At 72.9% G+C, this 112,185-nt stretch carries 105 protein-coding genes and 2 tRNA genes; 64 read left to right on the top strand and 43 right to left on the bottom strand.

Translation table 11 applies throughout. The annotated features are described in order from the left end of the window. Window positions 1-87: 87 nt before the first annotated feature. Window positions 88-1,974, top strand: coding sequence for a penicillin-binding transpeptidase domain-containing protein (locus tag STBA_RS23275; protein WP_077061099.1), 1,887 nt, complete (start codon window positions 88-90; stop codon window positions 1,972-1,974). Here the strand turns inward: STBA_RS23275 and STBA_RS23280 are convergent. Next, window positions 1,961-3,283 carry an MFS transporter gene (locus STBA_RS23280; RefSeq protein ID WP_077061100.1) on the bottom strand — a complete coding sequence of 441 codons (1,323 nt, stop codon included), beginning with the start codon at window positions 3,281-3,283 and terminating at the stop codon, window positions 1,961-1,963. The two genes, STBA_RS23275 and STBA_RS23280, sit on opposite strands and share 14 nt — an antisense overlap. Before the next feature lie 95 nt (window positions 3,284-3,378). Between STBA_RS23280 and STBA_RS23285 the strand changes: the two genes are divergently transcribed. Beyond that, window positions 3,379-4,344 (top strand): LysR family transcriptional regulator, encoded by a 966-nt coding sequence (locus tag STBA_RS23285; protein WP_077061101.1) that lies wholly within the window; start codon window positions 3,379-3,381, stop codon window positions 4,342-4,344. A 174-nt stretch (window positions 4,345-4,518) separates the two neighbouring features. On the opposite strand, the gene STBA_RS23290 is transcribed toward STBA_RS23285, so the two are convergent. Continuing rightward, entirely contained in the window at window positions 4,519-5,532 is a 1,014-nt protein-coding gene (locus tag STBA_RS23290) for a helix-turn-helix transcriptional regulator (RefSeq protein WP_079252119.1), read from the bottom strand. A 28-nt stretch (window positions 5,533-5,560) separates the two neighbouring features. Beyond that, window positions 5,561-6,487: a helix-turn-helix transcriptional regulator gene (locus STBA_RS23295; RefSeq protein WP_077063535.1), complete on the bottom strand. Its 927-nt coding sequence runs from the start codon at window positions 6,485-6,487 to the stop codon at window positions 5,561-5,563. Between the two features lie 214 nt (window positions 6,488-6,701). On the opposite strand from STBA_RS23295, the gene STBA_RS37955 reads away from it, so the two are divergent. The 8 genes from STBA_RS37955 (at window position 6,702) to STBA_RS23330 (ending at window position 16,792) form a co-directional block, all read left to right on the top strand. Beyond that, window positions 6,702-6,839, top strand: a complete 138-nt coding sequence (locus STBA_RS37955) for a hypothetical protein (protein WP_171987769.1) — start codon at window positions 6,702-6,704, stop codon at window positions 6,837-6,839. A gap of 33 nt (window positions 6,840-6,872) precedes the next feature. Continuing rightward, window positions 6,873-8,111 (top strand): ATP-grasp domain-containing protein, encoded by a 1,239-nt coding sequence (locus STBA_RS23300; RefSeq protein WP_107485099.1) that lies wholly within the window; start codon window positions 6,873-6,875, stop codon window positions 8,109-8,111. 13 nt (window positions 8,112-8,124) lie between these two features. Beyond that, window positions 8,125-9,135, top strand: a complete 1,011-nt coding sequence (locus tag STBA_RS23305) for a DUF1015 family protein (RefSeq protein WP_077061103.1) — start codon at window positions 8,125-8,127, stop codon at window positions 9,133-9,135. 263 nt (window positions 9,136-9,398) lie between these two features. Then, complete coding sequence (locus tag STBA_RS23310; protein ID WP_077061104.1) at window positions 9,399-10,796, top strand: nitrate/nitrite transporter; 1,398 nt, start codon at window positions 9,399-9,401, stop codon at window positions 10,794-10,796. Between the two features lie 110 nt (window positions 10,797-10,906). Continuing rightward, on the top strand, window positions 10,907-12,154 hold the full coding sequence (locus STBA_RS23315; RefSeq protein ID WP_079252121.1) for a uroporphyrinogen-III synthase: 1,248 nt from the start codon (window positions 10,907-10,909) through the stop codon (window positions 12,152-12,154). 82 nt (window positions 12,155-12,236) lie between these two features. Then, on the top strand, window positions 12,237-14,558 hold the full coding sequence (locus STBA_RS23320; protein WP_077061105.1) for a UvrD-helicase domain-containing protein: 2,322 nt from the start codon (window positions 12,237-12,239) through the stop codon (window positions 14,556-14,558). Between the two features lie 281 nt (window positions 14,559-14,839). Continuing rightward, window positions 14,840-16,243, top strand: coding sequence for an NAD-dependent malic enzyme (locus tag STBA_RS23325; protein ID WP_077061106.1), 1,404 nt, complete (start codon window positions 14,840-14,842; stop codon window positions 16,241-16,243). A 267-nt stretch (window positions 16,244-16,510) separates the two neighbouring features. Continuing rightward, the gene (locus tag STBA_RS23330) at window positions 16,511-16,792 is read left to right on the top strand and encodes an HU family DNA-binding protein (protein ID WP_077061107.1); all 282 of its coding nucleotides are present in this window, start codon (window positions 16,511-16,513) and stop codon (window positions 16,790-16,792) included. Between the two features lie 98 nt (window positions 16,793-16,890). Here the strand turns inward: STBA_RS23330 and murA are convergent, their stop codons facing one another. Then, the gene (gene murA, locus STBA_RS23335; protein WP_077061108.1) at window positions 16,891-18,210 is read right to left on the bottom strand and encodes a UDP-N-acetylglucosamine 1-carboxyvinyltransferase; all 1,320 of its coding nucleotides are present in this window, start codon (window positions 18,208-18,210) and stop codon (window positions 16,891-16,893) included. A 130-nt stretch (window positions 18,211-18,340) separates the two neighbouring features. Here murA and STBA_RS23340 point away from each other — a divergent pair, with 130 nt between their 5' ends. The 10 genes from STBA_RS23340 (at window position 18,341) to STBA_RS23385 (ending at window position 30,296) form a co-directional block, all read left to right on the top strand. Beyond that, window positions 18,341-18,898, top strand: coding sequence for a YqgE/AlgH family protein (locus tag STBA_RS23340; RefSeq protein ID WP_077061109.1), 558 nt, complete (start codon window positions 18,341-18,343; stop codon window positions 18,896-18,898). 11 nt (window positions 18,899-18,909) lie between these two features. Beyond that, window positions 18,910-19,203 (top strand): DUF3039 domain-containing protein, encoded by a 294-nt coding sequence (locus tag STBA_RS23345; protein WP_077061110.1) that lies wholly within the window; start codon window positions 18,910-18,912, stop codon window positions 19,201-19,203. A 250-nt stretch (window positions 19,204-19,453) separates the two neighbouring features. After that, on the top strand, window positions 19,454-20,359 hold the full coding sequence (locus tag STBA_RS23350; RefSeq protein ID WP_077061111.1) for an FAD binding domain-containing protein: 906 nt from the start codon (window positions 19,454-19,456) through the stop codon (window positions 20,357-20,359). Continuing rightward, window positions 20,356-21,564 (top strand): (2Fe-2S)-binding protein, encoded by a 1,209-nt coding sequence (locus STBA_RS23355; RefSeq protein WP_077061112.1) that lies wholly within the window; start codon window positions 20,356-20,358, stop codon window positions 21,562-21,564. The genes STBA_RS23350 and STBA_RS23355 overlap by 4 nt, the downstream gene beginning before the upstream one ends. A 29-nt stretch (window positions 21,565-21,593) precedes the next feature. Then, the gene (locus tag STBA_RS23360) at window positions 21,594-23,894 is read left to right on the top strand and encodes a molybdopterin cofactor-binding domain-containing protein (protein WP_107485262.1); all 2,301 of its coding nucleotides are present in this window, start codon (window positions 21,594-21,596) and stop codon (window positions 23,892-23,894) included. 118 nt (window positions 23,895-24,012) lie between these two features. Continuing rightward, window positions 24,013-25,530, top strand: a complete 1,518-nt coding sequence (locus STBA_RS23365; RefSeq protein WP_077061114.1) for an MFS transporter — start codon at window positions 24,013-24,015, stop codon at window positions 25,528-25,530. Between the two features lie 173 nt (window positions 25,531-25,703). Further along, window positions 25,704-27,503, top strand: coding sequence for a DEAD/DEAH box helicase (locus STBA_RS23370; RefSeq protein WP_077061115.1), 1,800 nt, complete (start codon window positions 25,704-25,706; stop codon window positions 27,501-27,503). A gap of 375 nt (window positions 27,504-27,878) precedes the next feature. Next, entirely contained in the window at window positions 27,879-28,523 is a 645-nt protein-coding gene (locus tag STBA_RS23375; protein WP_077061116.1) for a helix-turn-helix domain-containing protein, read from the top strand. A gap of 9 nt (window positions 28,524-28,532) precedes the next feature. Continuing rightward, window positions 28,533-29,360, top strand: coding sequence for a S16 family serine protease (locus STBA_RS23380; RefSeq protein WP_077061117.1), 828 nt, complete (start codon window positions 28,533-28,535; stop codon window positions 29,358-29,360). A 360-nt stretch (window positions 29,361-29,720) separates the two neighbouring features. Continuing rightward, entirely contained in the window at window positions 29,721-30,296 is a 576-nt protein-coding gene (locus tag STBA_RS23385; RefSeq protein ID WP_077061118.1) for an Lrp/AsnC family transcriptional regulator, read from the top strand. Here STBA_RS23385 and STBA_RS23390 read toward each other — a convergent pair. Further along, window positions 30,259-30,699 carry an SsgA family sporulation/cell division regulator gene (locus STBA_RS23390; RefSeq protein ID WP_077061119.1) on the bottom strand — a complete coding sequence of 147 codons (441 nt, stop codon included), beginning with the start codon at window positions 30,697-30,699 and terminating at the stop codon, window positions 30,259-30,261. The two genes, STBA_RS23385 and STBA_RS23390, sit on opposite strands and share 38 nt — an antisense overlap. A gap of 387 nt (window positions 30,700-31,086) precedes the next feature. Here STBA_RS23390 and STBA_RS23395 point away from each other — a divergent pair, with 387 nt between their 5' ends. Then, a complete protein-coding gene (locus STBA_RS23395) occupies window positions 31,087-32,727 on the top strand; it encodes an RDD family protein (protein ID WP_077061120.1) in 1,641 nt (546 codons plus the stop codon). A gap of 78 nt (window positions 32,728-32,805) precedes the next feature. Next, window positions 32,806-33,399, top strand: a complete 594-nt coding sequence (locus tag STBA_RS23400; protein WP_077061121.1) for an RDD family protein — start codon at window positions 32,806-32,808, stop codon at window positions 33,397-33,399. A 57-nt stretch (window positions 33,400-33,456) separates the two neighbouring features. On the opposite strand, the gene STBA_RS23405 is transcribed toward STBA_RS23400, so the two are convergent. Continuing rightward, window positions 33,457-33,735 (bottom strand): hypothetical protein, encoded by a 279-nt coding sequence (locus STBA_RS23405; protein ID WP_077061122.1) that lies wholly within the window; start codon window positions 33,733-33,735, stop codon window positions 33,457-33,459. 290 nt (window positions 33,736-34,025) lie between these two features. Between STBA_RS23405 and STBA_RS23410 the strand changes: the two genes are divergently transcribed. Together STBA_RS23410 and STBA_RS23415 are read left to right on the top strand one after the other, a co-directional pair. Continuing rightward, complete coding sequence (locus STBA_RS23410; protein WP_253194934.1) at window positions 34,026-36,389, top strand: immune inhibitor A domain-containing protein; 2,364 nt, start codon at window positions 34,026-34,028, stop codon at window positions 36,387-36,389. A 165-nt stretch (window positions 36,390-36,554) separates the two neighbouring features. Continuing rightward, window positions 36,555-36,872, top strand: coding sequence for a hypothetical protein (locus tag STBA_RS23415; RefSeq protein ID WP_077061123.1), 318 nt, complete (start codon window positions 36,555-36,557; stop codon window positions 36,870-36,872). 223 nt (window positions 36,873-37,095) lie between these two features. On the opposite strand, the gene STBA_RS23420 is transcribed toward STBA_RS23415, so the two are convergent. Then, window positions 37,096-37,686, bottom strand: coding sequence for an isochorismatase family protein (locus STBA_RS23420; RefSeq protein ID WP_077061124.1), 591 nt, complete (start codon window positions 37,684-37,686; stop codon window positions 37,096-37,098). Between the two features lie 52 nt (window positions 37,687-37,738). After that, complete coding sequence (locus STBA_RS23425; RefSeq protein WP_077061125.1) at window positions 37,739-39,088, bottom strand: nicotinate phosphoribosyltransferase; 1,350 nt, start codon at window positions 39,086-39,088, stop codon at window positions 37,739-37,741. A 133-nt stretch (window positions 39,089-39,221) separates the two neighbouring features. Between STBA_RS23425 and clpS the strand changes: the two genes are divergently transcribed. The 7 genes from clpS to STBA_RS23455 all read left to right on the top strand — a co-directional run bounded on the left by clpS (window position 39,222) and on the right by STBA_RS23455 (window position 43,659). Next, on the top strand, window positions 39,222-39,509 hold the full coding sequence (clpS, locus tag STBA_RS23430; RefSeq protein WP_216356040.1) for an ATP-dependent Clp protease adapter ClpS: 288 nt from the start codon (window positions 39,222-39,224) through the stop codon (window positions 39,507-39,509). After that, complete coding sequence (locus STBA_RS23435) at window positions 39,509-40,108, top strand: DUF2017 domain-containing protein (RefSeq protein WP_077061127.1); 600 nt, start codon at window positions 39,509-39,511, stop codon at window positions 40,106-40,108. Before clpS ends, STBA_RS23435 begins: the two co-directional genes overlap by 1 nt. A gap of 57 nt (window positions 40,109-40,165) precedes the next feature. Next, complete coding sequence (locus tag STBA_RS23440; RefSeq protein ID WP_077061128.1) at window positions 40,166-41,749, top strand: alanine/glycine:cation symporter family protein; 1,584 nt, start codon at window positions 40,166-40,168, stop codon at window positions 41,747-41,749. Between the two features lie 30 nt (window positions 41,750-41,779). Next, window positions 41,780-42,196, top strand: a complete 417-nt coding sequence (locus STBA_RS23445; RefSeq protein ID WP_077061129.1) for a M67 family metallopeptidase — start codon at window positions 41,780-41,782, stop codon at window positions 42,194-42,196. A 64-nt stretch (window positions 42,197-42,260) separates the two neighbouring features. After that, on the top strand, window positions 42,261-42,377 hold the full coding sequence (locus tag STBA_RS39550; protein ID WP_311619824.1) for a putative leader peptide: 117 nt from the start codon (window positions 42,261-42,263) through the stop codon (window positions 42,375-42,377). Between the two features lie 53 nt (window positions 42,378-42,430). Further along, on the top strand, window positions 42,431-42,709 hold the full coding sequence (locus tag STBA_RS23450) for a MoaD/ThiS family protein (protein ID WP_077061130.1): 279 nt from the start codon (window positions 42,431-42,433) through the stop codon (window positions 42,707-42,709). After that, complete coding sequence (locus STBA_RS23455; RefSeq protein ID WP_077061131.1) at window positions 42,709-43,659, top strand: cysteine synthase; 951 nt, start codon at window positions 42,709-42,711, stop codon at window positions 43,657-43,659. Before STBA_RS23450 ends, STBA_RS23455 begins: the two co-directional genes overlap by 1 nt. A 33-nt stretch (window positions 43,660-43,692) precedes the next feature. Here STBA_RS23455 and STBA_RS23460 read toward each other — a convergent pair whose 3' ends face one another. The 3 genes from STBA_RS23460 to STBA_RS23470 are packed head-to-tail and all read right to left on the bottom strand — an operon-like array spanning window position 43,693 to window position 47,358. Further along, window positions 43,693-44,508 carry a DeoR/GlpR family DNA-binding transcription regulator gene (locus tag STBA_RS23460; protein WP_077061132.1) on the bottom strand — a complete coding sequence of 272 codons (816 nt, stop codon included), beginning with the start codon at window positions 44,506-44,508 and terminating at the stop codon, window positions 43,693-43,695. After that, window positions 44,508-45,920, bottom strand: a complete 1,413-nt coding sequence (locus STBA_RS23465; RefSeq protein ID WP_077061133.1) for an SLC13 family permease — start codon at window positions 45,918-45,920, stop codon at window positions 44,508-44,510. Before STBA_RS23465 ends, STBA_RS23460 begins: the two co-directional genes overlap by 1 nt. A 10-nt stretch (window positions 45,921-45,930) precedes the next feature. After that, window positions 45,931-47,358 (bottom strand): homoserine dehydrogenase, encoded by a 1,428-nt coding sequence (locus tag STBA_RS23470; protein ID WP_077061134.1) that lies wholly within the window; start codon window positions 47,356-47,358, stop codon window positions 45,931-45,933. A 101-nt stretch (window positions 47,359-47,459) separates the two neighbouring features. On the opposite strand from STBA_RS23470, the gene otnK reads away from it, so the two are divergent. The 12 genes from otnK (at window position 47,460) to rdgB (ending at window position 59,991) form a co-directional block, all read left to right on the top strand. Beyond that, complete coding sequence (otnK, locus tag STBA_RS23475; RefSeq protein ID WP_077063538.1) at window positions 47,460-48,773, top strand: 3-oxo-tetronate kinase; 1,314 nt, start codon at window positions 47,460-47,462, stop codon at window positions 48,771-48,773. A gap of 83 nt (window positions 48,774-48,856) precedes the next feature. After that, on the top strand, window positions 48,857-49,510 hold the full coding sequence (locus STBA_RS23480) for a class II aldolase/adducin family protein (protein ID WP_077063539.1): 654 nt from the start codon (window positions 48,857-48,859) through the stop codon (window positions 49,508-49,510). Window positions 49,511-49,541: 31 nt separating this feature from the next. Continuing rightward, window positions 49,542-50,738 carry a rod shape-determining protein RodA gene (gene rodA / locus STBA_RS23485; protein ID WP_077061135.1) on the top strand — a complete coding sequence of 399 codons (1,197 nt, stop codon included), beginning with the start codon at window positions 49,542-49,544 and terminating at the stop codon, window positions 50,736-50,738. 161 nt (window positions 50,739-50,899) lie between these two features. After that, window positions 50,900-51,655, top strand: coding sequence for an MBL fold metallo-hydrolase (locus tag STBA_RS23490; protein ID WP_077061136.1), 756 nt, complete (start codon window positions 50,900-50,902; stop codon window positions 51,653-51,655). A gap of 73 nt (window positions 51,656-51,728) precedes the next feature. Beyond that, on the top strand, window positions 51,729-52,457 hold the full coding sequence (rph, locus tag STBA_RS23495; RefSeq protein ID WP_077061137.1) for a ribonuclease PH: 729 nt from the start codon (window positions 51,729-51,731) through the stop codon (window positions 52,455-52,457). A 31-nt stretch (window positions 52,458-52,488) separates the two neighbouring features. Next, window positions 52,489-52,866 carry a hypothetical protein gene (locus STBA_RS23500; protein ID WP_077061138.1) on the top strand — a complete coding sequence of 126 codons (378 nt, stop codon included), beginning with the start codon at window positions 52,489-52,491 and terminating at the stop codon, window positions 52,864-52,866. 146 nt (window positions 52,867-53,012) lie between these two features. Further along, the gene (locus STBA_RS23505) at window positions 53,013-54,068 is read left to right on the top strand and encodes a LacI family DNA-binding transcriptional regulator (protein ID WP_253194936.1); all 1,056 of its coding nucleotides are present in this window, start codon (window positions 53,013-53,015) and stop codon (window positions 54,066-54,068) included. Next, window positions 54,065-55,429, top strand: a complete 1,365-nt coding sequence (locus STBA_RS23510) for an extracellular solute-binding protein (RefSeq protein WP_077061140.1) — start codon at window positions 54,065-54,067, stop codon at window positions 55,427-55,429. Before STBA_RS23505 ends, STBA_RS23510 begins: the two co-directional genes overlap by 4 nt. A gap of 10 nt (window positions 55,430-55,439) precedes the next feature. Continuing rightward, window positions 55,440-56,336 carry a sugar ABC transporter permease gene (locus STBA_RS23515; protein ID WP_077061141.1) on the top strand — a complete coding sequence of 299 codons (897 nt, stop codon included), beginning with the start codon at window positions 55,440-55,442 and terminating at the stop codon, window positions 56,334-56,336. Next, a complete protein-coding gene (locus STBA_RS23520) occupies window positions 56,333-57,244 on the top strand; it encodes a carbohydrate ABC transporter permease (protein ID WP_079252124.1) in 912 nt (303 codons plus the stop codon). The genes STBA_RS23515 and STBA_RS23520 overlap by 4 nt, the downstream gene beginning before the upstream one ends. A 34-nt stretch (window positions 57,245-57,278) precedes the next feature. Then, window positions 57,279-59,372, top strand: coding sequence for a beta-galactosidase (locus STBA_RS23525; RefSeq protein WP_077061142.1), 2,094 nt, complete (start codon window positions 57,279-57,281; stop codon window positions 59,370-59,372). Window positions 59,373-59,379: 7 nt separating this feature from the next. Beyond that, window positions 59,380-59,991 carry an RdgB/HAM1 family non-canonical purine NTP pyrophosphatase gene (rdgB, locus tag STBA_RS23530; protein WP_077061143.1) on the top strand — a complete coding sequence of 204 codons (612 nt, stop codon included), beginning with the start codon at window positions 59,380-59,382 and terminating at the stop codon, window positions 59,989-59,991. Here rdgB and STBA_RS23535 read toward each other — a convergent pair. From STBA_RS23535 to bcp, 4 genes are all read right to left on the bottom strand, one after another. After that, window positions 59,975-60,652 carry a class F sortase gene (locus tag STBA_RS23535; RefSeq protein WP_077061144.1) on the bottom strand — a complete coding sequence of 226 codons (678 nt, stop codon included), beginning with the start codon at window positions 60,650-60,652 and terminating at the stop codon, window positions 59,975-59,977. The genes rdgB and STBA_RS23535 overlap by 17 nt on opposite strands. Beyond that, entirely contained in the window at window positions 60,652-61,308 is a 657-nt protein-coding gene (locus STBA_RS23540) for a hypothetical protein (protein ID WP_077061145.1), read from the bottom strand. Before STBA_RS23540 ends, STBA_RS23535 begins: the two co-directional genes overlap by 1 nt. Window positions 61,309-61,430: 122 nt before the next feature. Continuing rightward, window positions 61,431-62,210 carry an HAD-IIA family hydrolase gene (locus tag STBA_RS23545; protein ID WP_077061146.1) on the bottom strand — a complete coding sequence of 260 codons (780 nt, stop codon included), beginning with the start codon at window positions 62,208-62,210 and terminating at the stop codon, window positions 61,431-61,433. Between the two features lie 13 nt (window positions 62,211-62,223). Further along, the gene (gene bcp / locus STBA_RS23550) at window positions 62,224-62,703 is read right to left on the bottom strand and encodes a thioredoxin-dependent thiol peroxidase (protein ID WP_077061147.1); all 480 of its coding nucleotides are present in this window, start codon (window positions 62,701-62,703) and stop codon (window positions 62,224-62,226) included. Window positions 62,704-62,857: 154 nt separating this feature from the next. Between bcp and STBA_RS23555 the strand changes: the two genes are divergently transcribed. After that, entirely contained in the window at window positions 62,858-63,181 is a 324-nt protein-coding gene (locus STBA_RS23555; RefSeq protein ID WP_077063541.1) for a DUF3618 domain-containing protein, read from the top strand. Window positions 63,182-63,263: 82 nt separating this feature from the next. Beyond that, on the top strand, window positions 63,264-63,566 hold the full coding sequence (locus STBA_RS23560) for a co-chaperone GroES (RefSeq protein WP_077063542.1): 303 nt from the start codon (window positions 63,264-63,266) through the stop codon (window positions 63,564-63,566). On the opposite strand, the gene STBA_RS23565 is transcribed toward STBA_RS23560, so the two are convergent. Further along, window positions 63,557-65,965 (bottom strand): transglycosylase domain-containing protein, encoded by a 2,409-nt coding sequence (locus STBA_RS23565; protein WP_079252459.1) that lies wholly within the window; start codon window positions 65,963-65,965, stop codon window positions 63,557-63,559. The genes STBA_RS23560 and STBA_RS23565 overlap by 10 nt on opposite strands. A gap of 121 nt (window positions 65,966-66,086) precedes the next feature. Further along, window positions 66,087-67,364: an SGNH/GDSL hydrolase family protein gene (locus STBA_RS23570; protein ID WP_079252125.1), complete on the bottom strand. Its 1,278-nt coding sequence runs from the start codon at window positions 67,362-67,364 to the stop codon at window positions 66,087-66,089. Between the two features lie 125 nt (window positions 67,365-67,489). Between STBA_RS23570 and STBA_RS23575 the strand changes: the two genes are divergently transcribed. From STBA_RS23575 to STBA_RS23590, 4 genes are all read left to right on the top strand, one after another. Further along, the gene (locus tag STBA_RS23575) at window positions 67,490-68,779 is read left to right on the top strand and encodes a DUF445 domain-containing protein (RefSeq protein ID WP_253194937.1); all 1,290 of its coding nucleotides are present in this window, start codon (window positions 67,490-67,492) and stop codon (window positions 68,777-68,779) included. A 33-nt stretch (window positions 68,780-68,812) separates the two neighbouring features. After that, window positions 68,813-68,897 (top strand) — tRNA-Leu (locus STBA_RS23580). A gap of 113 nt (window positions 68,898-69,010) precedes the next feature. After that, entirely contained in the window at window positions 69,011-69,439 is a 429-nt protein-coding gene (locus STBA_RS23585; RefSeq protein WP_077061150.1) for an OsmC family protein, read from the top strand. Window positions 69,440-69,601: 162 nt separating this feature from the next. Continuing rightward, window positions 69,602-70,900: a serine hydrolase domain-containing protein gene (locus tag STBA_RS23590; protein WP_077061151.1), complete on the top strand. Its 1,299-nt coding sequence runs from the start codon at window positions 69,602-69,604 to the stop codon at window positions 70,898-70,900. 19 nt (window positions 70,901-70,919) lie between these two features. On the opposite strand, the gene STBA_RS23595 is transcribed toward STBA_RS23590, so the two are convergent. Genes STBA_RS23595 through STBA_RS23610 form a run of 4 tightly spaced genes read right to left on the bottom strand, consistent with a single transcriptional unit; the run spans window position 70,920 to window position 75,824 of the window. Next, window positions 70,920-72,041, bottom strand: coding sequence for an XdhC family protein (locus STBA_RS23595; RefSeq protein WP_366510926.1), 1,122 nt, complete (start codon window positions 72,039-72,041; stop codon window positions 70,920-70,922). Window positions 72,042-72,046: 5 nt separating this feature from the next. Next, entirely contained in the window at window positions 72,047-74,245 is a 2,199-nt protein-coding gene (locus tag STBA_RS23600; RefSeq protein ID WP_077061153.1) for a xanthine dehydrogenase family protein molybdopterin-binding subunit, read from the bottom strand. Continuing rightward, window positions 74,242-75,225, bottom strand: coding sequence for a xanthine dehydrogenase family protein subunit M (locus STBA_RS23605; protein ID WP_077061154.1), 984 nt, complete (start codon window positions 75,223-75,225; stop codon window positions 74,242-74,244). Before STBA_RS23605 ends, STBA_RS23600 begins: the two co-directional genes overlap by 4 nt. Next, window positions 75,222-75,824, bottom strand: a complete 603-nt coding sequence (locus tag STBA_RS23610; protein ID WP_077061155.1) for a (2Fe-2S)-binding protein — start codon at window positions 75,822-75,824, stop codon at window positions 75,222-75,224. Before STBA_RS23610 ends, STBA_RS23605 begins: the two co-directional genes overlap by 4 nt. 161 nt (window positions 75,825-75,985) lie before the next feature. On the opposite strand from STBA_RS23610, the gene STBA_RS23615 reads away from it, so the two are divergent. Together STBA_RS23615 and STBA_RS23620 are read left to right on the top strand one after the other, a co-directional pair. Further along, a complete protein-coding gene (locus STBA_RS23615) occupies window positions 75,986-76,714 on the top strand; it encodes a TetR/AcrR family transcriptional regulator (protein WP_077061156.1) in 729 nt (242 codons plus the stop codon). Window positions 76,715-76,807: 93 nt separating this feature from the next. Continuing rightward, a complete protein-coding gene (locus STBA_RS23620; RefSeq protein ID WP_077061157.1) occupies window positions 76,808-77,122 on the top strand; it encodes an antibiotic biosynthesis monooxygenase in 315 nt (104 codons plus the stop codon). A gap of 38 nt (window positions 77,123-77,160) precedes the next feature. Here the strand turns inward: STBA_RS23620 and STBA_RS23625 are convergent, their stop codons facing one another. The 7 genes from STBA_RS23625 to STBA_RS23655 form a co-directional block, all read right to left on the bottom strand. Then, complete coding sequence (locus STBA_RS23625; RefSeq protein ID WP_077061158.1) at window positions 77,161-77,919, bottom strand: IclR family transcriptional regulator C-terminal domain-containing protein; 759 nt, start codon at window positions 77,917-77,919, stop codon at window positions 77,161-77,163. Between the two features lie 149 nt (window positions 77,920-78,068). Continuing rightward, complete coding sequence (ehuA, locus tag STBA_RS23630; RefSeq protein WP_077061159.1) at window positions 78,069-78,887, bottom strand: ectoine/hydroxyectoine ABC transporter ATP-binding protein EhuA; 819 nt, start codon at window positions 78,885-78,887, stop codon at window positions 78,069-78,071. Further along, a complete protein-coding gene (gene ehuD, locus STBA_RS23635) occupies window positions 78,871-79,524 on the bottom strand; it encodes an ectoine/hydroxyectoine ABC transporter permease subunit EhuD (protein ID WP_077061160.1) in 654 nt (217 codons plus the stop codon). Before ehuD ends, ehuA begins: the two co-directional genes overlap by 17 nt. Next, the gene (ehuC, locus tag STBA_RS23640) at window positions 79,521-80,267 is read right to left on the bottom strand and encodes an ectoine/hydroxyectoine ABC transporter permease subunit EhuC (RefSeq protein ID WP_171987897.1); all 747 of its coding nucleotides are present in this window, start codon (window positions 80,265-80,267) and stop codon (window positions 79,521-79,523) included. The genes ehuD and ehuC overlap by 4 nt, the downstream gene beginning before the upstream one ends. A 2-nt stretch (window positions 80,268-80,269) precedes the next feature. Then, window positions 80,270-81,175, bottom strand: coding sequence for an ectoine/hydroxyectoine ABC transporter substrate-binding protein EhuB (gene ehuB / locus STBA_RS23645; protein ID WP_077061162.1), 906 nt, complete (start codon window positions 81,173-81,175; stop codon window positions 80,270-80,272). Window positions 81,176-81,230: 55 nt separating this feature from the next. Then, window positions 81,231-82,172 (bottom strand): hypothetical protein, encoded by a 942-nt coding sequence (locus STBA_RS23650; RefSeq protein WP_077061163.1) that lies wholly within the window; start codon window positions 82,170-82,172, stop codon window positions 81,231-81,233. Then, window positions 82,169-84,196 (bottom strand): PEP/pyruvate-binding domain-containing protein, encoded by a 2,028-nt coding sequence (locus STBA_RS23655; protein ID WP_079252127.1) that lies wholly within the window; start codon window positions 84,194-84,196, stop codon window positions 82,169-82,171. The genes STBA_RS23650 and STBA_RS23655 overlap by 4 nt, the downstream gene beginning before the upstream one ends. A gap of 321 nt (window positions 84,197-84,517) precedes the next feature. On the opposite strand from STBA_RS23655, the gene STBA_RS23660 reads away from it, so the two are divergent. After that, the gene (locus STBA_RS23660; RefSeq protein ID WP_077061164.1) at window positions 84,518-86,755 is read left to right on the top strand and encodes an ATP-dependent RecD-like DNA helicase; all 2,238 of its coding nucleotides are present in this window, start codon (window positions 84,518-84,520) and stop codon (window positions 86,753-86,755) included. A 126-nt stretch (window positions 86,756-86,881) separates the two neighbouring features. Further along, window positions 86,882-88,207, top strand: a complete 1,326-nt coding sequence (locus STBA_RS23665) for a citrate synthase (protein ID WP_107485101.1) — start codon at window positions 86,882-86,884, stop codon at window positions 88,205-88,207. 259 nt (window positions 88,208-88,466) lie between these two features. Here the strand turns inward: STBA_RS23665 and STBA_RS23670 are convergent, their stop codons facing one another. After that, the gene (locus STBA_RS23670; RefSeq protein WP_077061166.1) at window positions 88,467-88,682 is read right to left on the bottom strand and encodes a heavy-metal-associated domain-containing protein; all 216 of its coding nucleotides are present in this window, start codon (window positions 88,680-88,682) and stop codon (window positions 88,467-88,469) included. A 228-nt stretch (window positions 88,683-88,910) separates the two neighbouring features. Here STBA_RS23670 and STBA_RS23675 point away from each other — a divergent pair, with 228 nt between their 5' ends. Next, window positions 88,911-89,531 (top strand): VTT domain-containing protein, encoded by a 621-nt coding sequence (locus STBA_RS23675; protein WP_079252128.1) that lies wholly within the window; start codon window positions 88,911-88,913, stop codon window positions 89,529-89,531. Window positions 89,532-89,769: 238 nt separating this feature from the next. On the opposite strand, the gene STBA_RS23680 is transcribed toward STBA_RS23675, so the two are convergent. From STBA_RS23680 to iolC, 5 genes are all read right to left on the bottom strand, one after another. Beyond that, window positions 89,770-91,266 carry a CoA-acylating methylmalonate-semialdehyde dehydrogenase gene (locus STBA_RS23680; protein WP_077061168.1) on the bottom strand — a complete coding sequence of 499 codons (1,497 nt, stop codon included), beginning with the start codon at window positions 91,264-91,266 and terminating at the stop codon, window positions 89,770-89,772. Between the two features lie 44 nt (window positions 91,267-91,310). Further along, window positions 91,311-93,185 carry a 3D-(3,5/4)-trihydroxycyclohexane-1,2-dione acylhydrolase (decyclizing) gene (gene iolD, locus STBA_RS23685; RefSeq protein ID WP_077061169.1) on the bottom strand — a complete coding sequence of 625 codons (1,875 nt, stop codon included), beginning with the start codon at window positions 93,183-93,185 and terminating at the stop codon, window positions 91,311-91,313. 1 nt (window position 93,186) lies between these two features. Then, window positions 93,187-94,092, bottom strand: a complete 906-nt coding sequence (gene iolB / locus STBA_RS23690; RefSeq protein ID WP_253194939.1) for a 5-deoxy-glucuronate isomerase — start codon at window positions 94,090-94,092, stop codon at window positions 93,187-93,189. A 109-nt stretch (window positions 94,093-94,201) separates the two neighbouring features. Then, window positions 94,202-95,080 (bottom strand): deoxyribose-phosphate aldolase, encoded by an 879-nt coding sequence (locus STBA_RS23695; RefSeq protein WP_077061170.1) that lies wholly within the window; start codon window positions 95,078-95,080, stop codon window positions 94,202-94,204. Beyond that, window positions 95,077-96,093, bottom strand: a complete 1,017-nt coding sequence (iolC, locus tag STBA_RS23700) for a 5-dehydro-2-deoxygluconokinase (protein WP_077061171.1) — start codon at window positions 96,091-96,093, stop codon at window positions 95,077-95,079. The genes STBA_RS23695 and iolC overlap by 4 nt, the downstream gene beginning before the upstream one ends. 153 nt (window positions 96,094-96,246) lie before the next feature. Between iolC and STBA_RS23705 the strand changes: the two genes are divergently transcribed. From STBA_RS23705 to STBA_RS23730, 6 genes are read left to right on the top strand one after another with little or no spacing between them, the layout of a single operon-like run. Beyond that, entirely contained in the window at window positions 96,247-97,251 is a 1,005-nt protein-coding gene (locus tag STBA_RS23705) for a sugar ABC transporter substrate-binding protein (protein ID WP_077061172.1), read from the top strand. Between the two features lie 50 nt (window positions 97,252-97,301). Further along, window positions 97,302-98,267, top strand: a complete 966-nt coding sequence (locus STBA_RS23710) for an ABC transporter permease (protein ID WP_079252461.1) — start codon at window positions 97,302-97,304, stop codon at window positions 98,265-98,267. Then, complete coding sequence (locus STBA_RS23715; RefSeq protein ID WP_077061174.1) at window positions 98,264-99,133, top strand: ATP-binding cassette domain-containing protein; 870 nt, start codon at window positions 98,264-98,266, stop codon at window positions 99,131-99,133. The genes STBA_RS23710 and STBA_RS23715 overlap by 4 nt, the downstream gene beginning before the upstream one ends. An 8-nt stretch (window positions 99,134-99,141) precedes the next feature. Next, the gene (locus STBA_RS23720) at window positions 99,142-100,029 is read left to right on the top strand and encodes a sugar phosphate isomerase/epimerase (RefSeq protein ID WP_077061175.1); all 888 of its coding nucleotides are present in this window, start codon (window positions 99,142-99,144) and stop codon (window positions 100,027-100,029) included. Window positions 100,030-100,089: 60 nt separating this feature from the next. After that, on the top strand, window positions 100,090-101,112 hold the full coding sequence (locus STBA_RS23725) for a Gfo/Idh/MocA family oxidoreductase (RefSeq protein WP_077061176.1): 1,023 nt from the start codon (window positions 100,090-100,092) through the stop codon (window positions 101,110-101,112). Between the two features lie 5 nt (window positions 101,113-101,117). Beyond that, complete coding sequence (locus STBA_RS23730; protein WP_077061177.1) at window positions 101,118-101,855, top strand: GntR family transcriptional regulator; 738 nt, start codon at window positions 101,118-101,120, stop codon at window positions 101,853-101,855. A gap of 32 nt (window positions 101,856-101,887) precedes the next feature. Here the strand turns inward: STBA_RS23730 and STBA_RS23735 are convergent, their stop codons facing one another. Then, window positions 101,888-102,718 carry a helix-turn-helix transcriptional regulator gene (locus STBA_RS23735; RefSeq protein ID WP_077061178.1) on the bottom strand — a complete coding sequence of 277 codons (831 nt, stop codon included), beginning with the start codon at window positions 102,716-102,718 and terminating at the stop codon, window positions 101,888-101,890. Between the two features lie 139 nt (window positions 102,719-102,857). Here STBA_RS23735 and STBA_RS23740 point away from each other — a divergent pair, with 139 nt between their 5' ends. Together STBA_RS23740 and STBA_RS23745 are read left to right on the top strand one after the other, a co-directional pair. Next, complete coding sequence (locus tag STBA_RS23740; RefSeq protein ID WP_077061179.1) at window positions 102,858-103,712, top strand: NAD(P)-dependent oxidoreductase; 855 nt, start codon at window positions 102,858-102,860, stop codon at window positions 103,710-103,712. A 98-nt stretch (window positions 103,713-103,810) separates the two neighbouring features. Further along, a tRNA-Cys gene (locus STBA_RS23745) sits at window positions 103,811-103,882 on the top strand. Here STBA_RS23745 and STBA_RS23750 read toward each other — a convergent pair. The 3 genes from STBA_RS23750 to STBA_RS23760 form a co-directional block, all read right to left on the bottom strand. After that, window positions 103,874-104,083: a hypothetical protein gene (locus STBA_RS23750; RefSeq protein ID WP_143659557.1), complete on the bottom strand. Its 210-nt coding sequence runs from the start codon at window positions 104,081-104,083 to the stop codon at window positions 103,874-103,876. The genes STBA_RS23745 and STBA_RS23750 overlap by 9 nt on opposite strands. An 82-nt stretch (window positions 104,084-104,165) precedes the next feature. Next, window positions 104,166-104,525 (bottom strand): DoxX family protein, encoded by a 360-nt coding sequence (locus STBA_RS23755; RefSeq protein WP_077061181.1) that lies wholly within the window; start codon window positions 104,523-104,525, stop codon window positions 104,166-104,168. Next, window positions 104,522-104,842, bottom strand: coding sequence for a hypothetical protein (locus tag STBA_RS23760; RefSeq protein WP_077061182.1), 321 nt, complete (start codon window positions 104,840-104,842; stop codon window positions 104,522-104,524). Before STBA_RS23760 ends, STBA_RS23755 begins: the two co-directional genes overlap by 4 nt. Window positions 104,843-104,926: 84 nt before the next feature. On the opposite strand from STBA_RS23760, the gene STBA_RS23765 reads away from it, so the two are divergent. Continuing rightward, window positions 104,927-105,847 carry a sigma-70 family RNA polymerase sigma factor gene (locus STBA_RS23765; protein ID WP_077061183.1) on the top strand — a complete coding sequence of 307 codons (921 nt, stop codon included), beginning with the start codon at window positions 104,927-104,929 and terminating at the stop codon, window positions 105,845-105,847. 104 nt (window positions 105,848-105,951) lie between these two features. Here STBA_RS23765 and STBA_RS23770 read toward each other — a convergent pair whose 3' ends face one another. After that, window positions 105,952-107,442 carry a helix-turn-helix domain-containing protein gene (locus STBA_RS23770; RefSeq protein ID WP_077063546.1) on the bottom strand — a complete coding sequence of 497 codons (1,491 nt, stop codon included), beginning with the start codon at window positions 107,440-107,442 and terminating at the stop codon, window positions 105,952-105,954. 95 nt (window positions 107,443-107,537) lie between these two features. On the opposite strand from STBA_RS23770, the gene STBA_RS23775 reads away from it, so the two are divergent. Next, a complete protein-coding gene (locus STBA_RS23775) occupies window positions 107,538-108,053 on the top strand; it encodes a hypothetical protein (protein WP_077061184.1) in 516 nt (171 codons plus the stop codon). Between the two features lie 112 nt (window positions 108,054-108,165). Here the strand turns inward: STBA_RS23775 and STBA_RS23780 are convergent, their stop codons facing one another. The 4 genes from STBA_RS23780 to STBA_RS23795 all read right to left on the bottom strand — a co-directional run bounded on the left by STBA_RS23780 (window position 108,166) and on the right by STBA_RS23795 (window position 112,088). After that, window positions 108,166-109,713 (bottom strand): substrate-binding domain-containing protein, encoded by a 1,548-nt coding sequence (locus STBA_RS23780; RefSeq protein WP_253194941.1) that lies wholly within the window; start codon window positions 109,711-109,713, stop codon window positions 108,166-108,168. A gap of 115 nt (window positions 109,714-109,828) precedes the next feature. Then, window positions 109,829-110,662 carry a PhzF family phenazine biosynthesis isomerase gene (locus STBA_RS23785; protein ID WP_077061185.1) on the bottom strand — a complete coding sequence of 278 codons (834 nt, stop codon included), beginning with the start codon at window positions 110,660-110,662 and terminating at the stop codon, window positions 109,829-109,831. Between the two features lie 3 nt (window positions 110,663-110,665). Beyond that, window positions 110,666-110,995 carry a hypothetical protein gene (locus tag STBA_RS23790; RefSeq protein ID WP_077061186.1) on the bottom strand — a complete coding sequence of 110 codons (330 nt, stop codon included), beginning with the start codon at window positions 110,993-110,995 and terminating at the stop codon, window positions 110,666-110,668. A 64-nt stretch (window positions 110,996-111,059) separates the two neighbouring features. Continuing rightward, complete coding sequence (locus STBA_RS23795) at window positions 111,060-112,088, bottom strand: methyltransferase (protein ID WP_077061187.1); 1,029 nt, start codon at window positions 112,086-112,088, stop codon at window positions 111,060-111,062. Window positions 112,089-112,185 lie beyond the last annotated feature (97 nt).

Here is a 112,185-nt window from a genome sequence, read left to right on the forward strand (position 1 = left end):
TGTGACCGCGTGCGGAGCGTGGTGGTATGGGGTGTTTCACAGGGGGATCGCTACTCTCTGTCAGTGGGCGGGGGTAGGGTGCGGTGCATGGGGAGGAATCGTGTGCGCCTGGGGGCGCTCATCGGAGGGACGGCCGTGGTCGTCGTGCTGGCGGTGCTCGGTGTGCTGCTGGTGCGCGGGGACGGCGGTGGGGACGACCGGGCGGACCGGGCCAGGAGCGGGGCCGAGTCGTTTCTCGACGCTTGGGCGTCGGGCGATCTCGAGGCCGCGGCCGGGCTGACGGACGATCCGGAGGGCGCGCAGTCCCTGCTGGACTCCGTCCAGGGCAACATGCGCGCGGAGTCGGTGGCGTTCGAGGTCTCCGGCGATCCGGTGGAGCCCGGCGGCGAGGGGCAGGACGACGCGCTGGCCGTGCCCTTCACCGCGACTTACACGCTGGAGGGCATCGGCGAGTGGTCCTACGACTCCACCGCCGTCATGCTCCCCGCGGAGGACGGCGCGGACGACTGGACCGTGCGCTGGGAGTCCGCGCTCGTGCACCCACAGCTCGCCGAGGGGCAGACGCTGGTGCTGTCCGTGGAGGATGCCGAGCGGGCGCCGGTCCTCGCGGCCGACGGCAGTGAGCTGGCCGGGCCCTCGGCCGTGTGGGACATCAGCATCTGGCCCGCCCGGCTGACCGACCCGGATGCCGCCTACGCCGCGCTCGACGAGCTGGACGCGGGGATAGACACCGAAGCCCTGGCGGACCGGGTGGCGGAGGCGGACCCGGACCGGGCCGTGTCGGTGATCACCCTCAGGGACGCCGACTACCAGGAGCACGCGGACGCGCTCCGCGCCGTCGAGGGGCTCCAGGCCCGGGAGGGCAGCCGCACGCTGGCCCACGCCGCCCGGCCGCTGGTCGGCGGGGTCGACCCGGACACCGGCGCCGGCACCTCCGGTCTCCAGGAGCGGTACGACGAGCAGCTCGCCGGCACCGCGGCGGCGGCCGTGGTCATCGCCGACCGCGAGTCGGGCGACGCCGTGGAGACCCTGCACGAGCAGGACGGCGGCGAGCCGGGCACGCCCGTGGGGACGACGCTCGACCCGCAGGTGCAGCAGGCCGCCGAGGCGGCGCTCGAAGATCTGGGGCGGGACGGGTCGATCGTCGCGGTCCAGCCGTCCTCGGGGCATGTGCTGGCCGCCGCGGACTGGCCGGCCGACGGGTTCAACCGGTCCCTCCAGGGGCAGTTGGCACCCGGCTCCACGTTCAAGGTGCTGACCGCCGCCGCCCTGCTGGAGGGCGGCACCGCCACCGACGACGTGCTGGGCTGCCCACAGTACGTCACGGTCGACGGCCAGCGCTTCGAGAATCAGGACGAGTTCGAGCTGGGGCCCGGCACCACCCTGCGCGAGGCGATCACCGCCTCCTGCAACACGGCTTTCATCGACAATCTGGACCGGTTCGAGCACGACTCGCTCAGCCGCATATCCGAGTCCTTCGGGATAGGCGCCGTGTGGGACGTCGGTGCCACCACCTTCGACGGCAGCGTGCCCGTCACCGAGTCGCCGAATCAGCTGGCCGGCTCCCTGATCGGGCAGGACCGGGTGCAGGCCAGCCCGCTGGTCATGGCGTCCGTCGCGGCCACCGTCGCGGACGGCACCTTCCGGCAGCCCGTGCTCGTGCCGGACGCGGTGGAGGAGCGGCACGAGGCCGGGTCCGAGCTGAGCCAGGGCACCGCCGAGGCGCTGCGGTCGATGATGCGCGACACCGTCACCGACGGGTCCGCTTCGGCGCTGGACGGCGTGCCCGGCGATCCGCACGGCAAGACCGGCACGGCCGAGTTCCGCGACGAGGACGGCGAGTTGTCCACCAACGCCTGGATGATCGGCTTCCTGGCGGACAGCGACCTGGCGTTCGCGGTGATGCTGGAGGACGGCGGCTCGGGCGGCACGGATGCCGGGCCGCTCGCCGCCGACTTCCTCAACGCGCTGTAGCCGGCCGCCGGGGGCGGGTGGCCGCGGCCACCGCCGCGGCCAGGCAGGCCGCGGCCATGGGGAAGGCGTACGCGGTCACCGCGCCGTGCGCCTCCACGAGCGCGCCGCCGCCCGCCGAGCCGGTCGCTATGCCGCCGAGCAGCGCGGCCACCGCGAGCGTCATGCCCTCGTTCAGCCGCCCGGCGGGCGTCACCCGCTGGATCAGCGTCATGCCGGTGACCATGGCCGGGGCGGTCGCCATTCCCGCGATCAGCAGCACCGGGGCGAGCAGGAGCAGGGACTCGGCGCGCGCGGCGAGCGGCAGCATGGACATCAGCAGCGCCATGGCCGCGACGCACCGGGCGAACCGGCCGCGCACCGTCCCGCGCGGGCGGAGCAGGCCGAAGAGCAGCCCCGCCGCCGCGGAGCCGGCGGCCTGCGCCGCCAGCACGGCGCCGGCCAGGGCCTGCTGCCCGCGCTCCTCGGCGAACGCGATGGTCACCACCTCCATCGCGCCGAAAAGCGAGCCCATGCACAGGAACGTGCCGAGCAGCGCCGCCATGCCGGGGGCCCGCAGCGGCGGCGCCCCGGGCACCGCCTGCCGCGTGACCGGGGGCTCCGTGCGGCGCTGCGCCGCGAACGCCAGGGTGCCGCCGAGCATCAGCACCGCCGCCGTCAGCGTGCCGGCCTCGGGGAACAGCGCCGTGCACAGCAGCGTCGCCACCACGGGGCCGCACATGAAGCAGAGCTCGTCCATGGCCTGTTCGAAGGCATTGGCGGTGTGACGGGCCGCCACGGCGCCGGCGGTCCGGCCGCGGTGCAGGTGCGCCCAGCGGGCGCGGGACAGGCCGCCGGTGTTCGGCTGGGCCGCCGTCAGCAGCTGGCAGCAGAAGTAGCTCCACACCGGGGCGCCGAGCGCCACGCAGGCCAGCAGCCCCAGGTGTCCCGTCGCGGTCAGCAGCGCCGCGGGCACGATGACCCGGGCCTGGCCGTGCCGGTCCACCAGGCGTGCGATCAGCGGCCCGGCGACGGTGGCGAGGACCAGGCCCGCGGCCACCACGGCACCGGCCAGCGCGTAGGAGCCGTGGTGCGCGGTCAGCATCATCACGGTGGCCACGCCGAACATGCCGGAGGGCAGCCGGGCGACCAGGTTCGGCACGGTGAACGCCACGGTGCCCGGCGTGGCGAACAGCCGTGCGTACGGCGCGAGTCGGCGCGGGCCCCGGCGGCCGCGGCGCGGCGGGCGTTCGCCGGGCGCGGCGGCGATCAGCTGGCCGCCGCTGACGGTCAGCAGCAGACGTGCGGGCGCGGAAGCGGGGGAGTGCGGCATGTGTGCCACCCTCGCGGCGGCCCCGCGGCGGCGTCCAACACCTGATCAGCGGCCATTCACGCACCTGCGTTGTGAATCGGGGGCGGTGGGCGACAATGGCCCGCGTGCCCCGTGACACCGACCCCAGGCTGCTGCGCGCCTTCGTGGCCGTCGCCGAGGAGCTGCACTTCACCCGCGCCGCCGCCCGGCTGTTCGTCGCCCAGCAGGCGCTCAGCCGGGACATCGGGCGGCTCGAACGGGAGTGGGCCACGCCGCTGTTCACGCGCGACACCCGGCACGTGGCCCTGACCCCCGAGGGGCGCCGGCTGCTGCCCGCGGCCCGCCGGGTGCTCGCCGCGCACGAGGAGCTGGCGGGGGCGGTGGGCGCGGACGCCGGACGGCCGCTCGTCGTCGACGTCGCCGCTCCCGTGGCCACGGGCCACCGGGTGCTGGCCGCGGCCCGGGACGCCGCGCCGGACATCGAGTTCGTCGCCCGCTTCCACAGCGGTCTCGCGCGGGCCGCGGCGGAGATCGCCAGGGGAACGCTCGACGTCTCGTTCGGCCGCGTCGCCGGTCTGCCGCCCGGGGTGCGCGCCGGTCTCGGACACCGCCTGATCCGCTGGGAGCGCGTTGCCGTGCTGCTGCCCGACCGCCATCCGCTCGCGGCGCTGCCGCGGGTGCCGCTGGCCGCGCTGGCCGGCGAGACCCTGTACGCGGCGGCGGGCAACGAGGAGACCACCGAGTGGACGGACTACGCGCGCAGCCTGTTCCAGGGGCGCGGCATCCACCTGGCGCCGCCGTTCCCGAAGATCGAGGGCGAGGCGGAGTTCCACCGTGTGGTGCGGGCGCGGGGCTGGTCGGTGCTGGCCAGTGAGGAGTTCACCGAGGTGCCGGGGATGGCCCTGCGCCCGCTCGTTCAGCCGGTGCCGCTCGCCCCGGTGTCCATGGTGTGGCGCCGCGGCCTGCGTCACCCCGGGGTGACGGCCCTGGCCGCGGCGGCCGGTGAGCTGGGCGAGGCGGGCGGATGGCTGACCCGCCCGGCGGGGAGCTGGGCCCCGGAGGCCGACCTTCGCCTGCATTAGGCGCGGCCGCTGCGGCGTCCGATCGGCCCCGGCTAGGACCAGGACCAGGACCAGGACCAGGACCGACGGCTGGTCGGGTGGCCGACTGGCGGGACACCTTGGTCCGGCTGCACACCGAGCACGGCACGAACGAGTCGGGGCGGGCCGGCTGACACGGCGCCCGCCGGGGCCCGGTCAGGAGAGCCAGCCGTTCTGCGCCGCCCGGACGCCCGCCTGGAAGCGGTTGGCCGCCTCAAGGCGTGTCATCAGCTGCGCCACGATCCGGCTGACGGACCGCTGCGAGATGCCCATGCGCTGCGCGATCTCCTCGTTCGTCCGGCCGCCGCCGAGGAGCAGCAGCACCTCGCGCTCCAGACCGGTCGGCGCCTCGCCCAGCGGGGCGCCGTCCGCCTCGGTGAACTCACTGCCCTCGGACCAGGCGTGGTCGAAGATCTTGCACAGGAACGTCAGCACCCCCGGGTCGCGGATCAGCGCCGCGCCCACGGCCGTGTGCTTGGGGTTGAGCGGCAGCACGGCGCACGAGCGGTCGTAGATCTGCATACGCGAGGGCAGCACGCTCGCGCTGCGCACCCGCGCGCCCGCGGAGCTGATGGTCTCCACGTACTGCACGGTGCCGCGGTGCCTGCGCGCGCTGTGCTGGAACAGCGACCTGATGCGTATGCCGCGGGCCAGCAGCTCCAGGTCGAGCGGCGTGGCGGCCCGGATCGCCGCCTCCGTCTGCCCGCTGCCGGGCACCAGCGCGTCCAGCGACTCGGCGCAGGTGCGCGCCAGGTCGTCGATGACGGCGCGGATGTTGTCCAGGCCCTCGACGACCTCGATGCTGCTGCGCGCCGAACGCAGGCTGCGCGCCTCCAGGTAGTCGCCGGACAGCGCGAGCAGCTGTTCCCTGGTGGCCGCCATCGCGATGCGCTGCTGGAAGATGTCCTGTTCCACCGGGGCGAGCAGGCTCTCCGCGGCGCTCTCCGGGGACACGGCCACCCAGCCGCCGCCCGGGGACTGCTGGAGCAGGCCGAGGCGGGACAGCCGTTCCTCGGCGCGGACCACCTCGTGGGCCGGCAGTCCGGCCCGCGCCGCCAACTGCCCGGCCTGGTCGGTCGGATGCGTCACCCGCAGCTGATAGACCCGCAGGGTCACCCGGTCGAGATCGTCCTCGAACGAGCCGAGGCACACCTTGTCGCCGTCCGCCATGCTCACCCCCTTCCGGGCCGGGCCGTTGTCAGGAAAGCCAGCCGTTCAACGCCGCCCTGGCACCCGCCTGGAACCGGCTCTCGGCGCCGAGCCGGTCCATCAGCCGTGCCACGATCCGGCTCACCGACCTCGGTGACATGCCCAGTTGATGGGCTATCGCCTCGTCCTTCCTGCCCGCCGCCATCATCAGCAGCACATCCCGCTCCACCCCGGTCGGCTCGGCGCCGGACCGCTGCTCCGTTTCGGCGAAGTCCAGGGCGCGGTCCCAGTAGTGCTCGAAGAGCTGCTGGAGGAAATTGAGCACCGCGGGGTCGCGCACCAGGGCCACGCCTGCGGCCGTGTGCTGCGGGTCGAGCGGCAGGACCGCGCAACTCCGGTCGTAGATCAGCAGATGCGAGGGCAGCGCGCTGGCCGTGCGCACCTCGGCCCCCGCCGTGGCCAGCGTTTCCAGGAACTGCACGCTTGTCCAGTGCTTGCGCGCCGCGTGCTGGAACACGCGCCGGGTGCGCACACCGCGTTCGAGCTGCTCCAGGTCCAGCGGCGTCGACGCCCGGATGGCCTCCTCCGTCGGGCGGCTCGAGGTCAGCGCGTCGATGGACTTGACGCAGGTGCGGGCCAGGTCGTCGATCACGGCGCGGATGTTGTCGATGCCCTCGACGACTTCGATGACGGTCTTCGCCGACCGCATGCTGCGCGCCTCCAGGTAGTCCCCGGAGAGCGAGTGCAGGCGGGCGCGCGTCGTCGCCATGGCGATGCGCCGTTGCAGGATGTCCTGTTCCAGGGGCGCGAGGAGCGCGTCGGCGGCGCTCTCCGGGCTGATGGCGACCCGGCCACCGCCGGGCGATGGCCTGAGCAGACCCAGCGCGAACAGGCGGGACTCCGCGGTCGTCACCTCGTCGGCGGTCAGGCCGGACCGCGCCGCGATCTGTTCCACGGAATCCGTGGGATGGATCACGCGGAGGCGATAAACTCGGGTGGCCGCTGCGTCTATTTCGCCGGATTCGTGCACGCTCTACTTCCTTGAACGACATCAGCCAGCCCCTTGGCGTCAACCTGACAGGCGAGATGATGCCACAGCGACTCTATCGACTTCCTGGTGAAAGCTCGTGAGCATGATTGGGCCAACATGCCACTCATGTTCGCCTATGTGGACACGGAAGAGGGAACCCGTGAAGAAGTTCGTTCTCAGCGTCGTCGCAGCTTTTATGATCACGGCGGCGTCGGCCGGTGTCGCCACCGCGCAGTCTTCGCAGGACGCGGCGGGGGTCGCACCACAGTCGGTCGGCACGCAGAACACCTGGTTCTGACCCGGCCGTCCGCGAGGGCAAGGAGGCGGCACGATGACGCCCGGGGCTCCCTTGGCGGTCCTGCTCAGTCCACGTCCCACCGTCGTGGAGGCCGCCCGCCGTGTCGGTGCCCGCAGCCTCGTGCTCGCGCCCGACCTGTCGGCCCCCGTGATCCGGGAGGCCGTGGCGGCGGCCGATGACGCCATGACCGTGGACTGGTCCGACCACCCGCGGCTGATGATGGCCATTGGTCACCTCGCCCACCTCCCCGCCAGGGCTGCGGTCTTCGGGTTCGCCGAGCCGAGCGCGCTCAGCGCTGCTCGCGCGAACGAAGCGCTCCGCTTCCCCGGCAACCCCCATGCGGCCGTCGCGTACCTCACGGACAAGGCTACCCTGCGTGGCAAGGTCAACCAGCTCACCGGTGCCCCCGTCCGGTTCGAGCACTGCGACCGTGCCGCCCACTTGGTGGCCGTTGCCGAGCGCGTCGGCTTCCCGTGCGTGGCCAAGCCGCGCACCGGCTCCGGCGGCCAGGACGTCCATCTGCTGCGCACAGCGGCGGACGCGATGCTCCTGGCCGCCGAGCTGCCTTATGAACCGGCCCTGATCGTGGAGGAGTTCCTCGAAGGACCGGAGTACAGCGTCGAGGCGCACTCGTGCGCGGGAACGCACGCCGTGCTGGCCGTGACCAGGAAGTACCACGGCTGCGACGCGGATTGCGCGGCGACCGGCTACGACCTGCCGGCCGACCTGGACCCGGGCACCGTCCGTGAGATCCACGACCTGGTGATCGCCACGCTCAACACCGCGGGCCAGCGCAGCGGACCGTCCCAGACCGAGGTGATCGTCACGGCGGCGGGACCGCGGCTGATCGAGTCCCACGCCCACCCGGGCGCGGACCACATCAGCGATCTGCTGCTGCTGGCCACGGGAACGGACATCGCCGCCCTCACGATCGCGACCGCGCTCCACCTCCCGGTGCCGCCCCCGCAACAGGGCGGCCGGTACGCGGGGACGCGCTTCCTGACGCTGCCGCCCGGCCACATCGAGGCCGTGGAAGGCGTATCCGAGGCGCGCGCGGTGGCGGGCGTGACGAGCGTCGAGGTGCACGTTCCCGCCGGCAGTCATGTTCCGGAGGCCACCAGCCGGGTCGCCGGACATGGCTCGCTCCACGGCTTCGTCACCGCGGTCGCCGACGGCCCGCAGGAGCTCGAAGCCGTGCTCCGCAAGGCACAGGACACCCTGCGACCCGTGGTGTCCGCGCCGGCGAAGGAGGAGGAGCACTCTGCCGCCTGAGCAGTTCCCCGCGATGGTCCCTCCCAGGACCCCGGCCCCACGGACCGACCTGCTCCTCCCCTTCCACGGCGTCCTCGCCAAACCGCTCGGCCGCGCCGCCTACTACGTGCTGGAACGCAGGGACCTGCTCGGCCGCGTCGAACAGCGCGGCGTCATCGGCGCCCTCGCCCTGCACGGCGTGGAGACCGGGCACGTGCTGCGCCACCAGCAGGTGGCCGACGCGGACGTGCGGTTCCAGGCCCGCCTGCTCCAGGAGCGCGGCGGCAGCATCGAGCCGCTGCTGCTGGCCGCCCCCGACCTGAGCCCGTTCGAGGAGTGCATCGCACGCACCATCGCGGGCCCGGCCGATCAGGAGCTGGCCACGCCCGAGGGCGGCATGCAGCGCCTGTGGGCGTGCGACGCCTCCTGGACCGCCGACCCGCCGGCCCTGCCGCCGGTGCTGCTCGCCGACGGCCACCACCGGCTTGAGGCAGCCCGCAGGCTGCACCGGGCGCACCCCGGCGCCGTGGCCGACCGGCTCCTCGCCCTGGTCGTCGACCACCGGCACTACCCGCTGACACTGGCCGCGACGCACCGGGTGGTGCCCGGCCTCGACATCGAACGGGCGGTGCGCACCGCCGCCGGGATCGCCCGCGTGCACGAGCACCCGCCGGGCGTGCGGCCAGCTCCGCGCCCCGGCACGTTCCTGCTCACCGGCGGCGGGCAGGTGTGGGCCCTGTCGGAGATCTCCCCGGCGGCCATGGCGGGCCGGCTGCGCTTCCTGCCGCCGGACTGGGTGGAACTGCCCGCCGCGATCAGCGACCACGTGCTGATCCCGGCCCTGTGCGAGGACCAGGGCATCCAGGCCGCTCCCCGCTACACCAGCCAGTACCCGGGTCCTGGCGAGGTCGGCCTGATCCTGCCGCCGCCGACGTGGGAGCAGATCTGGTCGGGTGCGGCGAGCGGCGCGGGCATGCCGCCGAAGAGCACCTGCCTCGGCCCGCTGCCCCTGCCCGGCCAGATCGGCCGGCTGCCGCGCGCCTGAGCGCCCCGCGGCGCACGCCCATCACCCCCACCCGAACGGGTGAACCGCAACTTGACAGGTCCCGGGCGCTCCAGCGGCGCGCGGCGCCCCGGCCCGGGATACTGACCTGGCGACGCCGGGCGGCGTCCGGCGGGGCCGCTCACGGCGGACGAAGATGCCGGGTGAGAGCAAGGTTTCGTTCGCGTCACCTCGCGCCACAGCGCCGAAACGCGGCCTCCCTACCTTCGGGCAGAGCACGACCCCTGACCTTCGATGGAGGCGCCATGACCGTCCCAGAACCCGCCGCCACCCGACGTGGAGGGCGCTGGATCGACGAGTGGGACCCCGAGGACGAGGAGTTCTGGCGGACCAAGGGCGAACGGATCGCCCGCCGCAACCTGCTTTTCTCGATCGTCTCCGAGCACATCGGCTTCTCCATCTGGACCCTGTGGTCCGTGCTCGTCCTGTTCATGGGCCCCGAGTACGGCATCGACGCGGCCGGGAAGTTCTTCCTGGTGTCCATGGCCACGCTGGTCGGCGCCGTGGTCCGGGTGCCCTACACCTTCGCCGTGGCCAGGTTCGGCGGGCGGAACTGGACGGTCGTGTCCGCCTCGCTGCTGCTCCTGCCCACCGCCGCCGCGTTCGCCGTGATGGAACCGGGCACCTCGTACACCACATTCATGCTGGTCGCGATACTCACGGGAGTCGGCGGCGGCAACTTCGCCTCCTCCATGACCAACATCAACTCCTTCTTCCCGCTGCGCAAGAAGGGCTGGGCGCTGGGCCTGAACGCCGGCGGCGGCAACATCGGCGTCCCCGTGATCCAGCTCGTCGGGCTGCTGGTCATCGCGACCGCGGGCGAGGGCGAGCCGCGGGTGCTGCTCGCCGTCTACACGCCGCTCATCGTCCTGGCCGCCTGCCTGGCCTGGCGCCACATGGACAACCTGGCGCCGGTCACCAACGACACGGGTGCCGCCCGCGAGTCGGTCAGGGACGGTCACACCTGGATCATGTCGTTCCTCTATGTCGGAACGTTCGGCTCGTTCATCGGCTACAGCTTCGCCTTCGGGCTCGTCCTCCAGAACCAGTTCGACAGGACGCCGCTCCAGGCCGCGTCGATCACGTTCATCGGACCGCTGCTCGGCTCCCTCATCAGGCCCGTCGGCGGCTACTGGGCGGACCGCTACGGCGGCGCGAAGATCACGCTCTACACCTTCGCGGGCATGGCCGCCGCCACCGGCGTCGTCATCGCGGCCTCCTCCGCCGAGTCGCTGCCGGTCTTCCTCGTCGGCTTCATCGGGCTCTTCGTGCTCAGCGGCCTCGGCAACGGCTCGACGTACAAGATGATCCCCGGCATCTACCGCGCCAAGGCCCTGGCCAAGGGGCTGACCGGCGAGGAGGCCGCCGCCTGGGGGCGCCGCCTGTCCGGCGCGGCGATCGGCCTGATCGGCGCGGTGGGCGCGCTCGGCGGCCTCGGCATCAACCTCGCCTTCCGGCAGTCCTTCCTGTCCACCGGCTCAGGCACCGGCGCCTTCGCGTCCTTCCTGGTCTTCTACGCCGCATGTTTCGCGGTCACCTGGGCCGTATACCTGCGCGGCCAGGACCGCTCTGCGGGCGGCGCCGGCGGGGCGGCCGGCAGTGACGGCCGGACGGCGGAACCGGCCGCATATGCCGGAGTGTGAGCGTTTCGGCAGGGGCCGGGCGTAACGCCCGGGAAATCATGGGGTACCGAGCCTGTCATTCCCCGTTGACAGTCTCGGTACCACCGAACGACAGACTCTGGGCGGAGCGCATGGGCGGAGCGGACACGGCGGCGACCTGGCAGGAAGACCGGCCAGAACGCGAGCGGGACGAGCAGCCGCGGGAGGGGAAGCCGGCGCCCCGGCCCGAGCAGGACCAGGGACCGCGGCCGGAGATCAGGCCGCTGGACGGCTTCACCGTCGGCGTCACCGCCGCGCGCCGCGCCGACGAGCTGTCCGCCCTGCTGCGGCGGCGGGGCGCGGAAGTGCAGCACGCGCCCGCGCTGCGCATCGTTCCGCTCTCCGACGACGACCAGCTCCTCGACGCCACCAGGAACCTCATCGCCCACGCCCCCGACGTCGTCGTGGCCACCACCGCCATCGGCTTCCGCGGCTGGGTGGAGGCCGCCGACGGCTGGGGGCTCGGCGAGGACCTGCTGCGCACCGTGAGCACCGCCGAGGTGCTGGCCCGCGGGCCCAAGGTGCGCGGCGCCGTACGCGCGGCCGGGCTGACCGAGGACTGGTCCCCGGCCTCCGAGTCCATGGCCGAGGTGCTCCAGCGGCTCCTGGACGAGGGCGTGGCCGGGCGCAGGGTCGCGCTCCAGATGCACGGCGAGCCGCTGCCCGGCTTCATCGAGGCGCTGCGCGAGGCGGGCGCCGAGGTCGTGGACGTCCCCGTCTACCGGTGGATGCCGCCGGAGGACCTCGGGCCGCTGGACCGGCTCATCGACGCCGTCGTCAGCCGGTCGCTCGACGCGGTCACGTTCACCAGCGCCCCGGCCGCCGCCTCCCTGCTCAGGCGCGCCGAGGAACGCGGCACGGGCGAGGGCCTGCTCGCCGCGCTGCGCAAGGACGTGCTCGCCGCCTGTGTCGGCCCGGTCACCGCGCTGCCGCTCCAGGCGAGGGACGTGCCCATCCGCAGGCCGGAACGGTTCCGCCTCGGCCCGCTGGTGCAGCTGCTGTGCAGTGAGCTGCCCGGTCGCGCGCAGCCGCTTCCGGTGGCCGGGCGGCGGCTGGAGATCCGCGGGCACGCGGTGGTCGTGGACGGCCGGCTGCGGCCCGTTCCGCCCGCGGGCATGGCGCTGCTGCGGCTGCTGGCCCGGCGCCCGGGCTGGGTCGTGCCGCGCGCGGAGCTGCTGCGCGCCCTGCCCGGTGCCGGACGCGACGAACACGCCGTGGAGACCGCGATGGCCAGGCTGCGCGGCGCGCTGGGCGCGCCCGCGCTGATCCACACGGTGGTCAAGCGCGGCTACCGGCTCGCCCTCGACCCGGCGCCCGGCGGGCAGAAATACGGCGAGTAAGCCGTCCGACCGGCGCGAACGGCCCGGGTCTGGCGTACGGTGGACCGCTGCCAGAGCCGACCGTCAGAAGGGGGCCGAAGCGTTGGACGTGCGGGACCGGGAGATCCGCGACGAACAGCGGCATCTGGACACCGTGTACCGGCGGCTCGCGGAGAAGATCCACGAGGCCGAGTACCTGATGGCGGACGCGGCACGCCGCGTCCAGGTGGGCACGCCGGGCGCGCTCGCGGAGCGCGACGCGCAGGTCTTCAGCGCCGGGCGCCATCTCGCGCGTCTGAACAACGAGTTCGAGGACTTCCTCTTCGGCCGCATCGACCTGCTTGCGGGCAAGGACGGCACCCGCGGCCCCGACGGGGCGCAGACCTCCGTGGAGCCCGCCGACGACGCGGTGCGCGAGGAGGGCGGCGTCCGCGTCGCCGATATCGCGGAGACGCTGCACATCGGGCGGCTCGGCGTGCTCGACGCCGACTACGTGCCGCTCGTCATCGACTGGCGCGCGCCGGCCGCCGCGCCGTTCTACCGGGCCACTCCGGTGGCCCCCGGCCGGGTGGTCCGCCGGCGCGTGATCCGCAGCAGGGGGCGGCAGGTCCTGGGCGTCGAGGACGACCTGCTGCGCCCCGAGCTGCGCGCCCTGCACGGCGGCGAGGAGCTGCCCGTGGTGGGCGACGGCGCGCTGATGGCCGCGCTCGGCCGGGCCCGCGGGCACCGCATGAGCGACATCGTGGCCTCCATCCAGGCCGAGCAGGACGAGGTGATCCGGGCGCCCGCCGGTTCCGTCACCGAGGTCACCGGCGGCCCGGGCACCGGCAAGACCGCCGTCGCGCTGCACCGCGCCGCCTACCTGCTGTACCGGGACCGGCGCCGTTACGCGGGCGGCATCCTCGTGGTCAGCCCCACCCCGCTGCTCGTGTCGTACACCGAGGGCGTGCTGCCCGCGCTCGGCGAGGAGGGGCAGGTCGCCATCCGCGCGCTGGGTTCGCTGGTGGAGGGCACGGAGGCCGACTCCTACGACGACCAGGCCGCGGCCCGCGTCAAGGGCTCGGCCGTCATGGCGCGCGTGCTGCACCGGGCGGCGCGCGGCGTGCTCGAGGCACCGGGCGCGCCGGAACGGCTGCGGGTCGTGGCGTTCGGCCGCCGCGTCGAGCTGGACGCCGAGGCGCTCGGCCGCGTCCGGCGCCAGGCCCTGAGCGGAACGGCGCCGGTCAATCTGCTGCGGCCGCGCGCCAGGCGGCTGCTGCTCGACGCACTGTGGGACGCGGCGGGCGCGGCCACGCGCTACGAGGCCCAGGCGCTCGCCGCGGAGGCGCGCGAGGCGTTCAACGAGGACATCGGCACCGAGGAGGTCTTCCAGGACTTCCTCGACGCCTGGTGGCCCGAGATCACCCCGCTCGGCGTGCTGGCGGCGATGGCGGACGAGCAGCGCCTCGGGCGCTGGGCGCGGCGGCTGCTGCGGCCCCGCGAGGTGCGGCAACTGGCACGCGCCCTGCGGCGCATCACCCCGGAGGGCGCCGGGCTCTCCGCGCACGACGTGGCGCTGCTCGACGAGTTGCGCGTGCTCCTCGGCGCGCCCGCCAGGCCCGCGCGCCCCCGCGAGGCCGATCCGCTGGACCAGCTGACGGGGCTCGCGGAGGTGACCACGTACGCGGACCGGATCGCCGCGCGCCGGGAGGCACCGGAGCGCGAGGAGGAGCGCACGGACTACGCGCACATCATCGTGGACGAGGCGCAGGACCTGACGCCCATGCAGTGGCGCATGGTCGGGCGCCGCGGGCGGCAGGCGACGTGGACGGTCGTCGGCGATCCGGCACAGAGCTCGTGGCCCGACCCCGAGGAGGCGGCGGAGGAGAAGGCGGCCGCGCTGCGCGGGCGGCAGCGCCGCACGTTCGAGCTGACCGTCAACTACCGCAATCCGGCCGAGATCGCGCGCGTCGCCGACGGCGTGCTCCGGCGCGCGATGCCCGGCGCGCAGCCGCCGCGCGCGGTGCGCGAGACCGGCGTCGCGCCCCGGTTCACCGCGGCGGCCACGGCCGACGCGCTGCCCGGCGCGGTGGGCGAGGAGGCGGACCGGCTGCTGGCCGAGGTGCCGGGCACGGTCGGCGTCGTGGTGCCGATGCGGCGGCGCGCGGCGGCGGCGCAGTGGCTGGCCGGGCGGGACGGGCGGCTCGTGGTGCTCGGCAGCCTGGAGGCGAAGGGCCTGGAGTACGACGCCACGCTCGTGGTCGCACCGGCCGAGATCGCCGAGGAGTCACCGGCCGGGCTGCGGGTGCTGTACGTGGCGCTCACCCGCGCCACCCAGCGCCTCTCGGTGCTCTCCGGCCCCACCGACCGGCCGGGCCAGGACGGGGTGCCCGAGCTGCTCGCCGTCCGGCCCGCCGCGGGGGCCGCCGCGGGGGGACGCCCCTGACCTGCGCCTTGTGGCCGGTTGACCCCGGGCGTGAGTGCGGTAGCCTGGAATTGGCGTCGGCCCGTTTCATGCCCCCGGGCCCAACCATAGTCGCTTCGAGCGACCCCTTGCCGCGAGGCGAGCTGGCGGGCCGACGCTCTTACCTCCTCTTCCGGCCGCCTTCCCGCGCCTCCTCCTATGGTCTGATCGACCACCCGCCCTGGCTTTCGTCGTACCGGGTGCCTCTCGTAAGGTGACACCGACTTGGGGGGCGATATCGGGAAAGTGAAGGAAGTCGACTCATGGCAACGGCGCCCAGTGTCTCGTATTCGATGACCGTCCGGCTTGAGGTCCCGGCCAGTGGCACGGCCGTGAGCCAGCTCACCACCGTCGTGGAGTCCTCCGGCGGGTCCGTGACGGGTCTCGACGTCACCGCCTCGGGGCACGAGAAGCTGCGCATCGACGTGACGATCGCGGCCAGTTCCACCGCGCACGCGGACGAGATCGTCACCAAGTTGCGCGGGATCGACGGCGTTGCACTCGGCAAGGTCTCCGACCGGACGTTCCTCATGCATCTCGGTGGCAAGATCGAGATGACGTCCAAGCACCCGATTCGCAATCGTGATGACCTGTCGATGATTTACACGCCGGGGGTGGCCCGCGTGTGCACGCAGATCGCGGCGCATCCCGAGGACGCCAGGCGGCTGACCATCAAGCGCAACAGCGTTGCCGTCGTCACCGACGGCTCGGCGGTGCTCGGTCTGGGCAACATCGGCCCGCACGCCGCGCTGCCCGTGATGGAGGGCAAGGCGGCGCTGTTCAAACGTTTCGCCGGGATCGACGCCTGGCCGCTCTGCCTGGACACCCAGGACACCGACGCGATCGTCGAGATCGTGAAGGCCATCGCCCCCGGCTTCGCGGGGATCAACCTGGAGGACATCTCCGCGCCGCGCTGCTTCGAGATCGAGGCCAGGCTGCGCGAGGCGCTGGACATCCCGGTCTTCCACGACGACCAGCACGGCACGGCGATCGTCGTGCTCGCCGCCCTGCACAACGCGTTGCGGGTGGTCGGCAAGCAACTGGGCGCGGTGCGCGTGGTCATGTCCGGCGCGGGCGCGGCCGGCACGGCCATCCTCAAGCTGCTGATCGACGCGGGCGTCAAGCACGCGGTGGTCGCGGACATCCACGGGGTGGTGCACGCCGGGCGCGGTGATCTCCTCGGCGCGGACGGCGATTCGCCACTGCGCTGGATCGCGGAGAACACCAACCCCGAGGGCGTCACCGGCACCCTGAAGGAGGCGGTGGCGGGCGCGGACGTGTTCATCGGCGTCTCCGCGCCCGACGTGCTCGCGGCCGAGGACGTCGCGGCCATGGCGGACCGCGCCATCGTCTTCGCGCTCGCTAACCCGGACCCGGAGATCGACCCCGCGATCGCCCGCCAGACCGCCGCCGTGGTGGCCACCGGGCGTTCCGACTTCCCCAACCAGATCAACAACGTGCTGGTGTTCCCCGGCGTCTTCCGCGGCCTGCTGGACGCCCAGTCGAGGACCGTGAGCAGCGCGATGATGCTGGCCGCCGCCCGCGCCCTCGCGGACGTCGTGGGGCACGAGGAGCTGAACGCCAACTACATCGTGCCCAGCGTCTTCAACGAAAAGGTTTCCGGCGCGGTGGCGGGGGCCGTCCGGGAAGCAGCCCAGTCCGCCTAGGCGAGTCGGTTGCCGGTGCTGTGCGGCTGCCCCTTAGGGTGACCGGGAGGCAAAGCCTCGGGAACGTCACCGGCGAGGAGACGAGCACTCTTCGTGTGACCCCGCTGGTGCCTGATTGGCCTTCCCGCCACTGGTGGGGGCAGGATGCGTACCCGGGCGAGGGGTTTTGCGGAAGACAGCCCCGGTCCGGGGACTGTCAGTGGGCCCTGGCAGCATCGGCTTCGATCTCACGCCTCATTGGCAAGATGAACACGGGAGTACGAAATTATGAACCGCAGTGAGCTGGTGGCCGCTCTCTCCGAGCGCGCCGAGGTGACTCGGAAGGACGCGGACGCTGTGCTGGCGGCCTTTGCCGAGACGGTCGGCGAGGTCGTTGCCAAGGGGGACGAGAAGGTCACCATTCCGGGTTTCCTGACCTTCGAGCGGACCCATCGCGCCGCTCGCACCGCCCGCAACCCGCAGACGGGTGAGCCCATCCAGATCCCCGCCGGGTACAGCGTCAAGGTGTCCGCGGGCTCCAAGCTGAAGGAAGCCGCCAAGGGCAACTGACTCATGGCACAAGCCGCCAAGGGGTGGCCCTCCGTCCCGGAGGGCCACCCCTTGGCGCTGCCCGGGTCGGAAACGTTCCCACCCGAGAAGTACCCGGCCTACGGACGTTCGACCTTGGCGCCGAGCCCTTCGAGCTTCTCCGCGAAGTTCTCGTAGCCGCGGTTGATCAGGCCGATGCCGTGCACCCGCGAGGTGCCCTCCGCCGCGAGTGCCGCGATCAGGTAGGAGAAGCCGCCGCGCAGATCGGGAATGACCAGGTCCGCGCCCTGGAGCGGCGTCGGGCCCGAGACCACGGCCGAGTGCAGGAAGTTGCGCTGCCCGAAGCGGCAGGGCGTCCCGCCCAGGCACTCTCGGTACAGCTGAATCCGCGCGCCCATCTGGTTCAGCGCGCTGGTGAAGCCCAGCCGCGACTCGTACACCGTCTCGTGCACGATCGACAGACCCGACGCCTGCGTCAGCGCGACCACGAGCGGCTGCTGCCAGTCGGTCTGGAAGCCGGGGTGCACGTCCGTCTCCAGGGCGATCGCGTTCAGCGGGCCGCCCGGGTGCCAGAAGCGGATGCCGGCGTCGTCAACCTCGAACTCGCCCCCCACCTTCCGGAACACGTTGAGGAACGTCATCATCTCCCGCTGGCTCGCGCCGTGGACGTACACGCTGCCCTTGGTCGCCAGCGCCGCGCTCGCCCACGAGGCGGCCTCGAGGCGGTCGGGGAGGGCGCGGTGCGTGTACCCGCCCAGCCGGTCCACGCCGGTGATGCGGATGGTCCTGTCGGTGTCCATGGAGATGATCGCGCCCATCTTCTGGAGCACGCAGATCAGGTCCTCGACCTCCGGCTCCACCGCCGCGTTCGACAGCTCCGTGACGCCCTCGGCGAGCACGGCCGTCAGCAGCACCTGCTCCGTGGACCCCACGGACGGGTAGGGAAGTTTGATCCGGCAGCCGCGCAGCCCGCGCGGTGCCTCCAGGTACTGGCCGTCCGCCCGCTTCTCGATCACCGCGCCGAACTGCCGCAGCACGTCGAAGTGGAAGTCGACCGGCCGGCCGCCGATGTCGCAGCCGCCGAGCCCGGGGATGAACGCGTGCCCGAGCCGGTGCAGCAGCGGCCCGCAGAACAGGATCGGAATGCGGGAGGAGCCGGCGTGCGCGTCGATGTCCGCGACGTTCGCGCTCTCGACGCGCGACGGGTCGAGCACCAGCTCGCCCCGTTCCTCTCCGCTGCGCACGGTCACCCCGTGCAACTGCAACAGGCCGCGCACCACCCGCACATCGCGGATGTCCGGCACGTTCCGCAGCCGGCTCGGGGCGCTGCCGAGCAGGGCCGCGACCATGGCCTTTGGAACCAGGTTCTTCGCCCCTCGGACCCGGATCTCGCCCTCGATCGGGGTGCCGCCGTGGACAAGGAGTACGTCGTCGGTCATGGGACTCACGATCTGAAACGAAGGAATGCGCGACCAACCGGAATGGTAATGCGCCGGGTGGGCGCGCCCCCCGGTGCGGGCCGGGGGACGGCACTCCCCAGTACCCCACGGATGGGGAATCATGGCCTGCATGACCGAGGCGTCCTCGCTCACCGGGCGGCTGCTCGTGGCCACTCCGGCGCTGTCCGATCCCAACTTCGACCGTTCCGTGGTGCTGATGCTCGACCACGACCGCGAGGGGGCACTCGGCGTCGTTCTCAACCGCCCGACTCCCGTCGGGGTCTCCGAGGTGCTCCAGCCGTGGGCGGCGCTGGCCGGCGAGCCCGGCGTCGTCTTCCAGGGCGGCCCGGTCGCCCTGGACGCCGCCCTCGCGCTCGCCGTCGTCCCCGGCAGCGGCCCGCTCGGCTGGCGGCGCGTGCACGGCTCCATCGGCCTGGTGGACCTGGAGGCGCCGCCCGAGGTGCTGGCCGCCGAGGTCGGCAGTCTGCGGATCTTCGCGGGGTATGCCGGATGGGGCCCCGACCAGCTGGAACGCGAGCTGGACGACGGTGCGTGGTACGTCGTGGACTCCGAGCCGGGGGACGTCTCCGTGCCCGAGCCCGAGCGGCTGTGGCGGGCCGTCCTGCGCCGCCAGCACGGGACTCTGGCGCTGCTCGCAACATACCCGGACGACCCGTCGCTCAACTAGGCTAGGTACTCATGAGCACTCTTGAGCCCGAGCGCGGAGCGGGCACCGGCACGCTCGTCGAGCCCACTCCGCAGACGACGCACGGCGATGGCGACCATGAGCGCTTCGCCCACTATGTCCAGAAGGACAAGATCATGGCGAGCGCGCTGGACGGCACCCCCGTCGTCGCGCTCTGCGGCAAGGTCTGGGTGCCCGGCCGGGACCCGAAAAAGTACCCGGTGTGCCCCACCTGCAAGGAGATCTACGAGTCGATGGGCTCGTTCGGCGGTGGCAAGGACGGCGGCAAGGACGGCGGCAAGAAGTAGCCGCCGCCCGTTCCGGCCCGTCCCGGGCCCCGGGCCCGCGGGCCGGCCGCGAGGGCTGCCCGGGGCATTCCCGTATGCCCTGATCGTGTGAGATGCCTCGGGCGCCCGTCCGGGCCCTCCCACCCCCGGTGGACGCCCCCGCCACCCCGGCGTCGGCGGGGCGGGAATCTATGCCAGAGTTGCCACGTCGCGGCCCGGAGCACGTACCGTACGGCTCCACGGCCGGGACGACCGGAAAGGGGCAGCTGGATTGAGCACGCACGCACCGCATGCACCGCAGACGGCCCGGCTCGTCGCGCTCCCGGCCACGCTGGACGACGCGGTGGCCGCGCTGGCCGCGGTGCCCGCGGCCGTGCCGGTCGCCGGCGGCACCGATCTGATGGCCGGCGTCAACGCCGGGCTGCTGCGCCCGGCGGCCCTGGTCGGGCTCGGACGGCTCGCCGAGCTGCGCGGCTGGGCCTATCAGGACGGGCACGCGCTGCTCGGCGCGTGTCTGACCCACTCGCGGATGAGCCGCCCCGACTTCGCCGCGCTCATCCCCGCACTCGCCGCCGCCGCCAGGTCCGCGGGGCCGCCGCAGGTGCGCAACGCGGGGACGCTGGGCGGCAACATCATCTCCGCCGCCGCGTCCGGTGACACCCTGCCCGTGCTCGCCGCCCTGGAGGCGACGCTCCTGATCGCCGGTCCTGACGGCGAGGGCAGGCAGGTTCCCGTCAGCCACCTGCTGGCCGGACGGGACCGGCTGCGGCCCGGGGAGCTGCTGGCCCACGTGCGGGTGCCGCTGCTGCACGCCACCCAGACGTTCCTGAAGGCCACCACCCGCACCGGCCCGGCCCGTTCCGTCGCCTCGGTGGCCGTGGTGCTCGATCCGGTGCACCGCGAGGTCCGCTGCGCGGTCGGCGCGGTCGCGCCCATGCCGCTGCGCCCGCTCGACGCCGAGCGCTGGGTGGCCTCGCTGGTCGACTGGGACGGGCGGCGCGGCCTGGCGCCCGAGGCGCTCGCCGCGTTCGGCGAGTACGTCGGCATGGCCTGCATCCCCGACCCCGAGGTGCCGGGCGACGGTGGCGAGCCCACGCAACTACCCCCCGCCGTGCTGCACTTGAGGCGTACCGTGGCAACTCTCGCCCGCCGTGGACTCGGAAGGGCTCTCGCATGAGCAACGATCAGCAGCCCGAGCCGCACGCCGCCCTGGGCCCGCAACCGGGCTGGGGCGGCGAGTACGACGCGGAAGCCACGGCCTTCATAGAGCTGCCGGGCGGGTACCCGCAGGAGTCGGGCAGCGAGCCGCTGGCCGCGCCGGGGCACGGGTACCAGCCCCCCGAGATCGGCGGCGCGGCCGCCCCGCCGGCCACCGCGGAGGCCACCGTCGACCCGGGGGCCACCGGGCAGTGGACCATGCCGTTCACCTCGCCCGGCGCGGCTGACGCCCCCGCCGGGCCGCCCGCGGCGCGCGCCGCCGCGATGGGGCAGGGCGCCGCCGCCGCGCTGGCGGGCGCGCGCCGCCCGGCCGACGGCGCGGAGCCGCGGGGCGTGCCCCCCGCGGGCCACGACACGGCGCCCTGGGACGAGAGCGCCCCGAGCCGCCCCGAGCCGCCCGTTCCCGCGCCGTGGCCGGCGCCGGGCGCGGGCGAGCCGCATCCGGACGGCCCCGCCGAGACCGCGGCGCCCGCGCAGGACCCGGCGGCCGTGCCCCCGGTCGAGGTCGCCGTCGGCGGCAGCCGCAGCGAGCATCCCGAGGTCTCGTACGTGCTGCGCGTCAACGGTGTGGACCGGCCCGTGTCCGGCGCGTGGATCGGCGAATCGCTGCTGTACGTGCTGCGCGAGCGGCTCGGCCTCGCCGGGGCGAAGGACGGCTGCGCGCAGGGCGAGTGCGGCGCCTGTTCCGTGCAGGTCGACGGGCGGCTCGTCGCCGCCTGCCTGGTCCCGGCGGCCACCGCGGCCGGTTCCGAGATCCGCACCGTCGAGGGCCTGGGCGCGGACGGCGCGCCCTCCGACGTGCAGCGCGCGCTGGCCGCCACGGCCGTGCAGTGCGGCTTCTGCCTGCCGGGCATGGCCATGACCGTGCACGACCTGCTCGAAGGCAACCACGCCCCGACCGAGGTGGAGACGCGCCAGGCGCTGTGCGGCAACCTGTGCCGCTGCTCCGGCTACCGCGGCGTGCTCGACGCGGTGCGCACGGTTGTGGAGGAGCGTGTCGCCGCCGCGGGCGGCACCGCCCGCGGCGAGCGGGAGGACGGCGGGAGCGAGAGCTTCGGGGACGCGTTCGGGGCGGGCGGCGCCGGGCCGCGGACCGCCCCGGCGGACGCGGACGCCGCGCCCCGCATCCCGCACCAGCCCGGGCCCCCGGCAGGAGGCATGTGATGAACGACCAGGCCGACGCCGCCGTGACCATGGTGCCCGCCGCGCAGGCGGCGCCCGGCCAGGACCGGCAGGAGCCGCACGGCCTCGGCACCTCCCTGGCGCCGGCCGAGGCGGACGCCAAGGTGACGGGCACGCACCCGTACACCGCGGACCTGTGGGCCGAGGGCCTGCTGTGGGCCGCGGTGCTGCGCTCCCCGCACCCGCACGCGCGCATCAAAGGCATCGACACCGCGGAGGCCGCCGGGATGCCGGGGGTCCGCACCGTCGTCACGCACGCGGAGGTGGCCGGGGACGCGGGGCTCGGCCGCACGGTGACCGACCGGCCGCCGCTCGCCTCCGACCTGGTCAGGTACCACGGCGAGCCCGTGGCCGCCGTGGCGGCCGACCACCCGGAGACCGCGCGGCTCGCCGCCGCCGCCATCGTCGTCGAGTACGAGGTGCTCGACGCGGTGACCGATCCGGAGAAGTCCTTCGAGGCCGCCCCGCTGCACCCGGACGGCAATCTGATCCGGCACATTCCGCTGCGGCACGGCGACCCGGGCGCCACCGGCGAGGTCGTGGTGGAGGGCCTCTACCGCATCGGCCGCCAGGACCCGGCGCCGATCGGCGCCGAATCGGGCCTCGCGGTGCCGCGGCCGGACGGCGGCGTGGAGATCTACACGGCGAGCACCGACCCGCACGGCGACCGCGACCGGCTGGCCGCCTGCCTCGGGCTGGCGCAGGAGCAGGTCAAGATCTACGTGACGGGGGTGCCCGGGGCGCTCGGCGACCGGGAGGACCTGGGATTCCAGCTGCCGCTCTCGCTGCTGGCGATCCGCAGCGGCTGCCCGGTGAAGCTGGCCGCGACCCGCGAGGAGTCGTTCCTCGGCCACGCCCACCGCCACCCGACGCTGCTGCGCTACTGGCACCATGCCGACCGCGAGGGGAAGCTCGTGAAGGTCGAGGCGCAGGTGCTGATGGACGCGGGCGCCTACGCGGACGACTCGGCCGAGGTGCTGGCCGCCGCGGTGTCGTTCGCCGCAGGGCCCTACCTCGTGCCGAACGCGGTGGTCGACGGCTGGGCGGTGCGCACCAACAATCCGCCCGCGGGCTACGTGCGCGGCGAGGGCGCGATGCAGGTCTGCGCCGCGTACGAGGGCCAGATGGACAAGCTGGCGGCCCAGCTGGGCATCGACCCGGCCGAGCTGCGCGCGCGGAATGTGCTGGGCACCGGCGATCCGCTGCCCACCGGGCAGACGGTCACCTGCCCCGCCCCGGTCGCCGAGCTGCTGGCCGCCGTGCGCGAGGCGCCGATGCCGGCGCTGCCCAAGGACGGCCCGGTCGAGGACTGGCTGCTGCCGGGCGGCCCCGAGGGCGCGGCGGACCCGGGCGCGGTGCGCCGGGGCGTGGGCTATGCGCTCGGCATGGTGCACATGCTCGGCGCGGAGGGCGCCGACGAGGTGTCGACGGCCACGGTGAAGGTCGAGGGAACGGTGGCCACGGTGCTGTGCGCCGCGGTGGAGACCGGCCAGGGCTTCGCGACGCTGGCGCGCCAGATCGTGCAGGACGTGCTGGGCGTGGACGAGGTGCACGTGGCGCCGGTGGACACCGACCTGCCGGTCGCGGGGCCGGGCGGCAGGGGCCGCCACACGTGGGTGTCCGGCGGGGCGGTGGAGCGGGCCGCGAAGATGGTCCGCACGCAGCTGCTCCAGCCGCTGGCCGCGAAGTTCGGGATGTCGGCCGAGCTGCTGACGATCGCCGACGGCAAGATCACCTCCTACGACGGGGTGCTCAGCACGACCGTCCTTGAGGCCCTGGAGGGCAAGGAGCTGTGGGCGACCGCGCAGTGCCGCCCGCACCCCACCGAGCCGCTGAACGAGTCGGGCCGCGGCGACGCGTTCGTCGGCCTCTCCTTCGCCGCGGTGCGCGCGGTGGTGGACGTGGACGTCGAGCTGGGCGCCGTGCGCGTGGTGGAGATGGCCATCGCGCAGGACGTCGGCCGCGTGCTGAACCCGAGGCAGCTTGAGGCCCGTATCGAGGCGGGCGTGACGCAGGGCGTGGGCGCCGCCCTCACCGAGCATCTGCGCGTCGTGCGCGGGGTGGTGCGCCGGGCGGATCTGGCGGGGTACGCGCTGCCCACCGCGCTGGACGCGCCGGACGTGCGGATCGTGAAACTGGTGGAGGAGCGGGACGTGGTCGCTCCGTTCGGCGCCAAGGCGGTGAGCGCCGTCCCGGTGGTCGTCTCCCCGGCCGCGGTGGCCGCGGCGGTCAGGGCGGCGACCGGCCGCCCGGTGAACCGGCTGCCGATCCGCCCGCAGGCCGCGGTGGGCGTGACGCGCGGCGCGGTCTGACGGGTGCCGCCCGGCGCCGGGTGGCACACGGCGGGCGGCGGGACCAGGACCAGCGACCGGGCGGCCACCGACCGCCGGACCATAGGCATGGGCGGGTTTTGCTCCTTACCGTAGCCTCATGAACGAGACCGACGCCTGCGCCGACGCCGGGCCCGGGGCGCCGCCCGCCCGCCCCCCGTCCGACGCCGTGCCGTCCGCGGCATCCGCGGCGGAGGTGCCAGGGGGCGTGCTCGGCGCCCCGTACCGCGCGCTCACCCTCGGCTGCGTCAGCACGATATTGCTGATCGCGTTCGAGGCCATGGCCATCGGAACGGCCATGCCCGCCGCGGCGGAAGCGCTCGACGGGGTCTCGCTCTACGCGTTCGCGTTCTCCGCGTTCTTCACCACGAGCCTGCTCGGCATGGTCGTCTCCGGGCAGTGGTGCGACCGGGCGGGCCCGACCGGCCCCGTGCTCGCCGGGGTGACGGCCTTCTCGGCCGGGCTGCTGGTCTCCGGCACCGCGCAGGCGATGTGGGCGTTCGTGCTGGGGCGCGCCGCCCAGGGCGTGGGCGGCGGCCTGGTCATCGTCGCGCTGTACGTGACGGTCCGCCGCGCCTACCCGGAGCACCTGCGGCCCGCGGCGCTCGCGGCGTTCTCCGCGGCCTGGGTGGTGCCGTCCATGGTCGGGCCCGTGATCGCCGGAACGGTGACGGAACAGTTCGGCTGGCGCTGGGTGTTCCTCGGCATCACCGTGCTGGTCATCCTGCCGGTGATGGTGATGCTGCCCCAACTGCGCAAGCTTGGCGAGCGGAACGGCGAGAGAGGCGGCGAGGGCGGCGGCGAACGGTCGGCCGGCCGGTTCGACGGGCGGCGGCTGCGGCTGGCCGGGGCGGTGTCCGTGGGCGCCGGGCTGCTCCAGTTCGGCGGGCAGGAGCTGCGCTGGCTCTCGCTGGTGCCCGTGGCCCTCGGACTCGCCCTGCTCGCGCCCTCGGCGGTGCGGCTGCTGCCGCGCGGTACGTTCCGCGCCGCGCGCGGCCTGCCGTCGGTGATCGCCCTGCGCGGGCTGATATCGGCGGCGTACCTGTCGTCGCAGAGCTTCGTGCCGCTGATGCTGGTGACCCAGCGCGGCCTGTCGTACACCGAGGCGGGACTCGCGCTCGCCGCCTCCGGCGGGCTGTGGGCCTGCGGCTCGTACACGCAGTCCAGGCCGTGGGCGGAGCCGCACCGGTTCCGGCTGGTGCGCGTCGGCACCGTGCTGATCACCGGCGGTGTGGTGCTCACCCCGCTGGTGCTGATCGACGCGGTGCCCGTGTGGACGCCCGCGCTGACGCTGGCACTCGGCTGCTTCGGCATGGGCCTGGTCACCGCCTCGGTGGGCGTGCTGGTGCTGCGCCTGTCCGCGCCCGAGGCGGCCGGCGGGAACGTGGCGTCCCTCCAGGTGTGCGACAGCCTGGGGAACGTGGTGATGCTGACGACCGTGGGCACGCTGTTCGCCGCGCTCGGCGGGGACGCCTCGGCCGCCGCGCACGACGCCGCCGCGGTGGCCGGGGACACGGCCGTGGGCCCGGGGGCGTTCGTGGCGGTGTACGCGGTGACCGCGAGTGCGGCCCTGCTCGGCACGGTCGTCGGCGGGCGCCTGCGCACGCCGGGGGTGTGAACGAGTCCCGCGCCGCGCCCCGTTCCGGCGCCGCGCCGGTGTTTCCCGTCGGTTTCCCGTCGGCTTCGCGGCCCCTCCCGTCGGCTTCCCGGTGTGAGATGGACCGCAGCGGAGGGGCGGTGGTGCGGCGGTAGGCTGGCGCGGTCGTGCACCGTCCACCCCACCCGGAGACCGTGACCACCACCGCCTCGCCCTCCCCGCATTCCTCCCACCTCTCTCCCGCCTTCCCCGGCCGTGCGCCCTGGGGCACCGCGAGCAAGCTGCGTGCCTGGCAGCAGGCGGCGATGGAGGCGTATCTCCAGGCCCAGCCGCGGGACTTCCTCGCCGTCGCCACCCCGGGCGCGGGCAAGACGACGTTCGCGCTGACGCTGGCCTCCTGGCTGCTGCACCACCACGTCGTGCAGCAGGTGACGGTGGTGGCGCCGACCGAGCACCTGAAGACGCAGTGGGCGGACGCGGCGGCGCGCATAGGGATCAAGCTGGACCCGGACTACAGCGCGGGTCCTGTGGGGCGCGAGTACCACGGGGTCGCGGTGACCTACGCGGGCATCGGTGTCCGGCCGATGCTGCACCGCAACCGCTGCGAGCAGCGCAAGACCCTGGTCATCCTGGACGAGATCCACCACGCCGGGGACTCCAGGTCCTGGGGCGAGGCGTGCCTTGAGGCGTTCGAGCCCGCGACGCGGCGGCTCGCGCTGACGGGGACGCCGTTCCGTTCGGACACCAACCCGATCCCGTTCGTCGCCTACGCGGAGGGCAACGACGGCATCCGCCGTTCGGTCGCCGACTACACGTACGGCTACGGCAACGCGCTGGCCGACGGAGTCGTGCGGCCGGTGATCTTCCTGTCCTACAGCGGCAGCATGCGCTGGCGCACCAAGGCGGGGGACGAGGTGGCCGCGCGGCTCGGCGAGCCGATGACGAAGGACGCCACCTCCCAGGCGTGGCGGACCGCGCTCGACCCGAAGGGCGAGTGGATGCCCGCGGTGCTCGGTGCCGCCGACCGGCGGCTGACCGAGGTCCGCAGAGCCGTGCCGGACGCGGGCGGCCTGGTGATCGCGAGCGACCAGGAGTCGGCCCGCGCCTACGCCCGGCTGATCCGCGAGATCACCGGCGATGCCGCGACCCTGGTGCTGTCGGACGACGGCGGGGCCTCGCGGCGCATCGAGGACTTCCGGGCGTCGCGGGACCGCTGGCTGGTCGCGGTCCGCATGGTGTCGGAGGGCGTGGACGTGCCGCGGCTCGCGGTCGGGGTCTACGCGACGACCATCTCCACACCGCTGTTCTTCGCGCAGGCGGTCGGCCGGTTCGTGCGCTCCCGGCGGCGCGGCGAGACCGCGTCCGTCTTCCTGCCCACCATCCCGTCGCTGCTCGGCTTCGCCCACGAGCTTGAGCTGGAACGCGACCACGTGCTGGACAAGCCGAAGCGGGGCGGCGAGGAGGACCCGTACGGGCCCGAGGCAGATCTGCTGGAGGAGGCGGAGCGGCAGCAGGACGAGCCCGACGGCGAGCAGGACCAACTGCCGTTCGAAGCACTGGAGTCGGAGGCCGTCTTCGACCGGGTGATGTACGACGGCGCCGAGTTCGGCATGCAGGCGCACCCGGGCAGTGACGAGGAGCAGGACTACCTCGGCATTCCCGGGCTGCTCGAACCCGACCAGGTCAGTCTGCTGCTGCGCAAGCGGCAGGCGCGGCAGATCGCGCACAGCCGCCGCAAGCCGGACGAGGAGGCGGACCTGCTCGAACTGCCCGCGGAGCGGCGGCCGGTCATGAGCCACAAGGAGATGCTTGAGCTGCGCCGCGAGCTGAACTCGCTGGTCGGCGCGTACGCCCACCAGTCGGGCAAGCCGCACGGGGTGATCCACACAGAGCTGCGCCGCGCCTGCGGCGGCCCGCCCACCGCCGAGGCGACGGCGGGACAGCTGCGGCAGCGCGTGGCGAAGGTCAAGGAGTGGGCCACGCGCATGCGGTGAGCCATCGGCCGCAGGGATGTTCGTCACATATCGCTCGAAAACCGCCGCTTCCTGCTCGGATTCTGGACAGCCCCTTCCGCTCAGCGGTGCCGCTGGCTAAATTTCCGGTCACGCGTACGCCCGGTGGCAGAGCCGCCCCGGTGCGCATCCGGACTGTGTGACCTGCTACCGCAACCGGCGGCCCGCTCCGCGTGCTGCCGACGGGACCGGCGGCACCGGCCCCTCCGCGTCAGCCGCCGACTCATCGGGATTCCTTCCCGGACTCCCGAGAAGAGAAGGGGGCGCCGTGAGTGACGCACGCCCGGCCTCCGGGCCGCGGACCAGTTTCATCCCCGCCCGGCAGCGAGCCGCCGGGGAAGCGAACGAGGAGGGTGCGTGACCGCGGAAACCTCCCAGACGCTCGACCGGGGGCTGCGTGTCCTCAAACTGCTCGCCGAGACCGACCACGGCCTGACCGTGACCGAGCTGTCCAAACAGCTCGGCGTCAATCGCACCGTCGTCTACCGGCTGCTCGCCACCCTGGAACAGCACTCCCTGGTCCGGCGCGACGCCGGCGGCAGGGCACGCGTCGGCGTGGGCGTGCTCGGCCTAGGCCGGCAGGTCCACCCGCTGGTCAGGGAGGCCGCCCTGCCCGCGCTGCGGGCGCTGGCCGAGGACGTCGGCGCCACCGCCCACCTCACCGTCGTGGACGGCAACGACGCGCTCGCCGTCGCCGTGGTCGAACCCAGCTGGACCGACTACCACGTCGCCTACCGCACCGGCTTCCGGCACGCCCTCGACCGGGGCGCCGCGGGCCGCGCCATCCTCACCGGCCGTTGCAAGGACATCGAGGAGGAGGACGGTTTCGTGCTGACCCAGGGCGAGTTGGAGGCCGGGGCCAGCGGGGCCGCGGCGCCGCTGCCCGCCGGCTGCGGCATCGAGGGCAGCGTCGGGGTGGTCATGCTGAACGAGTCCGTGCCGCCCGAGGTCGGCCCCCGCGTGGTCAGGGCCGCGTCCGAGGTGGCCGCGGTCCTGCGTTAGATTCCCTCCATGCCCGCCGCTCCGACCGCCTCCAAGGCCGCCGCACCGCCCGCCGGAGCCGTGCGCCGTCCGGTGCTGCTCGCCGCCTGCGTCGCGCTCGTCGCGGCCCTGCTCGCGGTCGCGGCGCTGGCCCCGCTGCCGTACTCGGTCACCCGCCCCGGGCCGACCGCGGACGTGCTCGGCGAGCACGACGGCGAGCCGGTGATCACCATCACCGGCGCCCCGGTGCGCGAGCCGGCGGGCGAGCTGCGGATGACCACGATCACCGCGACGTCGCCGGACGCGACGGTGCGGCTGACCGACGTCGTCACCGGCTACTTCTCCGGCGAACGGGCGGTCATGCCGCGCGAGGCGGTCTACCCGGTGGGCGACAGCCGCGAGGAGATCCAGGAGCACAACGCGGGCCAGATGCGCGACTCCCAGCACGCGGCGGTCGCCGCGGCCGTCACCTACCTGGGCCTCGACGAGGACGAGGTGAGCATCGAGCTGAACCTGGCGGACGTCGGCGGCCCGAGCGCGGGCCTGCTGCTCTCGCTCGGAATCGTGGACCTGCTGCGCGGCGACGGCGCGGGCGGCGACCTGACCGACGGGCGCGTCATCGCGGGCACCGGCACCATCGAGCCGGACGGAACGGTCGGCTCGGTGGGCGGCGTTCCGCTGAAGACGCAGGCCGCGCGGCGCGACGGCGCGACCGTCTTCCTCGTGCCGCGCGAGGAGTGCGCGGACGCGACGGCCGAGGCGCCGGACGGGCTGCGGGTGCTGCCCGTGGCCACCCTCGAGGGCGCGGTGGCCGACCTGCGGGCGCTGGCCGCGGGGGAGTCCGTGCCCTCCTGCTGACCCGGCGCCGCGCCCGGAACGTGGGCCGCCCCCGCGAGTGCAGGTCGCGGGGGCGGCTGTGGGGGGTGGTGTTCTTACTGATTCCCCCGACTCGCGTGTTCACGCTCGTTTCCGCCGAGGAGGAGCATGGAAGTTCCCGGGGGGAAATCCCGCAGGCGCGGGGTCTCCCGGTGTGCGTGACGCCCTTCCTGCGCGGACCCGGTGAAGATCCGATGAGGCCGGTGCAGGCCCACCGGGCCGAACGGGCCGACCCCGCTGGCCAATTCTGCGCACGCTGACTGAGCATGGTGTCCAACGCGCCGCGCGCCGCGCCGCCGTTCCTTTCCCGCCCTGCAAGTCCGCCCCGCTAGGAGGCCCGCCATGGCCATCGACGAACTGGACGCCAGGCTGCTCGAACTCCTCGCGCAGGAGCCCCGCATCGGAGTGCTGGAGGCGTCGAGGCGCCTGGGCGTGGCGCGCGGGACCGCGCAGGCGCGGCTGGAGAAGCTGCGCACCGGCGGGGTGATCCGCGGCTTCGGACCGGACGTGGACCCGGCGGCCCTCGGCTTCCCCGTGACCGCCTTCGCGACCCTGGAGATCAAGCAGGGGCAGGGCGAGGAGGTCCGCCGGCACCTCAGCTGCGTGCCCGAAGTGCTCGAACTGCACACCATCACCGGCGAGGGCGACATGCTCTGCCGCCTGGTCGCCCGCTCCAACGCGGACCTCCAGCGCGTCATCGACCGGGTCGTCGGCTTCGACGGCATCCTCAGGTCCGCCACCGCCATCGTCATGGAGAACCCGGTGCCGCTGCGCGTCATGCCACTGGTCAGGCACGCGGCGGGCGCGGCGGGCACGGAGGGTACGGAGGGGAAGCCGGCCGGGCCCGCGGACTCCGGGCGCCCCGCGCGCGAGGGCGGGCTCAGCCGGCCGGCTCCCCCGGCTCGTCGGAGAGCGTGAACAGGGCGCACAGCTCGCCGTCCGACACGTTCATCAGCGCCGGCTCCGTGCCGGGCGGCACCAGCCGCAGCGTGCGCTCGAGCCAGGCCGCGACCGCGGGGGCCGGGGCGTGCAGCAGCGCCTCGCCGTCCGGCGACCTGAGCGCCAGGCAGAGTACGGCGTGGCCCTGCGCCCTGGTCGGCCACACCCGCACGTCGCCCTGCCCGGCGGGCCGGCAGACGCCCTCGACCAGCAGCTCGCGGGCGAACGTCCAGTACACCGGGACATCGGAGCCGATGTGGAAGGTGACGTGCACGGCGTAGGGGTCGTCGGTCCGGTAGAGCAGCCGGGCAGGCACCGGAATGCCGCGCTCCGGCGAGAGCACCAGCTTCAGGTCGAGCTCCCGCTCGATGGTGGTGTACATGCGATATGCCCTCTTCTCTCCTGGATTCCGCTGCGTCCTCGGGGCTTGCGGAAGGAAAGAGGCGCGGGAGGGCGGGTCATTACGCGGGTTGGGCAAACTTTTTCGCAGGAGCCCCCGGGGCCGGCCCGGCGATGCCCCTGGCACGTGCCCGGGGGATCACAGGTGCGATTCCCGTGCGGACCGGCGGCCGGTTACGAGCCGCTGCCAGGAGGAACGGTCCGCCACCGCGCCAACCTTGTCACGGTCACGGCAGGCGGCTCTCGTCCGGCACGGGAGTTGGCTAAGGTCGCTGTCGCGGGACCTTCGGGCAACGAGGGTCCGCGAGCGACGTAACATGCTTAGCCCATAGCGAGAATCGCACTGCACGGACGAGGAGATTCGGTACCGATGAGCTCCCCACCCGCAGGCTCCCCGCCCTCAGGAAGCGCAGGCGGCGGCCCGGGGCCCAACTGGTATCCGGACCCGTCCATTCCCGGCTACATCCGGTACTGGAACGGCACCGCCTGGGTGCCCGGCAGCAGCCGGCCCGAGCCGCGGGAGGGCGAGCCGGTGCCCACGCCGCCGTCCGGGGCGGCGAGCGCCCCGGCCGCCGCACCCGCGGTGCCCGCCGCCCGTGCCGGCGAGACGCAGCCCTTTTTCTTCGACGAGGACCCGCCGCCCGCCGCCGAGCCGGGCGCCGGCTCCGCCCTGGCCCGTTCCGGCGGCGACGCGCTGCCCGAGGTGCGCAGGCGCGGCGACGTGGCCCCGGCCGGCGGTGGCCAGGAGCCGGGCGCCGGCTCCGCCCCGGCCTGGCCCGCGGCGGGCGGTGCCGCGGCGCAGCCTGCCGCAGGGCCTGACACGCCGTCGCAGGACAGCGGGGACCGGCGGGTCACCTGGGGCTCGGACGAGGACGTCAGCACCTCGCCCGTCGCCGCGGCGGGCCGGGTCGACCCCCGCGGGCAGTTCCGGCAGCCCTCGGCCGAGGGCTCCCAGCCGCCCGCGCGGCGGCCGGAGCCGCAGGCCGCGCCCGCGCCCGCGCCGAAGGCGGCGCCCGAGCCGGACGCGAAGGAAGAGACGACGACACTGCGGCGTTCCGACATCGCCGCCGCGGGCGGCTCGTGGGAGCGCCAGGTTCGCGACCTCGCGCAGCAGGCGCCGCCCGGTGCGCCCCAGGGCGCGCCGCCGCGCGCGGTCCCCGCGCAAACCGGTGGTCCCGCGCCGGCCGCCCCGCCGGCCCAGCCGGCCCCGGGGCAGGCCCCGGGTGGCGTGCCGCCGCAGGCGGGCCCGCCTGCGCGGCAGGCCCAGCCGCAGGGGTTCCCGCAGCAGCCGCAGCCCCAGCCGCCGCAGGGCCCGCGGCCCGGGTACGGCTATCCGCCGCAGCAGCAGCCGGGCCCCGGTGGTCCCGGTGCGCCGGGCGGGTACGGTTACCCGCCGCAGCAGCCGCACCACCAGCAGCAACAGCCGCCGCAGGCCCAGCAGTCGCCGTTCCTCCAGTCGCACCAGGGCGAGGCCCTGACGATGGTCAGGCGGTTCCAGACCACGCAGGCGTACCCGGCGAGTCTCGGCCGGCGGCTGATGGCCCGGCTCGTCGACTCGGTGTTCTCCGTCGGCGCCGCCGCGGCCGTCGGCTGGCCGCTGCTCGGCGACGCCCGCGACCACATCGACGAGCAGGTGGACGCGGCGGAGCGGGCCGGTGTCACCGAGACGATCTGGCTGATCGACGGCACCACCGGCGGCTACCTCGCCATGGTCATCGGGGTGTTCCTCGGCGTCGGGCTGCTCTTCGAGGCGCTGCCGACCGCGCTGTGGGCCCGCACGCCCGGCAAGGCGCTGTTCGGCCTGCGGGTGCTCGACCTCCAGCAGCAGGAGAAGCCGGGCTTCGGAGCGGCGCTGCTGCGCTGGCTGGTGTACAGCCTGCTGGGTGTATTGGTGGTCGGCATCGTGAACGTGCTGTGGGCACTGCGCGACCGGCCGTGGCGCCAGTGCTGGCACGACAAGGCGGCGGATACGTTCGTCGCCACGATGAAGGCACCTGGCAGCCAGGACTGACCCGGTCGGCCCAGGCCGGTTGGCCCGATCGTCCCCGCCGGGATGCGGGCCCGCGGGGGCCGGGTTTGACTGGCGCTCATGAGCACCGAGCAGCCGCGACCCGGCCCCGGCGACGAGCCGGAGGGCGGCCCCGCCCCGCATGAGGCGGGGCTGCCCAAGGCCCCTCCGCCGACCGATTCCTACGGCACCAATCCGTATGGCGGGCCGAGTGGCGCCGTCGACCCGCTGGCCGGGATGCCGCCCCTCGCCTCCCTGGGCCGCCGTCTGGTGGCCCGTATCGTCGACGCGCTGATCGTCGGCATCCCCGTTTCGCTCCTTCTGCTGCCGACCATGGACGGCTACGACTTCGACAACGGCGGCAGCGGGAACTATGTGCAGCAGTCGGTCGTGCTGCTGGTCTACTTCGTCTACGACGCCCTGATGCTCAGCGCCCGCGGCCAGACGCTCGGCAAGATGCTGATGCGTGTGCGGGTGGCGATGCTGGACGACGGCGCGGTGCCGCGCGGGAATCCCGCCTGGGCGCGCGCCGCGATCTACTCGCTGCCGCAGCTGCTGCCGTGCATCGGCTTCCTCTTCTGGCTGGTGAACGTCCTGTTCTGCACATGGGACCGGCCCTACCGGCAGTGTCTGCACGACAAGGCGGCGAAGACCGTGGTGGTCTCCGCCGCCTGATCGGTGCGGGATGCCGTTCCCGGGCGCCGTCGTCCGGCCGGTGCCGAACGACAGGGCCTAGACCCGGACGCCCGGCCGTTCCGGCGCGGTGAACGACGACTGGCCGCGCGCCGGTTCGGGCGTGCCGCCGGGTGTGGCCCGGCGGCGTCCGGCCGTGTGCCTGGCCGTGTGCCTGGTGGCCGCCACCGCGACGGCCGCGCCGAGGAGCAGCGCGAGCACAGCGATGAGGACCACCACGGGGCCCGAGGCGGCCGGGGCAAGGAAGAGGGAGAAGAAGGTGATGGAGATGACCGTGGCCGAACCGTAGGCGATCTGCACGGGGGTCGGGTGCGGCATGTCGTTTCCGTCCTCGCAAGGGGTGCTGGCGGCCGTCCGGGAGGGAGGGGGGCAGCTCTCTCGAACGGTTCTACGGGCCTGAGTGCCCGTGCCGGGGCCACGGTAAGCCTGCACCTGACACGGCTCGGGAGCACGGGGGAGCACAGGGGCGCACGGGCTCGGGCCGGAGCAGACCGGTCAAAGACCGTAGTTGGCCCGGAAAACCGAATCAAGGTCTGTCTTTTTCTGTCTCACTCATGTCAAATGCGTCCCGTCACATCACTGCGTGCGCAGGGGAGGACAGGCAACACGTGAACGAGGGAAAACGATCCATAAGATCGAGAACCGCCGCCGTGGCAACAGCCGTTGCGGCCATGGGAGCGGCCGTCCTGGTGCCGGCGGGTGCCGCGCAGGCGCAGCCGCCCGCGGACGTGGACGAAGGCCCGCGGGACGCGCGGGCGTTCGCCGCGTCTCCCGAGCTCGACAACCCGCTGGGTGACAAGCGGGAGGTACAGCGGCAGCAGGCGGCACAGGAGCTGATCTCCGGCCGCGCGGACGCCCGTACCCTGGGCGGCTCCGAGGTGGTGGAGCTGAGCGACGGCGAGTTCGTGGAGACCGCCACCACCGGCACCGACAAGATCTTCACCGTGCTGGTGGAGTTCGGCGACGAGATCGACCCCGAGTTCGGGGGCGACCCGGGCCCGCGGGTCAACGAGATCGCGGAGCCGGACCGGGAGAACGACAACACCACCATCTGGCAGGAGGACTTCGACCGCCAGTACTACGAGGACATCTACTATTCGGAGGACCCCGACGTCCCGTCGGTGAAGCAGTACTTCGAGAGCCAGTCCTCCGGCCGCTACTCGGTGGACGGCCATGTCACCGACTGGGTGCGGGTCGACTACAACGAGGCCAGGTACGGCAACAACGCCTGCGGCTCCAACGTCTGCGCCTCGGTGTGGGACGTCGTCGCCGACGGCGTCAACGCCTGGTACGAGGGGCAGCTCGCGGCGGGCGCGACGCCCGAGGAACTGGCCGCCACGCTCGCCGAGTACGACGTGCAGGACCGCTACGACCACGACGGCGACGGCGACTTCAACGAGCCCGACGGCTACCTGGACCACTTCCAGGTCGTGCACGCGGGCGAGGACGAGTCGGCGGGCGGCGGCGCGCAGGGCGAGGACGCCATCTGGGCGCACCGCTGGTACGCGTTCAACGACCAGATCGGCCACACCGGTCCCGAGAACAACCTGGCCGGCGGCACGCAGATCGCCGACACCGGCCTCTGGGTCGGCGACTACACGATCCAGCCGGAGAACGGCGGAGTCGGCGTGTTCGCGCACGAGTTCGCGCACGACCTGGGGCTGCCCGACCTGTACGACACGCAGGGCGGCGAGAACGGCACCGGCTTCTGGTCGGCGATGTCCTCGGGCTCCTGGCTCGGCCCCGGCGACGGCACGATCGGCGAGCTGCCGAACGACATGGGCCCGTGGGAGAAGTTGCAACTGGGCTGGCTCGACTACGACGTTGCGCAGGCCGCGACCCGTTCGACGCACCGGCTCGGCCCGTCCGCCCTCACCTACCCCGAGGGCGAGGACCGCCGCGAATCGCAGGCCCTGGTGGTCGAACTGCCGGAGAAGACCGTCACCACCGACATCCACCCGCCCGCGGAGGGCGAGGCGCAGTGGTGGAGCGGCTCGGGCGACGACCTGAACAACACCCTGGCGCGCACGGTCGATCTGTCCTCGGCTTCCACGGCCTCGCTCGACCTGAGCGGCTGGTGGAGCATCGAGGAGGGCTACGACTTCCTGTACGCCGAGGCGTCCTCGGACGGCGGCAGCACGTGGACCCCGCTGGACGGCACGGCGGACGGCGAGCCGCTGCCGCGCGACGGCGCGGACCGCCCGACGCTGACCGGGGAGTCGGGCGGCGACGTGGCGCTGTCCTACCCGCTGGACGCCTACGCGGGCGGGACGGTGGACATCCGGTTCCGCTACCAGACGGACGGTTCTGCGACGCAAACCGGCTTCACGGCGGACGAGATCACGGTGACCGCCGACGGCGAGCCGGTCTTCTCGGACAACGCGGAGGACGGCGAGGGCGATTGGGCCGTCGACGGCTTCAGCGTCGTCGGGGCCTCCGTCACGGGCGATTACCCGCAGTACTACCTCGTGGAGAACCGTCAGTACGTCGGCTACGACGACACGCTGCGCACCGGCCCGTACAACTTCGGCTGGGTGACGGACCGGCCCGACTGGGTGGAGCACTTCTCCTACCAGGACGGGATGCTGGTGTGGCTGTGGGACACCTCGCAGTCGGACAACAACACCAGCCAGCACCCGGGCGAAGGGCTCGTTCTGCCGGTCGACGCGCACCCGGAGGCCGACCACTGGTCGGACGGCAGTCTGATGCGCAACCGCATCCAGACCAGGGACGCGTCGTTCAGCAGGGACCGCACGCCGGAGCTGACGCTGCATCAGGAGGGCGAGGCGACGGTGCTGCCCGCGCAGCGCGGGGCGCCGGTCTTCGACGACCGCAGGGGCACGTACTGGGACGAGGCGAACCCGCAGAACAGCGTCGTGGTCCCGGACACCAACACCAAGATCACTCTGGTCCATGAGCCGCGGAACGCGGAGCGGCCGATCACGGTGCGGGTGAGCCCGAGCGGAAGGTGAGAAAACGGTCACTCTCCGTCGATATCTGACGGGTGCTGATCTTATCTGACGCAAAGGTGCAGGTCAGAGCGCATTTCGGCCGCCGCCCTCGACGGGCGGCGGCCGATGGCGTAAGGATGTCGGGGTCCGTTTTACCGCGTCCGGAGTCGATGAGAAGGTGACCCCATGGCCGAAGGAGGCTTCGTCCGGCTGCCCGACGGCAGCGTCGTCGTCGCGCTCGCCCTGCCCCGCCCCGGTGCCCCGGGCCGCGCCGTCCGCGTGCTGGTGCACGCGGCGAACCGCTCGCGCGCCCTGACCCGCCTGCGGAACCTGGGCCTGCGCGCGGCCCACCTGCGGGGGAACGGCGCCCCGCCCACCCCGGACGAGATCTCGGCCGTGCTGTACCACCCCGAGGGCGTCGTCTGGCGCTCGGCCGCGGGGGACGCCACGGAGAGCTGGCATCCGATCACACACCTGCTGGGGCACCGCCGGGCGGCGGCGTGAGACCACGGGACCGCGCCGTGCCCCGTTCGGCCTAGCCGGTCCGCCCAGCCGGTCCGCCTAGGCCCTGTCCGGCCGATCTTGCCGGGCCCGCGACGCCAGCTACGGCACCTCGCTGCGTTACCGAATCGCGCGAATACGGACAGGTATGAGCTGCGATCCGGCGCCTTGCGATGCACCGCATCTGACGCCGCGGGCTTATCCGACAAGATCGACAGGACAGGACCTAGTCGGCGACGACCGGTTTCCCGGCCAGCTCCACGCCGCCCGCCGCCAGCTCGCGCAGCGCCGCGTCCACCGACTCGCGGGCCACCCCGGCCGTCAGGCCGAGCAGGACGCGGGTCTCGAAGCCCTCGGCGGCGGCGTCGAGCGCCGTGGCCCGCACACAGTGGTCGGTGGCGATGCCCACCACGTCGACGGCGTCCACGCCGTGGGCGCGCAGCCAGTCCGCCAGCTTGGTCCCGGCCTCGTCGCTGCCCTCGAAGCCGCTGTACGCGGCCGCGTAGGCGCCCTTGTCGAAGCAGGCGTCGACGGCGCCCGAGCTGACGGCGGGCGCGAAATTCGGGTGGAACCCGGCGCCCTCGGTGCCGGCCACGCAGTGCGTTGGCCAGGAGTGCGCGAAGTCGGGGTGGTCGGAGAAGTGGTCACCGGGCGCGACGTGGTGATCGCGCGTGGCCACCACGTGCCGGTACTCGGCGGTGGCCGCGCCGATCAGGTCCGTGATGGCGGCGGCGACGTCCGCGCCGCCCGCGACGGCGAGACTGCCGCCCTCGCAGAAGTCGTTCTGTACGTCGACGACGATCAATGCGCGGTGCATGGCGGACACACCCTTTCGAAAGCGGCGGACGGGCGGCTGATGAGCAGCGTAGTCACGGAGTGGCCCCCACGTAACGCGTCGGCAGGACCGGCTCGCCGCGGGACAGCTGAGTGGCCGAGAGCGGCAGCCGGCCGCGGGCCTGGGTGTGGCGTTCGCGCGCGGCGTCCAGCGTCTCCCTGGCGACCGCGCGGCCGTCCCGCATCAGCTCCACGGCCACCTGCCGCCCGGCCAGCTCCTCCGGCACCGGGCCCGTGCCGACGACCTCGGCCTCGGCGATGCCCAGCCCGTCGGCGGGCCGTGCGGCCCACTTCCGCCCGCCGACGGACAGCTTGCCGCCCAGCGACTTCTTGGCGACCGGCACCAGCGGCGCGTCCCGCCCCTCGCCGGAGGCGCGGGCGACCAGCTTGTAGACCATCGAGCACGTCGGGTGCCCGCTGCCGGTGACCAGCCGCGTGCCGACGCCGTACGCGTCCACCGGAGCGGCGGCGAGCGAGGCGATGGCGTACTCGTCGAGGTCGCTGGTGACGACGATCCTGGCGTCGTGCGCGCCCAGCTCGTCCAGCTGCTGCCGCACCCGGTGGGCGACGACCAGCAGGTCGCCCGAGTCGATGCGGACGGCGCCCAGCCCGGGCCCCGCGACCTCCACGGCGGTCCTGACGGCCTCGGGCACGTCGTAGGTGTCCACGAGCAGCGTCGTGCCCGCGCCGAGCGAGTCCACCTGGGCGGCGAACGCCTCGCGCTCGGAGTCGTGCAGGAGCGTGAAGGCGTGCGCGCTGGTGCCCGCGGTCGGGATGCCGTAGCGGAACCCGGCGGCCAGGTCGGAGGTGGACGAGAAGCCGCCGATGTACGCGGCGCGCGAGGCCGCGACGGCGGCCAGCTCGTGCGTACGCCGTGCGCCCATCTCGATCAGCGGCCGGCCGTGCGCCGCGACGGCCATCCGGGACGCGGCGGCGGCGACGGCGGAGTCGTGGTTGAGGATCGACAGGATCACCGTCTCCAGCAGTACGCACTCGGCGAACGTGCCCTCGACGGTCATGATCGGCGAGCCGGGGAAGTAGACCTCGCCCTCCGGGTAGCCGTGGATCTCGCCGGCGAACCGGTAGTCGGCGAGCCAGTCCGCGGTCGGCTCGTCGACGACGTCCTGCTCGCGCAGGAAGCCGAGCAGGGCCGGCTCGAAGCGGAAGTTCTCCACGGCGTCGAGCACGCGCCCCGTGCCGGCCACGACGCCGTATCTGCGGCCCTCGGGGAGCCGGCGGGTGAAGACCTCGAAGACGGACCGCCGGTGGGCCGTGCCGGCGCGGAGCGCGGCCTGGAGCATGGTCAGCTCGTACTGGTCGGTGAAGAGCGCGGTCGAGGGCACCGTCACCGGCAGGGCCCCTCCGGCGTCGTTCGTCACATCCATGGCTCCAGCCTACCTCTAATCTCGTCAGTCTGACGATATGGGGGTGGCCGGGCCCCCGCGCGTGCCGTCCGGCCGGGCCGTTTGGGCTTGTGGGCGGGGTAGGTGGCAGCATGGGGGTGTGAGTGCCATCCCCATGGAGATCGAGCGCACGGAGTCGGAGCAGGCGCCCGCCGAGCAGGCGGCGCCGGACGTCCCATGGGTCACGATCGTGCACAACGATCCGGTGAATCTGATGAGTTATGTGACCTACGTGTTCCAGGCCTATTTCGGCTATTCGAAGGACAAGGCCAAAAAGCTCATGCTGGACGTTCATCACAAAGGCCGCGCGATCGTTTCGCAGGGCAGTCGTGAAGAAATGGAGCGGGACGTGCAGGCCATGCACGGGTACGGGCTGTGGGCGACGCTTCAGCAGGATCGCTGATGGCCGGGTATTTCGAGCCGGCCGGAGACGGGGCGGCGATCGCGCTCGACGAGGTCGAGATCTCGATTCTCCGGAGTCTGGCCATGCAGCTGCTGGAGCTGATCGGTCCGGATGGCGGACCGGGGGACAGTGACGATCCGCTGGACGCGCTGTTCCACGAGGGGCCGGACCAGCCGCCGGACGACCCCGCGCTCGCCCGCCTCTTCCCCGACGCCTACGGCGAGCCCGGCCGCGTGCAGGACGAGGAAACCCGGCGGCTGGCCGCCGAGTTCCGCCGTTTCACCGAGGGTGACCTCCGGGCCCGCAAGCGGGGCGACCTGCTCACCGTTGTCCGCAATCTGGACGCCGTTGTCCCAGAGGCCGGTGCGGCGGGCTCGGGCGGCGCGGTGCTGACGCTGAAGCCGGAGGAGTCCAGGCAGTGGCTCGGCGGGCTGAACGATTTGCGTCTCGCCATCGCCTCGCGCCTCGACATCAAGGACGACGACGGCACCGGTGAGCTGTTCGGATTGCCGGACGACGATCCGAACAAGCCGATGGTCATGGCCTACTTCTGGCTGGGCGGTCTCCAGGAATCTCTGGTGGAGACTCTTCTTCCGTGATCTTATGTGATAGGACTATCGACCTTTCCTGTCACAGATCAAGCCAGAGGTCGCACCATGGCAAGCGAAGAATCCTGGACCGACAAGGTCGACGAGGCGGTTAACGACGTCTTCCAACCCATCAGGGACGTTCTGTACGATGCCGTCTTCTACGACGTCAGGATCTTCGACAGCGACTTTCCGCTGATCGTCGGCTGGCTGGTGCTCGCGGGGCTCGTCTTCACCACCTACTTCGGGGTGGTGCAGTTCCGCCACCTCGGCAAGGCGCTCCGCCTGGTGCGCGGCAAGTACGACCAGCCGGACGCCCCCGGCGAGATCAGCCACTTCCAGGCGCTGACCTCGGCCGTCTCCGGCACCGTCGGCCTCGGGAACATCGCGGGTGTCGCCATCGCCGTGTCCATCGGCGGCCCGGGCGCCACGTTCTGGATGGTCATGTGCGGCCTGCTCGGTATGGCCACCAAGTTCGTCGAGTGCACGCTGGGCGTGAAGTACCGGGAGATCGACGAGAACGGCAAGGTCTCCGGCGGCCCCATGCACTACCTGCGCAAGGGACTGGCCGAGCGCGGCCTGCCCGGCCTCGGCAAGGTGCTGGCGCTGCTCTCCGCGGTGATGCTCCTCTTCTTCTCCTTCTTCGGCGGCAACCTCCTCCAGGTCAACCAGAGCCTGGAGCAGCTGGCCACCGCCACCGAGGACCACACCGGCTTCTTCTCCGGCTCGGGCGGCTCCCTGCTGTTCGGCGTGCTGGTCGCCGCGCTGGCCGGCGCGGTGCTGATCGGCGGCATCCGCGCGATCGGCGAGGTCACCAGCCGGCTGGTCCCGTCCATGGCGCTGCTCTACGTCATCGCCTGCCTGATCGTCATCCTCGCCAACGCCGGGGAGGTGCCCGACGCGATCGGCACCATCGTGAGCGAGGCGTTCAACCCCGAAGGCGTCACCGGCGGCCTCATCGGTGCCCTGATCGTCGGCTTCCAGCGCGCCGCGTTCTCCAACGAGGCCGGCATCGGCTCCGCGCCCATCGCCCACTCCGCGGTCAAGACCAAGCGCCCGGCCACCGAGGGGCTGGTCGCCCTCATCGAGCCGTTCCTCGACACGGTGGTCATCTGCACGATGACCGCCCTGACCATCGTCGTGGCGGCCGGACCGGACTACATAGCCGCCCGGGACACCGTGGCCGAGGGCGGTGAGGTGGGCGGAACGACCGTCGGCATCTCCATCACCTCCGACGCGTTCGAGACGGCCCTGCCCTGGTTCCCCGCGGTGCTGACGATCGCCGTCTTCCTCTTCGCGTTCTCCACCATCATCACGTGGGGCTACTACGGGCAGAAGGCGTGGAGCCACCTCTTCGGCGAGGGCGGCACGTCGCTGAACGTGTACCGGGTCATCTTCTGCGTGATCACCGTCGCCGGTGCGCTGCTGTCGCTCGGCACGCTCGTCGACCTGGCGGACGCGTTCCTCTTCTCCGCCGCGGTGTGCAACATCATCGGTCTCTACCTGCTCGCCCCCGTGGTCAAGAAGGAGCTGACGAAGCTCCTCACCTACATGCGCCGGCGCGACGCCGGGGACTCGGACGAGGAGATAGAGGCGGACGAGGCGAACGAGGCCGGCGGCGCCGGCGGAGGCGTCGGCACCCTGGCGAAGTGAGGCGGCGCGGCGGCGTTCTAGGCTGACCGCATGCTGACCATCACGGAGGAGCTGCGCGACAAGATCATCGCGCACGCCCGCGCGGATCACCCCGATGAGGCCTGCGGGGTGATCGCCGGGCCGGCCGGGAGCGACCGGCCCGAACGGTTCATCCCCATGCTGAACGCGGCCCGTTCGCCCACGTTCTACCAGTTCGACTCCGGTGACCTGCTGCGGCTCTACCGGGAGCTGGACGAGCGCGACGAGGACCCGGTGGTCATCTACCACTCGCACACGGCGACCGAGGCGTACCCCTCGCGCACCGACATCGCCTACGCGAACGAGCCACTGGCCCACTACGTGCTGGTCTCCACCGCGGAGAGCGGGAACGAGGAGGGGCCCGTGTCCTTCCGCTCGTTCCGCATCGTGGAAGGAAAGGTCACCGAGGAGGAGGTGCGGTTCAGCTGAGACGGATGTCCGGATGCTGGAACGTTCGCTCGGGGCCGCGGCCGGGAATCGATACGATGAATCCATGGTTGTCCACGACGTGAGCGATGAATGGCCGAGTGGCGGTACACCGCTGCTGGTGGCACGTCTGCACGTCGACCTGTGCCGCCTCGCCGGCTGCCTGTGTACCGCACCTCGTTGATCCGTCGCAGCTGCCCGTTCCGCAACCGCCCGTCCTCAACCAGGAGCCCCCTCATGGCCATCGAGGTCAGCATTCCGACCATCCTCCGCACCTACACCGACGGCCGTAAGGCCGTCTCCGGCAGCGGAGAGACCATCGCCGAGCTGTTCACGGACCTGGAGGCCCGCCACCCGGGCATCAAGGAGCGGCTGGTGGAGGGCGAGGCGCTGCGCCGCTTCGTGAACGTCTACCTGAACGACGAAGACGTCCGCTTCCTGGACGGCATCGCGACCAAGCTGGCGGACGGCGACAAGGTCACCATCCTGCCCGCCGTCGCCGGAGGCATGCGCTGATGCGCTTCGACTCCCCGCTCGCGGCGGTCGGGAACACCCCACTGGTCCGGCTGCCGCGGCTCTCGCCCAGCGAGTCCGTACGGATCTGGGCGAAGCTGGAGGACCGGAACCCGACCGGGTCGGTCAAGGACCGTCCGGCGCTGTTCATGATCGAGCAGGCCGAGAAGGACGGGCGGCTCACGCCCGGCTGCACGATTCTGGAGCCCACCTCCGGCAACACCGGCATCTCGCTGGCGATGGCGGCCCGGCTGAAGGGCTACCGCATCGTCTGCGTCATGCCGGAGAACACCTCGTCCGAGCGCCGCGAGCTGCTGGCCATGTGGGGCGCGGAGATCATCTCCTCGCCCGCGGCCGGCGGCTCCAACACGGCGGTCAGAGTGGCCAAGGAGCTGGCCGCCGAGCATCCCGACTGGGTGATGCTCTACCAGTACGGCAACCCGGACAACGCCGGTGCCCACTACGCCACCACCGGCCCCGAGATCCTTGCCGACCTGCCCTCCCTGACCCACTTCGTGGCCGGCCTCGGCACCACCGGCACGCTGATGGGCGTCGGCCGGTACCTGCGCGAGCAGCGCCCCGGCGTCCAGATCGTCGCGGCCGAGCCGCGTTACGACGATCTGGTGTACGGGCTGCGCAACCTGGACGAGGGCTTCGTGCCAGAGCTGTACGACGAGTCGGTGCTCACCTCGCGCTTCTCCGTCGGCTCCGCCGACGCGGTCGCCCGCACCCGCGAACTCCTCGCCGAGGAAGGCATCTTCGCCGGTGTCTCCACCGGCGCCGCGCTGCACGCGGCGATCGGCGTCGGAGGCCGCGCGGCGAAGGCGGAGCAGGCCGCGGACATCGTCTTCGTCGTCGCCGACGGCGGCTGGAAGTACCTTTCCACCGGCATCTACACCGCGTCCTCCACGGAGGAGGCGGTCGCCCGCCTCCACGGCCAGCTCTGGGCCTGAAACGGCCCCAGGCCGGGGAGGGTCAGGGCAGAGTCAGGGCTTCGGAGCGCGTTCCTCATCGGTCCCGGCTTTCGCGAACGACGTCTCGACGCCTCGTTCGTGCAGGGCGGTGCGAACGGACGGGGGGAGGCCCGCGTCCGTGATCAGGGTGTCGAAGCCGGTCAGGTCCGCCACCCGGTACATGCCGAACGTGCCGTACTTGACGCTCCCCGCCAGCAGGACGGAACGCGACGCGGACCGCATCGCGGCCTGTTTGACCTCGACCTTGGCCGCCGAGGGGGTGGTCACCCCGTGCGTCAGGTCCCAGGAGCTGGTCGACACGAAGGCCACGTCCAGCGCGAGCTGACCGAGGGTCAGGGCCGCGAGGCGGCCGACCGCCGAGCGGTTGGCGTGCTCTATCCGGCCACCGCTGTGGATGACTTCGATGTCCGGGTTCCCCATGAGGGCGTTGGCCGTGGTGAAGTCGTTGGTCACCACGGTCATTCCCTGGTGCCTGACCAGGTGCGGCACCAGCGCCTGGCAGGTGGTGCCGGCGTCGAGGTAGACGGTGGTGTTGTCGTTGAGCAGCCCCGCGGCCCGTTCGGCGATGGCCAGCTTGGCCGGCTGATCCATCGTCGACTTGTCGATGAAGCTGGGCTCCTCGTGCAGCTGCCCCGCGATCCGCACGCCGCCGGGCACGGACACCGCCCGGCCCTGGCGTTCCAGCGTGGCGATGTCGCGGCGCACCGTCATGTGGGAGACGCCGAGCATCTCGGTCAGCTGATGCACACTCAGCACCGCGTGCCCGCGCAGCAGCTTGATGAGCAACTCCCTGCGCTGGTCCGGGATCAGCGGAGTCTCGTCGGCCATCACACCAGTCCGAACCCGTAGAGGACGTAGAGCACCGCGAAGCCGGTGACCCCGGAGAGCGCGGAGGCCACGCCGATGGAACGGATGCCCTGCCCGACCGTCATGTTGGACAGCGTCGTGGTCACCCAGAAACCCGACGAGTTCGCATGCTTCATGATCTGCGCTCCCGTACCGCACGCCAAGTAGATCGCCAGGCCCGAGATGTCCAGGCTCCCCGCGAGCGGCTCCATGATGGCCGCCGCCGTCATCACCCCGAGGATATTGGAGCCGGTGATCGTGCAGATGGCCGCGGCCACCAGGAAGGGCACGATGATCGGGGACAGGCCCCAGTCCTGGATGATGTCGGCCACGCTGTCGGCCACCTCGGTCTCCCGGATGATCGTGGCGAGCGCGCCGCCGACCCCGGTGAGCGCCAGGGGCAGCGCGGCGAGCCGCAGGCCCGCCTCGAAGAGGTCGTTCAGCGTCTCCTTGCTGCTCCAGCGCCGGCCGAAGAGGGGCAGCGCCGCGAGGCAGCCGAGGAACAGGGCGATGACCGGCTCGCCGAGGAAGGCCAGCACGCCGCCGAATCCGGACTCCTCGCCCACCATGTCGACCACGAACGAGTCGCACATGATCAGCACGATCGGCAGGAAGACGGGGATCAGGGACAGCGAAAGCGGCGCGCGCGGCGCGTCGTTCCCGGCCGCGTCGTTCCCGGCCGCGGCGGAGCCGGTGCCCGGGGAGCCGGTGCCCGGGGAGCCGGTGCCGCCCGCGGCGGACGCGGACGGGGCGAGGTGGTCGGTGAATTCGGCCTTCGGGGCGACGTAGGTCTTGATGGTCAGCAGGTAGAGCGTCGCGACGACGATGCCGGGCACGGCGACCAGCAGGCCGAAGAGCGTCGCCCGCCCGAGGTCGACACCGAGCAGCGACGTGGCGGCCAGGGGGCCAGGTCCTGGCGGCACCAGCGAGGTCATCACGTACGCGCCGAGGTAGAGGATCGGGCCGAGCCGCATCATCGACATCTTGCTCTGGAACGCGATGGCGGAGACCACCGGGATGAGCATGAGGACGACGGTGTCGGCGATCAGCGGGATGCCGACGACGGAGGAGGCCACGGCGATGGCCCAGGGCACCTTCCGGCCGGAGAACCAGCGCAGCGCCTCCTCGGTGATCCGCAGGGCCGCGCCGCCGAGTTCCAGCATCTTGCCGAGCACGCAGCCGAAGATGACCAGCAGTCCGACGCTGGCCATCGTCGAGCCGAAGCCCTCGGTGACCAGCTCGACCGTCTTCGCGCCGCCCATGCCGAGCACGAGGCTGAGCGAGGTGACGATGACGAACAGCGTGGCGACCGGATGGACCTTGAATTTGGCGATCATCAGCACCAGAACGGCGATCGCCGCGCCGAACGCGATGAGCGTGTAGGCGTCGGACATGACGGACCTCTTAGTTCAGTGATGTCGGGGACGTCGGGGACGTCGGGGATGTGGCGGACGGGGCGGGCAGCGCGCGGCCGGTGTGCCAGGCCGCCAGCAGGTCGCGGTCGTGGCCGTCGAGGTCGGCGAGCGTGAGCAGCTGCCCGGCCGGAACGTCGCGCCGGAGCGTGGCGTGGGCGGCCAGGTAGAACGGAGCGGTGTCCTCGGGCGCGTCGGCGGCGGTCAGCAGCACGGGGTCGACGCCCGTGACCTCGTGGTGGTGCCCGCCCATGGCGAGCACGGTGCCCGCGGCCAGGTCGCGGTCCGCCCGGCCGGCGAGCACGGCGTGCTGCCGCGGCGCACGCGGGCCGGCGGCCCGCCCGTGCCGCACGGCGTCCAGCAGGGTGAGCGGGGTCTCCACGCCCATCAGGTGGTAGGGCAGGTAGAGGCAGGCGTAGCGTCCGTCGCGGCTGACCACGTGGCCCTTCTGCGCGAGCGTGCGCCAGGTCTCCGGGTCGTGCGTTCGGACGACGGCGAACACCCCGCCCGCGAAGCTGGCCTCGCCCGGCAGGCGCAGCATGCTGAACACGTCGACGGCACCGGGGCGGGCGAGCAGGCCGCCGTGTTCCCGCAGCGCGTACACGTCGGCCAGTTCGGCCGGACGGGCCACCGGGTAGTGCATGCGTTCGGTGTCGGGGGTGCAGCCGGTGCCGGACGCGACGACGGCCATCTCGCAGTAGTCGGCCGCGGCGCGGCGCTTCAGCGGCGCGACGGCCCGCGCGCGGGCGGCGAGGGTGGCGCGGACGTCGTCGCCGAGCGTCAGCAGCTCGCCGAGCGCGGGCGCGGGCACGGTGTCGCCGAGCTGGGTGACGGTGCCGGTGTCGGGGTCGAAGACGAGGTCGTACTCGCCGGACTTGCCGATGGCCACGACGTCGAGGCCCAGGGCGCACGTCCGCGTGAACCAGGCGATGAGGTTGGCGGGCTGGTCCCCCGCGGCCGGGGTGTAGACGAGCCCGCGGCGGCGGGCGAGGTCGGCCAGGGCGACCCCGGCGACCGAGTCGACCTCCTTGCTCACCATGGCCACGTGCCGCCCGCCGTCGAGGGCGGCGCGCGCGGCCCGGTGGCCGACGGCCGGGCTGCCGGTGGCCTCGACGAGAACGTCGTACTCGGCGTCGGCCAGCAGCGCCACGTCCGTGACGACGGCGATGCGGCCCCGGGCGCGGGCGGCGCGCACCTCGGCCGCGTCGCCCGCGGTGACGAGCGCCTCGCGGGGGAAGCCGAGGTCGGCGCACAGCGCCAGCACCCCGGCCGCGTCGAGGTCGCACAGCACGGCGGGCTCAAGGCCGGGCAGGGCCCGGGTCTGGGCCAGCAGCGTGCGGGCGAAACCGCCTCGTGCGCCGGTCAGCGCGTAGGTGACGGGGCGGTCGGCCGGCCGCTCACCGGAGGTAGGTGCGTTCATGAAGCGCGAACGTAACGCCAATTAACACCAGCGTCAACTTTGATAACATCGATTCACAGAAATGGTCCGGAGGCTCCGAATGGAAAGGCAAGGTGACCGGCATGGTCAGGTGGGGCGGCGTGGCCGACGACTTCACCGGTGCCACCGATCTCGCGGCGAACTGGGTGGCCCGCGGTCTGCGGACCAGCGTCTCCCTCGGCGTGCCCGAGGCGGATCAGCTGCCGCGTCTTGCGGCGATGGACGCGGTGGTCGTCGCTCTGAAGACCCGCACGGCGCCGGTCGCCGACGCCGTCGGGCAGAGCCTGGCGGCGCTCGACGCGCTGCGCGGGCTCGGGTGCACGCGGTTCTACGACAAGTACTGCTCCACGTTCGACTCCACCCCGCGGGGCAATATCGGCCCGGTCGGTGACGCGCTGATGGCCGCGCTCGACGCGGACGTGGCGGTCGTGGTCCCGTCCTTCCCGGCCAACGGGCGCACCGTCTACCACCGCCAGCTGTTCGTCGGCGACCGGCCGCTCGGCGAGAGCTCGATGCGCCACCACCCGCTGACGCCCATGACCGATTCCGATGTGGTCCGGCTGCTCACCCCGCAGACCGTCAACCGGGTGGTGTCCGTGCCGCTGCCCGTGGTGCGCGGCGGGCCTGATGCCCTGCGCGGCGCGCTGCGCGCGGCCGGCGGCGAGGGCCGCGCCTACGCCGTGGTCGACGCCGTCGACGACGCCGACCTGGCGTGTATCGCGCGGGCCACGGCCGATCATGTCCTGGTCACCGGCGGTTCCGGGCTCGCGCTCGGGCTGCCGCGGGGCGACGGTGACGCCTCCGCGGCCATGCCGGTGGAGCCGGGTTTCCGGGCCGTGCTCTCGGGCAGCGCCTCGGCCGCCACCCGCCGCCAGCTCGCCGCGGCCCGCGGCTCGGTCGCCGCCCGCAAGCTGGACCTGGCCGCGCTCAGGACGGACCCGGCGGGCGAGGTCGCGCGGCTCACCCGGTGGGCCCGCGAACGGTGGTCGGCCGCGCCCGACGCCCCCGTCCTGGTCCACTCCGTCGACGAGGCGGACGGCCCGGACGACCCGAACAGCACGAACAGCACGAACGGCCCGGTCGGCCAGGACGGCCGGGACGCCGCACCGCCCGGCGGGCGGCCGGCCGCCGAGCTGGTCGAGGAGGCGCTCGCCGCCTGCGCCGTCGCGTTCGCGGCGGTCGGGGCCCGGCAGTTCATCGTCGCCGGCGGCGAGACCTCCGGGAGCGTCGTCCAGGCCCTCGGCGTGCGGCGCCTCGACCTCGGGCCCGCGCTCGCGCCCGGGGTCTCGTGGGCGCACGGCGCCGCCGCGGACGGCCGTGCCTACAACCTCGCCCTGAAGTCGGGGAACTTCGGGCGGCAGGACATCTTCACCAGCGGCTGGGAGGCCATCTCGTGAGCAAGGCCGGGACGAACGGGCCCGCTGCCCCGTCGGGGACGGCGGCGGAGGGCACGCGCGACGGAAGCGATCCGCTCGCGGAGCTGGTGGCGGCGGGGCGTGAGCTGGCCGCCGCCGGGCTGAGCCCCGGGGCGTCGGGCAACCTCAGCGTGCGCGTCGGCGACCGGGTGTTCATCACGCCGACCGGCGCGCGCCTGGCCGACCTGACCCCCGACCGGCTCGCCGTGCTCGGCCTCGGTGCGGACCCCGTTCACGTGGCGGGCCCGCCGCCGTCCAAGGAGTTCCCGCTGCACCTCGCATTCTACCTGCGGGACCCGGCGGCCGGCGCGGTCGCCCACCTGCACAGCGCGCACGCCGCCGCCTACTCGTGCCTGCCGCCCTGGTCGGAGCGCAGCGCGGTGCCGCCGCTGACCCCGTACTTCGTGATGCGGGTGGGCCAGACGCCGCTGATCCCCTACGCCGCGCCGGGCGACGCCGGGCAGGCCGAGCGCCTGCGGTCACTGGACTTCCCGTTCCGCGCGGCCCTGCTCCAGAACCACGGCCCGATCACCGCGGGCCCCTCGCTCGCGTCCGCGGTGGACGCCGTGGTCGAGCTGGAGGAGGTCAGCCGCCTGCTGCTGCTCCTGAACGGGACGGCTCCGCGGCACCTCACGCACGGGGAGGCGGCCGAGCTGGCCCGGCGGTACGGATCGCCGTGGGACGTCCCCGGGGAGGCGGCCGGGCGCGCGTCACGGTGAGTGTCAGTGCGGGCACGTAGAGTCTGTTCGCGTGACCGTGCGCAGCTACTCCCGTTCCCCCTTGGGCGCCGAGCAGACCGTCTGGACCAGGATCACCGCCAGGGACTCCCTGGCCAGACGGCTCGACTGGCCCCTGCTGCTCTCGGCCGTCTCGCTCTCGCTGCTCGGCACGCTGCTGGTGTACTCGGCCACCCGCGGGCGCATGGATCTGAACAGCGGGGAGCCCGAGTACTTCCTGGTCCGCCACTTCTTCAACGTGTGCATCGGCGGCGGGCTCGCCGCGGTCACGGTCTGGCTCGGCCACATCCGGCTGCGCACGGCCGTGCCCGCGCTGTACGTGCTGTCCGTGCTGCTGTCCCTGCTGGTGCTCAGCCCGGTGGGCTCCACGGTCAACGGCTCGCGCAGCTGGATCCAGCTGGGCGGCGGTTTCGCCTTCCAGCCCTCGGAGCTGGTCAAGGTCGGCGTCGTGCTGGCCATGTCGACGCTGCTCGCCGCGCCGCTGGAGAGTGACGGGCGGCTGCGCCCGGACACCAGGGCGGTGCTCCAGGCGCTGCTCATCGCCGCGCTGCCGGCCGTGCTGATCATGCTCTCGCCCGACGTCGGCCAGACGATGGTGCTCGCCTCGATCGCGCTGGGCGTGCTCCTCGCCTCGGGCGCGGGGCGCCGGTGGGTGCTCGGCCTGCTCGGGCTCGGCGTGGCCGGGGCCCTGGCGGTCTGGCAGCTCGGCCTCCTCGACGAGTACCAGATCAACCGGTTCGCGGCCTTCGCCAATCCGGCCCTCGACCCCTCGGGCGTCGGGTACAACACCAACCAGGCGCGCATCGCGATCGGTTCGGGCGGGCTGACCGGGCAGGGCCTGTTCCACGGGAGCCAGACGACCGGGCAGTTCGTGCCCGAGCAGCACACGGACTTCATCTTCACCGTGGCGGGCGAGGAGCTGGGTTTCCTGGGCGCGGGGCTCGTGGTGGTGCTGATCGGCGTCGTGCTGTGGCGCGGCTGCCGGATCGCGGCGCAGGCCCCCGATCTGTACGGCACGATCCTGGCCGTCGGCATCGTGACGTGGATCGCGTTCCAGAGCTTTCAGAACATGGGCATGGCGCTGGGGATCATGCCCGTCACGGGCCTGCCGCTGCCGTTCCTGTCCTACGGCGGCTCGTCCATGTTCGCCATCTGGATCGCCGTGGGTCTGCTGCTCGCCATTCGTATTCGTTCCCGCAGCAAAATGTGACCGGGAATGCGGTCGCGGCATGATCGACCGCTTTCGCGGTGCTGCCGCGCGGCCGGTCCGCCGCCCTGGTGATTCCGCCCACACCCCGCCCCCGACCAGGGGCGGCGCGGCCCGTTGCGACTTACAGTCGTTCGAACCCCACTACGGAGGTTCCCCCTTTCATGAAGCTCACCGTCGTCGGCTGCTCGGGGTCCTTCCCGTCCGCGGACTCGGCCTGCTCCAGCTACCTCATCGAGGCCGAGGGCTACCGGCTGCTCCTTGATATGGGCAATGGCGCCCTCGGCGAGCTACAGAAGTACTGCGGGCTGTACGACATCGACGCCATCGCGATCAGCCACCTGCATCCGGACCATTGCATCGACATGTGCGGGTACTTCGTCGCCCGTTACTACCGCCACGAGGGCGGCCGGTGCGATCCGTTGCCCGTCTACGGGCCGCCGGGCACCGAGCGGCGGCTGACCACCGCGTACGCCGACACCCCCACCGAGAAGTCGATGAGCGAGGTCTTCGACTTCCGTACGCTCACCCCCGGCGGCGTCTTCGGCCTCGGCCCGCTGACCGTCCACACGCAGCGGGTGACGCACCCGGTGGAGACGTTCGCCTTCCGCGTGGAGCACGAGGGGCGCGCGTTCTGCTACTCGGGGGACAGCGGCAGGTGCGAGGCGCTGGCCGGGCTCGCGAGCGGCGCGGACCTCTTCCTGTGCGAGGCGTCGTTCACCCACGGCAAGGAGGACGCCCCCGATGTGCACCTCACCGGCCGGGATGCGGGGGAGTGCGCGCAGGCGGCGAAGGCCGGGCGGCTGGTGCTCACGCATATCCCGCCCTGGACGGACGCCCAGGTCAACCTGACCGACGCCAAGTCAGTCTTCGGCGGCCCGGTGGAGCTTGCCCGCCCCGGCGCGGTCTACGAGATCTAGCGGGCGAGGCGAGGCGAGGCGGGGCGGGGGCTGCGGAGGGGGGCCTTCCGGTGCACGGGTTAGGCTCGCCCTCATGTCTCGCATCGACGGCCGTACGGCCGACCAGCTCCGTCCCGTCACCATCGAACGCGGCTGGAGCAAGCACGCGGAAGGCTCCGTCCTGGTGTCCTTCGGGGACACCAGGGTGCTGTGCACCGCGAGCCTGACCGAGGGGGTGCCGCGCTGGCGGCGCGGCGGCGGCGAGGGGTGGGTGACCGGCGAGTACGCGATGCTGCCGCGCGCCACCAACACCCGCGGCGACCGTGAGTCCGTGCGCGGCAAGATCGGCGGCAGGACGCACGAGATCTCCCGGCTGATCGGGCGCTCGCTGCGGGCCGTCGTCGACTTCAAGGCCCTCGGCGAGAACACCGTCGTGCTCGACTGCGACGTGCTCCAGGCCGACGGCGGCACCAGGACCGCCGCCATCACCGGCGCCTTCGTGGCGCTGGCCGACGCCGTCGCCTGGGGGCAGCGGCACAAGCTCGTCAAGTCCAAGGCGCAGCCCCTGACCGGCACGGTCTCCGCGGTCAGCGTCGGCATCGTGGCCGGGGTGCCCCTGCTCGACCTGGCCTACGAGGAGGACGTGCGCGCCGAGACCGACATGAATGTGGTGTGCACCGGCGACGGCCGCTTCGTGGAGGTGCAGGGCACCGCCGAGGGCGAGCCGTTCGCGCGCGCGGAGCTGGACGCGCTCCTCGACCTCGCGGTGGCCGGCTGTGCCCAGCTGGACGGGGCGCAGCGTGCCGCCCTCGCCGACGGGTAAAGATGGGGCAAAGCCAGGGGAGGAGACGGTGATGACAGGGAAAAAGGCCGCGACGGGGGCGGTGTCCGCGGCACTCGCGGTGCTCGCGACGGTGGCGCTCGCCGGGTGCGATCTTCAGCGCGCCGCGGACTGCGCGCGGCTCGCGCTCGAAGTCTCGCAGAGCGTCGAGGAGTTGGAGCAGGCGGCCGAGGGGGAGAACCCGGATGTGGTCGTGGACGCCGTGGACGCGGTGGGCAACGACATAGAAGAACTGCGGGACAGCGTGGACGACTCGGATGTCAGGGACGCCGTGGACTCCGTCGAGGAGGCGGTCGACAGCGTGCACGCCGGTGTGACGGACGGCGACCCGATCGATCTGTCACCGCTCGGTGACGCCACGTCCTCGCTGACGGAGGTCTGCACGCCGTAACCGGCCGAACCCGCGGCGTTCGCTATTCCGAACGTCCATCAGAATGTCGAACGTACCTCTTGACTGTGCACGGAGCGCGTCCTTAGCGTGTCCGCACTCCGGTTGACTGCGTAGTCAACCGGCCGTGCCAGGCAAGGGAGCTGGTGGTGACGGGTCGGGTCTCGATGGCGGATGTCGCCAGGAGCGCGGGGGTCTCGCAGAAGACCGTCTCCCGCGTCGTCAACGGCGAACCGCACGTCAGCCAGGCCCTGCGCGAGCGCGTGCTGCACGAGATAGCCCGGCTCGGCTACCACCCGGACGAGACGGCCCGCGCCCTGGTGACGCGCAGGTCCCGGCGCATCGGCATCGTCGCCGGCCGCACCTCCTGGTTCGGCCCGGCCGCCACGCTCCACGGCCTGGCGCACGCGGCGCGGGCCGCGGGCTACTACGTCAGCATCGTCCACACCGACGACGAGGACGACGCGGAAGCCGCCCGCGCCGTCCGCCACCTCGTCGGCCAGGGCCTGGACGCCATCGCCGTCTCCGCACCCCACGTGCCGGTCGACCCGGCCGCCCACGTGCCCGCGGGCCTGCCCCTGCTGCTCCTGCGCTGTCCCGACGCGCCCCAGGCGCCCGCGCCGCCCGGCGCGGTCGTCGTCGGCAACGACGACGTGGGCGGCGCCCGCGCCGCCACCGCCCACCTCCTCGCCCTCGGCCACCGCACCGTCCACCACATCGCGGGCCCGCGCGGCTGGGCCGTCACCCGCCACCGGGCGGCCGGCTGGGCCGCGGCGCTGCGCGCCGCGGGCGTCGCCGTGCCCGCCGCGCGGCACGGCGACTGGAGCGCCGCCTCCGGCTGGGCCGCCGCCCGCGCGCTGCTCGGCGCCGTCCGGCTGACCGCGCTGTTCGTCGCCAACGACAGCATGGCGATCGGCGCTATCCACGCCATCGAACGCTCCGGGCGGCGCGTTCCCGACGACATCAGCGTCGTCGGCTTCGACGACATCCCCGAGGCCGCCTACCTCTCCGTGCCGCTGACCACCGTCAGGCAGGACTTCGGCGAGATCGCCAGGCGGGGCATGCGGCTGCTCATCCCGGCCATCGGCGCCGCGGACGGCACCCGCCCCGCCGCCCCCGGCGTGCGCGTTCCCGCCGCCCTGGTCCTGCGCGACAGCACCGCTCCCCCCGGCCGCCCCCGCACAGCAAGTGAGGCACGACGATGACCCCACCTCCACCCCCCGGCCTCAGCCGCCGCAGGCTTCTCGGCCTCGGCGGCGGGCTCGGCGCGGCCGGTCTGCTCGGCGGCGCGCTGAGCGGATGCACCACCGCGGCGGACGCGGAACCGGTCACCTCGGGCAGCGTCGACCTGTCGTTCTGGACGCACGACGACGCGTACGTCGAGTACTTCCGCACCGCAGCCGAGAACGCCATGGCCGCCGGCGGCGCACCGTTCCGCTGGCGTCTCGACCCCACCAGGGCCGGCGCCACCGACATCGTCACCAAGGCCATCGCCCAGGCCATCGCCGGCGGCGGCACCCCGGACGTGGCGGGTCTTGAGATCGGCGCGTTCCCGCGCATGCTGCGCGGCGACCTCGCCACCGAGCTGCTCCAGCCGCTGAACGACGCAGTCGCCGACGTCCGCGACGACCTGCTGACGGTGCGGACCGCCCCGTTCACCAAGGACGGCACCCTCTACGCGCTGGACTCCGACGCGCCGTTGGTCGTCTACTACTACCGCGAGCCCTCCTTCGGCGAGGCCCGGCTGCCCACCGACCTCGGCACCTGGGAGGAGCTGGCCGAGGCGGGCGCCGAGGCCCACCGGCGGCACGACGTGTGCGTCGGCGCGGTGACCGTCGGCAGCGAACTCGGCCAGGTCGTCCAGAGCTTCGACATGCTGCTGATGCAGCGCGGCGGCGCCCTCTTCGACGAGGACGGCAACCTGACGATCGACTCCGCCGAGGGCGAGGCCGCGCTGACCTTCATGGCCCGGGGCGTCCAGGAGGGCTGGATCGCCACCGTCGCCGACCCGATGGGCCCCTCCATGCAGGCCGCCCTGAAGTCCGGCCAGGTCATCGGCCTGTGGATGGCCACCTGGTACAAGATCTACGGTCTTGTCCCCAACGTGCCCGAGCAGTCGGGCCAGTGGCGGATCAGGCCGCTGCCCGCCTTCCGAGACGGCGGCTCCCGCACCTCGTTCACCGGCGGCACCGGCTTCGCCGCGTTCCGCGGCAAGGAGAACACTCTGGCCGCCGTCGAGCTGATCAAGGCCGGCTACCTCACCCCCGAGGAGCAGGTGCGCCGCTTCCTCGACCTCGGCTACCTGCCGACCCGCCGCTCCGTCTACGACAACGAGGAACTGCTGCGCACCGAGGACGAGTACTGCGGCGGGCAGCGCATGTTCGAGGTCTACCGCGGCGTCATCGACGAGGCGCCCGTCTTCAGCCTCAGTGCCGACAAGCCGGTCCTCGACACCGTGCTCAGCGGCCACCTGCTCCGTGCCTACCGCGGCGACCTGTCCCCTCGCGAGGCACTGCGCCGCGCGACCGAGGACTTCCACGGCCAGACCCGCTCGTCCCGCTCGTGAAGGACCACCGATGACCTCCCTTTCGACCCGGCCGGACGGCAAGCGCCGACAACTCGCGCCCTACGCCTTCATCGCCCCGTTCTACGTCCTCTACGGACTGTTCATGATCGTCCCCATCGGGGCGGGCGTGTACCTGTCCATGACCGAGTGGGTGGGCCTCGGCACACCCGAGTTCGTCGGTCTCGACAACTTCGCGAACCTCGCCAGGGACACCAGCTTCCACAAGGCCCTCGGCAACTCGATGATCTTCGTGCTGATCAGCGTCCTCATCGTGGTGCCCGCCTCGCTGCTCATCGCGCAGGCGCTCAACACCAGGGGACTGCGGGCCAGGGACCTGTTCCGCGTCACCTTCTTCATCCCCATGGTGCTGTCGCCCATCGTCATCGCCCTCGTCTACAGCCTGCTGCTCGACCGCGACTACGGCCTGGTCAACTCCGTGCTGCGGGCCCTCTTCGGCGCCGGCACCACCGACTGGCTCGGCGACCCCACCCTCGCCAAGGTCTCCGTCGGCTTCGTGCTGCTGTGGCGCTGGGTCGGCTACCTCACCATCTTCTTCCTCGCCGCCCTCCAGGCGGTGCCCAGGGAACGGTACGAGGCGGCCGAACTCGACGGCGCCGGGCCCTGGCGCACGTTCACCGCGGTGACGCTGCCCGGCATCCGGCCGGTGACCGCGTTCGTCGTCGTCACCTCGTTCATCGGCTCCGCGCAGCTGTTCGACGAACCGTTCCTCATCACCGGCGGCGGACCGGGCGAGGAAACGCTCACCGTCGCCATGTTCGTCTACCGCGCGGCCTTCGACCGCCAGCAGTTCGGCTACGCCGCAGCCGCGGGACTCGTGCTGTTCGTCATCGTCTTCGGCATCAGCCAGATCCTCAACCGGCTGCTCTCCATCGGGAGGACCTCATGAGTGCCGCGACCCCGACCCCCGCCGCCGCGCGGCCGGGGGAAGCGCCCCGCACCCCCGCCCCCGTGGAGAACCGCCCCAGGCGGCGCGGCAGCCGCACCGGCCGCGTGGCGCTGTACGTCACGCTGACCGCGCTGCTGCTGGTCTTCGTCGCCCCGATGGTGTGGGCCGTCAGCGGCTCCTTCAAGCCGCGCGGCGACATCTTCGAGTACCCCCCGAACCTCATCCCCAGCCCCGGCACTTTTGAGAACTTCCGCAACCTGCTGTCGGGGCAGCCGTTCTGGAACTGGTTCGCCATCAGCGTGGTCACCGCGCTGCTCGCCACCGCCATCGCCGTCTTCGTCTGCGCGCTCGCCGGATTCGCGTTCGCCAAATACCGGTTCGCCGGAAAGCGGCTGCTGTTCTCCGTCATGTTCAGCTCGCTGTCCGTGCCGTTCGCCGTGATTCTCGTCCCGCTGTTCGTGCTGATCGTCAAATCCGGTCTTTCGAATCCATGGTTCGCGCTCATCGTGCCGTGGGTGGCGCCCGCATTCGGCATCTTCATGATGCAGCAGTACATCATCCAGTCGATACCCGACGAAATCCTTGAGGCCGCCAGAATCGACGGCGCCTCCGAATTCGGCATCTTCTGGCGCGTCGTGCTCCCGCTGCTGCGGCCCCCGCTCGGCGCCCTCGCGGTCTGGCAGTTCCTCCAGAGCTACAACAGCTTCCTGTGGCCGCTCGTCCTCATCTCCGACACCGACCGCTACACGATCCCCCTCGGCCTCAACATTCTCTTCAAGGCAGAAAACCGTTCGTTCGACCTGGTGCTGCCCGGTGCTGTGCTCGCCTCGGTCCCGACCATCCTCGTCTTCCTGCTGCTGCGCAAGCAGCTTCTCGAAGGGCTTTCCGCCGGCGCCGTCAAGGGCTGACCGGCGGTCCGCAAGGAACAGAAAGAGCGCATTCATGCCCAAGCTCCCCGGCCGGGTCCTCTTCGGCGCGGCCTACTACCATGAATACCAGCCCGTTCCCCGGCTTGAGCAGGACCTCGACCTGATGGCCGAGGCCGGTTTCAGCGTCATCCGCGTCGGCGAATCCGTCTGGTCCACATGGGAGCCCGAGGACGGCGTCTTCGACCTCGACTGGCTGCGGCCCGTCCTCGACGGCGCCCACCGGCGCGGCATCGGCGTCGTGCTCGGCACCCCCACCTACGCCGTGCCGCCGTGGCTCGCCCGCCTGCACCCCGAGATCAACGCCGAACGCGCCACCGGCCGCCCCATGGGCTGGGGCATCCGGCAGGAGATCGACTACACCCACCCCGCGTTCCTCTTCCACGCCGAACGCGTCATCCGCAAGATCGTCGCCCGCTACGCCGACCACCCCGCCGTGATCGGCTACCAGGTCGACAACGAGCCCGGCAACGAGATCTTCTTCAACCGCGGCGTCTTCCAGCGCTTCGCCGACCACCTGCGCCGCACCTACGGCTCCGTCGAGGAGATCAACGAACGCTGGGGCCTCACCTACTGGTCGCACCGCCTGTCCACCTGGGCCGACCTGTGGACGCCCGACGCCAACGGCCAGCCCCAGTACGACCTGGCCTGGCGCCGCTTCCAGGCCGGCCTCACCACCGACTTCATCGGCTGGCAGGCCGACCTCGTCCGCGAGTACGCGCGCGACGACCAGTTCGTCACCACCTGCATCGCCTACGAACGCCCCACCGTCAAGGACGACGACCTCACCCGCCGCCTCGACATCACCGCGGGCAACCCGTACTACCGCATGCAGGACGGCCTGGCCCTGCCCGACAACCGGACCGCCGAACAGAGCTGGACCACCACCGGCACCTGGTCCCTGTACGCAAGCGCCGACCGCATGTACTCCTCGCGCCAGGAGCCGTTCCTCGTCACCGAGACCAACGCGCAGGCCATCGGCGGCCCCTGGGTCAACGAGCCCGCCTACGACGGCCAGTGGCGCCAGGCGGCCTGGGCCCTCGTCTCCCGCGGCGCCACCATGATCGAGTACTGGCACTGGCACACGCTGCACTACGGCACGGAGACCTACTGGGGCGGCGTCCTGCCGCACAGCCTGGAACCCGGCCGGGTCTACCGCGAAGTCGCCAGGCTCGGCGCCGAGTTCGACCGCGCCGGGGAACTGGTCGCCGGCCTCACCCCCGACGCGGACGTGACGCTGATCTGGTCGGCCGACAGCAAGTGGGCCCTGGAAGGCGCCCCGATGCTGCACGATGCCGACGGCGGCCCCGACCGCCGCTCCTACCGGGCCGTGTTCGACGCGTTCTACCGCGGCGCCTTCGACGCCGGGCTCCAGAGCCGCATCGTGCACCCCTCGCAGATCTTCGCCGGGGACCCCGCAGCCTTCGCCGAACGCCACCCCCTGCTGGTCGCCGCGGGCCTCCTCGTCGCCGACGACGACCAGCTGCGCTGGCTCGACGCCTACGCCGCCGCCGGCGGCCACCTGCTGCTCGGCATCCGCACCGGCTACGGCGACGAGGAGCTGCGGGCCCGCCGCGAGACGAAGCCCGCGTTCCTCACCGAGGCCGCGGGCCTGACCTACGACGAGTTCTCCACGCTCAGGCAGCCGCTGCCCGTCACCGCCCCCGCGGACTCGCCCCTCGACCTGTCCGGCGACGCGGTCGCCACCCGCTGGGCCGACGGGCTGCTGCCCGACGGCGCGGAAGTCCTCGCCGCCTACGAACACCCGCACTTCAGCCGCTGGCCCGCCGTGACCAGCCGCGCCCACCACGCCGGGCGCGTCACCTACGTCGGCACCGTCCCTGGACCCGCCCTGGCCGCCGCCGTGCTGCGCTGGTGCGCCCCCGCGGACGAGCGCGGCTGGCGCCCTCGGTCCGACAGCCAGACCGTCACCGGCGCCACCGCCCAGGACGGCACCCGGCTGCGGTTCGTCCACAACTGGGCCTGGGAGCCCGGCACGTTCACGCTGCCCGCCGCGGCCCGCGACGTGCTCTCCGGCGAACGGCTCGCCGCGGGCGCCCGGCTCGCCCTCGGACCCTGGGACGTGGCCGTCCTCGCGGAAACGCCATAATCGCCGCATGTCACGTCTCGTACTCGCCACCCGCAACGCCCACAAGGTCACCGAGCTGCGCGCCATCCTCGCCGCCGCGGGGCTGACCATCGGGCTCGTCGGCGCCGACGCCTTTCCCGAGGTGCCCGACGTCAAGGAGACCGGCGTCACGTTCGCGGAGAACGCCCTGCTCAAGGCGCACGCCCTGGCGCGCGCCACCGGGCTGCCCGCGGTCGCTGACGACTCAGGGCTGTGTGTGGACGTGCTCGGCGGCGCGCCCGGCATCTTCTCCGCCCGCTGGGCGGGCCGCCACGGCGACGACGTGGCCAACCTGGCGCTGCTCCTGGCCCAGCTCGCCGACGTCCCGGCACGCCACCGCGGCGCGCACTTCGCGTGCGCCGCCGCGCTGGCGCTGCCGGACGGCACGGAACGCGTCACCGAGGGGCGGCTCCGCGGCACCCTCGGGTACGAGCCGGCCGGCACCGGCGGCTTCGGCTACGACCCCGTCCTGACGCCCGAGGGCGAGACCCGCACCTGCGCGGAGCTGAGCCCGGCGGAGAAGAACGCCATCAGCCACCGCGGCCTGGCCTTCCGCGCCCTGGCCCCCCTGGTCGGCGAACTGGTCAACGGGAGCCGGTGAGGTCCCGGGAGCCGGTGAGGTACGCGGAGACGACCACGTTCGCCGAATAGCTGCGGGTGGCCGCGTCGAACGTGCCGCCGCACGTGATCAGCCGCAGCTCGGCCGCCCCGCCGCGGCGCGGCCCGTACACGCGGTCCGCGTCGAACGCGCCGCGTTCCACCAGCTCCACGCCGCTCACCGTGAACTCCGCGACCCGGCCGTCCGCCCGCGTCACGCGCACCGGACTGCCGGGCTCCGCCGCGGCCAGCGCGTGGAAGACCGCGGGCCGCCGTTCGGTGTCCACGTGCCCCACCAGCACCGCCGCGCCCGCCGCGCCCGGCGTCGGCCCGCCCGCGTACCAGCCCACCAGGTCCGGCCGTGCCAGCGGCGGCGGCGCCACCCCGCCGCCGCCGTCCACGCCGCGCGGCACCACCTCGGCCCGCACGCCGATGCCGTCGATCTCCACGGTCCGCGGCTCGGCGGCCCCCGGCAGCGGCGCGGCCGGCGGCGGCAGCCCCTCCGCCGCGGCGGACGCGGCGGACGAGGCGGAGCCGGGGGCCGCGGACGGGCCGCCTTCGGTCAACGCGCGGCCCCACAGCCACGACACGAGCAGGAGCAGCGCCCAGACCGTGGCGGAGACCAGCCGGCCGGACGGCGACGAGCGGGGCCCGCCCGCCGCCATCAACTCTCCCGCGCGTGCAGCCGCCAGACGGCCAGCAGCGCGCCGCTGACCAGCGCGCACGACAGCAGGGTCAGCCCGGTCGTGCCGGCCGCCGCCGGGCCCGCCTCCGCCCCGCCGCCCGCGGCCGTTCCCCCGCCGCCCGCCCGCACGGGACCGGTCGGCTCCCCGGCGCCGGGAGGCCCGCCGGGGCCCGGCCGTTCGTGGTGCTCGCCGGCGCCGGGGCCGGGCGGGCCCGGCCGTTCGTGATGTCCCGGGTCCCGGCCGCCGTCGCGCCCTGTGATGATCAGCCGCCCGGTCACCTTGCCGTGCTTCGCCTCGCACGCCACGTCGATCGGGTACACGCCGGGCTCGGCGCTCGACCGCACCTTCGCCTCGCCGAACAGCCCGCCGCCCGGCGCGGGCGCCAGCCGCACCCGCGCAACGAACGCCTCGGAACGGGCCGTTCCATAGGCGCCGACGCAGCCGTGCACCCGCAGCTCGACCTCGTCGCCGGGGCGCGGGCTGACCGGCGTCACCTGCACCCCGCCGCCGTCCGGCCGCTCCTCCGCCGCGGGCGGCGCGGCCTGTGCAGGGCCCGCCAGGGCCGCGCCCGCGCACATCGCCGCCGCGCACAGCGAAAGACCCAGCCGGGAACGGGGGGAACAGACGATGCCCATGGGGAACCTCCGCCGGGTCGGAACCTGCTGTTCTCCCGTCGAACGTCCCCCCGTTCACGCCCCGGCGCATCCGCTGCGGCGCCCGGTTGGTCCGGACGGGGCGCCGCGCCGCCCGGTCGGCGTCAGATCTTGTCCACCAGGTCGGCGATCGAGTCCACCACCGCGGAGGGCCGGAACGGGAACCGGTCCACGTCGTCAGGACCGGTAAGACCGGTCAGCACCAGGAAGGTCTCCATCCCGGCCTCAAGACCCGCGAGCACGTCGGTGTCCATGCGGTCGCCCACCATCGCGCTGCTCTCGGAGTGCGCCCCGATCATATTGAGCCCGGTGCGCATCATCAGCGGGTTGGGCTTGCCCACGAAGTACGGGTCGCGGCCGGTCGCCTTGGTGATCAGCGCCGCCACCGAGCCGGTGGCGGGCAGCGCGCCCTCCGTCGAGGGGCCGGTGTGGTCCGGGTTCGTCGCGATGAACCGCGCCCCGTCGTTGATCAGCCGGATCGCCTTCGTCAGCGCCTCGAAGCTGTACGTCCTCGTCTCGCCGAGCACCACGTAGTCCGGCGCCACGTCGCTGAGCACGTAGCCCACGTCGTGCAGCGCGGTGGTCAGGCCCGCCTCGCCGATCACGTACGCCGTGCCGCCCGGCCGCTGGATGTCGAGGAACTGCGCGGTCGCCAGGGCCGAGGTCCAGATGCTCTCCACCGGGACCTCAAGCCCCATCCGGGACAGCCGCGCCTTCAGATCGCGGCGCGTGTAGATCGAGTTGTTCGTCAGGACGAGGAACGGCCGGCCCGACTCCTGGAGCCGCTTCAGGAAACGCTCCGCGCCGGGAACCGGCACTCCCTCGTGAATGAGGACGCCGTCCATGTCGGTCAGCCATGACTCGATGGGTTTGCGTTCGGCCACGTTACTCGGCTCCTTACTTGGCTCCGTGAAGCTTCAGGTCCTTGATGAGCTTCGCCACGTGCCCGGTGGCCCGGACGTTGTACAGCGCGTGCGCCACCGTCCCGTCCTCGTCGACGACGAACGTGGAACGGATCACGCCCGTGACGGTCCTGCCGTACATCGTCTTCTCGCCGAACGCGCCGTACGCCTGGAGCACCGTCTTCTCCGGGTCGCTGACGAGCGTGACCTTCAAACCTTCCTTGTCGCGGAACTTCGCGAGCTTCTCCGGCCCGTCGGGGGAGACGCCGATCACGTCGTACCCGGCCGTCGCGAGCAGGCCGAGGTTGTCGGTGAAGTCGCACGCCTGCTTGGTGCAGCCCGGGGTGAGCGCGGCCGGGTAGAAGTACACGATGACCTTGCGGCCCGCGTGGTCCGCCAGCGACACAGGCTTCCCCTCGGCGTCGGGCAGGGTGAAGGCCGGCGCCGGGTCCCCCGGCTGCAAACGCGCGCTCATGGCGGCTCCTCGTCGTTCCCTCGTCATTCGGCTCTGCGTGCCGCCGCCCAGCCTAAACGGGGCATCCGGCGGGCGGCCCGCCCGGTGAGCTGACACACTGTGCGGTAACCCGACGGCGACCGACGACAACCCGACGATTCATGGAGGCGTGAGCGTGCCGGAAGCAGCCGAGACCCCCGCGGAGATCCAGGCGCGGATCGTGAGGCGCCGCCAGGACCTCAAGGTGACGCTCGAGGAGATCGGCGTCCGCGTCCACCCCGACACCCTCGTGGGCGACGCCAAGGCGCGCGTGGCGGCCACCGTGGACCAGACCGCGGGCCGCGCGTTCGTCGCGGTGAACCGGGCCGTCAGCACCGCCCGCGCCCAGCTGATCTCCGCCGATGGAGCCCCGCGTCTCGACCGGGTGATCCCCGCCGCCGTGCTGACGGTCGCCGTCGCCGGGCTGCTGGTGGCCTCCACCCGGCGCCGCCGCCGCTGAACCCGCGGCCCCGGCACCCGAAATCCTGAGATACGGTCATCACGTGAGTTCGCACCCCACCCACGACAAGCTGCCCATCCGGATGCTGCACGACCGGCTGCTGGTCAGGGCCGACACCGCCGAGGGCGAGCGCCGTTCCTCCGGCGGCATCGTCATCCCGGCAACCGCCCAGGTCGGCCGCCGGCTTGACTGGGCCGAGGTGGTCGCCGTCGGGCAGAATGTGCGCACCGTCGAGCCCGGCGACCGTGTGCTCTACGACCCCGAGGACCGCGCCGAGGTCGAGGTCCGGGGCGTCTCCTACCTCCTCATGCGCGAACGGGACCTGCACGCCGTGGCCGCAGAACGTCTCCAGGGCTCCGAGGACTCCACCGGCCTCTACCTCTGAACCTCCGAGCCGGACCCCGTCTCCGCCGGGGACTCCCGTTCCTGCGGAGTCTGCTGGGTCTCCTGGGTCTGCTGCGCCGCTGATGCCGTCGGCGTCTCCGCGGTCGCGAGTCCCGGGGCCCGGCCGCCGCCGCTGCCGTCGGGTGGCGGCCCCGCCGACGCCGCGGGCGCGGCGGACGACTCCGGCTCCGGCTCCGGGGCCGAAGCCGTCGGCTCGGCCGGCTCCGGCGAGGGCGGCCCCGAGGGCTCCCCGCCCCCGTCACGTTCCCGCGGGTCCTCGCGTTCCTCCCGGCCGCCGGGCGGCGCCGTCCCGCCCTGCCCCGGCACGTCGGACCCGTCCTCGCCCGGCGGGCCGCCCGGCGTCACCTCGGGCACCGGCTCCCCGCCGTCCAGGTCGAAGTCCCGCACCGGCTCGTCCCGCAGCGCCTCCGCCGTGTACTGGCCCCAGATCCTGGCCGGGAACCCGCCGCCGCTGATGCGTTCCTGACCCGCCGCGCCGTACAGCGGGCGCTGTTCCCCGGTGACCGGGTCCTGCCCGAACACCGCGACGACCGTGGTCAGTTCCGGCGTGAACCCGGCGAACCACGCGGCCTTGTCCTCCTCCGCCGTGCCCGTCTTCCCCGCCGCGGGACGGCCCGCGCTGCGCGCCGCCGTGCCCGTGCCCCCGCTCACCACGCTCCGCAGGACCGCGGCGGTGCCGTCCGCCGCCTCGCGGGACAGCACCCGTTCCGGGCGCGTCCGCGGCAGCCGCACCTGCTGCCCGCTCCGCCGCACCTCGTCGACCAGCGTCACCGGCCGGTGCTCCCCGTGCGCGGCCAGCGTCGCGTACGCCTGCGCCAGATCCAGCGTGCTCGGCGTCGCGGTGCCGAGCGAGATCGAACCCTCGGCCGTGTCGAGCCCCGGCGTGGACTCGGGGATGCCGAGCGCCACCGCCGTCTCCCGTACCCGGCCGGGGCCGACGTCGGCGCCCAGCTGCGCGAACACCGCGTTGACGGACTTGTCCATCCCCTCGGTCACGCTGATCTCGCCGTAGTCCTCCTGGCCTTCGTTGTGGGGGGACCAGCCCGTGCCGCGGCCGTCCCGGCCGACCACCTCGCGCCCGCTGTCGCCGTCGTACTCGGTGTCGGGGCCGATCCGTTCCCCGTCGTGCGTCTCGGCGTCGTGCTCCAGGGCCGCGGCGTAGACGAACGGCTTGAACGTCGACGCCGCCTGGTAGTCGCGGCGGGTCGCGTTGTTGACGTACTGCCGCGTGAAGTCGCGCCCGCCGTACATCGCCACCACCCGGCCGGTGTCCCCCTCGACCGAGGTGGCCCCGGCCCTGACCCACGCGTCCTGCTCGCGGTCCTCGCTGAGCGCGCTCTCCAGCTGCGTCTCGACCGCGTCGGTGAGGGCGCGCTGGCGTTCCGGTTCGATCGTGGTGGTGATGCGGTAGCCCCCTTGGGCGAGCTGCTCCTCGTCGGCGATGCCCCGCTCGGCGAGGTGGGTGTTGACGGCCTCGACGAGGTACCCGCGTTCGCCCGCGAGCCCCGAGCCGCCCGTGATCTCGCGCGGCTCGGGGAAGCGCATGCGCGCCCGTTTCCGCTCGGCGAGCCAGTCCTCCGACACCATGCCGTCCAGCACGTACTCCCAGCGGGCGACGGCCCGTTCGGCGTTCTGTGGGTTGGCGCGGACGTCGTAGGAGTTCGGCGCGTTCAGCAGCGCGGCCAGGTAGGCGCCCTCGGCGGTGGTCAGGTCCGTCGCGTCCTTGCCGTAGTACGCCTGCGCCGCGGACTGGATGCCGTACGCGTTGCGGCCGAAGTAGCTGGTGTTGAGGTACCCCTCCAGGATTTCGTCCTTGCTCACCTCACGGCCGAGCTTGACCGAGATGAACAGCTCCTTGACCTTTCTGGTCACGGTCTGCCGCTGGTCTAGGTAGTAGTTCTTCACGTACTGCTGCGTGATCGTCGACCCCGACTGCCGCCCGCCGCCGCGCAGCATGTTCCACCCGGCGCGGACCATCGCGGTCACGTCCACCGCGGGATCGTGGTAGAAATCCCGGTCCTCCGCCGCGAGCACCGCCCGCCGCACCGCCTCCGGCACCTGGGAGAGCGGCACGTTCTCCCGGTTGACCTCCCCGACCCGCGCCAGCTGCGAGCCGTCCGCGTACAGGTAGACGTTGCCCTGGGCGGCGGCGGCCGACTTCGGCTCGGGGATGTCCACCAGCAGGTAGCCGGTGATCAGGGCGGCGAAGACGGCGAGCACCCCCACCAGCGACCCGGCCAGCACCACCCGCCAGGTCGGGATCAGCCGGCGCCAGCCGGTGCGCCGCCGGCGCGGCGGGCGCGGCGGCGCACCGGCGCTCTTGGACGGCCACCCGGGCCAGCGGCCGGCGCCGCGTGGGGGCTCGCTCTCGTCGCTCACGGTGCGGTGTTGTCCCATCTGTCCGTTTGAGACACTGTCGCACCGTGCGTAACGAACCGCGTCGCGCGGCCACACCCGCGGCCCGCGGGCTGTCCCCCGGACGGGCCCCGCGGCTCACCCGTTAGAGCGCGCGTTCGCCGCCGGGCAGCAGGGTGCCGAGGTCCACGGCCTCGGCCATGGCCCGGTAGCCCGCGTCGTTCGGGTGCAGGCCGTCGCCCGAGTCGAACCCGGAGGCCAGCAGGTGCGGCGCCACCGGATCGCGCAGCGCCGCGTCGAAGTCGGCCACGGCGTCGAAGATCCCGCCGTTCCTGATCTGGGCGTTCACCTGCTGCCGCACCTGATCAAGACCGGGCGTGTACGCGCCGTGCCCGCCGAACGGCGCCAGCGTCGTCCCCACCACGTGCAGGCCCGCGTCGCGCGCGTCCTGCACCGCCCGCCGCAGACCGGCCACCAGCACCGCCGGGTCGGCCTGCCGGGGCTGGAGGATGAGGTCGTTGATGCCGAGCTGGATCACTGCCGTGCGCGCCCCGGCCTGCGGCAGTACGTCCGTGTGCAGCCGGCGCAGCCCGCTCGGCCCGTTGTACAGCCGGTCCGGGTCGCCGTCGCGCAGCAGCCGGTTGCCGCTGATGCCCTGGTTCAGCACGGACATGGCCGGGGCCCGCGGCTCCTCGCGCAGCCGCTCGAACAGGACGTCCGTCCAGCGGCGGTTCGCGCCGGGCGTCGAGGAGATCCCGTCCGTCAGCGAGTCACCGAGGACGACGACGGCGCCCTCCACGGACGTCGCCAGCACCTGCACGGCGGTCACGTAGCGCCACGACTCGCTCACCTCCGTGAACGGGGTGCCCGTGACGTCGTCGGCCCGGTCCCCGCGCGCCACGTAGCTGGGCTGCTGCGCCATGCGGTGGTACGTGACGGGCCCGGAGGGTCCTGGCGCGTGCACCGTGACCAGCAGGTCGGCGGCCGGGGGCACCTCCAGCGCCACCGGGTCGCTCAGGACCGAGCCGCGGGACGGGATGGTCACCGAGCCGCGCTCGCCGAACGTGAGCCGCCGCATGCTGTCCGGCACCGCCGCCGGGCCGCCCGCGGCGGACAGGGCCACCGTGACGTCGGTGAACGTCACCGGCTGGCTGCCGTAGCGGTTCGACAGCTCGACGCGCACGCCGGTGCCGCCCACGGTCGCCCGCAGCACATTGCGCACCGACCGGTTGGCCATGCCGTCCCGCGTGCCCGGCTCGGCGCCCGTCGGCGCGGCGGACCAGGTGCCCACCCACTCGCCCTCGGCGGCGGGCACGACGCCTTCCGCCGGCGCGGGTCCGCGCGCCTGCGGAGGCGCGGCCACGTCGCTCCGCGCGTTCTGTCCCGTACCGATGGCCAGCGCCACCCCGAGGACTACGGCCATCAACCCCGTCAGCAGGGCAAAAGCCCGCCGCCCACTCACCGCTCCCACCCGCACATGATCCCACGATCGGACTACCCCGGCCGACTCGTCCGGGTGAAGCGGCCGGAACCGCGACAATGGGAGGCATGACGACGACACGCTCCCCGGCCGGAGCCGGCCTCCTCACCGAGGCCGACGCCGAGAAGCTGCGCGGCCTGCGCCGGATGAAGGCACTGGCCACCGGCCTGCTGGTGGCCGTGGCCGTCGTCTACGCCCTGGCCACCTGGGCCGAGCACAGCGGCGCGGGCGCCTGGGCGGGCTACGTGGCCGCCGCCGCCGAGGCCGGCATGGTCGGCGCGCTGGCCGACTGGTTCGCCGTCACCGCCCTGTTCCGCCACCCGCTCGGCCTCCGCATCCCGCACACGGCGATCATCCCCACCAAGAAGGACCAGCTCGGCCAGTCCCTCGGCGACTTCGTCGGGGAGAACTTCCTGTCCGAGCAGGTCGTGCGCGACAAGCTGCGCTCCGTCGCCCTGGCCCACCGCCTCGGCCACTGGCTCGCCCGCCCCGAGAACGCGGACCGCGTCACCGCCGAGCTGGCCACCGCCGTACGCGGCGGCCTGCGGGTGCTGCGGGACGCGGACGTGCAGGCGGTCCTCGCCGAAACGATCACGCGCAGGGCCGAGGCACAGGACATCTCGCCCGGCATCGGGCGGCTGCTGGAGAAGACCGTCGCCGACGACGGGCACCGCAGGTTCGTCGACCTGATGTGCGCCCAGGCCCACGACTGGCTGGTCAAGCACCGCGACGCCGTCCTCACCGCCGTCGAGGGCGGCGCCCCCGGCTGGACCCCGCGGTTCGTCGACCGCCGCGTCGGCGACCGCGTCTACCGCGAACTCCTGCGCTTCGTCACGGAGATGCGCGACGCGCCCGACCACCCGGCGCGCGGCGCCCTGGACCGCTTCCTGGCCGATTTCGCGCACAAGCTCCAGCACGACGAGGAGACCCGCGCCCGCGTCGAACGGCTCAAGTCCGACTTCCTCACCCGTCCCGAGGTGCAGGAGCTGATCGCCTCCGCCTGGGCGAACGTTCGCGCCATGATCCTCACCGCGGCCGAGGACGAGCGCAGCGCCCTGCGCCGCCGGGCCCGCACCGCGGTCCTCGGCATCGGCAACCGGCTGGCGACGGACGACCGCCTCCGCGCCAAACTGGACGGCTGGGTCGCGGACGCCACCGTGCACATCGTCTCCGGCTACCGCGCCGAGATCACCTCCCTGATCTCGGACACCGTCGCCGGCTGGGACGCGCGCACCACCTCGCGGAAGATCGAGCTGCACATCGGCCGCGACCTCCAGTTCATCCGCCTCAACGGAACGGTCATCGGCGCCCTCGCCGGCCTCGTGATCCACGCGGTCACCAGCGCAGCCGGCGGCTGATGTCCCGCTTCGCCCGGTAGGATTGACCGCCGAGCGGCCGTGATGGAATTGGCAGTCATGCTGGGTTTAGGTCCCAGTGCGCCTCGCGCGCGTGAGGGTTCGAATCCCTCCGGCCGCACCGTTCGCCGTCCGGGGGCCGGGGACGCGTCGGGTGGTGGTGGGGCAGCGATAGCGTGTACCCGTACCACCCTTACGTGACCTGCTGCTCGGGTTCCTCCAGGAGGATCGATCATGGCAACCACACGCATCGCGACCACGAACTGGGAAGGCTCCCTCATGGAGGGGGCCGGCACCGTCGAGCTCGACTCCTCGGGTGTCGGGAAGTTCGACGTCTCCTGGCCGTCCCGTGCCGAGGAGCCGGGCGGGCGCACCAGCCCCGAGGAGCTGATCGCCGCGGCCCACTCCTCGTGCTTCTCGATGGCGCTCTCGCACGGCCTCGCCGGTGCGGGCACCCCGCCGGAGTCGGTGCGGACGCAGGCCAGCGTCACGTTCCAGCCCGGTGAGGGGATCACCGGCATCGCGCTGTCCGTCAAGGCGCGGGTGCCGGGGCTCTCCGCCGAGGACTTCCAGACGGCTGCCCGGACCGCCAAGGAGAACTGCCCGGTCAGCAAGGCCCTGGCCGGCGCCCCGATCACCCTCGAAGCCGAACTGCTCGACTGATCCCGCCCTTTCCGACGTCCCGGCCCCGCCACCAGGAGCCGGGACGTCCGTCGTTCCGCCCGGCGCACGGGGGCAGGACCTCCTCCTGCCGGGGGACGCCGGATGCCGTCGGGGTGCCGCATGATGAGCTGGACAAGATCCACCCCTGCCGGGACGGGAGACATGACAGTTCGACGTTTCACGCGGCGCCACGCCATCGGTGGTGTGACGGCCGGAGCCCTGCTCGCCGGCCTGCTCGTCGCCGCGCCCGCCCACGCCCAACCGGTGCCGTCGCCCGGACTGGACGAAGCGGCACTGGACGCGTCCCTCCAGGCCGTGCACGAGGCGGGTATCCACGGTCTCTACTCGGCCGCCGACACCGGGACAGGGGAACGCTGGCGGGGGGCCGCCGGAGTCGCCGACGTCACGACGGGCCGGCCCACCACGCCCCAGATGCGGCACCGCGTCGGCAGCGTCACCAAGAGCTTCGTCGCCGTCGCCGTTCTCCAGCAGGTCGCGGCGGGCCGGGTGGACCTGGACGCCCCGGTCGGCGCGTACCTGCCCGGGCTGCTGCCGGAGGCGCAGGGCAGCGCGGTCACCGTGCGCATGCTGCTCAACCACACCAGCGGTATCGGGGATTACGTCGCCGGCGCGTTCCCCTCCCTGGGCGAGGGCTCCGGGGCCAGTCTCGACGAGAACCGCCTCGACCGCGTCGCGCCGGAAGAGCTGGTGCGGATCGGGCTCGCCGCGCCGCCCACGGGCGCCGCCGGAGAGCGGCACGCCTACTCGAACACCAACTACATCATCGCCGGGCTCCTGATGGAGGAAGTCACCGGCCAGGACGTCGAGGACTACCTCGCGGAACGGGTCATCGCCCCCGCGGGCCTGCGCCACACCTCGCTGCCGCGGACGGCCGCGATCCGCGGGCCGCACGCGGGCATGTACGAGGCGCTTTACGGGCTGCTCGACCCGCCGCGCGACTACCGCACCTACGACCCGTCGTGGTTCTGGACCGCCGGGGCGCTGGTGTCCACCGCGGCGGACCTCGACGCCTTCTACGCCGCTCTCTTCGACGGCACGCTGCTGCCGCCGGAGCAACTGGCCGAGATGCAGCGCACCGTGCCCGTCGAGGACGCGGCGGGGCAGGTGGTCGGCGCGTACGGACTTGGCATCTACCCGGCGCAGTTCACGTGCGGCACGTTCTGGGGGCACGACGGTGTGGTGTGGGGTGCCGGCACCATGGCGTTCGCCGACCCGGACGGCGGGCGGCAGGTGGCCGTCGGCTCCACGCTGACCAAGTACCAGACGGTCGGCGAGGACGGCATGCTGGAACCGCACCCGGCCGACGCCGCGCTGGTCCAGCACCTGAACGTGGCACTGTGCGGAACGGAGATCCCGGACCCGACCGCACTCCCGCGGCTCGCGGCATCCTCCGCGACCCCCCTCCCCGGCGCGGGCACCGCCACCGGCGCGCCCCGGTAGCGGCCCGGCGGCGGGCCGCTCAGGGAACGGACGCGGCGTCCCGGTGGATGGGGCCGGTGGTTTCGGACAGGCGGGTGCCCCGGGCGCCGTGGCGCACGAGGACCATTTCGGCGGCGATGGACAGGGCTGTCTCCGCCGGGTCGCTGCCGCCGAGGTCGAGGCCGATGGGGGCGTGCAGCCGGGCCAGCCGGTCCTCGGGCAGGCCGGCGGCCCGCAGCGATGTCGTGCGCCGGTCGATGCTGCGGTGGGAGCCCAGGGCGCCGACGTAGGCCAGGTCCAGCCGCAGGGCGGTGTCCAGCAGCGGTATCTCGAACTTCGGATCGTGCGTCAGGGAGACCACCGCGGTGCGGTGGTCGAGCAGGCCGGCCGCGGCCTGCTCGACGAGGTGGCGGTGCGGCCAGGCGACGATGACCTCGTCGGCGCCGGGGAAACGTTCGGGGAAGGTGAAGGCGGGCCGGGCGTCGCACAGGGTGGTCCGGTGGCCGAGCAGGGCGCCCTGGCGGATGAGTGCGGCGGCGAAGTCGCCGGCGCCGTAGACCAGCAGGCGCGGCGGCGGCGTCAGGCAGTTGACGAATACCCGCGCACCGCTGCCCGAGTCCGCGGTGGCAGGACCGAGTCGGAATGTGCCGGAGCGGCCCCGGGCCAGCAGCCGCCGTGCAGCCGCCGATACCTCTCCGTCCAGAGCGAGGCTGCCGATGGTGCCCAGGGTGCCCTCGGCCCAGCACACCAGATGGGCACCCGCTCGCGCGGACCCGTAAGGCTCGAGGAGCGTGGCAATGGCGACCGCGGTGCCGCGGCGCAGACGTTCGGCAATGACGCCGAGTTCGGCGAAGGACCGCCGGTCGATGCGCTCGACGAGCACCTCGATGGTGCCGCCGCACGTCAGGCCGACGGCTCCGGCGTCGTCATCGCTGACTCCGTAGCGTTCGAGCACGGTGGTGCCGCTTTTGATGGCCTGCTGAGCAAGGTCGTGGACGGCGCCCTCGACGCAGCCGCCGGAGACGCTGCCGTCGACCGTGCCGTCCTTGGTGCAGATCATGATTGCTCCCGGGCGGCGCGGGGCGGAGCCGAATGTGGAGACCACCGTGGCCAGCCCGCACGGAGTGCCGGCCTCCCACAGCCGGTGCAGTTGCTCCCACATGGCGTTCACAGGGTGTTCGCCCCTCGGATCAGCTTGTCCTGAGTGATGGGCAGGTCGCGGAATCGGCGCCCGGTGGCGTGGTAGATCGCGTTGCCGATCGCCGCAGTCATCCCGGTGCCCGGGGTCTCGCCGAAGCCGCGTGCGCCGAGTGCCTCACTGGTGGGGTCGGGCTCGTCGATGAAGAGGGCCTGGACGTGGGGGATGTCGGCGTTGACGGGCAGCAGGTAGCCGGAGAGATTGGGGTTGACGATCCGGGCCCGGTGGGGATCGACCACGGTGTGCTCGGTCAGGGCGAAGCCGAGGGCGCAGACGGCGCCACCCAGCGCCTGGCTGCGCAGCGTTCTGCGGTTGAGGACCCGGCCGGCGTCGTACGCCCCGAGCATGCGGGTCACCCGGACCCGGCCGACCCGGGGGTCGACACGCACCTCGGCGAATTCCGCACCGACGGAGTAGCCGGGTGGGATGGGCACGGGCTCGGTGGTGGCCTCGACCGGCTCGCCGTGCCGGGCGAGGACCGTACGGACGCGTTCGCGGCGCCGGGAGTCGCCGGTCGCGCGGAGGAACCCGGCCTCCGCGGTGATCTGCTCGGCCGGAATGCCGTGCAAGGGGGAGCGCGGGTCGGTGACCGCGAGGTCGATCACCGACCGGCGGGCCGTGGTGCAGGCCCGGTTGACCGCGGCGCCGACGCCGGGAACGGTGGCGGACGCGACGGACATGAAGGCGAAGGGGTAGTCGCTGTCGCCGAGTTGGAAGTCGACGTCGTCCAGCTCCAGGCCCAGGGTCTGCGCGGCTATCTGGGACATGACGGTGTAGGTCCCGGTGCCGATGTCATGGGTGCCGACTTGGACCACCGCTTTGCCCGCGGGGGAGAGCACCACCCGGGCGCCCGCCCCCGGCCTGCCGCCCGCCGTATGCGCCGCGGTGGCCATGCCCCAGCCGATCAGAGTGTCGCCGTCGCGCATCGACCTCGGACGCGGATCGCGTTCGGTCCAGCGGAACGCGGCGGCGCCCCGGCGGTAGCACTCGAGCAGGTGCTTGCTGCCGAAGGGTTCGCCGGTCTCGGGGTTGACAGCGGTGTGGTTGCGCAGCCGGAGTTCGATGGGGTCCATGCCCAGTGCGTAACTCAGCTCGTCGAGGGCCGACTCCAGCCCGAAGGCGCCGACGGACTCCGGCGGTCTCATGAAGCTCGGCGCGGGAAGGTCGAGCCGGACCGCCCGCTGGGCGACGTGCACGTGGGGGCAGGCGTACAGGATGCGGCTGGACTGACTCTGGGAGAACACGCCCTCTTCGGTGCGGGTGACCTGGCTGGTGCTCACATGGTCGATGGCGGTGAGTGTGCCGTCGTGCCTGGCTCCGATCCGCAGGCGCTGGTGTGCTTCGGCGCGGAGCCCGTGGGAGGTGTAGGTCTGGGCGCGGGCCAGTACGAGCTTGACCGGGCGCCGCAGCTCCCGGGCGACTGCGGCGGTGAGCAGGGTGTGCGGCCACACCGGGCCCTTGGCACCGAAGCCTCCGCCCAGGAACGGCGACAGCACCCGGACGTTGCCGGGGGGAACGCCGAGTGCCTCTGAGATACAGATCCTGGTGGCGTGGCCGCCCTGGGCGGATTCGTACACCGTCACCCGCTCGCCGTCCCAGTCGGCGGTCGTCGTGGACGGCTCGATGGAATTGTGGTGGTGCATGGGCGTGGTGTATGTGACGTCGACGAGGACATCGGCCTGCGCCAGCCCTGCCGCCACGTCCCCGCGGGTCGTTTCGTTGGGTCCTGACAGGCCCGGCGGAGGAACGTATGCCTCGTCCATCGCGTCGGCCACGACGGCCCGGGGCGGGCGTGCGTCGTAGGAGACGCCGACGAGCGTTGCCGCGTGCTGGGCCTCTTCCAGTGTTTCGGCGACCACGTAGGCCACGGGCTGCCCGCTGTGGTGGATGTCCGGGTCCTGCACGGGGATGAAGCCCTTGAGAAAGCCGATGTACTCGGGCCGCGCGAGGCGCGGCATGTTCCGGTGGGTGAAGACGGCGACGACCCCGGCCGAGCGCTCGGCTTCGCGGGTGTCGATGCGGGTGATGCGTCCGGAGGCGACAGTGCTCAGCACGAGGAGGCCGTGCAGCGCTCCGCGGACCTCGGCGTCCGCGGCGTAGGTGGCCGCGCCGGTGACCTTGGCGCGCCCGTCGACCCGGGGAACAGGGCTGCCTACGATCGAGCTCATCGGTTGCCTCCCAGGTCGCTGAGGATGTCGGCGAGGGCGCGTTGCACCAGCTCCACCTTGAACGCGTTGTGCTCGCGTGGCTCCGCGTCGCGCACCAGGGCCCGGCCCGCCGCGGCGACGGTGGCGTCGGTCAGCGGCTGGTCGCGCAGCGCGCGCTCGGCCGCGGCCGAGCGCCAGGGGCGGGGCGCGATGCCGCCGAAGGCCAGCCGGACGTCCGTCACCACGCGCCCCCGCAGCGTCAGGGCGGCGGCCACGGAGACCACGGCGAACTCGAACGAGGCCCGGTCGCGGAGCTTCAGATACCGCGAGTTACGGGCCGCCCGGGACTCGGGGATTTCGAGCCCGGTGATCATCTCGCCGTGCCGCAGCACGGTCTCCCGGTGCGGGGTGTCGCCGGGCAGCCGGTGGAGGTCCTTGAGCGCGATCGAGCGGCGGCCGTCGGGTCCGAGGGTGAGCACGACGGAGTCCAGGGCGCTCAGTGCGACCGCCAGATCGGAGGGATGCACGGCAATGCAGTGATCGCTGCCGCCCAGAATCGCGTGCTGCCGGTTCTGCCCGTCGATGGCCGGGCAGCCGCTGCCGGGCTCGCGCCGGTTGCACGGGCTGCCGACGTCGCGGTAGTAGCCGCAGCGGGTGCGCTGTAGGAGGTTGCCACCGATCGCGGCCCGATTGCGTACCTGCGGCGATGCCGACGCCAGCAGGGCCTCGGAGATCACCGGGAACCGCTCCCGGACCATCGGGTGGTCGGCCACTTGCCGCATCCGAGCCGTAGCCCCGATACGCAGCCGGCCCTCGTGCAGTTCGATGTCGGAGAGTGGCAGCCCGCTGACGTCCACGACCAGGCCGGGGGCGAGGACGCCGTCCTTCATCAGGTTTGTCAACTCGGTCCCGCCGGCGATGAACGCCGCCTCGTCACGGGACGCGACCAGATCGACGGCCTGAGCCGGACGCGAGGCGCGCGCGTAGTCGAAGGGCTTCACCGGCCCGCTCCGTTCCCGGCGTCCCGCACCGCGTCGACGATGTTCGGATAGCAGCCGCAGCGGCAGAGGTTGCCGCTCATCCACTCGCGGATCTCCTCGCACGAGCGGGTATGGCCCTCATTGATGCAGGCGACGGCGGACATGATCTGCCCGGGAGTGCAGAAACCGCACTGGAAGGCGTCCCGGCGGATGAACGCTTCCTGTACCGGGTGGAGTTCGTCGCCGCGGGCCAGGCCCTCCACTGTGGTGATCTCCCGGCCGTCCTCCATGACGGCCAGGGTCATGCACGACTTCACGCGCTCGCCCTCGATGAGCAGCGTGCAGGCGCCGCACTCGCCGCGGTCGCAGCCCTTCTTCGTGCCCGTCAGGCCGAGACGCTCGCGCAGCGCGTCCAGCAAGGTGACCCGGCACTCGATGGTGAGCGCATGCGGCCGGCCGTTGACCGTAAGAGTCACCTCGGCCGTCGAGGCCGGGGCCGTGCCCTCGGGCGGTGCGGCGGCGGCCGCCACTCCGCCCGGCACGGCCAGCGCGGCGGTGGTGACACCGCCGGCCTTGAGTACGCTGCGGCGGCTGTGCCCATCCTTGCTCATGTCCGACATGCGTCTCTGTCTCCTTGGCAGTTGACGGAGCTGGCGACGCGCTCGGCGGGCGCTGTCGATGTCAACGAAAGCACGTTGCCATCGATAACGCAACGGCGGCAACGGAGTTCTGTTGTCAACGTCAATGTCATCGATGCGCCGACGCTGTTACCGTTGCCATCATGGAGCGGGATCTCACGCGCGAGCAGATCAGCGAACGGCTCATCGGCGCGGCTGCCGGCCTCCTCGCCGAGGGGGGGCGCGAAGCGGTCTCCACCCGGGCGGTGTGCGCTGCGGCCGGCGTGCAGTCGCCCACCCTCTACCGGCTCTTCGGGGACAAGAGCGGGCTGCTCGACGCGGTCGCCAGCCACGAATTCGGGAGCTACCTGAGCGACAAGGCGGCGCTGCCGGAGACCGCCGACCCGGTGGAGGACCTGCGCCGTGGCTGGGACCTGCACGTCGGCTTCGGTCTGACCCACCCCGCCTGCTACGCGCTGATCTACGGCGAGGGCCGGCCGGGGGTCAGGACACCGGCTGCCCGGCGCGCCGCCGCTGTGCTGGCCGAGAGGGTCAGGCGGATCGCGGAGGCCGGCCGGCTGCGGGTCAGTGAAGAGCGCGCCGCGCACCTGATCCACTCCGCGGGATGCGGTATGACGTTCACACTCATCGCGCTGCCGGAGGACGAACGTGATCCCGCGCTGTCCGCCATGGCCCGCGAGTCGGCCATCGCCGCGGTCACCACCGGCCCCCGCGAGCCCACCGACACGAGCCCGATCAGCACCGTGGTGGCGCTGCGCGCGATCGTGCCGCAGCTGAGCGCCCTCACCAGCATCGAACGTGCCCTGCTCACCGAGTGGATGGACCGCGTCGCCGCCCATACCCCACGTTCGATGCCCTCGGCGGCAAGCTGAAGGCCGCCGCCGAGCTCGGCGACAAGTCCGGTGCAGCAGACTGCTCGTATGTGGCCGGGAGGTCCGGCCTCCGTCGTGGGTGAGGAGTTACCGATGTCCGTGGTGAAGATCAATGTGCTGACGGTTCCCGAGGAGCAGCGGGAGGTGCTGGAGGAGCGGTTCGGGGCGCGGGCCGGGGCCGTCGAGGGGCAGGACGGGTTCGAGTGGTTCGAGCTGCTGCGGCCGGTCGAGGGGATCGACACCTACCTCGTGTACACGCGCTGGCGCAGCGAGGAGGACTTCCAGAACTGGCTCAACGGGCCGATGCGGGACGCGCACCGGGGTGGTGGCGGCCGGCCGGCGGCGTCGGGGGCCGAGCTGTGGTCGTTCGAGGTGGTGCAGCAGGCCGGGCCACGGGCGGCGGGCTGATCCGCTTCCCGCTTCCCGCTTCCCGCTTCCCGCTTTCGCTACAGCGCGAGGGAGAGCAGGGTCGGTGCCGCCTGGCAGTTGAGGGATTCGGCGGCGCGGCGGAGCCGGTGGGCCTGGCCGACGGGCAGGGAGAGGGCCAGGCACGCGACGGACGAGCCGGCGGTCAGGGGGACGGCGGCGCACAGGGTACCGACGGCGTACTCCTGGAGGTCGAGGACCGGCATGCTCGCCGGCTGCCGGTCCAGGGAGCTGAGCAGCGTCCGCTGGTCGGTGATCGTGCGGGAGGTGAGCCGGGCGGCGCGGTGGCGGGTGAGGTGGTCCTGCCGTCCGTCGTGGTCGAGCTGGCCGAGCAGGCACTTGCCGATCGCGGTGGCGTGGGCGGCGGAACGGAAGTCCACCCACTCGTTGACCAGCGGCGTCTGCGGGGTGTCCGAGGTGTGGGTGACGATCAGCTCGCCGTCGGTGTACCTGGCCAGGTAGATCGCGGCGCCGATGGAGTCGCGCAGCGCGTCGAGGGCGGCCTGGAGCTTCCGCTGCCGCACCTGCCGCCGCTCCTCGGCGGAGCCGAGGGCGAGCAGGGTCTGTCCTGCTGCGTATCCGCCGTCGGTGAGGCGTCGGAGGTAGCCGTCGCGGCACAGCAGGCCGAGCAGCTCGGGCAGGTCCGCGGGCGGCAGGCCCGAGCGCCGGGCCAGCTCCTCCTCGGGCATGCCGTCTGGCCGGCTCGCGATGGCCTCCAGCAGCTGCAAGGCCTGGCGCACGGACTGCAACGGGGCGGTCCGCCCGGACGTGGTCGCCAATTCGTCCTCCTCCTGCTCGCCTCCACGTGGGCAGCGGATGGGACCAGCCTAGCGACAGGCGGCGTTGCGGGGCGGCGGGTTGGCGCGGTCCGCACGGCTCGTGCGGGACCGCGCCGGACCGCGCCGCCGCGCGGACCGCCCCGCGTTCGTTACAGCACCGTGCTCAGGAACTCCCGTGTCCTTTCGTGTTCAGGCTCGCTGAACATCTTGTCCGGCGGCCCGGACTCGACGATCTTTCCCCTGTCGAACATGAGCACCGCGTCCGAGATGTCGCGGGCGAAGCTCATCTCGTGGGTCACGACGAGCATGGTGATGTCCGTGGTGTGCGCGATGTCGCGCAGCACGTCGAGTACACCGGCGACGAGTTCGGGGTCGAGGGCCGAGGTGACCTCGTCGAGCAGCAGCACCTGGGGGCGCATCGCCAGCGCGCGGGCGATGGCCACGCGCTGCTGCTGGCCGCCGGAGAGCTGGCTCGGGTACTTGTCGAGCTGTTCGGAGAGGCCGACCAGCTCGATCAGTTCCCTGGCCCGCTGATCGGCCTCGTCCTTGGACATGCCGAGGACGTGCACCGGCGCCTCGGTGACGTTGCGCAGCACCTTCATGTTGGGGAAGAGGTTGAACTGCTGGAAGACCATGCCGATCTTCTTGCGTACCTCGCGGACATGCTTCTCGCCGGCCTTGGCCAGCGTGCCGTTCCGCTCCTCGTGGTTGAGGTAGTCCCCGTCCACCTTGATCGTGCCCTCGTCGGGCGTGAGCAGCGTCATCAGCAGCCGCAGGATGGTGGTCTTGCCGGAGCCGGAGGGCCCGATCAGGGTGACGTGTTTTCCGGTGTCGACGGAGAAGTCGAGCTGGTCGAGGACGGTCACGTCGCCGAAGCGCTTGGTGACCTTGTCGAAGCGGACCAGTTCGGCGCCGTTGGCGCGGCTGGCGGAGTTGCTGTCTCTCGGGGTGTCAGCTGGTGATGGCAAGACGACGCTCCAGAAGGCGGATGAGCAGAGAGGCCGGGTAGGCGATGAGGATGAAGGCGATGCCGACGATCGTGTATGCCTCGAACGTGAACGTTTCGTTGCTGAAGCTCTCGGCCTCTCCGAACATTTCCAGCGCCCCGATGATGGCGATCAGCGGGGAGTCCTTCAGCATCGCGATGACGTAGTTGCCCAGTGCGGGCACCACCCGGCGGATGGCCTGCGGCAGGATCACCGCGGCCCAGGTGCGGCTGCGCGGGAGGCTCAGCGCGGTGGCCGCTTCCCACTGCCCGGTCGGCACACCGCCGATGCCGGCCCGGTACACCTCGGCGGTGTACGTCGAGTAGTGCAGACCGAGGCCGATGATCCCGGTCGTCAGGGACGTCAGGGACGGGCCCCACTCCGGCACCACGTAGTAGAGGAAGAAGAGCTGCACCAGCAGCGGCGTGTTGCGGATGAACTCCGTGATGATGTTGACCGGCCAGCGGACCGCGGCGAACCGCGAGCGCTGCGCGATGGCCCACACCAGGCCGAGGCTGAAGGCGATGAGGCTGCCGAGGACCAGGGCCTGGAGGGTGAGCAGCACCCCGTCCCAGAACCGCGGCATGAAGTCGTCGACGACGTTCCAGTCCCAGGTCATCGGCTCGTGCCCCCCGCCGTCAGTGCGCCGGTGCCCTCACCGGCGTTCGAACGCAGCGTGAGCCGCGACCACAGGCTGTCGCCGCGCGGCGGGGCCTGGCCGATGCGGGATTTGGCGTGCCGTTCCAGCACGCGCATCCCACGGGTGAGGACGAACGCGAAGACGAAGTAGAGCACCAGCAGCAGGGTGTAGACCGGGGCGCTCTCGTTGCTTCCGATGCGGACCAGGTTCGCCGCGTAGGTCATGTCGGCGACCATGATGGTGGACACCAGCGCGGTGCCCTTGAGCAGCTCGATCAGCAGGTTGTTGAACGGCGGCACCATCTCGGGCCACGCCTGCGGAATCTCGATGCGCCGCAGCCGCTGGAACTTGGTGAAGCCCAGCGCGACTCCCGCCTCGCGCTGGGCGGCCGGTACGGCGGCGAGCGCGCCGCGCACCACTTCGGAGCCGTAGGCTCCGTACGTCAGCCCCAGCGCCAGCACGCCCGCGTACATCGGGACGAACTGCCACCGGAACATCAGGGGGACGGCGAACACCAGCCAGAACATCAGGACCAGGGACGACGTACCGCGGAACAGCTCGAAGTAGATGCCGGACAGGAAGCGCACGATCCACAGCCGGGACGTGCGCAACGTGCCGATGACAAAGGCGACGACCACGGCGAGCAGGGCGCTGAAGACGGTGACCTGAATGGTGATCCAGATACCCGGCAGGAAGTAGTTGGTGAACATCCCTTCGGTCATCATCAGCAAAGCTCCTCTGCCGTGAGATCCGTCATCTCCTGCTCGGTGAACCCGAACGGGGCGACGATGTCCAGCAGTTCTCCGCTGTCCTTGAGCCGGTGCAGTTCCTCGTTGAAGGCGTCCCTGAGGTTCTTCTCCGTCTGGCGGAACGCGAAGCCGCCCGCGCCGTACGCGGGCTCCCCGCCGAGGGTCGGCTGGAACGGCTCGGTGGCCTCCACCCGGTTGTTGCCCTCGACCGCGCCCTTGACGGTGACGTTGGTGCCGGCGAACGCGTGGACGCGGCCCTGCGCGACGGCTTCGAGGCCGGCCACCTGGTCGGGGAGGATCAGCAGGTCGTTGATGCCCGCGTCCTCGGCGTATGCGATCTCGGCGTATGCCTGGCCGGTGGCGAGCCGGAGTCCCCGTTCGGCGACGTCCTCGTAGGAGGTGATGTTCTCCGGGTTGCCCGCCTCCACGATGAACGCGTCCATCATCAGGTAGTCCGGGTCCGCGAACAGCACCTGGGCGCAGCGGGTCGGATTGATGAACATGCCGGCGGAGACCACGTCGAACTGCTGGGCCTTCAGCCCGGGGATCAACGCACTGAAGTCGACCGATACCGGGATGATGTCGTCCACCCCGAGCTTCGGGAAGATCACTTTGGCGATGGCCGGCGCCTGGCCGGTTGCCTCGCCCTGGTCGTCGATGTAGCCGAACGGCGGTTCGTTGGCGATGCCGACCTTGACGCTGCCGCGGTCACGCAGCCGCTCCAGCAGATCACCCCCCTCGACCGTGCCCTCGGCGGCGACCCGGCTGCAGCCGGCCGCCCCGAGCGCGCCCAGAGCCGCAGCCCCCGCGAGAAGCGAACGGCGGCTGACCCCTCCGGCTCTTCGTGTGTATGTCGGATACTTTCTCTCTGGTGGAGCCATGGCCGCGCGGCTACCCAGACTCACCGAATCTATGCGGCTCCTTTTGGGCCCTCTCTCAAGGGGCGTCCGCGGCGTTGACCGCGCCGGTGCCGAGCACGCTGAGCCGGGCGCGGTCGACGGTGGTGTCCTGGAGACAGCCGAGCAGGCGGTGCTCGTCGTGCGCGCTGAGCGAGGGGTGAACGGTCGCGGCGTACAGGCCGTCGTCCAGCTCGGCGAGCCCGGCCTGGAGCAGCGGCACCGCGGTGGCGTCCCGGCAGCGTTCCCAGACCTGGTGCGCGGCGAGGGCGGCGCGGCGCCCGTCGACGCCCCGGCCGTCCACGGTGAACAGCACCGAGGTGGCCGTGTCGCCGCCGCGCTCCGGCGGCTTGGTTGCGGTCATCGCGGACAGGCCGAGGAACAGCCCCGCGGCCAGGGCGACGGCCACCGTCGCCGCCCCGGCGCGCAGCAGCCTGCGGCGCGGCGGCCCGGCGCCGAGGCCGGGGCGCGGCGGCAGGTCAGGCGGGTCCCCGCCGGTCCACGGGCCGCCCGGCGGCGCCGCCAGCGGCGCGAGGCGACCGGCGAGGCGCCGGCGTGCGGTGGGGCGCACGGTGGCGCGGGCGATGCGTTCCACCACCCAGGCGAGGCCGGACAACACCACGCCGGTCACCATGAGCACCGGAACGAACACGAACGTGCGGCTGTGGTCGCCGTCCAGCCAGGCGAACCGCGGCCCGCCCGCGCCCGGCCGCCGTTCCGCCTCGGCCGCGCGGTCCGCCGCGCGCAGCTGCGCGAGGATCTCCTCCTGCCGCCGGTCGCCGTCCCGCATCCGGGCTTCCAGCCGCCCCAGCCGGTCCAGCGCGGCGAGGCCGAGCAGCAGCACCTCGACGATGAGCAGCAGCACGCCGCAGATCAGCGTGCGCTGCCACTGCCAGCGGTAGAGGTAGATCACCAGGTAGACCGCGGCGCCCAGCGCCGCGGCGCCGCCGAAGGCGTACGCGGCCAGGCGCGCGGTTCTCACGGCCGCACCTCCGCCGCCGCGTCCGCCGCCGGCCCTGTCGCCGTGACCTCGCCGGTGGCGCCGTCGAGCAGCACCGGCGTTCCGGGCGGGAAACGGTCCACCGCGCCCGCCGCCCCGGTGACCACGGCAAGCCCCAACTCCCGGGCCAGCAGCGCCAGATGGGACAGCGAACTGCCGGTCTGCGCAACGAGCCCCGTGAGCCGGGGCAGCAGCGGCGCCAGCGCCGGGTCCAGGGTGCGCGTCACGAGCACCGCGTCCCGCGGCGGCTCGTCCGTGCCGTCCCAGGCCACGCCGAGCACCCGGCCGCCGGAGACGCCCTGCCCGGCCTGCGGACCGGCCGCGGGCAGGGCGATCACGACACCGCCCTCGCCCAGCCGGAACGCGTCGGGCAGCGGCGGCCCGTCCCGCGGCGGGCGGCGCTGCGCCAGGTCGGCGGGCGGCGGGCCGCCGCGGGTCACGGACAGCAGCTCGGGCCAGCGCAGCAGCGCCATCCGTTCCGCCCCGACGCTGCGCACCGCCGCCTCCCGGACCACCGCCACCTGGAAGGCGTGCACCCACCGGATGCGCAGCCGCAGCGCCTCCCGGGTGCCGAGAGTGCCGGTGCCGGGCCCGGTGCCCGCGGCGCCGCGGTCGGGCAGCCGCAGCGGCTCGGTCAGGCTGGGCGGCACCAGCGCCAGGACCTCGGGCCGCGCGGCCGTCAGCTGGGCGTCGGTCAGCCCCTCTGCCCGCCCGTGGTGCAGGGCGGCGAGCGCCGCGGCGGCCCCGCCGCCGGGCCGGTCCTCGGCGAGGAGTGCGCCCGCGAGCGCCTCCTGGGCGTGCAGGGCGACCAGCGTGGCCCGCGACCAGCGCAGCGCGGACACCAGCGCCGCGGGCGTCAGCCCCGCGGGCGCGGGGGCCTCGGCGAGCTGCCGGTCCACGTCCGCCTGGAGCGCGGTCGCCAGCTGCGGCAGGACGACCCGCAGCCGGCCCACGCGCCAGGCGGCGCGCAGCCGCCGCAGCGGCGGGCCCGGGTTGAGCCGGGCCGCGAGCCCGCGGCGCGGCGGCACCAGGCCGAGCAGCGCCAGGTCGGCCACGGCCCGGCCGCCCACGGTCGTCACCACGGGCACCCCGCGCAGCGTGCGGCGGGGTGCGGCCCCGGCCAGGTCGAGCGCGGTGGCCAGGCCGTGCGCCATCGGCACGACCCACAGGTCCTCCTCCAGCGGGCGCAGCACGCCCGGCAGGGTTTCGGCGATCGGCCCGGGGCCGAGCAGCCGGGCGCCGCGCGGGGGGCGCGCGGCCATCGCCGTGATGGGCCGGGACTGGAACAGCCAGAGCCGGCCGCCGTGTTCCGCAAAGCCGAACTCGATGTCCTGCGGCCCGCCGAACAGGCGCCGCGCGCGCCGCGCCAGCGCGGCGAGGCGCCGCAGTTCCGCGCCCGTGAGCAGCGGCCCGCCCGCGGCGCCGGGGGCGACCGGGCGGCCGTGCGGGGTGAGCGTGAGGTCGGTGCCGGGCAGCGCGCCGCCGACCAGGCGGTCCGGGCCGCCGGGGACGGCGCTCAGCCGCAGCCGGTCGGTGCGGCCCGCGACCGGGTCGGCGCCGAACAGCACGCCGCCGACCCGCGAGCGCAGCAGCGGCTGGACGAGGACGGCCAAGTGGCCTTCGCCCGAGGCCCGTACGGTGCGCAGGGCCTCGCGGAACGCGTCCCAGCCGCGTACGTCGAGCACGGAGGCGAACCGGCCGGCCATGGAGGAGTCCGCGGTGTCCTCCGCGGCCGAGGAGGAACGCACGACCAGCGGCGTGCGCCCCTCGTCGCTCAACTCCCGCCAGCATTCGTGCAGATCGCGGCCCCGGTGGGCGGTGCCCGCCGGCAGGACCACGAAGCCCGGCAGCACCGGCAGCCGGGCGCCGGCGGCCCTGGCGAGGGCCGCGGCCTTGTTTCCGGTGAGGTCCGCGCGCGTGGCGCGCGGGTCGTTCAGTGCGAGGGCGACGTCCGCCAACGTGCCGAGCGGAGCGTCGTCGTGGACTTCGATGTCTGATGTGCGCATCGCCCGCCTCCTGCAATCCCTGCGGCCCTGGAGGGAGACGCCGGGAAAGCGCCGGTGCCTGACAGCAAAACGGGATGTGTCAGAAATTCGGCCAATGGGTGTCGCTGTCGCTGTCGCGGGCCGTCACCGGCCCTGTGCATATGCATGCGGCGGATCGCAGGGAGTTGTGCACCGCGGTGCAACCGAATGGGGGCGCGACGGGTCGTATGGAGGTGAGGAGGGGAGCGAAGGGCCTGGCGGGGGGCAGGCCCTTCGGTGCGCTTCCGCCCTGCACCCCCCTGCGCCCCCCGCGTGTCGGTGGGCGGCGCTAACGTCGGGGCCATGTCGCAGAGCGCGGTGGTCGAGGGCGTCCTTGAGCGCATCACCTATGCCAACGAGGAGAACGGCTATACGGTGGCGCGCGTCGACACCGGGCACGGCGGCGGGGAGCTGCTGACCGTGGTCGGCTCGCTGCTCGGCGCGCAGGTGGGGGAGTCCCTGCGCATGCAGGGCCGTTGGGGTTCCCATCCGCAGTACGGGCGCCAGTTCACCGTGGAGAACTACACGACGGTGCTGCCCGCCACCGTCCAGGGCATCCGCCGCTATCTGGGCTCCGGGCTGATCAAGGGAATCGGTCCGAAAACGGCCGAGCGCATCGTGGACCACTTCGGCACGGCGACGCTTGACGTGATCGAGGAGGACGCGAACAAGCTGATCGCGGTGCCGGGGCTCGGCCCCAAGCGGACGGCGCTGATCGCCGGGGCCTGGGAGGAGCAGAAGGCCATCAAGGAGGTGATGGTCTTCCTCCAGAGCGTGGAGGTCTCCACCTCCATCGCCGTGCGGATCTACAAGAAGTACGGCGACGCGTCGATCTCCGTCGTGAAGAATCAGCCGTACCGGCTGGCCGCCGACGTGTGGGGCATCGGCTTCCTGACCGCGGACCGGATCGCGCGGGCGGTCGGCATTCCGCACGACAGCCCGGAGCGGGTGAAGGCCGGTCTGGCGTACGCGCTTTCGCAGGCGACCGACCAGGGGCACTGCTACCTGCCCGAGGAGCGGCTGATCTCGGACGCGGTGAAGCTGCTCCAGGTGGACACGGGCCTGGTGATCGACTGCCTGGGCGAGCTGGCCGCCGAGCCGGACGGCGAGGCCGGGGGCGGGGGCGTGGTGCGCGAGCGGGTACCGGACCCGGAGGGGGCCGAGGAGTCGGTCACGGCGGTCTACCTGGTGCCGTTCCACCGCGCGGAGCTGTCCCTGGCCGGGCAGGTGCGGCGGCTGCTCGGCGCGGAGGGGGACCGGCTCTCGGCGTTCGCGGACGTGGACTGGGCGAAGGCGCTCGGCTGGCTGGCCCGGCAGACGGGCGCCGACCTGGCCGAGGAGCAGGAGCAGGCCGTCCGGCTCGCGCTGACGGAGAAGGTGGCGGTGCTGACCGGCGGCCCCGGCTGCGGCAAGTCGTTCACCGTGCGGTCCGTGGTGGAGCTGGCGCGCGCCAAGCGCGCCAAGGTGGTGCTGGCCGCCCCGACGGGCCGGGCGGCCAAGCGGCTGTCGGAGCTGACGGGCGCGGAGGCATCCACGGTGCACCGCCTGCTGGAGCTGAAGCCGGGCGGGGACGCGGCCTACGACAGGGAGCGGCCGCTCGACGCGGACCTGGTGGTGGTGGACGAGGCGTCGATGCTGGACCTGCTGCTGGCCAACAAGCTGGTGAAGGCGGTGGCGCCGGGCGCGCACCTGCTGCTGGTGGGGGATGTGGACCAGCTGCCCTCGGTCGGCGCGGGGGAGGTGCTGCGGGATCTGCTCGCGCCCGGGAGCCCGGTGCCCGCGGTGCGGCTGACGAAGATCTTCCGGCAGGCGCAGCAGTCCGGCGTGGTGACGAACGCGCACCGGATCAACTCGGGCCTGCCGCCGGTGACGCAGGGCCTGGCGGACTTCTTCCTCTTCGTGGAGGACGACACCGAGGAGGCGGGCCGGCTCACCGTGGACGTGGCGGCCCGCAGGATTCCGGCGAAGTTCGGTCTCGATCCGCGGCGTGACGTGCAGGTGCTGGCCCCGATGCACCGCGGTCCCGCGGGTGCGGGTGTGCTCAACGGACTGCTCCAGCAGGCCGTCACCCCGGCCAGGCCGGGGCTCGCGGAGAAGCGCTTCGGCGGGCGGGTCTTCCGGGTGGGGGACAAGGTCACGCAGATCCGCAACAACTACGACAAGGGTGCGAACGGCGTGTTCAACGGCACGGTCGGCATCGTGACCGCCCTGGACGAGGTGGACCAGTCGCTGACCGTGCGTACGGACGAGGACGAGGAGGTGGCGTACGACTTCGCGGAGCTGGACGAGCTGGCCCACGCCTATGCCGTCACGATCCACCGTTCGCAGGGCAGTGAGTATCCGTGCGTGGTCGTGCCGGTGACGACGAGCGCATGGATGATGCTCCAGCGCAACCTGTTGTACACGGCGGTGACGCGCGCCAAGCGCCTCGTCGTGCTGGTGGGGTCCCGGCGCGCGCTGGGCCAGGCGGTGCGCAACGTCTCCGCGGGGCGCCGGTGCACGGCGCTCGACGCGCGGCTGTCCGGGGCGATAGTTCCCTGATGCCCTGATTTTCGCGGCACCCCGTGCCAGAAAGTGGCCCAATGGCCGACCCCGAGTGCACATCTTGGCGCCAGATGGGGGACAGTGGAGGGAGTCAGGGCACCTCGAAGAAGAGGCACAACGTCGGTGAGGGATGACGTGAGCGAAAACCGCTACGGCGACAATGCAGACGATGCAGTAGTAGTGCGGCACGGCGGCGACGAGTATCGCTACCCGCTGGTGAACAGCTCGGTCGGCGACCGGGGCTTCGACATCGGCAAGCTGCGGGCGCAGACCGGTCTGGTGACCCTGGATTCCGGTTACGGCAACACGGCCGGTTGTACCTCGGCCGTCACCTACCTCGACGGGGAGCAGGGCATTCTCCGGTACCGGGGATACCCGATCGAGCAGGTGGCGGAGCACGGCACGTTCCTGGAGACGGCCTACCTCCTGATCAACGGTGAGCTGCCGACGGTGGACGAGCTGGCGACGTTCCGCGACGAGATCACCCAGCACACGCTGCTTCACGAGGACGTGAAGCGCTTCTTCGACGGCTTCCCCTCGGACGCCCACCCGATGGCGATGCTGACCTCCGTGGTGAGCGCGCTGTCGACGTTCTACCAGGACAGCCACAATCCGTTCGACGAGCGGCAGCGGCACATCTCCACGATCCGGCTGCTCGCCAAGCTGCCGACGATCGCGGCCTACGCGTACAAGAAGGCGATGGGGCACCCCATCGTCTACCCGCGCAACGACCTCGGTTACGTGGAGAACTTCCTGCGGATGACGTTCTCGGTGCCGGCCGCCGAGTACGACGTCAACCCGGTCGTCACGAACGCGCTGGACAAGCTGCTGATCCTGCACGCGGACCACGAGCAGAATTGTTCGGCGTCCACCGTGCGGATCGTCGGCTCCTCCCAGGCCAACCTGTTCGTCTCCATCTCCGCGGGCATCAACGCGCTTTGGGGCCCGCTGCACGGTGGGGCGAACGCGGCGGTCCTGGAGATGCTGGAGGACATCCAGCGGCAGGGCGGCGACGTCGACAGCTTCATCCGCAAGGTGAAGAACAAGGAGCAGGGTGTCCGCCTGATGGGCTTCGGGCACCGCGTCTACAAGAGCTTCGACCCGCGGGCGAAGATCATCAAGGCGGCGGCGCACGACGTCCTTTCGGCGCTCGGCAAATCGGACGAGCTGCTGGACATCGCGCTCCGCCTGGAGGAGCACGCTCTCAGCGACGACTACTTCGTCTCGCGCAACCTGTACCCGAACGTGGATTTCTACACGGGGCTGATCTACCGGGCGATGGGCTTCCCGACCAGCATGTTCACCGTGCTGTTCGCGATGGGCCGGCTGCCGGGCTGGATCGCCCAGTGGCACGAGATGATCACCGACCCGACCACCAGGATCGGCCGTCCGCGGCAGATTTACACCGGGGTCGCCGAGCGCGACTACCGGCCGGTCGAGCAGCGATGAGGGTGTGACGCAGGTCACACCAACTGGTGTGCAACCTTTGATGGAGTCGTGGGTCTAACCGGTCGACGTTGGCGCGGATTCGGCTGGATTCACGCCGACGGCCGTTCGACCGGGGTCCCGTGGGGGGACGCTCTGAACGAACGGCAGGAAGCGCCCCGCGCCGGGCCCTGTGGGGGGACCCGCCGGCGGGGCGCTTTTCCGTTCTCGTTCGCCTGCTCCGGCGTCCGCCCGTTCTGTCGTCTGCCCGCTCCGCGGCGAACTACTCGGCGCGTCCGACAAGTTCGTATCCGGCCTCGTCGACGGCCGCGCGCACCGCGTCGTCGTCGAGCGGCGCCTCGGCCGTCACGGTGACCAGGCCCGTGCCCGCGGCGGCCGTCACCCCGGTGACGCCGGGGAGCCCCGCGACCTCCTGCTTGACCGCGCCCTCGCAGTGGCCGCAGGTCATGCCGGAAACCTTGTACGTGATCGTGCTCATGATGTGTCTCTCCTTGCTCGTCCGGTGGCCTCGCGTGCTGCCGAGTGTATACCCCCTTGGGGTATGCAGGCCAGCGACCCGGGTGTTCTCGGGGTGCCCCCGCGGGCCCCTAGGGGGGACCCGGGGCCGCCCCGGGAATGCCGGAAACACCCTTTCGCGTTGAGATGCCAACGTGTCAGCTTTAACTGACAGGTTGAGGCGGGTGTCACGGCGCCCCGCGGGGAGGGAATGACTGACGGCATGGACGGCACGCTGTGGATGTACGGCATGCTCGCGCTCACCACGTTCCCCCCGCTGGTGCCGAACGCGGCACTCATCGCCTCCGCAGGCGCGCTCGCGGAGGCGGGGGACCTCAGCCTGATCCTCGTGCTGCTCGTCGTGGCGGGCAGCGCCCTCGCGGGCGACGCGGCGGTCTACGGCCTCGGCCGGATCGGCAGCCGCCGGGCCCACGCCTGGCTGGACCGCACCCCGCGGCGCAAGGCGGCGCTCGCCTGGACCGCGGACCGCATACACGCCCACGGGCTGCCGTTCGTCATCGGCGTCAGATTCGTGCCGAGCGGCCGGCTCGTCGGCGGGCTCACCGCCGCCCTGGTCCGCTACGGGGCGCCCCGTTACCTGCTGGGCGCCGGCATCGCCGAGGCGGTGTGGGCCTCCTACAGCGTCGCCCTCGGGTACTGGGGCGGCTCGGCGCTGGGCAGTACCTGGTCCGCCATGCTCATCGGCTGGGGCGTGTCCCTGGTCGTCGCGGGCATCGCGCAACTGCTGAGCCGCGCCGCCCGCCCGGTGCCGGGCGGCGGCCTCAGCGCGACCGGCCGCGACGCCCCTGGCGGCGTGACACCCACTCCGTGATCGTCTCCCGGCGGCCAGGACGGCCTGCCGTCCGCGACCGTGCCGGACGACGGCGGCGGACGGCGCCGCCCGCCCCCGATCCCCGGCGTTCGCAGGCCCTGTCCTGCCGATCTGACCGGCCCGCGACTCCCCCGGACTCCGTCCGGAAGGTGCCCCCAGCTACGGCACTCCCCCAGCCGCCAGGCTGGGGGAGTGCCGCATCTGACGCCGCGGGCTGCTCCGACAAGACCGCAGGACACTAGTGGTTGCGGGGGAAGCCCAGGCTGACGCCGCCGTCCGCCGGCTCGGGCCAGCGGGTGGTGACCACCTTCCCGCGGGTGAAGAACCGCACGCCGTCGGGGCCGTAGATGTGGTGCTCGCCGAACAGGGACGCCTTCCAGCCGCCGAAGGAGTGGTAGCCCACCGGCACGGGGATCGGCACGTTCACCCCGACCATGCCCGTCTCGACGTCCAGTTGGAAGCGCCGGGCCGCGCCCCCGTCGCGGGTGAACACGGCCGAACCGTTGCCCCACGGCGAGGAGTTGATCAGCGCGAGCCCCTCCTCGTAGGACGTGGCGCGCACCACGCACAGCACGGGGCCGAAGATCTCGTCCCGGTAGGCGTCCATCTCCCGCGTCACGCGGTCGAGCAGGGAGACCCCGAGGAAGAAGCCCGCCTCGTGCCCCGGCACCGCGTACCCCGTTCCGTCCAGCACGACCTCCGCGCCCTGGTCGGCCGCGCCGCGGACGTAGGCCGCGACCCGGTCCCGGTGCTCGGCCGTGATCAGCGGCCCCATCTCCGCGTCCGGGTCCGTGCCGGGGCCGATGCGCACCGCGGCGGCCCGCGTCGCGAGCCGGGCGACCAGCGCGTCCGCGGTGTCGTCGCCGACCGCCACCACCACCGAGACGGCCATACAGCGTTCGCCCGCGGAACCGTACGCGGCGCCGATCGCGCTGTCCGCGGCCATGTCGAGGTCGGCATCCGGCAGGACCAGCATGTGGTTCTTCGCGCCGCCGAGCGCCTGGACGCGCTTGCCGTGCGCGACCGCGCCCTGCTGCACCGCGCGGGCCACCGGCGTGGAGCCGACGAAGCTCACCGCGGCCACGTCCGGGTGGGCCAGCAGCCGGTCGACGGCCTCCCGGTCGCCGTTGACGACATTGAGCACGCCGGGCGGGAACCCGGCCTCCGCGGCCAGCTCCGCGAGCCGCAGGGCCGCCGAGGGGTCCTTCTCGCTCGGCTTCAGCACGAACGCGTTCCCGCAGGCGACGGCCACCGGGAACATCCACAGCGGCACCATCGCGGGGAAGTTGAACGGCGTGATCCCGGCGACCACGCCCAGCGGCCCGCGGAACGAGGCGACGTCCACCCCGGTGGACGCCTCCGTGGACAGCTCGCCCTTCAGCTGCTGCGTGATGCCGCACGCCAGCTCCACGATCTCCAGGCCGCGCGCCACCTCCCCCAGCGCGTCCCCCGGCACCTTGCCGTGCTCCGCGGTGATCAGCGCGGCCAGCTCCTCCCGGCGGGCCGTCAGCAGCTCGCGGTAGCGGAACAGCAGCGAGGTGCGCCGCGCCAGCGATGCCGCGCCCCAGGAACGGGCGGCCCGCGCCGCCGCGGCGACGGCCGTGTCGACCTCGGCGGCGGAGGCGAGCGCGACGTGCCCCGACTGCTCGCCCGTGGCCGGGTCCCACACGGGCCCGAAGCGGCCCGAGGCGCCCGCGACGGGCTCGTTGTCGACGAAGTGGCCGATGGTCCTCATGCGTTGCCCTCTTTCGGGATGCCGGTGGTCACGGGTGCCGGTGGTCACAGGTGGCGGCGGCGGGTGGCGGCGTGGCGTTCGTACGCGGCGCGGGCCCTGCGGGCGGCCGGCCGGGCGGCGGTCGCCGCGACCGGCACGTCCCACCATGCCGCGGCAGGCGGCGCGGTGGGCGCCGGATCGGTCTCGACGTAGACGCAGGCGGGCCCCTGCGCGGCGCGCGCCGCGGCCAGCGCGCCGCGCAGCTCCGCACTGGTCGCGGCGCGGAAGACGGTCAGACCGAGCGAAGCGGCGTTCGCCGCCAGGTCGACCGGCAGCGGGTCGCCGGTGTAGGTGCCGTCGGCCGCGCGGTAGCGGTAGGCGGTGCCGAAGCCCTCCGCGCCCGTCGCCTCGGACAGGCCGCCGATGGAGGCGTAGCCGTGGTTCTGGACCAGCACCAGCTTGATGGGGATGCCCTCCTGGACGGCCGTGACCAGCTCGGTGGGCATCATCAGGTAGGTGCCGTCGCCGACCAGCGCCCACACGGTGCGGGTGGGCGCGGCCAGGGCCACGCCGATCGCGGCGGGGATCTCGTAGCCCATGCAGGAGTAGCCGTACTCCAGGTGGTACTGGCGCGGGGACCTGGCGCGCCACAGTTTGTGCAGGTCGCCCGGCATGGAACCGGCCGCGTTGATGACGACGTCCGTGTCCTCGACGAGGGCGTCCAGCGCGCCGATCACCTGGGTCTGGGTGGGGCGTGCGCTCTCGGCGTGCGGGGTGAACGCGGCGCGCGTGACCGATTCCCAGCGCTTCTTCCCGGCCGCGTACTCCGCGGCGTACGCCTCGTCGACCCGGTACCCGGCCAGCGCCTCGGCCAGGGCGGCCAGGCCGGCGCGCGCGTCGGCGACCACCGGCAGGCCGCCCATCTTGTGCGCGTCGTGGCCGTCGATGGCGAGGTTGACGAAACGGACGTCCCGCGCGGCGAACAGCGTGCCGGACGCGGTGGTGAAGTCCGTCCAGCGGGTGCCCACGCCGATCACCAGATCGGCGCGGCGGGCCAGTTCGTCGGCGACCGCGGTGCCGGTGTGGCCGATGCCGCCCACCTCGCAGGGGTGGTCGTGGCGCAGGGCGCCCTTACCGGCCTGCGTGGTGGCCACCGGGATGCCGGTGGCGTCGGCAAGCGCCCGCAGCGCGTCCTCGGCCTCGCTGTGGTGCACGCCGCCGCCCGCCACGAGCAGCGGCCTGCGGGCCGCCCGCACCGCGTGCGCGGCGGCGGCAAGCGCGGCCGGGTCGGGCGCCGGGCGCGGCACCGGCCAGACCCGCACGGCGAAGAACTCCTCGGGCCAGTCGTGGGCTTCGGCCTGCACGTCCTGCGGCAGCGCCAGCGTGACGGCGCCGGTGGCGGCCGGGTCGGCGAGCACTCGCATCGCCTGGAGCGCGGCAGGGATCAGCGCCTCGGGACGGTGCACCCGGTCGAACCAGCGGCTGACCGGCCGCAGCGCGTCGTTCACCGACACATCGCCCGCGCCCGGGTGTTCGAGCTGCTGGAGCACGGGGTCCGCGGGCCTGGTGGCGAACGTGTCGCCCGGGAGCAGCAGCACGGGCAGCCGGTTGACGGTGGCGAGCGCGGCGCCGGTGACGAGATTGGTGGCGCCCGGGCCGATGGAGGTGGTGACGGCCTGGGCCGAGAGCCGGTTGCGCTGCCGCGCGAAACCGACGGCCGCGTGCACCATCGCCTGCTCGTTCCTGCCCTGGTGGAACGGCAGTTCGGCCCCCGGGGCGTGGCCGCTCTGCACGATGGCCTGGCCGATGCCCGCGACGTTGCCGTGCCCGAAGATGCCCCAGCAGGACTCGATCAGCCGGTGCCGCCGGCCGTCACGTTCGGTGTACTGGTGGGCGAGGAAGCGGACCAGGGCCTGCGCCACGGTCAGGTGAGCCGTCATATCACGCCTCCGGCCGGTAGAAGGGCAGCCTGGGGTCGGTCCGCTCGTCGCGCCAGCGGTCCCTGATCCAGGCGTGGTCGGGGTGGTCGCTGATCAGCCAGGCGCGCTCGGCGTCCGGGCCCGCCATGACGTTGAGGTAGTACATGTCGTGTCCCGGCGCGGCGATGGACGGGCCGTGCCAGCCGTCGGGGATGAGTACCGCGTCGCCGGTGCGCACCTCGGCCAGAACGTCCGTCCCGGTGCCGTGCCCGGAGGGCGTCACGCGCTGGTAGCCGACGCCCTCGGCGGCCGGGTGGGCGGGCGCGTCCGCGATCTCGTAGTAGTAGATCTCCTCAAGGACCGACTCCTCGCCCGGCCGCGGCTGGTCGTGCTTGTGCGGCGGGTAGGAGGACCAGTTGCCGCCGGGCGTCAGCACCTCGACGGCGATCAGCCGGTCGGCCTCGAACACCCCGGCGGCGGCGAAGTTGTTGACCTGGCGGGAGCAGCCGCCCGCGCCGCGCAGCTCCACCGGCACGCCGTCCGCGGGCCCGTAGCGGGCGGGCAGGCGGCGCGTGCAGCGCGCCCCGGCCAGGGCGAACCGGCCGCCGGCCGCCGAGACCAGCGTGGCCTCGGCATCGCGCGGCACGTACGCGAAGTCGGAGACGGCGGCGAACACGCCGCTGCGACCCCGCAGTTCGAACGTCTCGCCGCCGGTGGCGACGGTGCAGGAGCCGGACAGCGGCAGCACGATCCACTCGCTGTCGCCGGTGGCGAACGTGTGCCGCCCGCCGGGAGCCAGCGGCAGCACGCGCAGCGAGGAGTGCGCCCAGCCGGCGCTCTCCGGCGAAACCTTCAGGGCGTAGGGCCCGGCCGCGGCGGAGCCCGCGGGCAGATGGCAGGCGTCGGCGGTTCGGATGCGTGGAGTCAACGGGTCACGTCCTCACGGCAGTCGGTCAGCGGACGGCAGGCGGCGGGGGTCGACGCGTACGGGCCGTGGCCGCCGGGGGCAGGTGCGCGGGCGGGGCCGGGCCGCCGGCTCACAGCAGCCCCGCGGCGGTGTCCACGGCTCGTGCCACGTCCCCGTCGGGCGGGTAGAGCAGCGTGCGGCCCACGACCAGGCCGCGGACGGTCGGCAGGCGCAGCGCGGCGCGCCACCTGCCGTACGTGGCCTCCTGGTCGCCGGTCACCTCGCCGCCGAGCAGCACGGCCGGCAGGGTCGAGGCGGCCAGGGCCCGTTCCGTCGCCGCCGGATCGGGGCCGACCGGCACCTTCAGCCACGTGTAGGCGGAGGTGCCGCCGAGCCCGGAGGCGATGGCGAGGGAGGTGGCGACGGCCTCGGCGCCGAGGTCGCTGGTGACCTTGCCGTCGACACGGCGGCACAGGAACGGCTCGACGAACACGGGCAGCCGCCGCCGGGCCATCTCGTCGACCGCGCGGGCCGCCGCGTCGAGGGTGGCCAGCGAACCGGCGTCCGAGTAGTCGATGCGCAGCAGCAGTTTGCCCGCGTCGAAGCCCAGCCGTTCGATGTCGCGAGGGCGGTGGCCGGTGAACCGGTCGTCCAGCTCGAACGCGGCCCCGGCGAGGCCGCCGCGGTTCATCGAGCCGATGACCACCTTGTGCTCCAGGGCGCCGAGCAGCAGCAGGTCGTCCAGCACGTCCGCGGTGGCGAGCACCCCGTCGACGCCGGGCCGCGACAGCGCGAGCGTCAGCCGTTCCAGCAGGTCGAGCCGGTTGCCCATGGCCATCTTCCGGCCGCCGACGGCCAGTGCGCCGCGCGCCGGGTGGTCGGCGGCGATGATCAGCAGCCGGCCGCGTTCGCCCAGCAGCGGGCGGCGCGCCCGCCGGGCGGCGGCCTCGGCTATCGCCTCGGGGTGGCGGCTGCGCACGGTGACGAGGTCGGAGACGCTGATGGTCACGAAGGGCTCCCCTGGGGTGCGTTGCCCGGCTCGGCGCCCGGTCCGGCGAGCAGTGCGTCCACCTCGTCGGCGTAGGGCATGGCGGCGGAGCAGGCCAGGCGCCCCGCGACGAGCGCGCCGGCCGCGTTGGCGTACCGGGCGAGCCGCTCGGGCGGCCAGCCGGCGAGCAGCCCGTGGCACAGGGCCCCGCCGAACGCGTCGCCCGCGCCGAGCCCGTTGACCACCTCCACGGGGTGCGGCGGCACTTCCGCGGTGGTGCCGTCGCGGTGCGCCAGCAGCACCCCGGCCGGGCCCTGTTTGACGACGGCCAGTTCGACCCCGGCGGCGAGCAGCGCGTCGGCGCAGGCGCGCGGCTCCGTCGCGCCGGTGGCAACGGCGCACTCCGCCAGGTTGCCCACCGCGACGGTGGCGTGCGCCAGCGCGGCCCGGTAGTGCTCGCGCGCCGCGTCGGGCGAGCCCTCGGGCCAGAACATCGGCCGCCAGTCGAGGTCGAAGATTGTGGCGACCTGCCCCCCGCGGCCCCCGCGGCCCGCGTCGGTGCGCGCCCGCAGCGCGGCCAGCGTCGCGCCGCGGCTCGGCTCGTCGCACAGCCCCGTGCCGCTGATCCAGAAGACGCGGGCCGCCGCGATGGCGGGCAGGTCGAGCTCCTCGGGTCTGATCACCAGATCCGGCGCCTTCGGCAGCCGGTAGAAGTACAGCGGGAAGTCGTCCGGCGGGAAGATCTCGCAGAACGTGACGGGCGTCGGCAGCCCGGGAACGGCGGTCACCCACCGGTCGTCCACGCCGAACTCGCGGAGCGCCTGGTGGCAGTACTCGCCGAACGGGTCCTGCCCGGTCCTGCTGATGACGGCCGCCGCCCGGCCGAGGCGGGCGGCGGCGACCGCCACGTTCGTCGGGGAGCCGCCGAGGAACTTCCCGAAAGTCTCCACGCGCGGCAGGGGCACGCCGGTCTGGAGCGGGTAGATGTCAACGCCGATGCGTCCCATGGTGATGAGGTCCAACGGTCCGGCCATACCCCTCAGGTGTAGGCGCGGCACGAGCGCCTGTCAATGTATTGTCAGGACAAAGTATTGACATGCTCGCCGGATGGGGAGTTTGCTGCGCATCGTGCACTACCGAATCCGCGCCACGGCCCCAGCTCTCACACCGAAGTGAGGTACCGGACGATGAATCGTGTGTATCGCGCCGCCTGCGCGGCCGCCTGTGCGGCGGGCCTGCTGCTCACGGCGGCCTGTTCGAGCAGCTCCGGCGGCAAGGCCGCCAGGGAGCGCGCCGAGGAGGCGGCCGCCGCGGGGCAGGCGGACACGCCCCGCATGGAGGTCGCGCTGATCACGCACGGCGCGCCGGGCGACACGTTCTGGGACACCGTCCGCAAGGGGGCCGAGGCCGGCGCGCAGAAGAGCAACGCGGAGCTGATCTACGCGAGCGATCCGGCGGTCGCCGGGCAGGCCAACCTCATCCAGAACGCGATCGACCAGGACGTGGACGGCATCGCCGTCTCCCTGGCCAACCCCGAGGGCCTGTCGGAGGCGATCCGGGCGGCCACGGACGCGGGCATCCCCGTCGTCGGCCTCAACTCGGGCATGGACGCCTGGCAGGAGCTGGGCCTGCTGTCGTTCTTCGGCCAGGACGAGACCGTCTCCGGCCGGGCGTTCGGCGAGCGGCTGAACGAGGAGGGCGCCGAGCACAATGTCTGCGTCATCCACGAGCAGGGCAACGTGGGGCACGAGGCGCGCTGCGCGGGCGTCGCCGAAACCTTCGAGGGCGAGACGGAGATCCTGTACGTGGAGGGCGCCGACATGCCCTCGGTGCGCGCCACCATCGAGGCGAAGCTGCGGCAGGACTCCTCCGTCGACTACGTGGTGGCGCTGGGCGCGCCGTTCGCGCTGACGGCCGTGGACGCGGTCGCCGACGCGGGCAGCGAGGCCACGATCGCGACGTTCGACCTCAACACCGAGATCGTGCCGGCCATCGAGGAGGGCCAGGTCGAGTTCGCCGTCGACCAGCAGCCGTACCTCCAGGGCTACTTGGCGATCGACAGCCTGTGGCTCTACCACAACAACGGCAACTTCAGCGGCGGCGGTGCCGAACCGGTGCTCACCGGGCCCGCGTTCGTCGACGGCGAGAACATCGAGGCGGTCGCCGAGTTTGCCGAGCGGGGCACCCGGTGACCGCGGCCGCTGTCCCCTCGCTGCCGCGCCGGGCGCTGTCCCGGCCGGAGATGGGCGCGCTGATCGGCGCACTGGCCGTCTACGTACTCTTCTGGGCCGTCGCCCCGTCCTTCCGGCAGCTGGACTCGCTGTCGACCGTGCTGTACCAGTCCTCGACGCTGGGCATCATGGGCCTGGCCGTGGCGCTGCTGATGATCGGCGGCGAGTTCGACCTGTCGGCCGGCGTCGCGGTGACGTCCTCGGCGCTGACCGCGAGCATGGTCGCGTTCCAGTTCACGCTGAACGTCTGGTCGGGCGTCCTGGTCGCCCTCGCGCTGTCGCTGGCCATCGGCGCGTTCAACGGCTTCCTGCTGGTGCGCACGAAGCTGCCCAGCTTCCTCGTCACGCTCGGCACGTTCCTGATGCTCCAGGGGCTCAACCTGGCGATCACCAAGGCCGTCACCGGCAATGTCGCCACCGACTCCATCCGCGACATGGACGGCTTCGACCAGGCCAGGAACGTCTTCTCCGCCACCATCGGCATCGGCGGCACCGACATCCGCGTCACCGTGCTGTGGTGGCTCGGCTTCGCCGCGCTGGCCTCCTGGGTGCTGCTGCGCACGCCCTACGGGAACTGGATCTTCGCCGTCGGCGGCAACCAGGACAGCGCGCGGGCGGTCGGCGTGCCCGTGACGTTCGTCAAGATCAGCCTGTTCATGCTGGTCGGCTTCGCCGCCTGGTTCGTCGGCATGCACCAGCTGTTCGCGTTCAACACGATGCAGTCGGGCGGCGGCGTCGGCAACGAGCTGCTGTACATCGCGGCCGCGGTCATCGGCGGCTGCCTGCTCACCGGCGGGTACGGCTCCATCGCAGGGCCCGTCATCGGCGCGTTCCTCTTCGGCATGGTCTCGCAGGGCATCGTGTACGCCGACTGGGACCCGGACTGGTTCATGTTCTTCCTCGGCGCGATGCTGCTGCTGGCCACGCTCCTCAACCTGTACGTCCGCAAGCAGGCCACCCGGAGGCGAAGGACATGACCGAGCAGGCCGCCCCCCTCGTCCCCCTCGTCCAGCTCACCGGCATCGGCAAGAGCTACGGCACCATCCGCGCCCTGCACGGCGTCGACCTGGCCGTCAACGCGGGCGAAGTGTCCTGCGTGCTCGGCGACAACGGCGCGGGCAAGTCCACCCTCATCAAGATCGTCACCGGGCTGCACCGGCACACCGAGGGCGAGTTCCGCATCGACGGCGAGCCGGTGCGGCCTTCCTCGCCGCGCGAGCCGCTGGCCCGGGGGATCGCCGCCGTCTACCAGGACCTGGCCACCGTCACCCTGATGCCGGTCTGGCGCAACTTCTGGCTCGGCTCCGAACTCACCCGCGGGCGCGGCCCGTTCAAACGGCTGGACATCGACCGCATGAAGCGGACCGCGGACGAGGCGCTGCGCGCCATGGGCATCGCGCTCGACGACCTCTCGCAGCCGGTCGGTTCGCTCTCCGGCGGGCAGCGGCAGTCCGTCGCCATCGCCCGTGCCGTCCACTTCGGCGCCCGGGTCCTCATCCTGGACGAGCCGACCGCGGCGCTGGGCGTCAAACAGTCGGGCGTCGTCCTCAAGTACATCGCCGCCGCCCGGGAACGCGGCCTGGGCGTCGTGTTCATCACGCACAACCCGCACCACGCCTACATGGTCGGCGACCACTTCACGGTGCTGCGGCTCGGCACGGTGGAGCTGAGCGCGCCGCGCGCCGAGGTGACCCTGGAGGAGCTGACCCTGCACATGGCGGGCGGCGCCGAGCTGGCCGCCCTCAAGCACGAACTGGCGCGTGTCACCGGTGTGGACACCGGGCAGCTCCCGGAAGCGAATGAAGGCTCAACCGAAGGCTCAACCTCAACGGAGAGGAAGTGAGGCAGGCGATGACCATTCGCGTCGGCTCGGCCCCCTGCTCGTGGGGCGTCTGGTTTCCCGACGACCCGCGGCAGACGCCGTGGAGCCGTTTCCTGGACGAGGTGGCCGAGGCCGGCTACCCGTGGATCGAGCTGGGCCCCTTCGGCTATCTGCCCACCGACCCGGCCGTGCTGGCCGACGAGTTGGCCCGCCGGGAGCTGCGCGTCTCGGCGGGCACCGTGTTCACCGCGCTGCACCGCGGCCCCGCCGTATGGGACGCGACCTGGGAGGAGGTGCGGCGGGTCGCCGCCCTCACCCGGGCCACGGGCGGCGAACACCTCGTCGTCATACCCGAGTTCTGGCGCGACCCGGCCAGCGGCGAACGCCTGGAGTCCGGCCGCCTCGGGCCGCAGCAGTTCGCCAACCTGATCAGCGGCTCGGAGCGTCTCGGGGAGCGGCTGCGCGACGACTTCGGCCTGCGCATGGTCGTCCACCCGCACGCCGACACGCACGTGGGCGACGAGGAGACCGTCACCCGCTTCCTGGACGCGACCGACGCGGACAGCGTCAGCCTGTGCCTGGACACCGGACACTACGCGTACTGCGGCGGCGACAGCCTCCGCCTCATCGAGACCTACGGCGAACGCATCGGCTACCTGCACCTCAAGCAGGTCGACCCCGCGATCCTCGCCGAAGTGACCGCCCAGCAGCTGCCGTTCGGCACCGCCGTCCGGCGCGGCGTCATGACCGAGCCGCCGAACGGGGTCCCGGAGCTGCCGCCGATCCTGGCGGCGGCCCGCGGCCTGGGCGTCGAGCTGTTCGCCATCGTCGAGCAGGACATGTACCCCTGCCCGCCCGACCAGCCCCTCCCGATCGCCCGCCGCACCCGCCAGTTCCTGAAATCCCACTCCGCCTAGGCCGCCGGCAACCGCGTCGCGCACGTACCGAGCACGTACCGAGCACGAGGAGCAGTACGCATGAGCACCATCGCCCAACTCGGCGTAGCCGTCATAGGCATCGGCAAGATGGGCGCCGACCATGTCCGCCGGATCGAGGAGGTCATCAGCGGGGCGCGGGTCGCCGCGGTCGCCGACCCGGACCGTGACCGGGCCGCCGCGGCGGCGGCCCGCATCGAGGGCTGCACCGTGCACACCGACCCGGTCGCGGCGATGGCCGCGCCCGGCGTCGGCGCCGTCCTCATCGCCTCGCCCGGCCCGGCGCACGAGGCCGCGCTGCTCGCCGCGCTCGAACGGGACCTGCCGGTGCTGTGCGAGAAGCCGCTGACCCCGGACGCCGATGCGGCGCTGCGGGTGCTGGCGGCGGAGCGGAAGCTGGGCCGCCGCCGCATCCAGGTCGGGTTCATGCGCCGCTACGACGCGGAGTACATCCAGCTCGCGCGGCTGCTCGCCGACGGTGACCTGGGCCGCCCCCTGATGCTGCACTGCCGTCACCGCAACCTCTCGGTCCACCCGTACTTCACCAACGACATGCTCATCAACGACTCCGTCTCGCACGAGTTCGACGCGGCCCGCTGGCTGCTCGGCCAGGAGATCACCGCGGTGCGCGTCTACCGCCCCACCCCGGCGTCCGTCACGGACACCGGGCTGAGCGACCCGCAGTTCGTCGTCTTCGAGACCGACGGCGGCGTGGTGGTGGACGTCGAGATCTTCGTCAACTCCGGTTTCGGCTACCAGGTGCAGGCCGAGGCCGTGTGCGCGCACGGCACGGCCCGCATCGGGGAGGCCCACGGCCTGCTCACCAACACGGCGGGCCGCTGGGGCGGCACCATCGCGCCCGACTTCATCACGCGCTTCGCCGACGCCTACGACCGCGAGGTCCAGGACTGGGTGGACGCCGCCGGGCGCGGCGAGGTCACAGGGCCCGGCGTGTGGGACGGCTACGCCGCCGTCGCCGCCTGCGCCGCGGGCATCGAGGCGCAGCGCACGGGCCGGCGGGTGCCGGTGGAGATGATCGAACGCCCCGCCTTCTACGGACGGTGACGCCGATGGACGTGAGGTTCAGCATCGACCGGACCAGCCCGGTGCCGCTGTACTTCCAGCTGTCCCAGCAGCTCGAAGCCGCCATCGAGCACGGTCAGTTGCGGCCGGGGACGCTGCTGGGCAACGAGATCGACCTCGCCGGCCGCCTCGGCCTGTCCCGGCCCACGGTGCGGCAGGCCATCCAGGCGCTGGTGGACAAGGGCCTGGTGGTGCGCAGGCGCGGGATCGGTACCCAGGTGGTGCGCAGCCAGGTCAAGCGTCCACTGGAACTGAGCAGCCTGTACGACGACTTGGAGGCGGCGGGGCAGCGGCCTGCCACGCGCGTGCTGGATGTGACTCAGCTGCCCGCGCCGCCCGAGGTCGCCGCCGCCCTCGGCATCGCCGAGGGCACCGGCGTGCAGCGGATAGAACGGCTGCGCCTGACGCACGAGGACCCGATCGCGTTTCTCCGCAACTACCTGCCGCCGCCCGCCGCGGCGCCCTCGCGGCCGGATCTGGAGGCCACCGGCCTGTACCGCCTGCTGCGGGCGGCCGGTACGACGCTGCACAGCGCCCGCCAGTCGATCGGGGCCCGCGCGGCCACCGCGGAGGAGGCGGCGCTGCTGACGGAGCCGCCGGGCGCGCCGCTGCTGAGCATGCAGCGCACCGCGTTCGACGACCAGGGCCACGCGGTCGAGTACGGCACCCACCTCTACCGCGCTTCGCGCTACACCTTCGAGCTGCAACTGCTCATCCGTTCCTGAACGTGCGGGACCGCGCAGGAGCGGTGCCTGTCCTACCGGCTGGGGCTCAGGTCCTGGAGGCCGACGATCCGCAGCAGTTCGAGCCGCTCGTACGTCTGCGTGCCGGGCCGCGCCGAGTGCACGACGAGCTGCTGGCTGTGGCCGTCGCTGAGCAGCACCTCGCAGTCGAGGTCGAGGACGCCGACCACCGGGTGCAGGAACCGTTTCGGCGACGGACGGCGCACCACGACATCGTGCTCCGCCCATAGCGTCTCGAACTCCTCCGAGGCGGCACGGAGTTCGGCGACGAGGGCGGCCGGGCCCGGGTCGTCGGGGCGGGCGGTGGTGACCGTCCGCAGGCTCGCCACGTGCGCGCGGGCATGCTGCGCGTGGTTCTCGGGCGGGGCCAGGTCCCGTGCGCCCGGCACCATGAACCAGTGGCGAATGAGATTCGTCCCGGTGCGGTCTCCGGTGAGGGCCACCGACATGGCGTTCTGCGCGAGCATCCCGCCCCAGTCGCTCAGCACTGCTGCCGGGAGGTCGTGCAGCCGGTCCAGGATCAGCAGCAGTCCCGGGCGGACGTGGTCCGAGGAGATGCCGCGCCGGGGCGGCTCCTCGCCGGCCAGGTGGAACAGGTGGTCGCGCTCGACGTCCGTGAGCCGCAGGGCGCGGGCGAGGGCGGTGAGCATCTGCCGCGACGGGTGGGAGCCGCGGCGCTGTTCCAGACGCGTGTAGTAGTCCGTGGACATCCCGGCGAGGTGCGCCACCTCCTCGCGGCGCAGGCCCGGGGTGCGCCGTCGCGGACCCGCGTTCAGGCCCACGTCGCAGGGGGCAAGACGGGTGCGGGCGCGGCGCAGGTAGTCGGCGAGTCCGGTTCGGTCCATGGTTCCAGGGTCCCCGGACCCGGACGCGTATCCAACCTCGTATCCAAGGAGTGCCGCTCCCTGGATAACCGCGTCTCTCCCGCCCCTGCCGCCGCTCGCGCAGGCTGTCGGACATGGCGAAGACTACGAGGAGGCGACCATGCTGACATTGGTGACAGGAGCGACGGGCCAGGTCGGGCGGCGGTTCGTACCGCGGCTGCTGCAAAGCGCGCCGCCCGGCGACGAGGTGCGGGTCCTGGTGCGGGACGCGGCGCGCGGCGAGCGGTTCGCCGGGCTCGGCGCCCAGGTACTCGTCGGCGATCTGCGCGACGCGGAGGTGCTCGGCAAGGCGACGGCCGGCGTGGACGCGGTGGTGAATGTCGCCGCCGCGTTCCGCGGGGTGCCGGACGAGGAGGCGTGGGCGGTCAACCGGGACGCGGCCATCGAGCTCGGCCGGGCCGCGGTGGCCTCGGGCGTGCGGCGGTTCGTGCAGGTCAGCACCGGACTCGTGTACGGCGAGGGACGGGGCAGGGCGCTGGTCGAGGGCGACGAAACCGTGCCGGGCACTCATCTCTGGGGCGCCTACCCCGAGTCCAAGTGGGAGGCGGAGCGTGCCCTCGGGGAGATGGACGGCCTCGACGACCTCCGCATCGGACGGCTGCCGTTCGTGTACGGCGACGGTGACCCGCACCTGGTCAACGTCATGGAGTGGGCGCCGAACTGGCCCGCCATGCAGCGCCTGCACATGGGCCACCACGTGGATGTGGCGCAGGGCCTGCGGCAGCTGCTGTACGCGTCCGGGGCGCACGGCGTGTACAACATCGCCGACGACGCGCCGGTCACCACGGTCGACCTCTTCCAGCTCCACGGCCTGCCGGTGCCGCAGGAGGCGTACGACAAGGAGACGCAGGACCCCTGGCACAGCGTGATGTCGACGACCCGCATCCGTCACGAGCTGGGCTACCGCCCGCTGGTCCCGTCGGTGTGGACGGCGCGGGACGCGGGGCTGCTGTAACCGGCGATTGCGCCCCATGAACCCGCTTTAATTCGGTGTGACGACCGCCCCGCGCCGGTTGACCCGGCCCGCGCGGGGCGGCAGAGTCATGGGTACCCGGCCGTGTGCCCGAGTGGTTCAGGGGTTCGCCTGCAAAGCGAATGACACGGGTTCGATTCCCGTCACGGCCTCTTCGTTTCCTGCTTCTCCTGCTTCTCCTGCTTTTTTTGCTTATCTCGCTTCTCGGCCAATACCGCATTCAGTGCGGTGGTGAGCGGGGCGACGACATCGACGAGCCCCTGGGTGTTGTCCGTGACCTGTACGGGAAGTCCTTTCGGCGCGCCGATCGCGTCCCGTACGGCCTTTTCCACTTCCGCTTCCGTGAGTTGCACGGCAGAACCCCACCACATGGGCGTCGCGGCCCCCGGGACCGTTCGGCCGAAACGCGGCACACCATCCGATCGGGGCAGCCGGTCAGGTCGCGAAGTGGACGAGCGCGGCTATGGCCAGGCAGAGGAAGACCGCGGGGAAAGCGATGTTGTGGAACACGCGGGCCCGGATATGAGCGCCTACCGCTCCGACGAAGAACAGTACGAGACCGACGGCCGCCGCAAGGCCAATCGGTCGCATTCCGAACAGCCCGAGGACGAGCCCCGCGGTCCCGGCTCCTTCGAGAACGGCGAGATGGGGAATCCATTTCCGTTCCACGCCGGCCTCGGTCGCGTTCTGTATCACGAACTGCGCCCGCATCACCTTGGCGGCCACCTCGAATGCGTTGGCCAGGACGCAGCCGATGGTCGCGAGGAGCAGTCCGCCTTCGAGTACGGTGCTCAACGGGAGTACCGCCCCAGCACGGTCGCCGGCCGTGGGGCGACCGGGGTCCCCGCCCACGCCGCGATCGCGGTCCTGAAGTCCAGGGCCTCCCGGATGCCGAGGAGCGGGTTGGCATCGGGATCGGCAAGCCGCAGGGCCAGCAGGAACTCCGCTCCTTCACCCGTTTCGTCACCCGCTCCGTCACCCACGCGCACCGCCGTGTAGTCGATGCCCGTCGGCGCGGCCTCCTCGACCGCGGCGAACAGCTTCCTGATGGCTTCTTCGACTTCCGGGACCTGCTCGGTGCCCGTGCTGAATCGGACGATCTGTACGCTCATGGGGGTTTCCTCAAGGGGGGTCGTCGGGTGCCTGGTCTCTCTCGCCCCTCCTGACGCCGAGCACGCCCCAAAGGTGACCCCTCCGTGGAACTTGTTGAATATTTCGAGGCGGCCCGTCCCCGGCTGATGTCCCTGGCCCACCGGATCGTGGGCTCGCATCAGGATGCCGAGGACGCGGTCCAGACTGCCTGGACCCGGGTGCAGGCGGCCGACCTGGCCGATGTGACCAACCTGGACGGCTGGTTCACCACGGTGACCACGCGGTTGTGCATCGACCTGCTCCGCGCCCGCGAGCGACGCGGTGAACTCCCGCTGCTGTCCGACGACATCCGCAGCGAACAGCTCAGTGCCGACGAGGCGTTCCTCCGCCGCGAAGAGGTGTCCAGAGCGCTGCTCGTGCTCCTCGGTGAGCTGTCCCCCGGGCAACGGGCGGCCTACGTGCTGCACGATCTCTTCGCCGTTCCCTTCGACCAGGTCGCGGCCGTGCTGGACACGAACGCGGTTTCGGCCAAGAAGCTGGCCAGCCGGGCACGCGCCAGGCTCCGCAACGCCCGCCCGGGCGAGTCGGCGCCCCGGGCGCAGCAGACTCAAACCGTCGAGACCGCCGAAACCGTCGAAATCATCGAAGCCTTCCTGGCCGCCGCACGAGGCGGCGACATCACGCGGCTGGTCACGCTGATGGCTCCCGACGCGGTCCGCACGGCCGACATCCGGCTGCTCCCTGCGGGCTCGCGCACCGAGGTCCGCGGAGCCGCGGCAATCGCGGAAGAGACAAGGACGTTCACCGAACGTATCGCCGCCGCCGTCCCCGTCCTCATCGCCGGCCGCCCCGGCGCGGTCATCGCGCCGGGCGGGCACGCGTACGCGCTCGTCCACTTCCAAGTCGATGCCGGACGTGTCACGGGAATCGACATCGCCCCGTACACGTCCGGCACGGTTTCACTGGTTTCACCGGTTGTTGCGGACCGACCCGGCGCAGCGCCGTCTCCGCGAACCGTCAAGTGACATTGATATCCCGTGTGTTCTTCATGGCAGGGAGCGTAGAAGGACGCGCGGGCGTGCCCCAATGTGCACCGTGCTCAGTTCCCGCACGCGGGCGTGCACGCTGCTCACCCCCGGGGCGCGGGGCCCGCCGTGATGCGCAGGGCGTGCACGACATCGTGGACGCCCGAGGCCAGGGTCAGCAGGTCGCGGTTGAGCAGGGCCTCCGCGGCGCGCAGCCGCGCCCTGACGGTGTTGCGGCTGATGCCCAGGGCCCGGCCGGTCGCGCGCGCGTCGGTGCCTGCGGCGATCCAGGCCCGCAGCGTGGCGAGCAGGTCGGAGCCGCGCCGGTCCCCGAGGGGCCTGAGCAGGTCGGCCGCCCACGCCACCACGGGCGGCGCGTTCAGCAGCTCGTCGAGGCCCGGCGCGGACACCGCACCGGCTCCGCCCGCCGCGGGCACGGGGCCGGGGCCGTTGACGGTGAGGGCCAGGTCCAGGGCGGCCCTGGCGTGGACGTCGGCGAGATCGAGGCCGAGCAGCGTCTCGGCGCGGTGGATGTGGGTGCCGACGGTGTTGCGGCTGATACCGAGCAGGCGGGCCACGCCCGAGCGGGACACGGACACCGCGAGGCGGACGATGTCGGAGGTGAGCTTCGGCGCGAACGCCAGCGGGTGCACGAACGCGGCGGCCCACGCCGTCGCCTCGGGCCGCGGCAGCAGCCGCGCCAGCGGCAGCCGGCCGCGGTAGTCCGCCACCCGGCCCGGCAGGTTGCGCGCGACGGCCAGGGCGTGCCCGGCCTCCGCGTACGCCGCGGCCGTCGCGCCGAGCGGGTGCGGGCCGCTGATGCCGAGCGCGTAGTGCGGTTGGTCCCGCACCAGTTGGCGCAGCACCGCGCCGCGTTCGTCGGCGGCGGCGGTGCCGTCGTCCTCGGCGATGGTGCAGATCAGGTGGGCCGGGTGAACGGGGCAGGGCACCATCAGGCCCGCCCCGTGGTAGCCCGCGGGGTCCTGGTAGGTCTGGGCGAGCCGGTCCCGGTCGCCTGGCGCGCAGTGCAGGAGGTATATGCGCACCTGCCGGGCGTCGAGCACCTGCGGAACGGCGCCCGTCGTCATCCGGCGCGCGAGGGCGGGGTCCCCGGCCATCAGGGCCGTGAACACGGCGAACCGCAGCTGCCGCGCCTTCTGCTGGTAGCTGTGGGCGGTCCTGTCGGCCTCCCGCGCGCGGCGCACCAGCGCGATGACGCTGCCGGTGTGCGAGGCGAGGGCCGCGGCGTCGCGGCTGAGCGGCGTGTCCCCCACGGCCACGAGCACCGGGCGCGGGGCGTGCGGGCCGAGCGCTTCGAGGTGCACCTGCTTCGGGCCCGCCCGGGTGGCGAGGGCGGCGAGCCGGCCGTCGGAGACGCGGCCGAGGGGGGCGCGGATGCCGGCGATGAGGCCAGGGGGGAAGCCGTCGCTGGTGGCCTCGACCGCGCCGGTGTCCGCGACCAGCGCCAGGTGGGCGCCGATCTGGCGGTGCAGCCAGTTGAGCAGCTGCCGCACGTCCGCCGCCTCTCCGGCGACGTACCGTCTCAGCTCGCGCAGCAGCGCGTCCTGCCGCCCCGCCTGCCACTGAACCTGCATGTCCTGCACAGCAGTTATGCCTCCTTTGCGCGGTGCCCCGAGGACTAGCGTGACAGGCGGGGTGCGGATCAGCGGGCCCGTGCCACGCTGGGCGCATGTCACTTCACATCCGTCCGCGCCGGGCGGGCAGGCTCTGTGCCCTCGCGGCGGCCGGTCTGCTCGCCCTCACCGCCGCGTGCAGCGGCGACGACGACGGCGACGACGACAGCAACGGGAACGGGAACGCCGCCGAGGAGACGCCGACGCAGGAGCCGGAGGGCACGGAGGGAGGCACGGAGAGCCCGCCGCCGGTCGACGAGGAGACCGCGGCCGAACTGGAGGCCGCCGTCCGGGCCTACACCGACGCGTTCTTCGCACCCGACGCGGAGGCGGCGTACGAGATGGTCTCGCAGCGCTGCCGCGATCTGGTCGACCCGGAGGTCTACGCGGCCCAGCTCGACCAGGCGGCGGCCGACCACGGTCAACTGGCCGTCGAGACCTTCACGGTGGAGCACCTGGCGGGCGACGAGGCACACGTGACGTACACCGTGGGCGTTCCGGAGTTCGACGAACGGCTGGCCGGTCAGCTGTGGTCGAGGGCCGGGGAGGACTGGAAGTTCGACTCCTGCTGAGCCACACTGGGAGGTGGTCCGGCTCGTACCGGACCCCTTCCCTCGGACGAGGGTTCGTGGCGGGCCCCGCCGTTGGGCGGGGCCACGCGCGTACCGTGGCCGGGCCGGTGCCTCATTCGGGGCGGCACAGCACCGGGTTCTCCAGCTCCGCGCAGGGCCGGTGCCCGTGGGAGCGGACGATGTCCTTGCCGACCTCGTTGGTCAGGTAGCGCAGGAAGCTCGCGGCGAGCGAGTCGGCGGCGGGCTCCCCGTAGGTGTAGGCGAGTTCGGTCTCCCAGAACGGGTAGGCGCCGTGGTCGGCGCCTTCGAGCGTGGCCGCCTGGCCGTCGATGCGCAGCGGCAGCACGTCCCCGCGCCCGGTCGCGGCGCCGACCTCGGCATAGCCGACGGCGCCCGGGATCTCGGCGACGGCGTCCAGGACGGCGTCCGTGGAGTCCTGTTCGCAGCGGACCACGTCGCTCGCGGCGCCCGGGTCGAGGTCGCGGCAGTTGTCGGAGGTGGTGGCCGGTTCGCGGGTGCCGCCGAGCACCCGCTGCTGGAAGGCACGGCGCGTTCCGGAGTCGGCGTGCCGGGCGACGAGGCGCACCGGCAGGTCGTTGCCGCGCAGTTCGCTCCAGTTGGCGACGGTGCCCAGGTAGAGGTCGCGGATCTGGTCGGCGGTCAGGTCCTGTACGCCGGCCTCCTCGTTGACGACGAGGGTGAAGAGGGAGAACGCGATCGGCCGCGGCAGCAGACCGGGGTGGTCGCCGCCCTTGGGGCCGTCGGAGAACGCGACCATCGCGGGGCGCCCGTCCGGGTGGTCGCGGCCGGCCTCGTCCAGCTCGTCAAGGCCCGCGGCGCTGCCCTCGGTCGCGACGGTCACGCGCGCGCCCGGGCAGGTGTCCCCGTAGGACGTGGCGGCCTCGCGCAGCACGGGCGCGAAGGCGGTCGACCCGGTGACGGTGAGGCGGCCGGTGGCGCAGTCGAGCGGCGCGGCCGTGTCGTCGTCGGCGAGGGAGGTGACGAGCTGGGCGAGGATCACCACGACGAGGAAGCAGACCAGCGCGACGGCCTGCCGGGAGGTGCCGGTGCGGCTGCGGGTTTCCCGGATACGGCCGGAGCCGACGCCGCCCTTGATGCCGCCGACGACCTTTGGCGGCTTGAACTCGGCGCCCGGCTCGCGGGTTTCCCCGGCGTCGCGCTCCAGGGCGGCCAGCACCTTGTAGTGGGCGGCGCGGTTCATGGGGACCTTGGGCAGCTGGATCACGCCGTCCCTGACGTGCAGTCCCGAGCCGCCTTCGAATGACGGCCGCAGGAACTCGTCGCTCAGCTCCGTGACCACCATCCCGGCGACGCGGCGGCCGGGGAAGCTGACGCGGATGCCGACCTTGTCGTCGTCGAGGACGGCGTAGTCGCTCTCGTCGATGTGGGTGGCGCCGACGTTCTCGATGCGCAGCAGCACGAACGAAGGGTCCACCAGCGTGCGGCCGTTGCCCTGCCGCAGCTGGGCCAGGGCGCCCGCGTAGGCGGAGTGGACCTCATCGGTGGCCGTGGTGTCCATCTGGACGCGGTAGCCCAGGCGTTTGCGGCCGACGACGAGGAATTCGTAGAGGGCGGCGATGATCGGGACCACGACGCCCAGCACGGCGAGGGCGACGTCCCACCGGATGAAGTCCACCACGGCCCAAACGTATGGCCGATTCCCGGCCCGCCAGGCGGCATGGGGAAGGCTTCGGCAATTGTTCACCGCCGGTTGGCGCCGGCGCACGCGCCGGTGCCCCCCGCGGGGCCGGCGGTCAGACGTAGAGGGTGCCGTGGGCGACGATGGCGCCGTGGCCGCCGACGGTGACCTCGTGAACGTGTTCGCCCCGGCCCTCGGCCGTGGCGCGCATGACGGAGGGACGGCCCATGTCGACGCCCTGGAGGATCTCCAGCTCCCGGCCGTACCCGGCGAGCCCGTGCCGGGCCAGGTGGATGGCGAGCGGCCCGGCGGCGGAGCCGGTGGCCGCGTCCTCGACCACGCCGTAGGCGGGGGAGAACATCCGGGTGCGCCACCGCGAGCCGCTGCTGGCGAAGCAGTTGGCGGCCATGTCGGGGAATTCGCCCAGGGCACGGTGGTCGGGGCGGAGGGCCGACAGCTCGGACACGCTCGCCAGGCCGACGAAGACGTGGCGCGGGCCGTTGCGGTAGATCTCCACCGGCGCCGTTGAGGACGGGAGGTGCAGCGCCGCCAGCAGGTCCGCCGCGTGCTCGTACGGCTCCCAGGTCGGGACGGGCTGCCGCATGCGCACCGCCACCGCGCCGTCGTCGTCGCGCAGTTCGACGGGGATGAGGCCCATGGCGGTCTCCAGCCGCAGGCTGTCCCTGGCGAGCGACTCGCCGAGGGCCACGGCGGTGCCGAGTATCGGGTGGCCGGCGAACGGCAGCTCGTTGACGGGCGTGAAGATGCGGATGTGGGCGTCGCCGCCGTGCCGGGGCGGCAGGACGAAGGTGACCTCGGAAAGGTTCATCTCCCGGGCGATGCGCTGCATCACGCGGGCGGTGAGGTCGGCGGCGTCGAAGAAGACCGCCACCGGATTCCCCGCGAGCGGCTCGCGGCTGAAGGCATCCACCACCGTGTACCGGCGCATGCGTCAGGTCTCCAGGGCAGGGCCGAGGCCGTCGAGGCCGGGATGGGAGTAGCGGCCCTCGACCGTCGCCTCGATCTCGAAGCTCATGCGGTGGTTGGGCGGATGGCCGATCAGGCCGGCCGCCAGGTTCGGGGGCAGCTCGGCGGGACGGTCGTTCTCCCAGAGCATCACCGCGCCCCAGCGATTGCGGTCGCGGTCGGCCATCCAGAACTTCAGCCGGAGGCCGGGGACTTCGGCCCAGGGCCCGGCCGCGCCGTCCCGCAGGTGCGTGCGCAGGGCGTCGATGGTCGCGGAGGTGCCGTCGAGATCCCACCAGGCGATGTCCACCCTCACCGGTCGAGCACCCCCTGGACGACCTGGGCCAGAATGCGCGGACCGCCGGCGCCGGTCACTGGCCTCATCGGTGCGCGGCCTCGCCGGAGTGGGGAGCGGCGACGAGGAGCGTCGTCTCCATGGGAAGCGCGGTGACGCGCTCGACCTGCCACCCGGCGCGTTCGAGCAGCGAGGTGAACTGCTCCCTGCTGCGGTGCCGTCCGCCGGTCGTCATCAGCAGGTGGAGGTCCCACAGCGCGGGCAGCACGGTGGGGTCGTCGTCCACCACCATCCGGTCCAGGAGCAGTAGCCGGGCGGACGGGCCGGCCATGGCACGCCGGCAGTGGGCGAACGCCGTCACCGCGTCGTCGTCCGACCAGCCGGCCAGCACCCGGCAGAAGAGGTAGACGTCGCCGCCCTCGGGTACCGCGCGGAACATGTCTCCGCCGGTGAGTCCGACGCGGTCCAGGCCGACCGTGCGCGCTAGGTGTTCGCGGGCGAGGGGGATCACGTGGTCACGTTCGAGCAGCGTGCCGCGGGCGTCGGGCGCGGCCCGGAGGATCACCGAGAGCAGGTGGCCCTTTCCGCCGCCGCAGTCCACGATCATCTTCCCGCCGGTGAAGTCGAAGGCATCCGGGACGTAGTCGAAGAAGAAGTTGCCGGCCACCATGGCACGCTGGAAACGGCCCGCCAGGTCGGGGTGGCCGTCGAGGAAGCCGTAGAGCGGCTGGCCGAAGGCCAGTTCGAAGCCGGCCGTCAGGCTGCTGAGGCTCTGAACGGCGTGGCCCCAAGCGGTGTAGAACTCCTCCCCGTAGAGCAGGCACATGTCGCGCAGCGTGCCGGGCTTGTCCAGCAGCGTGGCGCTCACGGGGGTATTGCGGTATCCGGTGCGGTGGCCGCCGCCGAATATTCCCATCGCCACCAGCAGGCGCATGAGGCGGTGAATTCCCTCTTCTTCCGCGCCGGTCGCGGTGGCCAGTTCCGCGTCGGTGGTCAACCCTGCCTCGATGTGATCGGGCAGCCGGAGCTTGGCAGCGGTGTGGATGGCCTGCGACCGCCACCCGCCGGAAATCAGCTGGACCGCCTCCTGTAATGCCCGCAGATCTGTCGTCACGTGCTCCCCCTGAAAACGAGTGGTATATGACGCCCGAATAGGCCGCTCATGCTAGAGGCCAGGCTGCCGTCCAACCATCGGCGGAGCGTTCAAGCGG

This window comes from Streptomyces sp. MP131-18, from assembly GCF_001984575.1.
In the GTDB taxonomy this organism is placed as follows: Bacteria; Actinomycetota; Actinomycetes; order Streptomycetales; family Streptomycetaceae; genus Streptomyces; species Streptomyces johnsoniae.

What these genes read in the sequence shown, in the direction of transcription:
- STBA_RS23275 (WP_077061099.1), top strand. Translation starts at nt 88, where the DNA reads ATGGGGAGGAATCGTGTGCGCCTGGGGGCGCTCATCGGAGGGACGGCC.
- STBA_RS23280 (WP_077061100.1), bottom strand. Translation starts at nt 3,283, where the DNA reads ATGCCGCACTCCCCCGCTTCCGCGCCCGCACGTCTGCTGCTGACCGTC.
- STBA_RS23285 (WP_077061101.1), top strand. Translation starts at nt 3,379, where the DNA reads ATGGCCCGCGTGCCCCGTGACACCGACCCCAGGCTGCTGCGCGCCTTC.
- STBA_RS23290 (WP_079252119.1), bottom strand. Translation starts at nt 5,532, where the DNA reads ATGGCGGACGGCGACAAGGTGTGCCTCGGCTCGTTCGAGGACGATCTC.
- STBA_RS23300 (WP_107485099.1), top strand. Translation starts at nt 6,873, where the DNA reads ATGACGCCCGGGGCTCCCTTGGCGGTCCTGCTCAGTCCACGTCCCACC.
- STBA_RS23305 (WP_077061103.1), top strand. Translation starts at nt 8,125, where the DNA reads ATGGTCCCTCCCAGGACCCCGGCCCCACGGACCGACCTGCTCCTCCCC.
- STBA_RS23310 (WP_077061104.1), top strand. Translation starts at nt 9,399, where the DNA reads ATGACCGTCCCAGAACCCGCCGCCACCCGACGTGGAGGGCGCTGGATC.
- STBA_RS23315 (WP_079252121.1), top strand. Translation starts at nt 10,907, where the DNA reads ATGGGCGGAGCGGACACGGCGGCGACCTGGCAGGAAGACCGGCCAGAA.
- STBA_RS23325 (WP_077061106.1), top strand. Translation starts at nt 14,840, where the DNA reads ATGGCAACGGCGCCCAGTGTCTCGTATTCGATGACCGTCCGGCTTGAG.
- STBA_RS23330 (WP_077061107.1), top strand. Translation starts at nt 16,511, where the DNA reads ATGAACCGCAGTGAGCTGGTGGCCGCTCTCTCCGAGCGCGCCGAGGTG.
- murA (WP_077061108.1), bottom strand. Translation starts at nt 18,210, where the DNA reads ATGACCGACGACGTACTCCTTGTCCACGGCGGCACCCCGATCGAGGGC.
- STBA_RS23340 (WP_077061109.1), top strand. Translation starts at nt 18,341, where the DNA reads ATGACCGAGGCGTCCTCGCTCACCGGGCGGCTGCTCGTGGCCACTCCG.
- STBA_RS23345 (WP_077061110.1), top strand. Translation starts at nt 18,910, where the DNA reads ATGAGCACTCTTGAGCCCGAGCGCGGAGCGGGCACCGGCACGCTCGTC.
- STBA_RS23355 (WP_077061112.1), top strand. Translation starts at nt 20,356, where the DNA reads ATGAGCAACGATCAGCAGCCCGAGCCGCACGCCGCCCTGGGCCCGCAA.
- STBA_RS23360 (WP_107485262.1), top strand. Translation starts at nt 21,594, where the DNA reads ATGGTGCCCGCCGCGCAGGCGGCGCCCGGCCAGGACCGGCAGGAGCCG.
- STBA_RS23365 (WP_077061114.1), top strand. Translation starts at nt 24,013, where the DNA reads ATGAACGAGACCGACGCCTGCGCCGACGCCGGGCCCGGGGCGCCGCCC.
- STBA_RS23380 (WP_077061117.1), top strand. Translation starts at nt 28,533, where the DNA reads ATGCCCGCCGCTCCGACCGCCTCCAAGGCCGCCGCACCGCCCGCCGGA.
- STBA_RS23385 (WP_077061118.1), top strand. Translation starts at nt 29,721, where the DNA reads ATGGCCATCGACGAACTGGACGCCAGGCTGCTCGAACTCCTCGCGCAG.
- STBA_RS23390 (WP_077061119.1), bottom strand. Translation starts at nt 30,699, where the DNA reads ATGTACACCACCATCGAGCGGGAGCTCGACCTGAAGCTGGTGCTCTCG.
- STBA_RS23395 (WP_077061120.1), top strand. Translation starts at nt 31,087, where the DNA reads ATGAGCTCCCCACCCGCAGGCTCCCCGCCCTCAGGAAGCGCAGGCGGC.
- STBA_RS23400 (WP_077061121.1), top strand. Translation starts at nt 32,806, where the DNA reads ATGAGCACCGAGCAGCCGCGACCCGGCCCCGGCGACGAGCCGGAGGGC.
- STBA_RS23405 (WP_077061122.1), bottom strand. Translation starts at nt 33,735, where the DNA reads ATGCCGCACCCGACCCCCGTGCAGATCGCCTACGGTTCGGCCACGGTC.
- STBA_RS23415 (WP_077061123.1), top strand. Translation starts at nt 36,555, where the DNA reads ATGGCCGAAGGAGGCTTCGTCCGGCTGCCCGACGGCAGCGTCGTCGTC.
- STBA_RS23420 (WP_077061124.1), bottom strand. Translation starts at nt 37,686, where the DNA reads ATGCACCGCGCATTGATCGTCGTCGACGTACAGAACGACTTCTGCGAG.
- STBA_RS23425 (WP_077061125.1), bottom strand. Translation starts at nt 39,088, where the DNA reads ATGGATGTGACGAACGACGCCGGAGGGGCCCTGCCGGTGACGGTGCCC.
- clpS (WP_216356040.1), top strand. Translation starts at nt 39,222, where the DNA reads ATGGAGATCGAGCGCACGGAGTCGGAGCAGGCGCCCGCCGAGCAGGCG.
- STBA_RS23435 (WP_077061127.1), top strand. Translation starts at nt 39,509, where the DNA reads ATGGCCGGGTATTTCGAGCCGGCCGGAGACGGGGCGGCGATCGCGCTC.
- STBA_RS23440 (WP_077061128.1), top strand. Translation starts at nt 40,166, where the DNA reads ATGGCAAGCGAAGAATCCTGGACCGACAAGGTCGACGAGGCGGTTAAC.
- STBA_RS23445 (WP_077061129.1), top strand. Translation starts at nt 41,780, where the DNA reads ATGCTGACCATCACGGAGGAGCTGCGCGACAAGATCATCGCGCACGCC.
- STBA_RS39550 (WP_311619824.1), top strand. Translation starts at nt 42,261, where the DNA reads ATGGTTGTCCACGACGTGAGCGATGAATGGCCGAGTGGCGGTACACCG.
- STBA_RS23450 (WP_077061130.1), top strand. Translation starts at nt 42,431, where the DNA reads ATGGCCATCGAGGTCAGCATTCCGACCATCCTCCGCACCTACACCGAC.
- STBA_RS23455 (WP_077061131.1), top strand. Translation starts at nt 42,709, where the DNA reads ATGCGCTTCGACTCCCCGCTCGCGGCGGTCGGGAACACCCCACTGGTC.
- STBA_RS23460 (WP_077061132.1), bottom strand. Translation starts at nt 44,508, where the DNA reads ATGGCCGACGAGACTCCGCTGATCCCGGACCAGCGCAGGGAGTTGCTC.
- STBA_RS23465 (WP_077061133.1), bottom strand. Translation starts at nt 45,920, where the DNA reads ATGTCCGACGCCTACACGCTCATCGCGTTCGGCGCGGCGATCGCCGTT.
- STBA_RS23470 (WP_077061134.1), bottom strand. Translation starts at nt 47,358, where the DNA reads ATGAACGCACCTACCTCCGGTGAGCGGCCGGCCGACCGCCCCGTCACC.
- otnK (WP_077063538.1), top strand. Translation starts at nt 47,460, where the DNA reads ATGGTCAGGTGGGGCGGCGTGGCCGACGACTTCACCGGTGCCACCGAT.
- STBA_RS23490 (WP_077061136.1), top strand. Translation starts at nt 50,900, where the DNA reads ATGAAGCTCACCGTCGTCGGCTGCTCGGGGTCCTTCCCGTCCGCGGAC.
- rph (WP_077061137.1), top strand. Translation starts at nt 51,729, where the DNA reads ATGTCTCGCATCGACGGCCGTACGGCCGACCAGCTCCGTCCCGTCACC.
- STBA_RS23500 (WP_077061138.1), top strand. Translation starts at nt 52,489, where the DNA reads ATGACAGGGAAAAAGGCCGCGACGGGGGCGGTGTCCGCGGCACTCGCG.
- STBA_RS23510 (WP_077061140.1), top strand. Translation starts at nt 54,065, where the DNA reads ATGACCCCACCTCCACCCCCCGGCCTCAGCCGCCGCAGGCTTCTCGGC.
- STBA_RS23515 (WP_077061141.1), top strand. Translation starts at nt 55,440, where the DNA reads ATGACCTCCCTTTCGACCCGGCCGGACGGCAAGCGCCGACAACTCGCG.
- STBA_RS23520 (WP_079252124.1), top strand. Translation starts at nt 56,333, where the DNA reads ATGAGTGCCGCGACCCCGACCCCCGCCGCCGCGCGGCCGGGGGAAGCG.
- STBA_RS23525 (WP_077061142.1), top strand. Translation starts at nt 57,279, where the DNA reads ATGCCCAAGCTCCCCGGCCGGGTCCTCTTCGGCGCGGCCTACTACCAT.
- rdgB (WP_077061143.1), top strand. Translation starts at nt 59,380, where the DNA reads ATGTCACGTCTCGTACTCGCCACCCGCAACGCCCACAAGGTCACCGAG.
- STBA_RS23535 (WP_077061144.1), bottom strand. Translation starts at nt 60,652, where the DNA reads ATGGCGGCGGGCGGGCCCCGCTCGTCGCCGTCCGGCCGGCTGGTCTCC.
- STBA_RS23540 (WP_077061145.1), bottom strand. Translation starts at nt 61,308, where the DNA reads ATGGGCATCGTCTGTTCCCCCCGTTCCCGGCTGGGTCTTTCGCTGTGC.
- bcp (WP_077061147.1), bottom strand. Translation starts at nt 62,703, where the DNA reads ATGAGCGCGCGTTTGCAGCCGGGGGACCCGGCGCCGGCCTTCACCCTG.
- STBA_RS23560 (WP_077063542.1), top strand. Translation starts at nt 63,264, where the DNA reads ATGCTGCACGACCGGCTGCTGGTCAGGGCCGACACCGCCGAGGGCGAG.
- STBA_RS23570 (WP_079252125.1), bottom strand. Translation starts at nt 67,364, where the DNA reads ATGGCCGTAGTCCTCGGGGTGGCGCTGGCCATCGGTACGGGACAGAAC.
- STBA_RS23575 (WP_253194937.1), top strand. Translation starts at nt 67,490, where the DNA reads ATGACGACGACACGCTCCCCGGCCGGAGCCGGCCTCCTCACCGAGGCC.
- STBA_RS23585 (WP_077061150.1), top strand. Translation starts at nt 69,011, where the DNA reads ATGGCAACCACACGCATCGCGACCACGAACTGGGAAGGCTCCCTCATG.
- STBA_RS23590 (WP_077061151.1), top strand. Translation starts at nt 69,602, where the DNA reads ATGACAGTTCGACGTTTCACGCGGCGCCACGCCATCGGTGGTGTGACG.
- STBA_RS23595 (WP_366510926.1), bottom strand. Translation starts at nt 72,041, where the DNA reads ATGTGGGAGCAACTGCACCGGCTGTGGGAGGCCGGCACTCCGTGCGGG.
- STBA_RS23600 (WP_077061153.1), bottom strand. Translation starts at nt 74,245, where the DNA reads ATGAGCTCGATCGTAGGCAGCCCTGTTCCCCGGGTCGACGGGCGCGCC.
- STBA_RS23610 (WP_077061155.1), bottom strand. Translation starts at nt 75,824, where the DNA reads ATGTCGGACATGAGCAAGGATGGGCACAGCCGCCGCAGCGTACTCAAG.
- STBA_RS23615 (WP_077061156.1), top strand. Translation starts at nt 75,986, where the DNA reads ATGGAGCGGGATCTCACGCGCGAGCAGATCAGCGAACGGCTCATCGGC.
- STBA_RS23620 (WP_077061157.1), top strand. Translation starts at nt 76,808, where the DNA reads ATGTCCGTGGTGAAGATCAATGTGCTGACGGTTCCCGAGGAGCAGCGG.
- ehuD (WP_077061160.1), bottom strand. Translation starts at nt 79,524, where the DNA reads ATGACCTGGGACTGGAACGTCGTCGACGACTTCATGCCGCGGTTCTGG.
- ehuC (WP_171987897.1), bottom strand. Translation starts at nt 80,267, where the DNA reads ATGACCGAAGGGATGTTCACCAACTACTTCCTGCCGGGTATCTGGATC.
- ehuB (WP_077061162.1), bottom strand. Translation starts at nt 81,175, where the DNA reads ATGGCTCCACCAGAGAGAAAGTATCCGACATACACACGAAGAGCCGGA.
- STBA_RS23655 (WP_079252127.1), bottom strand. Translation starts at nt 84,196, where the DNA reads ATGCGCACATCAGACATCGAAGTCCACGACGACGCTCCGCTCGGCACG.
- STBA_RS23660 (WP_077061164.1), top strand. Translation starts at nt 84,518, where the DNA reads ATGTCGCAGAGCGCGGTGGTCGAGGGCGTCCTTGAGCGCATCACCTAT.
- STBA_RS23670 (WP_077061166.1), bottom strand. Translation starts at nt 88,682, where the DNA reads ATGAGCACGATCACGTACAAGGTTTCCGGCATGACCTGCGGCCACTGC.
- STBA_RS23675 (WP_079252128.1), top strand. Translation starts at nt 88,911, where the DNA reads ATGACTGACGGCATGGACGGCACGCTGTGGATGTACGGCATGCTCGCG.
- STBA_RS23680 (WP_077061168.1), bottom strand. Translation starts at nt 91,266, where the DNA reads ATGAGGACCATCGGCCACTTCGTCGACAACGAGCCCGTCGCGGGCGCC.
- iolD (WP_077061169.1), bottom strand. Translation starts at nt 93,185, where the DNA reads ATGACGGCTCACCTGACCGTGGCGCAGGCCCTGGTCCGCTTCCTCGCC.
- iolC (WP_077061171.1), bottom strand. Translation starts at nt 96,093, where the DNA reads ATGGCCGGACCGTTGGACCTCATCACCATGGGACGCATCGGCGTTGAC.
- STBA_RS23705 (WP_077061172.1), top strand. Translation starts at nt 96,247, where the DNA reads ATGAATCGTGTGTATCGCGCCGCCTGCGCGGCCGCCTGTGCGGCGGGC.
- STBA_RS23710 (WP_079252461.1), top strand. Translation starts at nt 97,302, where the DNA reads ATGGGCGCGCTGATCGGCGCACTGGCCGTCTACGTACTCTTCTGGGCC.
- STBA_RS23715 (WP_077061174.1), top strand. Translation starts at nt 98,264, where the DNA reads ATGACCGAGCAGGCCGCCCCCCTCGTCCCCCTCGTCCAGCTCACCGGC.
- STBA_RS23720 (WP_077061175.1), top strand. Translation starts at nt 99,142, where the DNA reads ATGACCATTCGCGTCGGCTCGGCCCCCTGCTCGTGGGGCGTCTGGTTT.
- STBA_RS23725 (WP_077061176.1), top strand. Translation starts at nt 100,090, where the DNA reads ATGAGCACCATCGCCCAACTCGGCGTAGCCGTCATAGGCATCGGCAAG.
- STBA_RS23730 (WP_077061177.1), top strand. Translation starts at nt 101,118, where the DNA reads ATGGACGTGAGGTTCAGCATCGACCGGACCAGCCCGGTGCCGCTGTAC.
- STBA_RS23735 (WP_077061178.1), bottom strand. Translation starts at nt 102,718, where the DNA reads ATGGACCGAACCGGACTCGCCGACTACCTGCGCCGCGCCCGCACCCGT.
- STBA_RS23740 (WP_077061179.1), top strand. Translation starts at nt 102,858, where the DNA reads ATGCTGACATTGGTGACAGGAGCGACGGGCCAGGTCGGGCGGCGGTTC.
- STBA_RS23760 (WP_077061182.1), bottom strand. Translation starts at nt 104,842, where the DNA reads ATGAGCGTACAGATCGTCCGATTCAGCACGGGCACCGAGCAGGTCCCG.
- STBA_RS23770 (WP_077063546.1), bottom strand. Translation starts at nt 107,442, where the DNA reads ATGCAGGTTCAGTGGCAGGCGGGGCGGCAGGACGCGCTGCTGCGCGAG.
- STBA_RS23775 (WP_077061184.1), top strand. Translation starts at nt 107,538, where the DNA reads ATGTCACTTCACATCCGTCCGCGCCGGGCGGGCAGGCTCTGTGCCCTC.
- STBA_RS23785 (WP_077061185.1), bottom strand. Translation starts at nt 110,662, where the DNA reads ATGCGCCGGTACACGGTGGTGGATGCCTTCAGCCGCGAGCCGCTCGCG.